Below are 111,975 nucleotides of genomic sequence, written 5' to 3'. Positions count from 1 at the left end.
CGAACTCGGGGCGGCGGCCGAGGCGTTCCCGCCGCTGATCGGCGTGCTCGCGGAGAACAACCGGGCCATCGGCGATCTCGCGGGCAAGGTCTCCACCGCCATGTCCGCGCTCGGCGATTTCGCCGACACCACCGGCCCGCAATTCGTGGGCCTGTTCGAAAGCGTGCAACGGCTGATGGACGGCTTCACCCGGATGGGCGACAACCTCGCGGGCACCCTGGACGGCCTGCACACCCTCTATCCGTCGCTGCTGGCCACGACCGAGGGCACGAGTCTGGCTGTCGCGGCGAAGATCTCCTATCTCAGCATCGGCGCCCTGCACGACCCGCAGGGCAGCCGGCTTCCCGATGGCTCCGACATCCCGGCCTTCATCGGCAGTCTCGCCGAGGTGCTGGCCCGGGTGATCGGCCGTATTCAGGGCGGGACACGATGACCGAGACTACGAAACCGCCGCTGGGCAGCCGAATCGTCGCGGGCGCACTGGGACTGCTCGATCGGGTCACGGTGCGCGGCGCGACCGTGGCGCTGCGCGCGGGGGAGTGGGCGCTGGCACGGCGGCTCACCCTGGCCATCGTGGGCATGGTCCTCATGCTCGTTCTGGGCGGCAGCTATCTGGCCGTGGACATCGTCCGGTTCGATCCGTTCCAGCGCACCTTCGCCGTCCGGATTCTCATGAACGGGTCCGGCGGCCTGCTGCCGGGCAACGACGTCACCTTCCGGGGCGTGCGGGTGGGCAGCGTGCGCACGGTGGAGCTGTCCGATGACGGCGTGGTCGCGGTCGCCGACATCGACTCCGGGACACGGATATCCGCCGACAGCCCGGTCTTCGTGCAGCGGTTGTCCGCGGCGGGGGAGCAGTACCTGGACTTCCAGCCCGCCGCCGATCGCGCGCCGTACCTGGACTCGGAATCGGTCATCGCGGCCGACCGGGTGAGCACGCCGGTCACCGTCGAATCGTTCCTGGCCAACACCGGCGGGCTCATCGCCGGGCTCAACCCGGACCGGCTCACCGTTATCGTGGACGAGCTGGACAGGGCCCTGGCCGACGGCCCCGGCAAACTCCGCAGCGTCATCAGCGGATTGAGCCACGCGCTCGCGGGCATGACCGACCTGCTGCCCCAGACCCGGCAGCTGGTGCGGAACCTCCAGGTGATCGCCGAGACCACCAGCCACGCCCAGCCCGATCTCGGCACCCTCGTGCGCGGGTCGGGGGAGCTGTTCGCCCAGCTCGGCGCCGCCGACCAGGAGGTGCGCGACCTGCTCGAGCGCACGCCCGGGCAACTCGACACCCTGGGCGGGCTGCTCACCGAAACCTCGGACCCCATCACCAATCTGGTCACGAACTTCGTCGCCATCACCCGCGCCGCCCGGCTGCGCACCCCCGCGTTGACGGCCCTGTTCCCCGCCCTGCGGGTGGGCTCGGCGGCGATCGGCGTGGCCGCGCACGACGGGGCCTTCAACACCATGCTCGACATCTGGCCCCGGCCCACCTGCGTGTACGACACCATCCCGGTGTCGCCCGCGCAGGTCAGCGACGGGCGGCTGCGGCTCTACAACTACTGCGTGAGCACCGATCCCGCGCAGCAGCTGCGCGGGTCGGCCAATGCCCCGCGGCCCGACATCCCGGACAACGGAGCGGGCTTGCCGCCCGGCGTCACGGGAAACGAACTGTCCGAGCCCCTTCCGGGGCGTTGACCAGCCAGGAGAAGCGCGCACCATGACTGAGACACCCGAACCGCAGCCGACCGGCACCGAACCCGGCACGGAATCCGCCACCGTGGAGCCGCCGCCGCTCGACGCCGATGGGGCCGTCGCCGTAACAGCAGAGACCACCGCGCCCGTCGAGACCGTGCCGTCGGTCGCGGCCGGCGTCGCAGACTCGGACGCCCCGGTTCCCGCGCCGGCGGCGAAATCCGCTCTGCGCCGTCACCTTCCGCTGGCACTCGCGGCAGCCGGCTGCCTGGCCGCCACCGCCGTCGCGACGGTGTTCGGCCTGCACGACCGCGATCTCACCGCCCGCGAGCAGGCTCGCACCGACGCGCTGCGGGCCGCCTGCGACTACGGCCCGGTTCTGGCGAACTACGACGCCAAGACCATCGACGGCTACTTCGGCGCGGTCCTGGTCGGCGCGACCGGAGCCTGGCAGAAGGAATTCGACAGCACCAGTAAGGATTTGCGCGAGGTCCTGATCCAGGGCCAGGTCACGTCCAAGGCCACCGACGTGCAGTGCGCGCTGAAGACCGCCACCGCGGACACCGCCGACGCACTGGTCGCCATCACCCAAACCATCAGCAGCGCCGGAACTTCCGGCCAACCGCGCACCGGTCAGCTCACCATCGGCCTGTCCCTGCGACAGGTCGACGGGCGCTGGCTCATCGACAAGGTCGATTCGCCGCAACTACCCAAACCCCAGCAGTAGATCAGCATCCGAGGTCGCCCATGTTCGCCGTCGTACTCCTCGCGCTCGCATCCCTGGCCCTGTTCACCGGCTCGACCGCGGCCTCGATGCTGCACCGGAGGGCGGGCATCGTCCGGGACACCGTCCTGCCCCTGTGCCGGGACGACATCAAACCTCTGCTCCGGCAGACGCATTCGTTCCGGGTCACCACCAGACACCACTTCGCCGCCGAACCGTCCCGGGTCTACGCGGCCCTGGAACAGGGCGCGTTCTCGTGGCTGCCGCTGACCGCCGGAATCAGCTATCCGACCCCCGCCCGCGGCGTCGGGGCCGCCCGCAGCTTCAGCACCTACCTGTTCGCCGCCACCGAACAGGTGCTCTCGGACAATCCCAGCGAGCACCTGAGCACCATCGGGTTCCGCACCTCGATCCCGCTGCTGGTGCACTCCTACCGGCAGGACTACCAGCTGGTGCCCGACGCGACCGGCACCACGGTCACCTGGACGCTGCGCGGCCGCCCGGGAATCCTGGCTTTCGTTCCACTGCGCTGGACCGCGCCCCTGGTCCGACCGTTCACGCGCCTGGCACTGGCCCGCCTGTCCAGTCGCCTCTGACGTCCCGGGATCGATCGGCCGCGATCGCACCGATGATTTACCGCCGCCCGCACCGTCTCATCATCGATCGAACGACGATCCCGCACCGCCCACCGGCGGTGGGATTCCCGGGACGGCGCTCGGCACGGCATACGGTGATGAACCGGGCGTCGTGCGGCGTCCGCCTCCGGCAGCATCCCGCCGCGGTGCGGTGCTGCGGCACGGCACCGAAAGAGGTCGGCGAATGACGCAGTCGAGCACAACACCCCTGTGGTACCGCGACTACGGCGCGGGCGACCCCCTGCTGCTCCTGCACCCGGCGGCCGTCGACTCGCGCGCCTTCACCCCCAACGTTCCCGCCCTGTCCGAGCACTTCCACGTCTTCACCCCCGACCGTCGCGGCCACGGCCACACCCCCGATGTCGACGGCCCCCTGACCTTCGACCTGATGGCAAACGACACGGTCGACTTCCTGGAACAGGTCATCGCCGCCCCCACCGCCCTGCTCGGCTACAGCGACGGCGCGACGGTGGCCCTGTTGACGGCCCTGCGCCGCCCCGACCTGATCACCCACCTGATCCTGGTGGCCGGCGTGTACCACCGATCGGGCTGGGCCCCCGGCATTCTGGACCAGGATCTGACCCCACCGGACTTCATGCGCGACTCCTACGCGGAGGTCTCCCCCCACGGCCGCGCCCACTACGACACGATCCTGCGCAAGATAGCCGCCGAACACACGACCCAACCCGCCCTGACCCCCGCCGACCTGGCAACCCTCCCGACCCGAACCCTGATCCTCCTGGGCGACGACGACGAGGTCCTCCCCACCCACGCCCAATCCCTCTACGAGTCCCTCCCGAACGCCGAACTGGCGGTGGTCCCCGGCACCTCCCACGGTCTCCTGTCCGAGAAACCGTCCCTGTGCCACGCGATCCTCCTCGACTTCCTCACGAACGCGCCGGTCGAGACTTTCGCCCCGATCCGCCGCAGACCCGCTGCGCCGAACTGAACCGCGCGACAGGAGGAGAGTCGGTGTGGGCCCCTGTCGGCTTCCGCTCCGATCGCCGATGCGAATCAGACCCCCTAGCCAAGGAGGCGAGGTCAGGCGGACGCGGTGAGTTGGCCCGCCGTCTGCTCCGACGGTCGACGCGCAGCTCGTCCCTGCATCGGGCGTGCGAGGTGGCGTGGATGCCTGCTCTGACGGGGTGCGCGACGTGGGTGAGATGTGGTGTGGGTGTTGCCGACTCCCTGTTGCGACTGCCGGCCCGAGGCAGGTCCCCAACCCGGGCGCGCGAGGCGGACCGGATGCGCTGCGTCGTGCCCACCGTTGCTCTGACAGCCGGTGCGACGCGAGTCCCTGAATCAGGCGGGCGAGGTGAGGTGAGGCAGATCGGGTGTGCTCGTGCCGCCCGTCGGCAGGCCCGGCGTGACTCAGCCCGCCCGGCTCACCGTCGGCGACTCGGTGCCGGACAGGATCGCCGCCAGGTCCGCGGGGATCGGCATCGGGGTCATGATCCCGACCGCCGTGCGGCCGGTATTGCCCACGGGTGCGCGGCCGGTCGCGCTGCCGGGACCGGCCACGAGCAGGCGGAGCACCTGACCGCAGGCCTCCTTCACGTCGCGGGTGTGCAGGGCCAGAACCAGCATCGACCAGTGGGCGCGGGTGTGGGGCAGGGGCCAGGGCTGGGAGAGGATGTGGGCGCGTTCCAGTGCGCGCCAGCGGGTTTCGAGGGTGGGTGCGGTGCGGGACAGCGCGAGTTCGGTGTCGAAAGCTGCTCGGACGGTAAGCGGCATCGGTGCCACGGGGTCTCCTCTGCTCGGGTGGACCCTGCAAGCCTGAACCGGCGGACCCGGATCGGGCTTGAACAAACCTGCTACGTCCAGCCCCGGGAAACGTCCCACGCGATCCAGCTGAACTCCGACGGCGGCCCGCCGAACATGCCCCGGCAGACCCGGGTCAGGTGCGCGCTGTCGGCGAATCCCGCACCGTGCGCGGCCGCCGTCAGCGAATGTCCTTCGGCCAGAAAGCGAATCGCCAGCCGCATGCGCAGCCACCGCACGTAGGGACGGAACGGCAAACCCATATCGGCGGAGAACACGTGTGCCAGGCGGCCTTCCGAGATGCCTGCCTCGCGGGCCAGTTCACCCAGCCGCACCGGCCCGGCTTCCAATCGGCCGGGCAGCAGGGTCAGCACGGTCGCCACCGCCGGGTGGCGATCCCGTCCCGCCAGCTCTGTAGCGGAGCGCTCGACTCCCGCGAACCACTCTGCGTCCGAGCACAATTCACCACCGGCCCGCACCCACCCGCCGACCCCGTCCGCCCGCGAGATCATCGCGAGCAGCCGCGCCCCCGCCGCCGATTCGGGATCGAAGTGCACGATCCGCCCTGCGGCAGCGCCCCGCAGCACCTCGTGCACGGTGTCCGGCGGAATCACAGCCGCCGCGCACTCCGCTCGCCCGCCCTGCCCGTCCCCGATCTCGATCCCCGCCGCCCCGGTGATCCCCTGCACGGTGTGGTGCGAGTGCGGCCGCGCGAGCCCGACCACCCCCTCGACCATCAACAACCCGGGCCGCAACCACCCCCGCCCCGCCCACCGCTCATCCACCCGCCCGTCTCCTACCCGCAGCAGAACGGATCCTCGCAGGGATCCCCGACTTCGCTCCCGTACACGGTGTACTCGCGCACCCCGGCGAGCATCCGCCGAGCCGCCCTCGGCCCCGCGGGCCGCGTCCCGATCCGGAGCGGCCGCCCCCAGCTCTCCGGCATCGCCTCCACGTCGAACCGCCGCGTCCCGTCCACGAACAGCGTCCACATCGGATGATCGGGAAAGCCGTTGAGCCGCAGCACCCATACGTGCCCCTCGACCATCGCCGCGACCGGAAAACACGGCGACCACGTCAACCGCCACGCCGGCCGCATCCCCAACTCCGGCCGCTCGTCCGGCTCGGGCAGATCCTCTCGACTCACCCCTCGAGTATCCCCTGCCTCGAACGGCGGAAGGGCCCGGTGTGAACCGGGCCCTTCCGCCAATCATGGTGCGCGATACTGGGATTGAACCAGTGACCTCTTCCGTGTCAGGGAAGCGCTCTCCCGCTGAGCTAATCGCGCGTGTTCCCCCGTTGAGCGGATGACGAGATTCGAACTCGCGACCCTCACCTTGGCAAGGTGATGCGCTACCACTGCGCTACATCCGCCTGCTCGCCCGGGCTCGTGACCCGATCGGCTTGCGGGACAGAACTTTAGGGACAAACAGGGTCAAATAGCAAATCGCCTGTATACGGGGCTATTCGTGGTGCGCGGACCATCACCCCGCGCACTGTCCGGTGGCGACCAATCGAATGGCCTCGCGCACCACCGCGGGATCCTGCACGGGTTCGAGGTACTGAGCCGCCTGACTCTCCACGATGGCCAGCGCACCCGCCTCGCCGTTCTGCTGCACGAGCGTCACGTACCCGTGGCACTGCGCCTGTGCGATGGCGGTGATGTCCGAGCTCGGCGGCAACGGCTCCGGCAGCGTGGTTTCGGTGAGCGGCTCGGTGGTGACCGGCGCGGGAATGGTCTCCTGCGGCAGCGGCTCGGCCGCGGTCGTCTCCGGCACGGTGGTTTCGGGCGCCGTGGTCGCGGGTGCCGTCGTCTCCGGGGCCGGCTCGACGGGTGGCACAGGCAGGCTCGCGTCCGGCAGCGGCTCGACCGGAGCCGGGACAACCGCCTCGGGAAGCGGTTCGGTGACGACCGTCGGCTCGGGCAGCACGCCCTCGGGCAGCGGTTCGGCCGGGATCGCCAACTCGCCGGGTGGCACTTCGGGGAGCGGCTCGGTCGCCGCGGGCGGCGCGGTCACCTCGGTGCTCGACGCGACCGCCGACGTGGCGGCCGGAATCGCCACCCCGGGTCTGTCGGTGTCACGATTCATCTCCACCGCGATCACCGACACGATGCCGACCACGAGTACCGCGGCGGCCGCGCTCAGCATCACCCCGCTGCCGCGAAAAGCGTTGCGCGCCTGCGCACTGACCACCGGCGGAGCGGGCGGGGCCGCGACGGCCGCGAACGCCTCCGGGGCCGCCTGCCGGGTGATCCCGCCCAGCCCCGAAGCCCCGAGCGAGGCGTCGGTCAGCGCCGCCAGCGCCGCGTCCGCCAGCGCCCCGCAGCTCTGATAGCGCTGCTCGGGATCCTTGGCCAGCGCGGTGGCGATCACCTCGTCGAACGCCGTGGTCAGCTCGGGCCGCACCAGGCTCGGCGCGACCGGCGCCACCCTCCGGTGCGCGATCTGCACCGCCTGCGGATCCGTCCGCGGGAAGGGCGTTCGTCCGGTGAGGAACTCGTAGAGCACGCTGCCCAGCGAATACACGTCGGCCCGATGGTCGACGGGAAGATCGTTCGCGAACCGCTCGGGCGCGGTGTAGGCGTAGCTGGCGGTGCCCAGATCATCGAGCGCCCGCGCGATGCCGAAATCGGTGACCAGTACCCGGAGTTCACCGCCGTCCTGTCGCACGATGAGATTTCCGGGCTTGATGTTCCCGTGCAGAATCCCTTCGCGGTGCGCGTGATCGAGCCCCGGAGCGGCCGCCGCGATGAGAGTGACCGCCCGCCCGGGCGCGATCGGGCCATTCTCCAGCAACTGCGCGCCGTCGACCCCGTCGATGAATTGCCCGGCGATCCAGAGCTGTTCGTCGGTCGCCGCGCCGTAGTCGTCCACCGAGGCGATATTGGGATGATCGACCCCGACCAGCAGCGCGGCCTCGCGCCTAAAACGCGCCCGCGCACCGTCTCTACCTGCGAAATCATCGTCGATGACGCGGAGCGCCAGCATCCGCCCCGTGTTCGAGTCGCGGGCGGCATACACCGCCCCCAGCTCACCCTCACCGATCAGTCGATCAATGGTGTAGCCGGACAACACATCTCCGCGCAGCAGCGGCACGCGCACCTCCTACCATCCCGGGCCGCGGTAATGCAAACCCGAGGCGTAACGGTGCGGAATCCTACCCAGCGACCCGAACATCGGCTAGGGGCTTCCTGCTCCGTGGGCGGAGGTTCTCCTCGTGTTGGCCTGGCGTGTCGCGACAAACACGCGATAGCTCACAAACGCACGGCCCAAATATTGGGGTCTTCCGAAACCGTAGTCTGAACCGCTCCTCTTTCATATGCTCTCTCCGGCGGAGCGGGGAGAGCCCCGCGATGCCTCGGCTCGAGATAAGAGGACAACTTCATGAAACGAACCATTCTCGTCGGTGTAGCCGCCTGCGCCTTCCTCGGCGGTATCGCGGGCACGGCTGGTGCGGAGGGGGTTCCACTCACGGCCTCCGAGGTCGACGCGGCCCCCGCGGACGTGCCCGTGACCACCGGGTCGGCGGAGGATCTGGGCAATGCCATCGGTGCGGGCTCGGTGAGCACGGGCAGCACCGCCGCCCAGCTGGGCAGCGCGTTCGGCAACGGCTACTGGGACGGGGTGCTCGGCAGCCTGTCGGCCAGTGCGTCCGCCCGCTGATCTCGGCCGGCGATAGGCCGGAGCAGTAGAGCGGGGGCCCGGCGGCTGCCGGGCCCCTTGCGCGGGATTCGAACGCCCGGGCGGCGATTCACGCGATCTGGATGAGGGTCAGGACCCCGGCCAGGGTCGCGGTGGCGAGGGTGGCTGTCACCAGCGCCCAGCCGCTGTCGGTGAGGCGGGAGACGATCAGCGCCGCCCCGACGAAGCACAGCGAGGGGAGCGTGGCGACGGCGTAGAGCGTGCGCGCGAGCACCGCGGCGATCGAGAGCGCGGCGAACCGAACTCGGTGCGGGACGGTGAATTCGCGGATGCGCCACGCGTGCGGTGCGGCGGGAACCATCGCGGGCGGCTCGACCCGCTCCAGCATGCGGGCGCACAGCCGCAGGATCGCGTCCTCGAGCTCGATGCCCAACTGCGCGGCGCGCACATCGGCCAATTCCAGCGCGAAGACGTCATCGGCCGGCGCGGGATCACTCAGAAATTCGTCCAGCACCATTCCGCTGATGGCCTGCTCGCGATTCAGCGCGCGATCCGGCAGCCAGCTCAAGACCCATTCCCCGCCCCGCGCGGTCGGAATGTAATGGGCGGTCTCGGGCGTGGTGTCACTGGTGATCAGCCACTCGGTTACTGTGAGCGCCATAGTGTTTCGCCTCTTCGGTGCGGGTGTGTTCCCGGCAAACCTACGACCGCGAATCGGTGGCATCCATCGAATTGCCTGCCGTCCCGTGACAATTGCCCGGGCAATCGGCGTATTGCCAGGCGCGGCCCTGAATCATCGGATCTCTGGTGGCGTCCGGTGCCACGAACTACGCTCGAATGACACACCGTGGGCATCGGTAAGGGGCCGGGGATGGCACGCGCGGGTTCGATGGGCGAGCCGATCGGGGAGCTGATCCGCAGGCTCCGCAAGGAGCGCGGGCTGACCCAGCAGACGCTGGCCGACCGGGTCCAGTGCTCCCGCAGCCTGATTCAGCAGATCGAGAGCGGCGCCCGGATACCCCAGCTCTCCCTGCGCGAGCGGCTCAGCCTGGTCCTGGGCGAGAGTCTGCCCGCCACCGGCCGCGTCACCCACCCGCCGGACGCCGCCGACGCCGGCTTGGACGCTCTCCGTATGCGATTCAACGTCCTGCTCGGTCGCGATCCCGCCGCCGCCACCCGGGCGCTGGACATCGCGCAGAGCCTGATCGAGGCGGAGCAGGCCCCGGAACCGCTGCACGCCATCGCCGTTCGGCAGCTGCGGCGCGCGGAGGAGGCACTGGCGCAGGTGCCGTCGAGCAGCGCCACCATCTGGGAGTGGAACACCGTCCGCGACTGGCTGACGATCCTGGCGCAGGCCACTCGCTCGGTCCGGGCGGTCCACGTCGCCGCCCTGGGCTCGATCGGCGGCGAGGCGGGCGACGACTATCACGCGGCCATGGTCGAAATCGCCTCCAGGAGCGGGGCCGCGCGCGTGGACATGCGGCGCATCTACATCCTGGACGCCATCGAGGAACTCTGGCCGTACGAGGACAAACTCTGGCGGCTGACGCGCGCGGGCGTGGAGAACCTCGTCGTGAAGGGCGAACACGCCCGGGGCGTGACGGGCATGCTGATCGTGGACGACCGCTTCCTGGCCCTGGGCGAATACGATCACCGCCGCGAAGGCCGGGTGGCGACCCGATTGTCCGCGCTACGCCACGACGTCACCTTCGGGATCCGCCGCTTCGAAAAGCTCTACGACCTCAAACGATCCGGCGCGGCCATCTCCGTCGGCCGGCTGCTGGGCGCCGCGCCGTTCACCAGGTTCGCGCGTCTGGGCGAGGAGGACAGCCGCGAGCTGTTCCGCGCGGCTCTCACGGAGTCCTGGGTGGCCATTCCCGACCGGTGAACGCGGCGGTGTGCCGGGTGTTCGGGCGGGAGAGCGCAAACGGCGCGAGAACTCGGCCGCGGTTGCCGAGCCGGCCACCGCTCACCCGCACTGTCCGGCATCGGACAGTCGAAGGGCCTCCTGCAGTACGGCTCGGCCCTGACCGGGGTCCAGGGTCCAGCTGGGCTGGCTCTGCAATACCGCCAGCGCGCCGTCGGTCCCGTGCTCACGGACCAGGGTGACGTAGCCGGGGCACTGGGCCCGGGCCATGGAGTCGATGTCCTGGGCGATCGGGACATCCGTGGTGACGGGCGCGGCGAGTTCGGACGTGGGCGTGACGGCGGGCAGCGGCTCGGCGGTGACCGACGGCTCGATGGTGACCGGCACGTCGGTCACCGAGGGCAGCGTCGTCGAGGTGAGCGGCGGCGAAGACTCCGGCGCCGGGGCAACGGCTTTGACGGCGTTCGCGGCCGACACCGGGGGAGCGGCGGTGGGCGCGATCGCCGTCGGCGCGGCGCTCGAGGTGGTGGGTGCCGCCGACGTGCCCACCGGTTCGGCGACGGCTTGATCCCGGCCCGGATCCATCTCCATGGCGATCAGCACGAGGGTGCCGACGAGCATGACGGCCGATCCGGCCGCCGTCAGGATCCGGGTGGTACGGGACCGCTTGGGCGGTGCGGGGACAGGGCGGCTCGGTGTCCGCGGCCGGTGTGCGACCTCGGGAACCTCGGGGTTGTCCGGCGCGGTCCGCGTCGCAGGGGCGGCGATCCCGGGTGTCTCGGTCAGCAGGGGTACAGCGGTCGCGAAATCCCGGGTGGCCACGCTGGAATCGGCGACGACCGGTGCGAGGCTCTGCCCCGTGGGCGCGGTCGTCGTCAACGCCGCGGCCGCGGCGAGAGCGAAAGCCTGACAACTCGCGAAGCGCCCGTCCGGATCCTTGGCCAGGGCCGTCGCGACAACCGCGTCCAACGCGGCGGGCACGCCCCGCAAGGTGCTCGGCGCGGCGGGAACCGTGCCCAGATGCGCGGCCATGACCGCCGCCGGATCGGCGTGCGGGAACGGCGTACTGCCGGTCAGCAATTCGTAGAGCACGCAGCCCAGCGCGTACACCTCGGAGCGCTCGTCCAGCGCGCCGCCGGAGAACCGCTCGGGCGCGGCATAGGCGAAGGTGGCCGGGTCGGCCCGCCCGGCGTCCCCGAAGGTGTCGGAGAGCCCGAAGCCCGTCACCAGCACCCGATCGTCGCGGCCGACAAGCAGATTCGACGGCCGGATGTCCCCGTGCCGGACACCCGCCGAACGCGCGTACCCCACCGCCCGTGCGGCAGCCTCGATCACCTCGACCGCCCGGCCCGGATCCACCACCCCGTGCCTGAGTAGCTGCCCGGCATCGATGCCGTCGACGAATTCGGTTGCGATCCACAGCGGTTCATCCGCCGGCGTTCCGGTAGCGGTCACGCGCGCGATGTTCGGATGTTCGAGCCCCCGCGCCGCCCGCGCGAACTTCGCCCACGGCCGCTCGCCACCGGCGGTCGAGGCGGCGCGCACCCGCGTCGCGAACACGTCGTCGAGCACCTTGAGCGCCACCGGCCGGCCGGCCGCGTCGCGGGCCAGATACACCGACCCCATGCCGCCCACCCCGAGCCGTCGCTCAACGGTGTACCCGGCCACTACATCTCCGCGCAGCAACGGCACGCGAACCTCCTACCGTTCGTCGCCGCGGCAGCACAGCACCGTGGCACAACGGTGCTGAAGCCTACCGAGCAGTCTGCACATGAGCGAACCTCGATCCCGATCAGCGCGAATGGTCAATGGGGATGTGCCCGGGGTCATTTGTCGATCGGCCGCCGCGAGTCGAGCCGGGCGCGGTCGGCCGCCGCGCGCCCGGCGTCCCAGCCCTCGGCGCTGCGAATCGCGATGCCCCGGCTGCGACTGCGCGGGAACAGCGCCTCGAACGCCGCGTTCACCGCGATCTCGTGCGAGGCCAGCACCGGCAGCAGGCGTTCCGGCGCGGCCGATTCCGCGATGGTCGCCGCGGTGGCGGCCGCCAGTCGCTCACCGATCCGGGTGGCGTACGAGACCAGGAACGCCTTGCGGAAGGCCCGGCTGCGCGCCTCCTCGCTCCGGGATTCCTTGTTCCCGCTGGCGATCATGGCGCGCGTGGCCTGCACGAGCAGCGAGGTGGACAGCAGCTCGACCGCGTCCAGATCGGCGTCGTCCCCCACGATGGTGACGAATCCCCAGTCCGAGGCGAAGATCGCGCGGCACCGGTTCGCGGTGGCGACGACGTCGATGAGCAGCGCCTTGGCATCGACGTAGGGCGTATCGAGCCAGATGCGCCGTGCGCCCGGCAGATCCGGGGCCGCGGCGTCCGCCTCGACCAGCACGCGGTCCAGGGCGTACTTGGTCATCAGCTCCTGGGCCTTGGCCGAGAGTGCCTCGGCCTCTTCGGGAAACGACGTCGACTCGGCCTTGGCCAGCAGCCCCCGCACCCGGCTCAGCGCCTTCTCGTCGATGTGATGCGGTGTCTCGGTGCGCGGCCGGGCCTTACCCGGCAGGGCCCGGATACGTTCCATCTTCGGCAGTCCGACCAGCAGCGCGAGCGCCTCGACGACGGTGGTCAGCGCTTCCTCACGGGTGAGCATCTGCCGTGTGGCCCACTGCTCGAAATGCGGTTCCTCGCGCGACCACCAGGTGCGCGCGCCGATGTCCTCGAGCTGCGCCAGCCAGGTCTCGTCGACCGATTCCCGCGCGAACGGCTCGATATAGGCGGCCATCGAATCCAGCAGCAGGCCGGTCGCGAACTCGTCGACCCGCCGCCGCGCGGCCTCCCACACATCTGCCGGCAGCCAGCCGTTCTCGAATACCGCCGCGATGACCCGCTGCCCGGCGAGCCCCGCGCCGTGCGCGATCTCCGCCGCGAGCTGCTCTTCTCCCGCGAGCTGCGCCCCGAAGGTCCGCGCGAACACCGCCCCCGAGTTCCCGAGCCGCACGGTCTGCAACGCGACCTCGACCAGCGCGTTCCCGATCTCCTGCGCGGTAGGCGGCCGATCGGCCCCGCCGTTCAAGATCGCCCAGAACTCGGCCCCGCCCTGCCTGGCAGCCAGCTTGGCTGCCCGGTGCTTGCGGTTCGGCTTGGCCACGGTCGGCGCTTCCTGTCCTGATCAGAGCCCGGAATAACAAAAAAGACCCGGTGTGAACCGGGTCCTTCTCGCTGTTCTGGTGCGCGATACTGGGATTGAACCAGTGACCTCTTCCGTGTCAGGGAAGCGCTCTCCCGCTGAGCTAATCGCGCTTGCTTGGTGCCTCTTACTAAGAGGCGGCGACGGGAATCGAACCCGTGTGCACGGCTTTGCAGGCCGTTGCCTCACCACTCGGCCACACCGCCAACCCAGGCCGGTTGGCCTTCGAGCGGATGACGGGATTCGAACCCGCGACCCTCACCTTGGCAAGGTGATGCGCTACCACTGCGCTACATCCGCATTCTGTCCCCGGCGCCTCTCGGCTGTCCGGCTGACGAGAAAGAACATTAGCCGACGATGGTTGTGGACAACAAATCGCCTGGTGAAAGGGGGTAAATGTGAACTACAGGGGTGTAGTTCGTGACGTGTGGGGGTGGGGTTGTGGCCGCCGGGAATCTGCGGGGTTGGTTGGCGCCTGCGGGTTCTCCTGCCCGCGTGTGGGTGCGCGCGGGTCGCAGCACGGTCGGCGCCGGCAAACTCGCAGCCGCCGCGGGGTGGGTCGCCGCCATAGGCGCTGTCGCCACAGCCACTGCTGACCGGGGCGGCTGGATCGGTGCGCGGCTATCCCTGTGTCGTGCAGCCCGATGGAAAGGGGAGTCCTCGAGGTGGACACTCCAGACATGCCACCCGGCCGTGTGTCTCCCCGGTAGGAGGCCGGTTTTACGCCGTTGTGCACGCGATTTGGTGAGACGCCGGGGGTGCGTGTTAATGTTCTTTCTCGTTCGGACCGGCACAAACACCGGCCCCGGACACCCGCCGCAAGGCACCCGCACGGTCTCATAGCTCAGCGGGAGAGCACTCGCCTCACACGCGAGGGGTCGCTGGTTCGATCCCAGCTGGGACCACAGACAAAAAGGCTGGTCAGACACGGTTTCCGTGGATGGCCAGCCTTTTTCGTGCGATAGCGAACCGTGTTTCGCTCGCCGTTCAGGCCTTGTCGAGTGAAGCGGCGGCCATGAGGATGCCGTCGGCTCGAGAGGCTCATAGCTAACCTCCCGGCGCGGCGGCACAGGCGCTAGCAGACGGATCGGTCCGTGAAGCCGTAATAGCCGGGTGAACTGAGCGATCCCGCTTGTGGCGCACGCATCATTCAGTCGGAGTCGGGACGGGGTTTGCGGGCTTGCAAGGTGTAGGTGAGCGGTAGGCGTTCGGGGTGCGCGGACAGTCGCCACTCCCCATCGTGGCCTTGTTCCATCTGCTCGGGCAGCGCGTTCCACGGCACGCTGGCGTGCTCGGTCAGCCCCGTGAGAGTTAGACCCACGTCGAGTACGGCGGTGACGATCTCGCCGAGGCCGTGGTTCCACTCGTGGGTGGTGGTGGCCTCGAACTCGGCATCGGTGTCGACGTAGGTGCCCTCGTCGGCGAACACCATCGGCTCGGGCAGTTCGAAGTACGGGTAGCCCAGAACCAGCTTGTCGGTGTGCTTTTCGTCCGTCGCCCACAGCATCGGATGCCCCTCGCGGATGAACAGCCGACCGCCCGGGCGCAGTAGGCCCGCGACGGTCTCGGCCCAGCGCCGCACGCTCGGCAACCAGCACAGCGCACCAACGCCGGTGTAAACCAGGTCGAATCGTTCAGCGCCGAGCGCGGTTTCGGCATCGTAGACGTCGGACTCCACGAATTCGATTGGCGTGCCGGTACGTTCGGCTAGCTGTCGGGCCTGTGTGAGCGACGCGGCGGAGAAGTCGAGGCCGGTCACAGTCGCACCGAGCCGGGCCAGGGAGAGTGTGTCGGTGCCTATGTGACATTGCAGGTGGACCGCGTGAAGCCCGCGCACGTCGCCGAGCAGCGGCTGATCGAAGCGCACTACGGGGCTGATGAAGTCCGGTTCGTCGAGAAATCGATGAAGGTCGTAGTCGGGGGACGCGGCGTGTGCCGGCGCTCGCTCATCCCAATTGGCTTTGTTCAGTATGCGATAGTCGTCGCTCACATCGAACACTTTGGCACGCGACCCCAGCGGTATTCACTCGATATTCGGCAACATGGAACAGCGATCTAGGGCGAATCGGTGGTCATCACGGCAGGGCAAGACCGCGAGGCGCCCCCGAACACGCTGCTGGTCATTGGGCCGCGGGCTGCCGCGCTGGTCGATCTGCTCGATCGAGGTGTCGACGCGGCAGTGGTGAGAAACTGGGTGGTCGGGTCCAGCACTGCCTCGCGTAGCGCGGTTTCCGCGTCGAAGATGGTCAAGTCCAAATGCGTGGTGTAGGTGGGGTGGTCACCGCATGATCCGGGGTGTGGGTCAGGCGGTGAGTTCTGCGGGTGCGGGGTCCTCCTGGTTGTCGGTGGCGGTGAGCCCGCGGGAGCGGGCCAGGACGTCGAGTCCGAGGTAGCGTCGGCCTTCGATCCATTCGTCGTGTTGTTCGGCCAGGACAGCCCCGACGAGGCGGATGATCGAGCCGCGGTCGGGGAAGATCCCGACGACGTCGGTGCGTCGCCGGATTTCCTTGTTCAACCGCTCCTGGGGGTTGTTCGACCAGATCTGACGCCAGATCTGCTTCGGGAACCCGGTGAACGCCAGCAGGTCCGCGCGAGCATTGTCGAGGTGGTCGGCGACTTTCGGGAGTTTCTCGCCCAGGGCGTCGAGCATTCGATCGTATTGAGCGGCAACCGATTCGGTGTCGGCTTGATCGAACACCGAATGCAACAAGGTCCGAACCCAGGGCCACGAGGACTTCGGACAGATCGACATCAGGTTGACGGTGTAGTGGGTGCGGCAGCGTTGCCAGGACGCGCCGGGCAAGGTGGCTCCGATCGCGGTGACCAGGCCGGCGTGGGCGTCGGAGGTCACGAGCTGGACTCCGCTCAGGCCGCGGGCGACCAGGTCGCGGAAGAACGCGAGCCAGCCGGCGCCGTCTTCTCCGGAGGTGACTTGGAGCCCGAGGATTTCGCGGTAGCCGTCGGTGTTGACGCCGGTGGCGATCAGGGCGTGGACGTTGACCACGCGCCCGTTCTCACGGACCTTGAGCACGAGGGCGTCGGCGGCGAGGAACGTGTAAGGGCCTTGATCGAGGGGGCGGGTGCGGAACGCTTCGACCTGGGTGTCGAGATCGCGGGCCATCATCGAGACCTGCGATTTGGACAGTGCTGTGACACCGAGGGATTCGACGAGTTTCTCCATCCTGCGGGTCGACACACCCAGCAGATAGCAGGTCGCGACCACGCTGGTCAGGGCGCGTTCGGCGCGTTTGCGGCGTTCCAGGAGCCAGTCCGGAAAATAGCTTCCCGACCGCAGTTTCGGGATCGCGAGGTCGATGGTGCCGACGCGGGTGTCGAAGTCGCGGTGGCGGTAGCCGTTGCGGTGGTTGACGCGGTCGCCGCTGCGTTCGCCGTAGCCGGCACCGCAGACTGTGTCGGCCTCGGCGCTCATCAGGGCCGCGATGAACGTGGACATCATATTTCGCAGCAGATCCGGGCTCGCGGTGCTCAGTTGTTCGGACAGCATCCTGGCAGGGTCGATAGGCTCGATATCGGTCATCGCGTGATCTTTCTTTCTTCAGTGACTTTGGCGGTCTCTTGAAGAATCACGCGGTGACCACCCTCATGTCCGGGGATCGACCTGACCGGCCGATCCAGGAACTGCTACACCACTCTGCTGGACGCAAACTCCGGTTTCGTGCCCGCGGCCGACCGCCACCGAGATGCCCTTGAGTACTTCACGGAACTGGGACTGTCATCGGCTTGGCTCGCGGTGAGCCTCACCGACAACACCCGGCAACCCTGCTCACATGCCAGATGCAGCTTGCCGGTCCGTCGGCCCCGCGAACACCTCGACCCGTGGTCGGCCGGCTCGTAATGACCCGACCCGGCCGGGGGTTTCGGTTTGGCGTTCATGCCTGCGGCGGGCCCGCGCGGTTGTCGAGGTCGACACTGACGTGCCAGTCGATCGCTCCGGCGGCGTCGAATCGGGCTGTAGCAAGGTCAGGATCACCGCCCACGATCCGGCCTACTGTCAGCGTTGGAACAGTCCATAGGCTGCTTGCCAGGACCCGTACTTGGCGGGAACGTCACGCCACGGCGCCTCTGCCGGGTGCGCCATCGGATCCCCTCTGTGAGTTGGCGTTTCGTCCACTTCGGTGGGCGTCCCACCTACTTCGCGCAGGACAACAGAGGCTCCAATCGAGCCCAATGCGCATCGGTCAGGTTCGTTCGCCCCGCCACCGTCACGCTGGGCACCAGGTCTCCGGCTGTTCAGATTTGCTTCCTCGCTAATCCGAGTACCGGAGACCTCACCTATATGCCAACGTGGGCAACAACTTCGGTCGAACACGCTGTTCAAGACACAACCTAAATGCCCGTTGAGAGCTCCTGCGGTTCCCCCGTGGTTGGCTGTGCGGATATTGAGACGCACGGGCGGTGGTGTGGGCTTGTTTGTAGGCGACGGGACTGAGCCTCTCGGTTCCTCGAGTGCCTTCGAATCGATGTAGTCGAAGATGGCGGTGCTCAGCTCCCTTCTTGCCGGCCATGGTCAGGCGCACTGTAGTTCCAATTGCATTGTGCTTAAACACTAGTTGTTGAAACGGTCCCCGATCGAATCCATCGATCCAAGCAGGCCGGCCCCTGCGTAGGCGTTGTCCGAAGACCAACTGGTCTATTGGGTACCGTGATCGGAATGGGCAATGGTCTGCCGGGCTCGGGCCAGCGCCGCAGGTCTACTCGGCCCTCAACGGTCGGTGATCGACCAGTCGACGATGCGGTGCGAGAACGCGTCCAACAGCACCGAGCAGAACGCCCGGCCATCACGCGTGCGGTATTGGGTGATGCCCAAGCGCCACAGCTGATCGGGTGTTCTCGCCCGGAACTAGCAGTTGAGCAGGTCCGGATGCGGATCCGCCGAGGGATGCCGGGTGGTACTCCCACTTCGGCGAACGGTCACCCGCGAGTGGGCTCGACCGCGGGTTGGCGGAACTCAGGTGGATGTGCTGGAGGCATTGCAGGCTCATCCCGTGGGGTGAGTATCCCGCCTCACTGCTGGTGTCCGGAAGACCGTCGGCACCCAAGCGGGTGCGGCAGGGGCAGAGCGGGTTTCGCCGTATACACTCTCGGAACACCGACTTACTGGGGAGGATGCGCTGTGACCGATGAAGTGGTCTTGTCGATCTCGGAATGTGACGACGCCGTCTCCGAGCTGCACTCGCTCTATGCGGCGATGCTCGACGACGACGAGCTGCGGACCATGCGCAAGAATCTGATACAGATCCCGCCTGAAGATGGGCGTCTCGGGGCCGAGGAGCTCATCCAGATCGTCGTGGACTCCAAGCCGCTTCTCGGTGCTGTGACCGCATGCGTCACCACTTGGATCGCGGCTCGAAAACCTAAAGCACGTTTGATTATTGGCAAGATTGCCATCGAGCTTGACGGCCGAGCCGTCACTGACGACAGTGTACGAGCCGCGATCGAACTGGCGCAAGCCCCCGATGATCCGACTGCCGGATAGCGCCCGGTCGCGGGCTGTTCTGGTCGGCACCGAAAACTACAGTGCCGACTCAGGATTCGCAACAACTACCCAAGTTGGACGGAATCTTGTCCAGCTGTCAAGCTTTCTCCGGTCGCAAACGGGCCTTCAGCATGTCGAGGTAGTCCACGACCCTCGCGATGGAGGCGACTTCGCGAGTGCTCTCAATCGTGCGGTCGATGAGGCAGAAGACCTGCTGCTCTTCTATTTCGCTGGGCATGGCGTGGTAGGGGGTGGCGAACTGCAGTTGACGCATACAGGATCTCGTCACCACCTGGGCGCATACACCACGGTTTCTTATGGTCTGATCAGGGACCATATGCGGCGAGCGACTGCCGCGATCAGGATTGTCATCCTTGACTGTTGTCAAAGCGGCACGGCCCACAATTCCGGTGTGCTTTCCGCCGCTGATGATGGCGCTATGCTGGAGGAATTGGCCGAGGTTGAGGGAACTTATGTGCTCACCGCGACCGGGACGGCAAGCGGCAATCGGCTCGCGTTCACCGATGGACCGCAGGGCTGTACTCTTTTCACCGGGACCTTATTGGACATTCTCCAGTCAGGGCACCGGACCGCTGGCCAGTATCTCACGATGGATACGCTGTTTCCGATCCTCGAATCCGCGCTGCGCCGAGCTGGTGGACCTCGGCCGAAGTCCAGCGGCCGAAATACTGCAGCATCGCTGGCGCTGACCCGCAACCAACAATGGCGTCGAGCTACGACAGAGCCTTCCTATCTGATGGTGGTTCGAGAGCTTGCGCCCTCGGTGGAATTGCTCGGCCGTGACTCTGAGCTGGACGAGCTCGAGCGATTCTGTTGGGGCGAAGAAGAATACGTGTGGTGGCAGGCCGGACCATGGGCAGGTAAGTCGGCCTTGATGACATCATTCGTCCTGCAGTCCAATCAGAACATGGACGTAGTGAGCTTCTTCATTACGGCCCGGTTCGCGGGTCAGTCCGATCATGCGGCATTCACCGACGCACTCATCGAACAGCTGTCGTCTTTGCTGCCTGACGAGGAGATCCCTGCGCCAACAACAATCAGCACACGCGATTCGTTGCGCCGCCGCCTTTTGATATCTGCCTCCGACGCCGCAGCGTCAGCGGGTCGGCGTCTGGTCCTGGTGATCGACGGCTTGGACGAGGACACCGGTGACCCGAGCATCGCGTCGTTGCTTCCTCGGTCGCCACATCCCGCCCTCCGGGTAATCGTCGCGGGACGATCCAATCCACCTGTACCATTGGATGTTCCAGAGGATCATCCACTGCGTCGCTGTCGAATCCGCGTGCTCGTTCCGTCGGCAGCCGCACGCGACATCAAGCGCTCCGCAACGCTTGAATTGCGGAGGCTGCTGCGTGGTGGTCGGGACGAGCAGCACGTGGTCGGCCTGCTTGCGGCTGCACTGGGTGGCCTGACCGCCGGTGACCTGGAGGAACTGACACAGCTTCCGCCATACCGAATCGACGACTTCCTTACGGGTGTCTCGGGCAGGACATTTCAGACGCGGAGCCAGCGCGAAGCAGGGAAGATCTCATATCTTTTCGCACACGAAACACTCCAGCAGGTCGCAGAGAATACTCTCGGCAATCGACGGTTGTGTGCGCTCCGCGAGGAGCTTCACGACTGGGTTGTGGGCTACCGACGACGAGGGTGGCCTGATCACACACCGGAGTACCTGACACACGGCTACGCACGAATGCTTCGCTCAACCGGTGAGATCGAGCAACTGATCGAGCTGGGTTTGGATCCTGCACGGCAAGCATTGCTCCTGCGGCGCACCGGCGGGGAAGTAGCGGTGCTGCGGGAGATCCGGTGGGCAGCCGAGCTCGAGCTGACAACGGGAAAGCCCGATCTGCTGCGAATGGCAACATTGGCGCACGAACGAGCGGTGCTCACTTTTCACGGCTCGCTGTTACCGGTCGAACTTGTCGGCGTCTGGGCAGGCCTGGGAGATTGGCGCCGGGCCGAAGCGATTGCGCTCGGGCGGGAATCGGACGCACAGGACGAAGCACTCGCACTACTGGTGCGAGGGTTGTTTGCAGCCGGGAGATTTGATCGAGCGATCGAATTGGTCGCAGGCTACGCGGCACTGCCCCAGCAAGACCTCACCACCGAGCAGATGGCGATTGGCCTCGCGAGGGCCGGCCGGATCGACTCTGCGATCGACTTCGCCGATCAGATTTCCCGCTCGTATCGTGGACGCGTGAATCTTGAGATCGTGTTCGCCCTCGTTGCAGAGGGAACCTATGGGCGTGCTGAAGAATTCGCCGAAAGAATTCATCAGCACGACTTGCGTCAGACAGCCTTCCGCTCGATTGTGCAGCAGGTGATGACGGCCGACGGCATCTCGGCGGTGGTCGAACTGATCCGGACAGATGCGTATGCGCTTGTGCGCCTGCCGGACTTCCTTTTCGTGGTTATTGACGAAATGGTCGAAGTCGGTCGGATCGATGCAATTGAGAAAGTCGTCGAGCGCGTAATAAAACCACTCGGGCTGGTTCTTGTGGAGGCAACGATAGCTTGCGCGCTCCTTCGCCGTGGGATCGGCGCAGGGTATGAGATGCTCGACCGTGCGTGGACGCTAGCGCATGACACTAACTCCCAGCATGCATCACATATCCGACCTGTGCTCGGGTTGGCATGCGCCCTGGGCGGGCAGATCGACCGAGCACACACTCTGGCCGATAGGATGGAGCTGGATTCGGAATTCGCTGTTTACGGACTTGCTATGGTGCAGGCGGCGATCGACTGCGGCTGGTATGAAGACGCTCTTCGCTGGACCCAGCTGCTTTATTCGGGACAGCGGGCCGAGGCGGTAGCAATTGTCGCGAGAGCCTTATTCTACGGAGGGGATGATCCCGACAGCATTCTGGCTCGATTCCAGTCGGTTCAGATCGGTGATTTAGTCGACGACGGCCCGATCGTGCTTCAGGCCGTGCTCCAAGCTGCCGTCGAGCTGGGGTCTCTCGACTACGTTGTCGAACAGGCGTTTCCAACTCTAACGATCTACCACCGCGGAGTGGCTCACGAAGCGCTCATCAACGTTTTAGTCACTCAAGGTGAGATCGGTCGTGCGCACGACGTCGCCCAGAATTTCTCGTCGTTTGTGGGGCGTGCGCGTCAACTCGCCGTGGTTGCACAGGCATATATCGATGCGGGTGACCTTGAGCGAGCCAGGGATACAGCCCTGGACTGCGAGAACACGGTGCGGCCGCTGCGACAGTGGATCGATTCGCGCGCACTCATCGAAATTGCAGTGGCCGTCGCGGAGGCAGGCTGCACTGGGCGCGCAGCCAAACTCATCGACGAGATTCGACTACCGTCCGAGCACAGCGCCGCGGCATTCTTGTTCGTCGCCGGAATTCAGGTGCGTGCAAAACAATTCGACGGCGCAACCCTATTAATTGAGCGCGGCTTGCAGGCATCAGATCAATGCCTGCCGCATACGCGTGCGACACGATGGCTCGCAGCCGCCCGCCTTCTCTGCGCCGTGAAGTGTTTCGATCGTGCCCGCGAAATAATTGATGGGTCCAATCATCTCGTCGATAAGGCCGACTGGGCAGTGACGTTCACACCCAACGGTTTTCTGGTGAATGCGATCGCGGCGCACTGTGTCGTAGGTGATTTTCACCGCGCGCTTGAGTTGGCCGAGACGTTTGAGGGCTCCGACTTCGAAACGGCAGTAATCAATGCCGCCACTGTGTTGACCGCAGAGGGTAACGAAGACGCAGCGCTGTCGTGGCGCAATCGATTGGATTTCAATGAACCGCTCAAATCCCTTGTAACACTGATAATTGCGGGTGAGCTCGCACGAATGGGCCACACCGACCGGGCGCTCTCGATCACTCATCGGTTGGACCTCGCTCAGCAGATGACGTCGCAGACTCTCATCGGCACGCGAGGGTTTCCCGATCTCGCGGCTGCGCAGCTTGCATCAGACCGCCGATCAGAGATTACCGACCTGATCGGATCACCGCAGGAAGCTTCGCGAAAGACTATCAGTATCTGGGGGAAGATCGCGAATGCGGCTGCACGCCAGAAGAATATCGAGTTAACACAGCGGATGGCGCGAAAAGTGGAGGCGCGGACGAATGAACTCGAAATCTCTGATACCGCCCTCTCCTCCGCGGCACTGCCATGGCTGGCCCAAGCCTATGCCGAGATCGGCGATGTCTCAGCGGCAGTCCGGATCGCGACCGCGATGCCAGACAGTGCCGACGGCAAGCCAACAGCCCTGACCGCCGTCGCGTGCGGTTTGGCCCGAGGAGGTGATCGAGTTGGCGCGCAACTCTATATCGGCCACGCTCTGACGCTTTCCCGCGGCTGGACGGATGTGCTCGCGCAGTGGGCCGCAATAGCCCCGGAGCAGGTAGCCGACATCACCAAAACCCTGATCACGTCCGATCGATAGGAGCGAGTGGGAGGCTGAACAGGAGCCTCTGACGTCGAAATCGTCACTCGGATCGCGGAGTAGGCAGTTCGTCAACGTTGGCGAACTGTGTTGGTGAGTACAGAACGCATGAATCCTGCCGTGACCCGTGCTGGCCGAACTGCTATGCGCGAGCCGCGGAAGCACGCCCGGAACGTCATTTCACCAGCGGGCATTCGCTCGCGAACCACGGATGCCTCGGGACCGCACTCCAAGCGATGTCCCAAGGGAACAAGTGAATGTAGTTCTCTCCAGTTCCCGGTTCATGCTGCCTGTAGACCTCGTCCCCGACAAGCATCGTGACCCCCCACTCCGACAGCTTCCGCATCGCTTCCTGAAGCGCTGGAAAGCTGATCTGCGCGTAGTTGGAGAACGGCATCGCGACGACCGGAATCCTCTTGCCGACAGCTTCGACAAGCAGCCCGAGGGGGAGCGTGTCGGAGATTCCCGCCGCCCATTTCGCGAGCGAGTTGCACGTCAGCGGAGCGACGATCATGGCGTCAGCGGGCGGGAGGACATCGGGCGCGTCGGGCTCCTTGTACTGGCTGCGTACGGGGTGACCAGTTTTGGCGGCGAGCGCGTCCGCATCGATGAAGCGTTTGCCGTCGGGTGACGCGATAACGCACACATCCCAGCCGTCGGCCTGGGCCAGATCGACGAGCTTCCCGACATCGCGGGCTGCGGGTGATCCGGTGACGATGGCGTAAAGGACCGGGGCGCCTTGATCGTTCATGGGTCCATGGTGTCAGCTGCGGATCCCACACCACGCCGCAAAGCCGGCCAGAGTGTCGGTCGAGCGGACGTCGCTGATCGCCAACGCGTGCACAGTTTCGTGAACCTGGGGGTGGTACCGCGTCAGCTGGGGTGCGATCTTGCGTGCTCGGTGGAGCGACTCCAGAGCTTTAGTGCGGTCGCCGTGCAGCAACCAAGCTCGCGAGAGATCGATGAAGTAGTGACCGCTGCGGCTGGGTGCGGTGGTGGCAGGGAGCTGGATCGATGCCGCACGCGAGACCGCGGTGGTTCCGTCGGACAGTTCGACCGGGATCGCGACGCGGTGGATGTCGACGTTCGCCGCGCTGAATTTGGTGCTGTAGTGGTTGGCCTGCTCCTGCCGCGGTGCCACACAGCTGTCCGCCGCATCGAGGTAGTCGTCAGCTCGGTCGGTATCGCCGGTCCTGGCGGCGAGGATAGCGGCACGAAGATGCAACGCCCCACGCACGGACATCGCAGCGGCGCTCTTCGGGGCGAGATCGACATGGGTGTTTGCTCTGCTGATCGATCGGAGTCCGCCTCGATACGATCCGTCGAACAGCTGGATCAGTGCGTGATTCCATTCGCTGGTCGCGATCCGCAGCGGGTCGTCGCCGCGCTCGGCCGCAGTTCGCGCGCGCTCGTCGGCGAGGTGCGCCAAGTCCAAGTGCCCCAGTCGGTATAGCGAGACCACCGCGTTGGCGTATGCGGCAGAGAGCAATTCGTTGGCTCGCGGACGCTCGGCGGTGGGCAGTTCGTTGCGGGCATGGTGCAGGTGTCGCAGAACATTGGGCAGTGCCCGTACAACTTCCGCGTGTTTTGTTCGGCGGTCCCATGCTTTGAGTTCTGCCACCGCAGTGGTCAGCTCTTGCAGACTCAGGGGCCGGGTGTCGAGCTCCGGGTCGTCTCCTTCCACAAGTGCCTGTCGAAGTGCCGGCACTCCAGCTTGTTCCGACTTGGGTTCGGCATTGCGCGATCCGTACGGCTGGTCGGTCAGATCGACGACACCTACCGACATCGCCCTTGCCACCGCGGAGACGAGGCTGTGGCTCGCGGGCCGCTCGCCGCTTTCGACTTTGCGTAGCAGCGAGTACGAAACATTCGCCCTGCGCGCCAGTACGAGTTGGGTCAGCCCGCGGAGTTTGCGCACCTCGGCGATTCGCACGCCGATACTGACATGTCGCTCGTGGCTCATGCACTCAGCGTGCGCCTGCTGCGCCGATCTCTCAACCGATTCGAGCGCTCCAGGGCGAAGTGGCGTTTCTGTGGCAGTTCCGCGCCGCTTTCAACGGCATGCTCAGCGCACCTCGCTCGCGGTGAGCGATCAACCGAATTGGCAAGCGTCCGAATGCGCAGGAGGCCAAGGATCATGAGGCGCGAACCCACTGCTCTCGGCTATGTGAACGATGATGTGACTACTGCTTCCGATTGGGACTCGGCGCAGTGTCACCGCTTGGCCCGCAGACTTGGCTATCGGCTGATTTGGCCTTCCGCCGAGTGTGCTCTGGGGTTGGTTGATCAGATGCGGGCGGCGGACGTGGACGCCGTCATCATTCCCTCGCCTGTACATCTGGACGAGGTGACCCTGGACCGTTTGGCACAGTGCTGTGATGTCGAAACAGTTTGGCCGCGTACGACATTCACACGCTATGCGGACGGGCGGCGTGGGTGTCCGGCATGACGCCGCTGACGCTGCCCGACTACGCGGTGCTGTGTGTGCTGAGCCTGGCCCGCGACAGATTGACCCTCGATCGCGTCACAACCGAGGTTGCATCGCCGCCGTCCGGGCCGGGTGTGTCGTTGAGTTCAGACGTGGTGCGTCGGGTACTCGTACGGCTCGAAGCCCGAGGCTTGATTGATGGCGCCCAGGATAGAGGCTGGCAACTGACCCAGCGCGGTCGAATGTTGTGGGCGTCGAAGGGCTCACGCTTCACGATGTGAACGCACGGATCGGAATTCCTGCATCGCAAGGGTCCACCGGGGGTTTGTGTTGCAGCAGTAGATTCTCGAACTACTGGCAGTTCGAGGCCGACCGTGGCGAGTCGGATACGCAGACTCCCGTCGATCTGGTGGTCGCCGAGGACCTTCCACCATGTAGACCACAGCGCGCCAGTCAGGCTGTCAGGTTCAACCGGTCGCCGAGCCACATGTGGATGTCATCAACCGCCGCCTTTGCCATCTGTGTGGGGTGGCCTGTGAACCCGTGGGGTGAGCCGGGATAGACCCGGAGATCGACACTCGCACCGGCGGCCGACAATCGAGCAGCCATGGACAGATTGTCGTTGAGCAGGATGTCTCCGTCTCCGACGACCATGAGGATCGGTGGAAGACCGGACAGGTCGGCGTAGATCGGGGAGATGTCCGGGTGCGTGCGATCCGGAGCCGACCCGGCGTAGGCCGCGAGGAAGTACTCGTCGGCGATCAGACGTCCGGCCGGTGTCTGGGCGCTCAGGTCGTATGTTCCGAACTGCAGTACGGCGCCGGTGAATTCGCTGACTCCTCGATTGCGCAGGCGCAGCAGCGTCGTCATCGCCAGTGTCGAACCGGCCGAGAACCCGCCGACGGCGAGCTTCGTCGTGCCGAAGCGGTCCTGTGCGTTCTCGACAAGCCAGAGTGCGGCGGTCTCGCAATCGTCCGGAGCGGCCGGCCAGGGATGTTCGGGGGCGAGTCGATAGTCCACGCTGACAACCGCGACGTCGAGGGCGTCGGCGAGGCGGCGGTTCGCGGCGTCGCTGCCGGCGGCCGAACCCATGTAGAAGCCGCCGCCGTGGAGTTCCAGGAACACGCCTTTCGGCGTGGTGTTCACTGGAGTGTGTATCCGCACTGGGACGGTCCACCCGTTTGCGGTGACGAGCTCCTCTATGGGTGGCGGACTCGCGAGGGCAGGCTTGGCGGCGCCGGCCCGCATCGCGCGCAACTCCTCCGCGCCATTGGGACCTCTTCCGGCGGTGCGCTTTTCGTAGAACGAGTGTGAGTCGTCGACGAGAGGCAGGAGGCGAGGATCGATCAGATTGGCGAGTCCGAGGTCCATGGATGATCACCGTACGGATCGTCAGTCTCCTTGGCATCGCGGCCCCTTCGGCACGGCCGATTCGGCAGGCTCGCGACAGTCGGGGAGTGCGGACTTCGGTAGCCGACACGTCGAGGGGCGAACCTCAAAGTCCGGAACACTGATCAGCCGAACTGAAGACCCGACGCCACCAACGAACTGAGGGTGACCCCGAACACCGCCCGGAAGACATCACTGAAATGCGAAGGCGACGAGAACCCGGCATCGCTCGCCGCGCGGGAGAAGTCGCAGCCGCGCGATACCGCGGTGGCGGCATGCACTATCCGAGCCCACTGGATGTATCGGCGGTAGCTGGTCGAGGTCTGTTCGCCGAACAACCTCAGGAAGTGGGAAGTTGACAGACCCAGATCCGCCGCATGGGCCGCAGCGCGATGAGCCAGCGCCGGATCGGCTCGAATCAGACCGGCCACCAACGGGATTCGTGCGTCGATCGGGCGACCGTCCGGCAGACTCGCCAATCCCAGCAAGGCATCGACGTCGACCGCCCCGCAGGAAACCGCGTCGATCAACACTTCTTCCCGCGGGTGGCCGATTCCCATGGGCCCGTGCATATGCCGCAGACTCGCGAAATCTCGGGCGGACCTGCTCCCTGCCGGGTCGAAATAGCAGAGCAGTACGCAATCGCCGAGCGCATGAACCCGATGGGTCGTCCGCGCCGGGATCACCGCGCTGCCGACAGCGATATCCGGCAGTCCGTCGGCCTGCAAAACCACCGGCGCGTCGACGCCCACAACGAGCTGCGCGGTCGCGGTGGAATGGAAGTCGCCCCTCGGTGGCGGACCTAGGTAGAGGCAGTGCCCGTCCCGCACCCATGCCGTGGGCGTCACCATCGACCACACGTTTCTGGAAGTGCCCCACCACCCATGACTGTGACGATACGGGCGCGCCCGACACGGTGTCGTGCGCGGCGGGAGAGGCAGTGATGGTGTCCGAACCAGATGCGTTGCGCCGGTGGCACGATGGCGGCGAGATGATCGAACTGATTGTTCGCGGGGCACGGCGGCGGGTATTCGTCCGAGTCTCGGGCAGCGGGCCCGCGCTACTGCTGATGCACGGTTTTCCGGCGTCGTCGTTCGAATGGGCGGAGCTGGAACCGGAGTTGGCCCGGCGGCACACCGTCGTGGCCTTCGACTTCCTCGGGTACGGCGCGACCGAGAAACCGGCCGATCACCGGTACAGCATTTTCGAGCAGGCGGACCTGGTCGAAGCCCTCCTGGCCAAGCTCGAAATCCAGGACCCGTCGGTGGTCGCTTACGACTATGGCGCGATCGTCGCCACCGAGTTGGTGGCCCGCGCCGTCAAGACATTCACGATCACGCGGTGTGTGCTCTTGAACCACGGGCTGTATGCCCGGCTGTACCGCCCGCGGCCCATTCAGAAGCTGACCCTCGTACCCGGCATCGGCAGATTGCTCGCATACGCGCTCAATGAGCGACTGTTCATTCGGTCGTGGGGCGAGGTGTTTTCGGATTCGCACCCGTTGGATCCCGCCGTCGCGGCGCTGCACTACCGAGCATTGCGCACCGGCGCTCCCGGCCGGGACATTCACCGTCGCCTGCTGCGGTACATCCCGGAACGCGCGGCGAACCGTGAGCGCCTCGAAACCGCGATGGCCACCACCGAAGTTCCGCTTTCGTTCCTGTGGGGGATGCAAGATCCGGTCTCCGGCGCGGCGATCGCCACCGAACTACGGCGCGATCGACCTGACGTCGACCTGGTCGAATACGCCGACGCAGGTCATTGCCCGCACATCGAAGCTCCCGACCGCGTCGCCGCGGACATCATTGCGCGGACGGCGCCTGCTCGACCCTGATGATTGGCCCCTGAACCACGAGACCGATTGCCGCTCAGGACAATCGTTCGGTCAGCCGCACGGTGACCTCATCCCCATCACCCTTCCCGATCTGCCGTCGAATAGCGGCGGCGACGGGAAGCTTGTGGGTGCCGTCGCCGAGCGCCATGAACGAGGAGGTGAATGCGACACCGTCCACCGTCCCTTTCACTTTGACCAACCCGCGTGTCCCGAATATGCGGGCCGAGTCGGGGAGTTGCACACACGTCCACGTGTCGCCCGCGCGAACTTTTCCGAGGACGGCGTTGAAGGTGATGTCGAGGGGTCCCGGTGCGGTGGTCATGATGCTCCTGTCGAGTTCGGCTCAGATGAACAGTCCGAGTACCGCGCCGCTGATCACGAGCTTGAGGATCCAGTCGGACATGTGAACCAGCGCGGTCGGAATGGGAACGTTCTCGTGGACGATCGCGCCGCTGAGAATGGTCACCGGCAGAACCGCGACCAGCGCGCCCAACGCGGCCCCGGATCCGACGCCGTGTCGGTCACCGGCGATCAGCAACGCCGCAAGTACCGCGGCCGCGGCGAGTCCGCGCAGCATGACGAACGCGATCTGCGCTGGCATGCCGATCCCGGGGCGTGGAGTGCTCGTTCGTGAGATCAGCGCGGCCACGGGAGGTGTCGCGTACAGCATCGCGCTGACCACGAACGAGACGATCGCTGCGGTTACCACGCCTACGACGATCATGGCGACACTCCTTAGTACTGGATAGTACTAAAATAGAATTCCTTCTTAGTACTGTCAAGTACTAAAATGCCCGTCATGAGTAGTGCACGCCGTGGTCGTCCGTCCGGGAAATCCGGCACCGAACTATTGGCCGTGGCCCGCGAGGTGTTCCTGGAGTTCGGCTTCGCGGGTGCGTCGATGGACGAGATCGCTTCCCGCGCAGGGATTTCCAAGGCGTCGCTCTACCGCGAGCACCCTTCCAAGGCCGGGCTGTTCGCCGCGGTCGTGCAGGACTGGGCGGCCGCCGGTCGCCACGCGATGCGGCCCGCGCTGGCCGCGCTGGAGTCCGCCGAGGACATCCGTGCGGGTCTACACGCCTGGGCGCGAACGCTGCTGGCGGGCGTGCTCTCGCCGGTGGTGGTCGAAATGCGCCGACTGGTCACCGCCGAGGCCGCCCGCAGACCCGAGATCGGGCAGACCTATCTGCACGAGAGTTGGGGAAGGAACATCGCCGATCTCGCGACGACACTGCGTGCACTGGACGCCCGCGGAGTGCTGCGGATCGCCGACCCCGAGACGGCCGCCGAACAGCTCACCTGGCTGGTCGTGGGAGCGCCCCTGAACGCCCGGATGCTCGATGCCGACGCCCCGCCCAACGATGCGGTCGACGCGGCGATCGACCTGTTCCTGACCGCCTACAATCCGGTTGAGACACGCCGGAGCTCGTGAAAGCCTGTTCGGGCACTGCGGCTTCCGGCCGACGGGCGCGACCCACGCGGGAACCGCCGAAGCAATCATCGTGCGTGAACCCGGACGGAGGAGCCGTCGATGCCCTGTCGCTGCCCCCGCCCACCGCGACGCGGCCGAACCAGGCTGCGAACCAGCACATCGAACGTCGGCGCGTCCGGCCAGTCGGGTCGCATGGTTCCGAACTTTCCGCCAACCCCATCGCGAGTATCGGTCGTACGCGCGGTCGTTCTGTGGGGCGACCAGCAGAGTGCCGCGTTGTTCCGCGCGCCTGCCGAGTAGCCCGTCTTGCGGGGCGCGGGTGAGTCCGTGTCCGGCATAGTCGGTGCACACCATGATTTCGCTCAGCGCGAAGGTGCGGTTGCCGGTTGTGGTGCGCTCGAGCGGTGGTCTACTTCTCTTTCTTTTCCTTCTTGTCCGGCCGGTCGGGCTTGCTCTCCGGGTGATCTTCGATGCTGGGTCGGGCCCACCGTGAATTGCGGCCGTTGGCAACGGTGCATTCCAGTGGCGTGCCGTCCTTGGCTGAAGTTGGTCTATCCGTACCGGGATCACAGGGCTGACCGGCTTCGGGTGCCGGCCCTGCGGCGGTCACGTCGGCGCCCTGTGAGGTTGACCCCGGTGACATCGTTGTCGGCACCGAATCTTGCTCGGTTCCCTTGTACTGGTGCGAAATCCACGCGAGGGTACCGACCGTGGCAAGGACAGCGGTCGCCATCGTCAGCCACCTGAGAGGAGTGCCAGGTCGTTTCGCGGGTGGTGCTGCCCGTTCGGACCAGGGCCCGAACTCGGTCTGCATCGCCGTCGTCATCACAGCGGTCGGGGGCGTGTTCGTCAGCGCGGTGCGGGCCGCGTTCGCGAAAGCGCCTGCGCTCGGGTAACGCTGGTTCGGATCCTTGGCCATGCCCCGTGCGATGACGTCATCCAACCCGGCGGGAATGCGGGGATTCACGTGCGCGGCACGCGGGGGAGCTGTGTGGAGATGATCGTGTATCTGCTTGGCGGGTTCGGTGTTTCCGAACGGTTTGGCTCCGGTCAGGCATTCGTACAGGACACACGCCAGTGCGTAGATGTCCGAACGCGGGTCGGCTGTGCCATGGAAGCGTTCCGGTGCCATATAGGGCAGGGTGCCGATGGCCTGGCCGGTGGCGGTGATCGCGGTGTACCCGGTGTAGTGCGCGGTTCCGAAGTCGATGAGATAGACGAAGCCCGACGGGTGCACCACCGAATTCGCGGGTTTGATGTCGCGGTGGACGAGACCGGCCCGGTGGATGACATCGAGCGCCGCGGCCACCTGCGCGATGATGTCCACCGCGGCCATCGGGCTCATCGGCCCGCTGTCCCGCAACGTGACCGCAACGTCGACGCCTTCGATGTACTCCATATCGATGAAGAGCCGGCCATCGATGTCACCGAAGGTGTGGATAGTGACCAGATGTGGCCCGCGCAGGCGCGCTGCGATCCGCGCCTCCCTCTCGAACCGCTGCCGATACCCGGTGTCGGCGGCCAGCTCGGCGGGCAAAACCTTCAGGGCGACAACGCGATCGGTCTTCGTATCGTGTGCCTGCCACACCTGCCCCATCCCGCCCTCACCGAGCTTGCGTTCGAGACGGTATTGACCGAACCATGCCTGGCCCATCGACTGTGCTCCCTCACTCCGACCGTGCTGGGTCAGTACTACCCGATATAGAGGCGTCGGCCACCAATTGCGGCAAGCGAGGGATCGCTGGGCGGTTCGGCGTAAGTCAGTTGCAGCAGTTGGGATACGTGACCGCGCTCGAGGCTGAGAGGGCTTTCCGTTGGACGCGGTGGAATACGTACATGCCGTTGGCGGTGCTGAGCATGGCAGGCGAAGGGCTGCTCGCCGATCGCGTCATCGCGGGTGCCGCGTTCCTCGTAGCCGGGCCGGGTGTGTCGTTTAACGAGGATTCGGTCCTGCGCGTCCGTGCACGCCTCGAGGCACGGGGGCTCGCCGAGTGTGTTCGCGATCGAGGGTTCTCAATTGTGGCGCCGCGTACTGTGCGAGATGGCCGCGGTGTTCGGACGCGCGGACGTGTTCACGCTTTGTGTACGTGACAGCGCTGTTAGTGGTCGGAGGTCCCAATGGAGCGTGAGATCACCGCGGAGGTCGACCTCTGCCGACCCGACGGCGGGCTGAACCCGGCGGCGGTCGGGTGGACGCGGCAGCCGTTGCATCGGGCCAACCTGCGTGGCTGGGGGCGGTGCAAACGGTGGGAGTACTGGGGGATCGTCACGCCGAATCACATCGTCGGCATTGTGGTGTCCTCGCTGGATTACGCAGGAGTGCACGGGATTTACGTGCTGGACCGAGAGACCGGCGAGGAGACCGTGCGGGACGCGGTGGTGCCGCTGGCCCGGGGCACGGTGATGGCCGAACGTAGTGGCGTAGGCGTGACATCCGCGCGCGGCGGCGGGGTTCAGATCGAACTGCGGGAGGACGAGACGGGCAGCGCCATCGAGGCGAGTGCCCGCGGCGTGCGGGTATCGGTGCGGGTGCCCCGGCCGGCCGGTCACGAGTCGCTGGGCGTGGTGGTGCCGTGGAGCGATCGGCGCTTCCAATACACCGTCAAGGATGTCGGCCGGCCCGCGTCCGGGACGCTGACCCTCGGATCGCAGGTGTATCCCATCGAGGACGCTTTCGCGGTGCTCGACCACGGCCGGGGGAAGTGGCCGTACTCGATGACCTGGAACTGGGCGGCGGGCTGGCGGCCCGGACTGGGAATCCAGTTCGGCGGCAAGTGGACCGAGGGGACCGGCAGCACCGAGAACGCGATCATCGTCGACGGTCGGGTCCAGAAGATCGGTGACGAGCTGCGGTGGGAGTACGACACCGCGAACTGGCTGGCACCGTGGTCGATCACGGGGGAGCGGGTCGAGGTGGAGTTCCAGCCGTTCCACGAGCGGGTCGCGACCTCGAACCTGATCGTCGTCGCGGGCGAGACGCACCAGTGCTTCGGCCATTTCGCCGGTCGGGTGCGCGCGGACGCGGGGTGGCTGGACCTGTCAGGTGTCGTCGGGTGGGCGGAGGAAGCGCGCAACCGCTGGTGATCGACGCCGCGACGGCCTGCTGTCGCGGCTACGAGATTGCCGCCGCGACAGCGCTGATGAGCGTGCCGGCAACGGCGCGCTGAGGGGCGGCCCCACCGGGCTCTCGACCACTGTCATCGGATCCTGCGGCGGACCCGCCCGGCTCGATTGTGGCCCAACGCAACTAGACACTCACGTGTCGTACTCCCCGCTGTCCCACGGTTCGGAGAACGCCATGCAGTTCCCGGGATGCAGCTCTACCCACCACGGGTCGTCCTCCTCGTCACCGGGCCGGGCGATGAGCCCGAAGACCGTGCCGAACGCCTCGTGCTCGAAAGGCGCGACCTCGATGCGCGTGAAGGTCACCTCGCCCAGTTCCCGCAGGCGCTGCTCGTACAGCGCGGTCCGCCGGGCGTTGTCCATGGTCGCGCGCGGCCCGAACTCGTCGATCCGCGCCTCGGAAAAGGTTCCGTCCGCATCGAACAGGTACAGCGCGACGAACTCGTTGCCCTCGTCCGGCCCGCTCGGGGGCTCGAACGCCGAGGTGAGGAAGAACTGCCTGCCGTCGGCGGTCCTGCCGACGTGCTCGGCGTGATAGTCGTCGTGGTTGATCGCGATCAAAGCGGGCTTACCCATGGCGCGGACGGTATCTCGAGTGTTCGGGACTGTCAGCAGCTGTCGCGAGTACGGCCACCGCAAACTGCGGTCGCGGCCGATGTCTTGCCCTGGACAGGGCCGGTTCGGGTGAATACTGTGCACGGTAATGTGATTCTTCTGGAATCAGAACGGCATTATCGTGTGCTCGGAGGTAGCAATGACCGTCGAAACCCTGCCGCTCCCGCAGGACTGGGACCAGATGACACCCGAGTGGATGACGGTCGCGCTCGCCGGACACCATGGCGATGCCCGGGTCGAGTCGGTGTCGGTCGATCTTCGTGATGACGGCACCAATCGCCGGGCGCGGCTCCGGCTGACCTACTCCTCCGGCTCCGGGCCCGCGACCGTGTTCGTGAAAGCGGCGGATCCGGATCACAAAGAGCTGATTCGAATGACCAGCGGCATGTTCCACGAACCTCGGCTGTACAACTCCGGAGTGCCGCTGCACCTGGAACACCCGCGGGTGTACACCGCGCTGATCGATGAGGCGGCCTACGACTTCGTCATGGTGATGGAGGACCTGTCGGCCCGGGGCGCGGATCCTCGCGACGCCACCCGTCCGCTGACGGTGGAGCAGGCGGCGTCCGGTGTTCGTGGCCTGGGGCGGATGCACGGAAAGTACTGGGGCTCCAGGGTTCTCGACCATCCGGATCTCGGTTGGCTCGAGCCGTTCGTGCCGTGGGACGGCATGGAGATAGCGCCGTTGCCCGCCGCCCTGGAACGACTCGGCCCCGATGCCGCGCCCGAGGTGCTGGAGCTGACCATCGGCGCGCTGATCGACGAGATCTGGAAGCCGTACATTCGCACGCTGACCACGACTCCGCAGACGCTGCTGCACGGCGATCCGCACATCGGCAACACGTACCTGCTCGAGGACGGACAGCTCGGGTTCCTCGATTGGCAGGTCGCCAGGCGGGGAAACTGGTCCCTGGATCTCGGCTATTTCCTGCAGGGCGCGCTCACCATCGAGGATCGCCGCCGCAACGAGCGGGATCTGCTCGACATCTATCGGGACGCCCTGGCCCTGCCTGCGGCGGAGCTGCCCAGCCGCGAGGAGATTCTCCTCGGCTACCGTGCCTCGGTCGCGCACGGCCTGACCCTGTGGCTGTGCACCGCGAGCGCGGGCGAGTTCTGGCAGCGGCCGGACATCGCTCTGGCCCTGGCACAACGCTATTCGGCCGCCTATTCGGATCTGAACACCGCCGGCGCCATCGTCGAACTCGCCCGCTGACAACCGCGAACTGGCTGGCGCCGTGGTCGATCACGGGGGAACGGTCACGAATCGTCGCGGAGAACCGCGGCGGCCGGGATCTTACCGGTGGGTGCGCACCCACGCGGTACGCCGAGAAGCCGGAACGCCGACAACGTTCGCGGGCGTGCGCAAGCCATCGACGCCGAGCCGCGATCGGGGCGGGATAACGGGCTGGATCGGGCCCTTGTTCGGGCGGCGCCGCGATCAAGGCTCTGGGCGAGCAGGCGCAGCCGTTCGATGAAGCCTTGCTCGGCGACCTCGTTCTGGAACATCAGCTGCTCGACCGTGCTTGACAGGTCGAGGCCTGGTCTTGATGACGAACGGCTTTCGGAGACTCGAGCAACCGGTGTCGCGCGAACGATTATTACGCAAGGCAAGAGGCCTACCGGCGTCGTTTGCCCGCTGGGGGTGCTTCCACGGTGTTGCCGGTCCGATGCGCGTTCACGCGGGCTCCCGTGCTATCCCCGCGAGCGGGAGACCCGCTTCGCTGCGACGGCGACCAGATCGTCATAGGCTGCCTCGACGGTCGAGTTCGGCTTCGGGGGAGATGCTTGTATGGTCGCGAACAATTCTCGGGCAGGTGCGCCCGCGCAAGTAGGGGTGCGACAGCTGTTGCGCGGACTGCCGGTACTCAAAGGCGCAGCGCCACAGTTCGATACCTCGGCCGCACCTGATGACCCGGCGGATCTGTTCGTCGAATGGCTATCGACCGCAATCGAATCCGGTGTCACCGAACCGCACGCGATGACGCTGTCCACTGTGACCGCGGAAGGATCGCCCTCGGCCCGCGTGCTAATCCTGAAGGATCTCGACAGTGCGGGTTGGCATTTCGCGGTACAGGGCGAGAGCCGCAAGGGCCGTGAGCTCGCCGCCCGGCCGGTGGCTTCCCTGACCTTCTACTGGCCGCAGCTGGTGCGGCAGGTCCGCGTGTCGGGCCCGGTGGTGGCCGACGGCAGGGACATCGCGGAGGCGGACTTCCTCGCCCGGCCGATAGGCTCTCGGGTGATGGCGCTGACCGGGCGGCAGAGTCGGCCGATGGCCGATCCCGGTGAATTGGACGACGCCCTGGACGTCGCCGCGCTGGCCCTGGCCGGTTCGCCCGGTCATGTTCCCGCGCAGTGGATCTCGTACGCGCTACAGGCCACCGAGGTCGAGTTCTGGCAGGGTGATCCCGAGCGTCGCCACCACCGCCTCGTCTACCGCCTCGCGGATGGGGCGTGGTCGCGAAAGCGCCTGTGGCCCTGAACCATGACTCGAGCCCGCCGGCTGCGGACGACAGGACGTGCACCCATGCCTTCCGGCCGGCGAACTCGCCACCTTCCACCCCGGTGACCGGCCGGCCGACTCGGCTTTCGATCCGGCTGTCCGGCACCCGGACTCAGCTGGTCTTGCGGACCGGCGGGATGTACTTGACCAGGGTCGCGGGATCCTTGGCATCGGCCTCTGGCAGGTAGATGCGGTAGTTCAAACGGAACTGGCCATCCGCTGCCGAGGGGAGCCAGTTGCTCGCGTGGTCCGCCGGCTCTTCGCGCTGGATGTAGATGTCCAGCGAGCCGTCGGGGTTCTTGGTGAGGCCGGGGGTCCGGTCGCCGATGGAGTAGCGGTCTATCGGATTCTTCACCAGCTGAAAGTCCGCGCCGTACATGGTGATCGACCAGAACCCGTTGGGCAGCGTGGGCGGGATCTGGTCGGCGTCGAAATGCAAGACGTACCGCTGGGAGCCGTCCAGCAGCGCGCCGTCGCCGTCCTCGTAGGTGCTGAAGTACTCGGCCTCGTCACGGTCGTGGACGAACAGTCCCTGCAGCGAGCCCGCTGCCCGGTCGAAATAGTTGACACCGTAGGTGCCCGGTTCGAGGTTGTTCCAGCGGGTGGGGTACGGGGTGCCGCGGTACTTGACCTTCCAGTCCATCACCTTCGGGCCGTCGATCGCGGCCTGTGCCAAGCCTTTTCGCATCGGCTCGCTGAGGGCATCGACGTTCATGGGTTCGCCGAGGGTGATGCCACCGCGGCGGAGCAGTTCGATGGCGGCGTCATTGCCCGGGGCGGGCGGGTTCTCGGCCGCCAGATCGGCCACCGTTCGGAAGAACGCGAGATCGCCGTCGTAGTGCGGGCGGGCGCCCAGGTCGGGCACGCCCGCCCGGCCGTGCGCGGCGGGGTCGCTCCAGTTGGACAACGAGGTGAGGCTGAATCGGTCTTGCAGCGCATTGACTTCGGCGAGATCATCCGCGTCGCCGGGCAGTACGCCGATGCGAATGGCGAACATGACGCTGTTGTCGGGCACCCGATGTTCGATCACTCCCGGCGGCAGTTCGCCGCGCCAGTCCGGCCCCACGAACGCGTGGTCGCCGCCCTTGCCGCCGGTTGCTCGGGTGCCGATGTAGAAGACGTTGTTGGTGTAGGTGTCGGCGACCTCGACCGACCAGTAGCGGTCCATGTGTCCGGCGCGGTCAGGATCATCGGCTCATCGCGAAGTTCCAGGAGCGCGCCGCTGTACACGGTGTCGTTGTTCGGCGTGTACGGCATCGTGTCGTCTGCGGTGGCAAGGGTTTTCATGTGACCGATCTGGTTGAGCGGAGCGGCCGGCGCATATGCCTTGGCCTTTTCCAGCGCGGCCGGATCCATGCGCAGGGCGCGCTCGCGTTCGTAGATCGTCAGCGGCAGCCCGAACACGTAGTTCTGGATGCCGACCGAATAGGCCCACTGCTGCTCGGCGTCCGCATCCGCCGCACGGGTGTCCGAACTCGGGGACGAGGAATCCTCCTTGGGCTGATCCGCTCCGCTCGAACATGCCAGCAGGAGAACGGACAAGCCGATACACGCCGCGGGGATTCCGATGTAACCCGAGATATGTCGCAGCGAGTGGGTACCGATACGGCGTGCGTTCACATCGACGCTCCAATCCTGTTCCGGAGTGGTGTCAGACCTCGAAGACCGGGAGCGGGTATTTCCCGTCGCGGATGTCCTGGTTCGGGCCGTACATGCGCAGGATGACGTAGCAGTCCTTGTCGGGGATGGGCAGGTAGCCGGGGTCGTCGGCGTGTGCGGCGGCGTCGGATCCGAGTTCGAGTGCGTAGTAGCCGTCCGCGTCGGGGGTGAGGGTGCGGTCGCCGCGACTATGGCGGTTGATGGTGTTGTGTGCCATGAGCCGGTTGTCGTTGCCGTAGACGGTGAACGACCAGAATTCGCTCACCGGGGGCGGTAGGAAGCGGGCACGGTAGGTCTTGCCGCCGGAGCCGTTGAGGGGCAGCCCGTCGGAGCCGGTGTCGATCTTCAGATACACCGATTCGATCGGGGGCAGCCCCCACTGGCCGAGGAAGGTGCCGATCGCGAAGGTGTCGCGAGGCGTGTGCTGTAGATCCGCGCGGGTGCCGAGCAGCTCCTCGGAGTTGGTCAGCTGCGGGGCGAGTTCGTGGATGCGCGCCATGCCGAGTCGTTCCCCGCGTTCGGCCGCTTCGAGTTGCTCGGGGGTGAAATTCGTTGCACCGGAAGATAACCCGATCTCCCGGTAGCGATCGAGCCAGTCGGCGTCGGCGACGGCCATGTTTCCCAGCGTGAGCACGAAGCAGACCCGCTCGAGCCAGTTCGTCGACGCCGGGTCCGGGTAGGCGCGGGTGATCGGATCGGGCGCCGGGGTGCCGAGGAAGTCCGACAACGTCTGAAGAGTCCACCGGTCCTGCAGATCCCGGGCGGTGGCCAGATCATCGCCGCCGACGGTCATGATCCGGCCCATGACCTTGATCAGGTCCGATTCCGACCGCACGACCTCGTCGACACCGGGCGGCAGCGCGCCCGCCCACGTGCTGCCCGCGAACAGGAATCGCCCGCCCGCGGTGCCGCGGGTGCGCGAGCCGATCATGGCGTTGGTGTAGTGGCCCAGGTCCATGGTGTGCAGGATCCAGTAGCGGCCCGCGTCGAAGTCGGGGACGGTGACCACCACCGGCTCGGCTCCGACGTCGAACCAGCCCTGCAGGTGCAGTGTGTCGTTGTTGATGGTCGGGTGCGCGGTGTAGGTGTCGTCGGCGAGGTCGCGCAGCAATTGGAACCGGTTCAGCTCGGCGCCCGGCGCGATGGTCGTCTCGTGGAGGAACTTGTAGGCCTCGTCGATCGAGTATCCGTACAGGTAGGCGTCCCTGGCCAGGTCGTCGGAAATCGCCACTCGATCACCTCTCGGTAGGACGAATCTGCTTGAAGGGCGCACTCCGGGTCGACCGGTCGAGGCGGCCTTCCACCACTGTGTCCGGCGCGGGCTGCGCCCGCCTCGTCCGATTCGGGTGAGATTCGTCCCCACGAGCGACATCGCCCACCTCACCCGCGGCGGTGGAGTGCCCACGCAGGGATCGACAACAGGTCCGCGACGTCGCTGTCGTGATTCATGCCGGAAAGGCGGTTGGGCCGTGAGCCGCGAGAACTCGCCGCCGACACCGCCTGGGCTAAGCGCCGCCTCGCCCGCCGCCGTACAACCCCCAGCGGTCGAGTCCTGAATAGCGCAGCGCAACACGTGCCTCGGGGAAGTCCAGCGCTTCTGCTTCGCCGGTGTACATCGCCAGCAGCGAGTCCGCGCCGCGCCACCAGGTATCGGCGAGGCCGCGCACCTCGCCCACCGGTTCGTAATCCCTCAGGTCGACATCGTCGATTTCATCGCCGGTCAGCCTGGTGACCTGACGCGCGCAGGCGGCGGCGTGTGCGGCCAGGGCGAGCGATTCCACCCAGCCCTCGACCGTCGAATGCAGAGCCACCCATCCGGCCCGCTCGACCGCGATCCCGAACTCGCCGGCCGGGCCGATCATGAACGCATAGGGCACCGCGGTCCGCTGGGTGCCGGCCTCGAACCACCATCCCTCGGCATCGGACTCGGGACTGTCGGGGTTGAAAAAGCGTGGGCCGCCGTCGTATTGCGGTGCGGGCGGCAGATGCAGGCCACCCCATGTCGCCTGAAAGGCCGCCATCCGATCGATCAGTCCCGCCGGAACGCCACGCTCGAGCCACCACTGCCGATGGTCTTCCACCGGCTGGACCTCGACCTTGACCCCGTGCACGCCGACATACGAGCGGGCCCGCGAGGTCAGGCCGTCGGGAAGGGCTTCGGCGGGGCGCGGGATCACCCCGAGGAGGGTATGCGATGGATTGACTCCCGACCATCGCGAATGAACGACGCTGCGCCCCATATGCAAATGCCGAGGAGTCCACCGCACTACCTCGACCCGAAACGCCCGAGACTATTCCAGCGGGGCTGGCGACCGCGCCTCATCTCGGGCACGATCGACGATCTCGCTGAGCCGCCCAGGTCGGTGCGACCATGTCGATCGCCTGCTCGTTGCTGTGCATAGTCGTGGCTCGCCATACGAGGAGACCGGGTGCGTCCTAGGTAGGTAGGAGGCTTCGGATCGGGGGCTCCGGACGGCCTGCCTATAGGTCGATATGCGCATCTATGCATTGGGCCTCGGATGGGTCCCCAACCCGCTCGCAGTGAGCGTGAAAACCGTTGACTGCCCTGAACGCCATCGGATGCCGTGAGCCCTCGAACCGGACCGTTCCCGATCGTTGACAGCCCCGCTAACCCGGTGGTTCCATTGTTGATAGCAGGGAGTTTGCGATGAGATCTTCCGACGTGAATCCGATCCCCACACACTCCTGCGACGTGTGCGTCGTCGGCGCCGGGATCGCGGGACTCAACGCCCTGTTCGTCGCCGGCCGGTATCTGAGCCGCGATCAGAAGATCATTCTGGTTGACCGGCATCCGCGGGCCGGGGGGATGTGGGTCGACGCCTACCCGTACGTCCGGCTGCATCAGCCGCATCCGCTGTTCACCGCGGGGGATATCAAGTGGACGATCCATGAGGACCGGTCCTACCTCGCGAGCAGGAGCGAGGTGCTGGAGCATTTCGCGCACTGCGTGCGGGTCATCGGGCAGCGGGTGCGTGTCGAGGAGTTCTACGGTTGTGACTACGTGTCGCACGAGGAGGCCGAGGGCGGCGTGCGGGTCAGCTGCACCGGGCCGGACGGTCTACCGCTGGAGATCACGGCCACCAAGCTGATCAAAGCCTTCGGGGTGAACGTCGCGCCGTTGGACCCGTTGACCGTGTCGAGCACGCGCGTGCGGTCGGTGTCGCCGAATTATTGCGACGTGCGCGCCGGCGAGATCGCCGACAGCGAGGCACCCGTCTGGATCGTCGGTGGCGGAAAGACCGCCATGGACACCGCGGCGGCGCTGATCGCGGCCTGCCCGAACCGGGACGTCAACCTGATCGCCGGTCCCGGAACAGCTTTCGTGAATCGTGATCGCGTCGTGCCGCCGGGCGCGCGCCGGTGGTGGGGCGGTGTCATGCCGAACCGCGTGTTCATGGACATCGCACGGCGGTTCGACGGCACGAACGAAGCCGAGGTGCAGGACTGGCTGCTGGCCAACGTCGGGCTCTCGGTGACCCCGCAGGCGGACAACTTTTTCGCGGGGCTGCTGTCGGAAGCGGAGGAGCGGGCCATCCGGGCGGGACTGCACACGGTGGTCATGGGTCACCTGCGGGACGCGGTCGACGGTGCGGGCGGAGTCGATCTGGTGTTCCGCAACGGCGACACCGTCACGACTCCGGCGGGCAGCTGGATCGTGAACTGCACCGGCTACCTGCTGCACACCGACACCCCCTACGAGCCGTACGTGTCGCCGGGCGGGTCGGTGCTCTCGATTCAAACACGTTCGGCGACATTCGGATTCCTCTCCTTCGGCGGATACTTCCTGACCCACTTGATGTTCCGGGACAAACTCCGCGAAGTGCCGCTGTACGCGGTCGACTCGGACGAGATGCGGGCCAGGACCCGCACCGCAGCTCCGCTCGCGTACGCCGCCCTGGCGCTGCACCTGCACAATCTGAGCCTGATCTACGACGCGCTCGGGGCGTCCGTGTTCCTGCGGTGCGGGCTCGATTTCGACCGCTGGTACCCGATGCACCGGCGCATGGCCGACACGGCGCACTTCGCACGGACGCATCGGCGCGACCGCGAACACAACCGGCGGACTCTCGAAACCATGGGTGAGCGGTTCGGTGTGCACTGCGGGCCGGTCGTCGACAACTGAGCCGGCTGGTTCGAGTTCGCTACTGCGCCAATGACTATGGCGGAGGGTGACCGCGTGTGATCAGGCCGGGGCCGGCCCGCCGTACACCGCCAGCGTGTTGTCGATGCACCGGGTGATGAACACGTCGTCGATCGGCTTGTCGCCGACGAGGAGGCGGAAGTACAAAGGGGCGGACATGGTTTCGATGACCTCACGGGGATCCTGCACGGCGGCCAGCTCCCCGCGTACCACGGCCCTGACGACGATCTGCGCGCTGCGTTCGAACCGATCGTCCCAGAACCGCCGCCGTGCGGCATCCACCTCCGGATCGGAGGAGAGTGCGATCGCGGTTCCCACCAGGCGCGCGAACCCCGGGCGCGCCAGCAGCTGCGAAACCTGTTCGGCGAGTAAGCGAAGGTCGGTCCGGACCGCGCCGGTGTCGGGCATGGGGTTGCCGTCCTCGGCCAACTGCGCGATCGCGTCGGCTATCAGCGTGGTGCGCGTGCCCCAGCGCCGGTAGATCGTCGTCTCCGCGACGCCGGCGCGGGCGGCGACGTCCCCGATGGTCAGTCCTTCGATACCGTGCTCGGCGACCTGTTCGAGGGTGGCCGCCAGCACCGATTCCCGTACGCGGGCCGATCGTCCGCCGGTGCGCTTTCGCGGCTGCGGGGATGCCACCGGCTGCTCGTCGTCGGTATCGCGATCGGGTTCGGCCATGGTCCAGTTCTACTCGACGGCGCTCCGGAACGGAGTGTGCGGTCACCGGGCACGCCGACCGTCCCGCGCACGTGGCGGTCAGCGCAGATACGCCGTGATCCAGTTGCCGAATTCGCAGGCGAGATGCCACCGGTGCTCGTTCACGTAGAGCGCCGGTAGCGCTGCGGGAAAGGCGACTTGGAGTCGGCCGCGGAAACCGCCCCCCGGCTCGTCGCGGAACTGATGGCGGACGCTGCCGATGATCTCGCCGTCGGCCAGGGCCGCGACGCCGGAGACGGCGAGGGGATAGGCCGGGTCCGCGGGGATCACCACCCGCGCGCGATCGTGGTAGTCGACGAAGAATTGGCTCGCGAGCACGGCGCCGCCGGTGACCTCGATGACCTCCTGCCTGCCATCGGGCAGCGTCGCGATGATGTAGTGATCCGGGCACGCGTCGGTCCAAACCGCCCGGTCGTCGGTGACGCGGGCGCGATCGAACCAGTCCAGGAAACCCTGCGCGGTGCCGCGGTCGCTGGCGATCTCGGTGACCGAGTACTGCCAGCGACCACCCGATGCGGCCGTGCCCGCGCGGGCCGCGGACTCCGAGGCGACGAGCTCACCGGCGAGGAGTTCACGCAACCCATCGGGGCCGATCGCCAGGCGGGCCCGGGCCAACGTCGCCCGCGCGGCGGGAACGTCCTCGACGGTCACACTCAGCCGAGCAAGCAGCGAATCCAGCTCGCCCGCAAGCAAACCGACGTAGTCCCTGCGCATTCGCGCCGCGGCGACCGACAGCCTGCGGCGTTCCCACTCGACAATCTTGATCTGGTCGATCACCGTGCCGTCGATGTAGGTACGCAGTCCCGTTGCCGGCGTTTCGGGAGTTGCGAAGCTGATGCCGGTTCCGGTGGCAACCGCCGCACCGGCCACGGCTGTCGCGCCCGCCGCCTGCGTCATGAAGCTTCTTCTGGTCAGCATTGACCGATCCTTTCGGGTGTCCGCCCGTTCGCGGCGCGGGTGGGCACGCGAGGAGCTGGTTCTTAACGCAACTAATAATTGCGTTAAGACCAGCTTCTGTGATGCGCGTCCCCATGTCAATGGGTTCCGCATGATTAACGCCAGAATTGCTTGCGTTTACGCGCGTGGGATCTGTTCGGTCGATGTGCCGGCTTCCCCGGCCGCATCGTCACGCCGAACACGTCGAAGTCGGGCGCCGCCCGCCGCCCGCGGCGCATATGCTCACCCCATGACCCGTACCCCTCGGGACCCGGGTGTTTCCCTGGCCGCGCTGCTGGCCGCGTTCTCCTTCGCGATGGACCTCGGTCTGGGTCAGCCCATGGCGCACGTGCTGCGGTCGTGGCGGTTGGCGGCGCGGCTCGGAGAGCAGGTCGGGCTGGGTCCCGAGGAACGGTCGGACCTGTACTACACCGCGGTGCTGGCGTGGGCCGGGTGTGTGGCGGACGGACCCGAGGTCGCGGCGTGGTTCGGGGACGACATCGCCTTTCGCTCGGACACCTACACCGTGGATCTGCGCGGGATGAGCGGCGCGGCGTTCTTCCTGTCGCACGCGGGATCCTCGGGGCCGATCGCGCAGCGCGTGCGCAAGACGGTGACGATCGCGACGACGGGCGGCCGCGACATCGAGCGGGGGCTGATGGCGCACTGCCTGGCCACCTCCACCATGGCCGAACGGCTCGGATTGGACCCGGCGGTGGGGGACTCGCTGCGGCAGTTCTTCGCGCGCTGGGACGGCAGGGGAGTGCCCGGCGGCATCGGCGGAGACCGAATCGGGCTGGGAATGAGGCTCTTTCATCTCGCCGATGTCGTCGAGGTCATGCATCGCACCGCCGGGATCGACGCCGCGATCGAGGTCGCCCGGGCGCGGCGCGGAACCCAGTTCGATCCGGTGGTGGTGGACGCCTTCTGCGCGTCGGCCCGTGAGCTGCTGGCGGACTCCGACATCGAACCCGACCACGAGGAGCTCATCGCCGCCGATCCGGGTCTGCGGCGCGATCTCACCGGCGCGGAACTGGATTCGGCGCTCGAGGTGATCGCCGACTTCACCGATCTGCGTTCGCCGTACCGGGCCGGGCATTCGCGCGGGGTCGCCGATCTCGGCGGCCGGGCCGCGGCCGTCGCCGGACTGCCCGAGGCCGACATCACCCTGGTGCGGCACGCGGCGCTGCTGCACGACATCGGGCTGCACGGGGTCCCGGCCACCATCCTGGACAAGCCGGGAGCGCTGAGTGTGACCGAGCGCGAACGACTTCGGATGAATTCCTACTACACCGAGCGGGTCCTGGCCCGGCCCGCCGCGCTCGCCCGAATCGGGGCGGTCGCGGCGCTGGCGTATGAGCGCCTCGACGGTTCCGGGGCGCATCGCGGACTGACCGGGTCGGCGATTCCGGTGACGGCGCGCCTACTGGCGGCCGCGGATACCTACCGGGCGATGGCCGAGCCGCGCGCCTATCGAGATGCGCTGCCGCCCAAACAGATTCTCGCCGAGCTGCGTGCCGAGGTGCGCGGTGGCCGACTCGACGCGACCGCCGTCGACGCGGTTCTCGAGGCGGCGGGTCAGCCCCGAGGCAGGCGAGGCGCGGGTCCGGACGGGCTCACCCCGCGCGAGCTCGAGGTGCTCAGGCTGATCGCCCGGGGCGCCTCCACCCGTGATGTCGCGCGCGCCCTGGGCATCGCGCCGAAAACCGCGGGCACCCATATCGAACGCATCTACCTCAAGACCCGATCCTCGAGTCGATCAACGGTCACGCTGTACGCGGTGCAGCACGGTCTGCTGGACACCCTCGTCGCCGATTCGTAGGGAGAACACCCGACGACACGGGGTCGGCTCGCGCCTAGCGTTCGATGCACTATCCGTTCTGCCCTGGTAACGGCAGTGCACGAAGTGAGGTTTCGCGATGCCGACGGCGTTCGGCGGAGCCGAGACCGGAGATGAGAATCATGCTTGATCTGGCTTCCAGGTTGACCGGCCTGCCGGAAATCCGCGGCCACGCGGCGTGGCCCGACCACGAATACGTCAAGGGCTGGGGTGTCTTCGGGCTCCCGTTCGACAGCGGTCACGTCCTGGCCCTGCGCGTCTTCCCCGAGAACGATTTCGGTCCGTACAAAACCGTGTGGCACCGCGACCCCGAGGGGCGCTGGTCGATCTTCGTCGACGGCGACCGGCTCGAGACGGCGTGCCCGCGCTATTACGGAAGTGCCTGTGTCTATACGGGGTTCGCTTCGATTCGGCTGGAATGGACCGGTCCGGCAACCCTGCGGATCACGGTCGATGAACCCGCGCTGGAGTGGACGCTGACCGCCCACGACACCTCGGCGTTGCGTGCGCTCAACGCGGTCGGTGGGCGGTTGCCGCTGGGCACCTGGCGCGTACCCGCCCTCGTGCGGGCCAGAGAGCGAATCGCCGCCGCGCTGGGCATGGGGCAATTACGGATGGCGGGCACCATGCCCAGCGGGCACACCGGGATTCTCATGCCCGAGCGCATGTACCTGATCACCGAGTCGACGGCCACGCTCGACGGGCTGGACTTCGGAAGCCCGGCTCGCCTGGACGTGAACCCGGTCATCGGCGAGATAGCCCTGCCCGCCCGGGGCGTGCTCGCCATCGGCCAGGCGATGTGGGAAGCCCTCGACCCGCTGAACGACGGCTCGCGTACGGGAGATAGCGCGCGCGACAGCGAACCTCGATAACCCGGCGGCGATCCGGGTGACGATCGCCGTGAACAGCGGGCTGCTACCCTCGGCATCGTGCCCATCGCCGCTCGTCTCGCCCCCGGTTGCCGCCCGCGCGGCTGCCGCGCGCCGGCGCGCCGGGTGCACGGGCGACGGGTGCGCTGGGTGATCGGCTCCGAGCCGGGCCAGGTCAATGGGATGCGATGGCTGTGCGCGCCACGCGTCGTGCGAGATAACCGCTAGGCATCCGGCCGTGTACGGCCGGGTTCTGTGCCGCGCGTGTGCGCGTTTGCCGGCCTGACCCAGCCATCGCACCGGAACACGCGTGTTCCGGCTCAGGAGCGACCACATGACCAGCCAATTCTTCATCCCTGCCCCGGAAAGGCAGAATCCCGGCGCCGCAGGATATTTCGGTGACTACGGCGGAAAATTCATACCGGAGGCGCTCGTCGCCGCCGTCGAGGACGTCGCCGTCGAATACGACCGGGCCCTCGGCGACCCGGGGTTCGCCGCCGAGTTGTCGGAACTGCTCGCCCACTACGCGGGGCGGCCGACGTCCCTGACCGAGGCGCGGCGCTTCGCCGAACATGCCGGGGGCGCAACGATTTTCCTCAAACGGGAGGACCTGAACCACACCGGATCACACAAGATCAACAACGTGCTCGGGCAGGCACTGCTCACCAAACGGATGGGCAAGACTCGAGTCATCGCCGAGACCGGTGCGGGCTCGCACGGGGTGGCGACCGCGACAGCGTGCGCGCTGTTCGGCCTCGAATGCGTCGTGTACATGGGCGAAGTCGACATGCGGCGGCAGGCTCTCAACGTCGCTCGCATGACGATGCTGGGAGCCCGGGTCGTCCCGGTGACGTCCGGATCGCGCACGCTGAAGGACGCGATCAACGAGACGTTCCGGGACTGGGTCGCGAACGCCGACGACACCCATTACATTTTCGGGACGGTCGCCGGGCCGCATCCGTTCCCGGCGATGATTCGCGATTTCCAGCGCGTCATCGGCGTGGAGGCGCGCGGGCAGCTGCTCGAACGGACCGGGCGGCTGCCGGACGCCGCGGTGGCGTGCGTCGGGGGTGGATCTAACGCCATCGGGCTGTTCCACGCCTTTCTCGACGATCCGTCGGTGCGGCTGATCGGGTGTGAAGCCGCCGGGCACGGTATCGAGAGCGGGCGGCACGCGGCGACGCTGACGGCCGGTGAGCCCGGCATTCTGCACGGTTCGCGGTCCTACGTGCTGCAGGACGACGAGGGTCAGATCACCGAGGCGCACTCGATCTCGGCCGGACTGGACTATCCGGGAATAGGACCCGAACACGCGTTCCTGCACGACAGCGGGCGCGGCGAGTACCGCCCGATCACCGACGACGCCGCGATGCGGGCACTGCGGTTGCTGTCGGCGACCGAGGGCATCATCCCGGCGATCGAGAGCGCGCACGCGCTGGCGGGCGCCCTGGACCTCGGCCGCGAGCTGGGGCCGGACGGCCTGATCCTGATCAGCCTGTCCGGACGCGGCGACAAGGACATGGATACCGCGATCGACTATTTCGGCCTGAACGCCGGGGCGACCGTATCGGAGGAGAACCGGTGAGCGGGAACATCACGCTGCTCGAAAACACCCTGGCCGCTGCGAAACGAGAGGGTCGCGCGGCGTTGATCGCCTACCTGCCCGCCGGGTTCCCGACCGTCGAGGGCGGCATCGCCGCGATGCGCGCGGTCCTCGACGCCGGTGCCGACATTCTCGAAGTCGGCCTACCGCACAGTGATCCGGTGCTGGACGGCCCGGTCATCCAGACCGCCGCGGATATCGCGCTGCGCTCCGGTACGCGGATCCGGGACGTGCTGCGCACCGTGCGCGAGGTCCATCGGGCCAGCGGCAAACCCGTTCTGGTGATGACGTACTGGAATCCCGTGTCGCGCTACGGGATAGAGCGCTTCGCCACCGAACTCGCCGACGCGGGCGGGGCGGGCTGCATCCTGCCCGATCTGCCCGTCCAGGAGTCCGCCCGCTGGCGTGAACAGGCGGCCGCGCACGGCCTCGCCACCGTGTTCGTTGCCGCGCCGAGCACAACGAACGAGCGGCTGCGTGAAATAACCTCCGCCTGTTCGGGATTCGTCTACGCCGCAGCCCTGATGGGCGTGACCGGCACGCGGGAGTCGCCCGGGAGCTCGGCGGACACCCTGGTCCACCGTCTTCGCGCCACCACCGGCCTCCCGATCTGCGTGGGCATCGGCATCTCGACCCCCGCCCAGGCCACCGCGGTGGCGAGCTATGCCGACGGAGTCATCGTCGGTTCGGCGCTCGTCGCGGCGATACTCGACGCGTCCGATGCCGACATCGGCCCGGAAGCGGCGCGAACGCTGACGACCTCGCTCGCGGGCGCGCTGCGAGCCTGATCGTCGATCGTTCCCGCCGGCCGGAGATCAGCCGACCTCCGGCCGGCGGGGACATGCGCGGTTCCGCCCGATGGGTGGGGCCGCCTCGGGACCGAGGTCTCGGATCGCGCCGAGCAGATCCGCGCCCAGCAGGAACGCCACCTCGACTTCCACACGCGGGCACAGGTGGTCCGCGGGTGCGGACCGGGCGATCGACAGCCCCCCGGCCACGCCCTCGCGCGGGACCCGCTGCGGAACAGGGCGAACCGTCCGCGGCTATCGCGTGGACGCCTCCAGCTCCAGCAGCGCTTCACCGCAGTACCGTGCCAGGCGCTGGATATGGGGGAGGTTTGTCGCGCAGGCGGTTACGCACAGGTTCAGGTTGCCCGCGTAGGACATCAGGGTGATGTTCAGGGCCTGACCGTCCAGGGGAATCGAGACCGCGTGCCATTCCTCCAGGGTCATGCCGTTGTAGTGCAGGGCATCGGGCGGTCCGGCGAGGTTGGAGACGATGACGTTGAACATGGGGGCTACCCGGCTTCCGATCCCGAGTACCAGCCCGGCGCCGAACGGCGCCATCAGCAGTGCGGTGTAGGCCATCACGGCCGCGCCGGACATGGTGGCCATATGCTCCTTTGCCCGGACGGTCGAGGCGATGATCGCCGCACAGCGCTCGCGGGCATCGGCGACATCGGTGGCGAGGGTTACCAGCGCCATCGTCGTCGCGTTGCCCTCCGCGTCGTCACTGTCCCTGGGGCGGAACGACATCGGCATCCCGGCGACCAGTGCGGCGTCGGGCAGCTCGTCGATCTCGATCAGGTAGCGCCGGAGTCCGCCCGCGCAGATTGCCAGGATGATGTCGTTCACCGTTCCGCCGCAGCGGGCCGCCAGCGCACTGATCCGGGCGAGTTCGACAGTGTGCGTGGCGATTCGGCGCTCCGCGGTGATCGGGCCGTTCAGGATCGAGCGGGGTGCGGTGAACGGCTCGACGAGTGCGTCGGCGGTCGCGGGCAGGCCCGGGAGGCTCCGCCGCGCCAGCGTGTCGACCATGCCGCCGTACATGCGGCCGATCGCGCGCAGCCCGGAAAGCTGAGCTCCCAGGGCGGTGAGGATATCGGAACCGGTTGCGGCGGTGGAGGTCCGATCGCCGGTCGGTCGCCGTCGCTCTGGTTCGCGGTACGCCCAGATCGCGGGGCGGCCGCGTTCGTGCGGGTCGCCCGACATCACCTTGCGCGCCAATCGGACGGTGGCGATCCCGTCGAGAAGGGCGTGATGCCCCTTCACATAGAGCCCGACCCGCCCGTCGCCCAGACCCTCGATGACATGCAGTTGCCAGAGTGGATGCGCGCGATCCATGCGGACGCCGTGCAGCCGCGAGACCAGCATGCCCAGCTCGCGCGCGCCCCCGGGTGCGGGCAGCACATGGCGCCGGACGTGGTAGTCGAGATCGGGCGAGTCGACCCGAGCCCAGCGCGGGACGATTCGCCCGAGTGCGCTGCTGTCGACCCGGCGGTCGAAGGGTGTTGTCGCGGTGGTGTGGGTTCTGAGCTCCTCGACCAGGTCCGACACGAACTCGGGTCCGGCGTCCGGCGGCAGCCGGAAGATGTCCAGGTGCGCGATGTTCATCAGATTGGTGTCGGATTCGCCCCACAGGAAGGCGATGTCCAGGGGGTTCAGCGCGGTGGTCGTCATTCGGCGGCGCCGGTCCGTTCCCGCTCGGCGGCCGAGGCGCTCTTCAACGCCTGATAGGTGACCGGCTGGCCCGCCACACCCCAACTGCCTTCGGGCACTTCACGAATGAGGGTCCAGACGTGCATGGCGTGGACGCTGTGCGGATCGAGTCCGGCGGCCGTGAGGACGGCGGTGTGGACGTCGCCGATCAAACCGGCCTTCCGGCGCTCGGACAATGCGCCCGCGGGGACGGTGATGTCGATCCGGAAGCGCGGGGCGCCGCCCGGGCGACCGCCCACCGCGAGCCGCTCCGCGCCGATCTCGTGCAGGTACACCCAGGTGACTTCGCGGAAGAACTCGGTATCGGGAGCGCCCTCCCAGCGCAGCAGGATCGTCGCGAGTTCGTCCAGCAGTGGCTGGGTTTTCGACGGTGCGATCGAACCCTCGACCACGGTCATATCGATTATCGGCATGGTGTGCTCCCCACTGACTATACTGATTGGTATAGCTAGTGAGGCTAGGTCCGCGTGGTTTTGCCTGTCAATAGAGCAGGTTGCCTGAGTTGTAACGCTGAACTACGCGAGATCCATCCGCTAGTTCTATATCGGACGGTATAGACTAATATCGATCGAAGATCGATCATGGGAGGTGCGGGTGGCGCAGCGTGGTGAGTCCAGGGACCGGATGCTGACCGGTGCGACCCTGCTGTTCCGGGAGCGAGGCGTCGCCGGCACCGCGCTCGCCGACATCATGGAACGCACCGGCGCGCCGCGCGGCTCGGTCTATCACCACTTCCCCGGTGGCAAAGCGCAATTGGCGGAAGAGGCCACCGACCTCGCGGGCCGGACGATGGGCCGGATGATCAGCGCACTTCTGGCGGCCGAAGGCCCGGCCGGGGCCGTGACGGCCTTCGTGAAGTACTTTCGTGACCAGCTGCTCGAGACCGATTTCACCGCCGGCTGCCCGGTGGCCGCCGGCGGAATGTCGGGCCCCGACACCCCGGGCGCGCGCGAACGGGCCGGTGAGGCCTTCACCGAATGGGAGTCGACCCTCACCTCCGCGCTGTGGCAACACGGCCTCGAACGCGCGACCGCCGAGGAGTTGGCGACCACCGCGGTCGCGGCGATCGAAGGCGCCCTGATCATGGCCCGCGCCCAGCGCAGCACCCGCCCGCTCGACCGCATCGAGACCTTCATGCTCCGCCAGATCGCCGCCGAGAGCTGAGAGCCCCGCCGGTCGTGGGCTGCCACGGGCAACGATCGGCGCCGGCGCCGAGAACTGACCGTCCTCGGTGCCGACGCCGATCAGGCTTCGGTCAGAAGCGTTCTATCTCATAGATTTTCGTGCCCTTCGAGTCGAGCACCGCGGCGTGGTTCGTATCGGAGAACTCGACGCGGTACTCGGCGCGATTGTCGCTCTGTGTCACGATCATCGTGTACCTGCCCTGAGTGTCGGGCCGGCTCGAGATGGTGCAGGTCATCGGGCCGCCGATGTCGAGCGGCCTGCCGTTGTTGTAGTAGAACCCGTCGCATTGGCCGCTGTTCGACGTGTACGTCTTGGTGCCGGTGCCATCGGAGGCTGTCCAGGTTCCCACGATTGTTTGCGAGTCCACCGAGGGATTCCCCGGTCCGGGGTCGGCGGTGGTCGTTTGTGCGGCACTGAGCAATTGATCGACCGCTGCGCCCAGCAGGCCCAGCAGCGCGACAACGATCAGAAACGCCGCCAGGGGGTGACGTTTGGCCTGCTGGACTACCTTGTTCGAGATCTTGATCGAACCGTCGCCGGTCTGCCAAATCCCTTGGACGCCATAGTTATCACCTCCGGACGGCGGCGGGACAGCCGGTTGTTCCGGGGTGGCCGTTATCCGCTGCAGATCGGCGGCGAAGCGACCGTCGCGTGTGATCGCGGCGTAGAGCGCGCGTTCGGCTTCCGCCCGCGTCGCGTGCGACACGCCCCCGTTCGTCGCACGCGCCTCCGCCAGCAGCCGCTGGATCGCAACGTCACCACCGAGCTTCGACGCGACCGCATCGCGCACGCGCGTCACCGCGAGATCCAGGGCGTCGTCGGCGAGCCCGTTGATCTGCTGGCCTGCCCGGTTGGCCCTGCCCACCGCCCATGCGATCAGCATCATGACGACGACTTCCACGGTCATGCACTGCTCCCTTCTCGTACGGAGTGCCGGCCGAGTTCCTCGGGGCTCCGGTGTGTCAACTCCAGGTCCTGGAGTCCCAGTCGACCGCTTCGTCGATCGACTCGCTGCTGTTGCGCTTGGCCTTGCCGCCGGTTTCGCTGCTGAATCCGAAAGTGCCGCAGAAGGAGTCGACCTCCTTGCGCACCCCGATGGTGTTGGACGTGCTGAGCGTCTCCAGGTCGTGGTCGGACAGCAGGTCGTCGAGGGTGTCGTTCTGTTCCTCGTAGCTCATCGCGGCGAATTCGGAGCACGTCACGTCCTTGGGGTCCTTGCCGCACCCGGCGCCCGCCAGGATTGCCAAGGCGCAGATCGCGATCGGGAGAACCGATCGGAGCGCCGCCGGCCCGGTGCCGATGCGGGCGATCAATGCCCGAGTCCCGCGAACAGAAGGATGCCGCCGAGGATGGGAAGTGCGTAGAACCAATCGGTCATGAAGTAGGACTTGCGCGAAAACGCGATGAATGCGCTGTATCCGATGGCAGCTATCCCCAGTAGCACCGCGATAACGGCGCCGGAACCGTAGAAATTGAATCCGGCGATACACACCATGACTCCGAATACTGCGACGAACAACGCGTTGACGAATCGCATTGCTTTCCTCTCTGGATCGAGTCGCGGACCATAGCTGCCTGTGCTGCTATGGATTCCGCGGGTACGCACTCCATGCAACCGTGCGATCGCAGAGGTGGAAAGGTGGTTATGGTGTGTCCGGACAACGCCGGACGCCACCAAGAACGGACAAATTCGGCAACGGTCAGAAGTCGGTATCCGTCGGGTCGGCGTCCATTCGATGCCGAATGGCCTCGACCGTTTCCCTTGTCCGCCGAGTATCGGGATGCTGCGGTCCGAGTACCTGTTCGCGATCGCGCAGCACCGCCGTGAGTTGGCGATGCGCGGCCGCGATCTCCCCGAGGTCGTGGCGAATCAAACCGTCCGAGTATCGAATAGCGAGCGTCGTCGGATGAGTGTCGCCGAACACGCGGCATCCGGCTGCCAGCACGACCGCGGACAGTTCCGCGGCCTCATCGGCGGATCCGTTGTTGCGCAGCAGATCTACGAGTGCGTGCCCGCCGACGACGGTGCGCGGATGGTCGAGCCCGCGGACGCGGTGATTGGTCACCCACACCGACCGCATCTCGGCCTCGGCCTCGTCGATGCGGTCGAGTTCGCCCAGGGTCTCGGCGCGGTACTGCCGCGTGGTGAGCACGGCCGGATGCTCGCCGCCCAGTACTTCGCTGCGCAGCGTGATGATGTCGGCGTACATGTCCGCGGCCGCGGCGAAGTTCTCGCGTACCCGTTCGAGATCGGCCAGTCCATGGCGGGCGGTGAGTGTGTCGGGGTTGCGCTCCCCGAACAGCTGGCTGCGCGCGGCGTAGGTGGATCGCGCCAGCTCGGCCGCTTCGTCGAGCTTGCGGGACTGGCGCAGGGTCCGGGCGAGGTAGTGCCGGGTGGTCAGGGTGTCGTGGTGCTCGGGGCCCAGCGTGCTGTGGCGTGCCGCGGCGACGTCCCGGTACAGCTGTTCGGCCTCGGCGTATCTGCCCTGGTCGTAGTACAGGCGCGCCAGGTTGTGTTCTATTTCCAAACGGGCCGCGTCGTTTTCGTCGATGCGCCCCGCGCAGCCCTTCAGCGCGATCGCGAACGCCGTCTCGGCCTGGGCCTGCTGCCCGGCCGCACGCTGATAGGCCGCCGCACGACCGGCGAGGGTGATCACGGACCGGGTTGCCGACGTCTCGGCCTGCTGCAGTTCGAGCAGTCCGATCAACGCCGTGCAGTGCCCGGCAAGTCGTCGCCATCGGCCCCAGGACAACGGGTTCTCCACGTCGGCGCCGCGTACCGCCGCGTCGATCAGCTGGGTGATGACCGATAGGTACTCGTCGAGCCGGCGGTCGGCGCGCGCGCCCATCCGCGCGATGTCGCGGGCGAGCGGATGCAGATCCAGCATTTCGGGCTGGTCGCGGTCGGCCGCGGATTTGGTGACCAGTCCCAGGCTTTCGAGCGCGTACACGGTCCGCCACAGCGAGCGGGTGGTCAGCGCCGGGAAGAGGGTGGATTTCGCCAGGGTGTCGGTGCGGAGCAATTCGGTGCACGGGATGGCGACGCTGCCGAGGCAGGCGAGCAGTTGCAGGAGCGCGCGGGCATGCACCAGCCCGCGACCGGCGAGCAGGTCGAGCGAGAAGTGGCAGCTCTGCGAGATCGACGCCTCATCGCCCCGGGCCGGTCGGCCGTTCTCGTCGGCGGTGAACAGTTCGGTCGATCCGCCGTGCGCGAGCGATTCCAGGTAGCCGCGATAGGTGCGCGGTTCCGCGTCGTCGCCGAGTTGTGCCGGCATGGCGCGGGATTCGAGCAGGAAGCGTCCGGCGAGCATCAGCGCCATCGGGTGGCCGCCGAGTCGGTCGGACAGGTCTCCGGCGTCCTCGGCCGACCCGGCATCGGGGCCGGCCAGTTCGGTGAGGACCAGGCTTCCGGAGTCGCGGTGCAGGCCGTCGAGGCGGTGCAGCCCGAGCCAGGTGGGCGGGGCGACGCCCCAGGTCACGGGATCGCCGTCGCGGGTGGTGACGATGATCGTTCCGGTGGCGGGCCCGATCGGTCGCAACCAGCCCGTCCCGTCGGTCAGCCCGCGCCGGGGAATCGCGAGCGATTCCTGTGGGTCGTCAGCGTTGTCGAGGACCAGCAGCCAGCGCTGGGACAGCTCCGACAGCCGGTCCCACACGGTGTCGGTCAGACTGCAGCGCAGGAGTCTGTCCGCGGAGATACCTATCCGGGCTGCCAGCGCGTACATGCCGGCGCTCGTGCTCGCCGAGTCGGTCGCCGTCAACCAGAACACCGAGATATCCTGCGCCAGCGCGATATCCGCGACAGCGAGGGCGACCGAACTCTTTCCGCTGCCGCCCAGTCCGTACAGTACCTGCACGCGCGGGCCGGGCGCGCCTTCGACGACGCGCGCCAGTCGGGCAACCAGCTCGTCGCGGCCGCGCAGGGTGGGCTGTGCCCGGGATCGCTCCACCGGCGCCCTGGTCGAGACCGCGTGCACCGCGGCGGGATACGCGGCGGCGAGTGGGCTCGGGAATTCTTCGCGGCCGCTCGAGCGGCGTACGCGGCGCAGGGCCTCCAACCAGATCTCTATCTCTTCGGCTCGGTCGATGCCGAGGGCTCTCAGGATCCGGCTCATCAGGTCGGGTGGTTTGAGCGCGGGCAGGTGCTGTCCGGCGAAATATCCGCCCAGCGTGCTCGTCGGGACCCCGGCCTCCTTGGCCACGTCGCGGACACTGAGATTGCACTGTGCCCTGGCCAGTCGTAGTTCGAAGGCGAAGTCCTGGCGGGTGACGATGCTGTGCGGATCCGGCCGATCCCGCTCGAAGTGTTCCGGGTGCACGCGGTTGCGGGACATGGGAACTCCAAAACATACAAACTTGTGCTGATTGAAATAGCTATCGAAATATCGGATATTGTTCCGGACCCTACGCGATGTCATCGAATCACGTTGTGTAATTGCGTCATTGCGCCCGCAGCTCGCCTGTTGGTGCCCGGTGTGAGCAATTAGAAGACTGACCGGTTCAATAGGAAGTTCCGTTATCTCCTGAAGGGCAGCAGCATGCCCGCCCGGGTTCCGGAACTGACGTCGGCTGCGGCGAATCGCACGAAGTCCTCGATCTTCTCGCCCGCCTCGATTCCCCGCAGTCTCCGCTCCTCGGCGTTGCCGGCCTGATGGATCAGGTCGATATGCTCGACGACCTCGGTCGCGATCGTGCGCAATCGGGGGTCGTCGGTCAGAATATGAAGTCGGGAAAGAACTTCGAAAACGGCGGCTCGGCAGGAGTGGGCGGCATCCACGGCGATTCTCGCCTCCACGCTGTCCGGCGCCAGCGATTGCCGATGCCAGCGGGTCAATTCACTCAGCCGATAGTGAATCGCCGCGCCGGTGAATCGGCTGTAGACGTCGAGCCGTTCCTGGTGGACGCGTTCGGTCAGCCGCCGCGCGGCCGCGCGGTCGGTTATCGAGCGTTGCATGTGGAAGGTCAGGATCGATCCGAGCAGGGTGGCCGACACGGTGATTACCGATGTCCACAGGGCGATCATGATCCGGGCCCCTCGGGTGTTCTCATCAGGGTTGTTCGCCCTCCTTCCAGGCGGCCATCTGCGGGAGTGGTTCGATCGACCCCTCGACGTCGAACGAAACCCGCTGTCCGGCTTGCTCATCGAGATCCACACCTCCATGAGACAGGCTCGATACGCCGGGTGGGCAGCACTCGAGCGGGGTCCGGACATCACCGGACACCGCGGTACGGGTGCCCGGGCGGCGTCAGCTCGTCGTCACGCGCAGATCTCCGAAGACCGCGTAGGCGTCTCCACCCGGCCGCAGGTTCGTGACCTCCAGCTTCAGTCGCAGCGCCTGCTCGATGCCGAGGTTGATCGGGACGGTGTCGCCGAGCGCGATCGCCTGCTCGAAGACGGGCACGTTGTCCACCAGGATTCTGAGCTTCATCGTCAGTCCCGAGGGCGTCGCGTCGTTGCGGATGCCCAGCGTGCCGTCGAGGCGGAGGAATCTGCGGCCGAGGTCGTATTCGGTGAACGCGATGTCCTTGCCGTCCGGGGCGATCATGACCGAGCGGGTCAGGACCAGGTTGGACACCGCCGCCGTGCCTTCGTCGTATCGGTGGTAGTCGCCGCCGCTCAGTCGCTCCAGATCCTGCACGTAGGAGTCCGTGTTCAGCGCCGAATTGATCGGTGTGGAGGTGGGTGGCGACGTGGTGGTGCCCGAGGGCGGCGTGGTGCTTCGGGACGTGGTCGCGGGCACGGACGTCTTCTCCGGGGTCGCCACCGTCGTGGAAATCGTTGCCGCCGCGTTCGGTTCGTGCTTCGCCGTCCGCGAGACCGCGAATCCGATGCTTCCCGCGACGAGCACGACGCCGGTGACCGCGAGCGCGATCAGGGCTGTTCGCTTGTTCTTGGTGGCGCCCGCGAGTGCCGGAAGATCGGCGAAGACCGCGTCCAATTCCGGCTGCGTCAACGCCGTGGTGATGAGTTGATACCGCTCGTCGTATTCCGCGAGGTCGATGCGACCGGCCGAATGATGCTGCGACAGCGTGTCATAGGCGCGCTGGCGCTCGTAGGAGCCGATGCGCACCGGAGGCTTCTCGTTCCCGCCGTTCCCCCTCATGCGCGTGCCCGCATGATCCGGAAGTCGCCCAGCACGCATTCTCCGTAGCCGGGGCCGAGGAAGGTGAAGACCACGCGCAGACGGAGCGCGTTCGGCACCGGGATGTCCACCGGGACGGTGTTTCCCAGAGATAGATCGTTTGTCTGCACGGGCTTGCCGTCGATCGAGAGCTCGGCTCGGCAGGTGAAGGTCGTCCGGCTCGCGTCGTGGACACCGGCTGTCGCGACGATCTTCGTCGCGGAGCGCCCGAGATCGTATTCGAAAGTGCACGGCCCCGATTCGTCGGCGCCGATGTCGCCGTCGCGCCCCGCCGAGAGCGAATGGTAGTTCGTCCGGCCGCTGAGGTGCATCGGGTCGGTGTCGGAATGGAAGTAGAAGGAGTCGCATTCGTCCGAGACCGGGTCGTTCTCCACGACGTACTCGGACGGGCCGTCGGCGGCCTTCTTCGCCGCGGGGTTCTGCGCCGTCGAGAACTCCGCCTTCGTCAGGACCACGCCCCGGCTCTCACCGCAGCTGTCGGACTTCTCCGAATAACTACGCACCGACAGCGTATTCACGCCGGTGACCTCGAGGATCACCTCCGCGGGCACGCCGAGCCGGGGCGTGACCACCGCGGCGCGGGCCTTGTCGAGGAAGAATTCGACCTGAACCTGGGTATCGGTTGCGCTCCGATCACCGGCGGCGATCTTCGCGGACAAGGTCGAAGAACCGGCCGGTACCCGGTAGTCGTAGACGGCTTCGTCGTAATTACCGCACGGGCCGACGTAGATCGCGCTGCCGACGGTGACGCCGTCGACCGTCGCCGCGTCGATGTCGGGGGATCTGTCACTCGTCGGCTTCATTCCCGAAAGCGCCACCGTCCGAGGGGATATCGTGGTGGTCGTTGCCGCACTCGTCGCCGAGGGACGTGTCGTCGTGCTCGAAGGTGTCGCCCCGCTCGTCGGTGAATCGTCTGCACATCCGGTCGTGAGACCTGCGAAGAGAACAGCCGCTGCCAGTGCCGGCAGCAGGGTCGGGTATCGCACAGTGATCGAACTCCTCGGTCGAACTCCAGCCAAATGCAATTCATCAGACATGCGAGGCGGTACGACACGCCCGATCCGCGACGGGTCCGGACAAAGCCGGACGGTTCGGCGGGCGTCGAGCCGGTTACCGTGGCGACGGGATGAACGGAGCCGGTGGCAATCCGAGTGGACAGGGGAGTCCGCACGCGCCCACGTCCACCCCGTGTCCATCGATCGGAGGGCCACATGACCGAGCTGTACCGCGGACTCGACCCGGAGCTGTGCCGGGGCCTGGACCGAGAGGTTGCCGAGGTGCTCGCCGCCTGGGCCGAGCTACATCGGCGGCACTATGTGCTCGATCGCTGGCTGGTCAACGGACGCAGCCGGCAGGCGGTCGCCGTGGTCAGCGAGACGGACACGCGGGATGCGCGAAACCCCCGGACGACCATGCTCGTGCTGAAAGTTCTTTCCAGCCCGAGTGATTCGGTGCAGACCATCGAGTATGCGCGCCATCACCAGGCCGAATCGGAGCGGCCGGACTTCGCGCGTCGGCACCTGAGTACGTTCGTCCACGATGCCGTGCCGGTTTCGGCGCGGCAGTGGATCACCTTCCAGCGGATCGCCGCGAACAACCTGGAGAACACCGAGGTCCTGACCGTCCTGCTGCGGCGCATGCTGCATCCGGAAGAGCTGGTGGACACGCCGAAACATCGCGAGATCGTGTGCCGCCCGGAGACATTCGTCGACGCCTGCCGCTCGATCGTGGCGGGAGTGCTCGGGGACTGGGCCGGAGCGCCGTTCATCCCGCCGGCCGCGGGGTGGGACCTGAAGATGTTCTTCGGCTGGCATCTGTTCGATCAACTGGAACCCGGTGGGCGCCTGGCCGGATGGGCGAGCGACCACGACACCGAACTGATCCGCGTCGAGGGGGAGCCCGGCCCGCTGCCGAACCCGTTCTCGGTGGCGCGGGGCCGCGTGCTCGCCGATGCCCGGATTCGGCCGGTGGTGGGACGCAGTCACGGTGATCTGCACACCGACAACGCGCTGGTGCGCGTCCGGCCGCGGGTCGATACCGATGACTGGTTCCTCATCGATACCGCGCTCTACGACAGCGTCGGCCCCTTGACCAGGGATCCGGTTCATCTGCTGCTGTACGTCATCGCGCGATCCATGGGGGATATCGCCCCGTCGCAACAGGGAGCTCTGATCGATTTGCTGCTCGACCCGATCGACGGACCCGGGCACCTGGTGCCCACCTGGCTGGCCGACCTCGTTCGCGGTGTCAACGCCGAAAGCGGTGCGTGGGTGGAGCGGTCCGGGCTGGCGCACCTGTGGCGTGAACAGACGTATCTGTCGCTGGCGGCGTGCGCGATGCTGTTCCTGGGCCGGACTTCGACGCGAGATCAGGACAAGTCGTGGTTCCTGCGTCTCGCGGCTCGGGCCGTCGCCCGGTTCGCTGCGGAGCGTGGTGTGTCCGTCGAGGGGGCCATCGGCGATTCTTCTCCCCAGGTGGTCCAGGCTGCGAACGCCGCGAAACCGGCTGTGCCGCAGTCTGATCCAGAAGTCGAATCCGAACCTTCGGCGCGCGAGAAGAAGCCGCGCCGACAGGCGCGCGGAGCCGAGCAGCCCAAGTACGCCGTCAAGATACGCGAGAGCCGGGGTGGCCAGATCGGTGACGGTAACCACCAGATCAACAAGTTCTAGGGAATCCGCTACCGCGGCATGATCGTCACCGTGAACGGCGGGGTCGTGACGGTGATGGGTGCGCACGAGCCGTCGAATCTGAACTTCGTGCGATCGCCCCAGGGGATCGCCATCACCGGGCCCTCGCAGCGATAGGCGGAAGATACCGGTTCTCCCGAGCCTCGCACGGTCATCCGGCACTCCAGGCTCACCGAGGCACCGAGGCGGTTCGGCAGCGTGCAATCGGTAGCGGTGGACACGTAGGGCTCGTTCTCTTCGTGATGGAAGACGAATTCTGTCGCGGTCTGGGTCATGGTGCCGGTGATGCTGTACACGTCGCTCACATCCGAGTCCGAGTTCATCACCCACACTCCGGACAGGTCCAGCGGCCCCGCCGGTGCGGCCCGAGTCGTCGCCGGTGGCGTCGACGGGGCGACGGTCGTCGGCGCGGCCGGTTTCGGTGTGGTCGTCGCGGCTCCGGGCGTGGGCCACTCGGGATGGTCCGCGTCGCCTGCGCCCGTCGTACCCACCGGCCGGTCGAACGGATTGCCGGTTCCCGTGTCGATCAGGGTGATCACCGTCAGGGATATCCCCGGTGAGATCGCCCCGACGAGTTTGGGATCGAACCCGCTCCACGGCGGGTTGGTGAATGTAGGCGAATGCGGTAGTGCCGCCGCAAGAGTCAGCGGCGACCCACTGAGGCTGCGGAACCTCGGCACCCCGTGTGAGTCCACGAGCACCGCGGTGCCCGCCTGCAGGATCGACTGACGTCCCGCGGCGCGGCCGTCCACCAGGGTGTAGTTGGTCACCCGCAGATCGATGCGCAGCAGCACGGGCGTCAGTTCGCGCAGATAGGCCACGAGGCCCGGCCCGTCGATCTGCTTACCCCGTGACCAGGTGAAGGTGCCGTCGCTGCCGAAAGCCTGTGCGGCACTGCTCGCTTCGGCGGGGTGGGCGGCGTAGAACGCGATCAGCTCGTCGCGGTCGGTCAGTGGTTGATCGCGTGGCGCACTGTATAGGCCGGCCAGGTCACCCGAATAGGGTTTCGCGGCGGCGGATCCGCCGGCGCTCTGCTGCTCGAAGACCGGCTGCGGACCGTCGGGGCGGTAGACCCGGGGCGGCACGGGCATGAACGGATTGGCGCCCTGCTGGGTGTTCGGCTCGAGGAAAACCTCCGGGGGCCCGAGCGATTCGTTCTTGGCGGAGAAGACGACCGCGGCGGTCACGGTGCCCGACGTCACGGCCAGCGCCAGGATGACCGCGAGGACCAGCCCCAGCCGGGTGAGGTGAAGTCCTTTGTCCTCCCCGCGGTAGTACAGGTTGAACTGAACACCGGAATCGCCGATCTGCAGGCCATCGGCGCGCTCGACATCCGCCGAGTAGGTCGACGGGGCGAATTCGTGCCGGTCGGGATCTTTGTTCACCTGTACGCCCGATTATCGTCGACGCGGATTCGAATCATGGTGTGCCGGTGCTTCATCGCGGGGGACTCGGGACCGACCCGCACAGCACCCCGGGACGTCCCCACGCGTTGCTCGCTTCTGTCATGCGCCGGGTGTCCATCAGGGTCAGCTGGTTGACCCCGGTGATATCCACCCGTATTTCGGTCGCCGGATCGTTCGGGCCGAGTTCGACGGAGCGTAATTCCCGGCCGTCCCCGATCACGACGAACCGCCCGGTGCCGCCGCCCGCGGATGTGGTGTTCTTGCCGACCCAGGCGCGAAACTCGGTGCATTTACTACTGATCGCCCAGATTGCCCTGTTGTTCGGGTCGGTCGCGCTGGATTGATAACTGCCGACGATGCCCGCGGGGTAGGAATTCGCACCGATCTGCACAGGATCGATGGGCGTGAAGCCGTTGTTCCAGATGATGGACTTCAAGGTGGTCAGGTCGTACCAGATCGGCGGGGCGGCCGAGGTTGTCGTCTCGCCGGAAGGGCCGGGCGCGCCGTCCGCGGCGGTCGTCGTCGCGAGCGAATTCGCTTGCGGTGGTCCTTCTTTGCTCTGCGCCGAAGAGTCGAGACCGCGGTTGAGCCACCACAGGCCGAGCACGCCCACCACCATCAGCGACAGTGCCGCGGCCACGCTCAGCCCGTAAACGTTGACCTGGGTGTTGCCTTCCCCGATCACCGGTCCCTTGGCATCTCGCAGACGCACCCGGTAGTTCCGATCATCTTTCGCAGACCCGGGTGGGTCGGGTTTTCTGCTCACTGCGCCGCCACTCTGCTCCCGATAGACATGGATTGGATCGGTACCGGATTATGGACCGCCCGCGAGGGGCGTGGGAACGAATCAGCGCCTGCCCGACCGATATTCGAGTACGGGTTTGTCCGACCGTGTACGAACCTCGCGGAGACGCCTCTCGTAGCATGTCCGAAATGCGTAGGTGGGTGGTGGTGCTCTCGGCACTGCTCGTGTCGGGGTGCGGGTTGTTCGGGCCCGACGAGCTCAGCGGCGGGGACGTAGCCGAGGAGGTCGGGCAATTCTTTCGGTCGGCCTCCGGAGACGATGCGAAGAGCCTGAAGTGCGATGCCGTCGACGCCGAGGTCGGCGCGAAGACGAAGTGCACCGCCATCGATAGATACGACGAGAAGTGGGGGATGACCGCCGTCGTGAAAACCGTTGACGGCACCCGGATCATGTTCGGCACCACATTCGACGACGAGCTCGCGGACAACGTCGAGGTGCAGAAGTCCCTGGCGTCGGCTCTGAAGAAAAAGACCGGGCGTGAAGTGGGAAACGTGCAGTGCGCGGGTATTCAGAAGCTCGAGCCCTATGCCGAGCGCACCTGTACGGTCATCGAATCCAACGGTGCGCGCTGGGAGGTCGATGCCAACCTCTCCAGCCTCAGCGGCGTCGTGTCGGTCACGTTCAAAGACACGCTGCTGTACGCGCAGTCGGTCGAGAACGTCGTAGCGAGCCTGGCCCACAACCTCTCTCGGCACTACGGCTTCGCCTCGATGACCGACCTGAGAAGCTTCATGGCGAGCAAGGGCAGCTGCCCGAACATGTTGCGCGGCAACCCCGGCGACACCATCCACTGTCAAGCCATCCTCGCGGACAACAGCACCACCGACGTCACGGTCCGCGCCACCAAGTCCGAGGAGGGCAGGATCTACTTCGAGCTCTTCCCCGACAACGCCCCGGATCTCAGCATGAGCGGCTGGCAGTTGGCCGACCCGAGCTGACCCGAATACGCTGTCGGTCAGACCGCAACTTGTCTGAGGAGTCAGCATGAGCGCCCAGCCGCACGGCACTACCGGCGATCCGTACCTCACCCCGCACGCGTCGTCGTCGGCGCTGGTGCTCATCGATGTGCAACGGGACTTCTATGACGATGACGCCCCGGCCCGGATCGAGGGCACCGCGGCCGCGCTGCCCGCGATGACCGAACTCGTGAATCTGTTTCGCCGCCACGGCCGGCCGATCGTGCACGTCGTGCGGCTGTACCGCCGTGACGGCTCGAACGTCGACGTGGTGCGCCGCCACGCGGTCGAGTCGGGAGCCGAGATCGCCGCGCCGGGATCGGAGGGTTCGCAGATCGCGCCGGAACTGTTGCCGGGGCCGGTGGAGTTGGATCCCGAGCGGCTGTTGGCGGGGCAGTTCCAGGCTGTCGGGCCGGGCGAACACGTGATGTACAAATCGCGGTGGGGCGCGTTCTATGACACGGGTCTGGAAGAATATCTGCGCGCGGGTGGGATCGACACCGTCGTGTTCGCGGGCTGCAACTTCCCCAACTGCCCGCGAACCTCGATCTACGAGGCGTCCGAGCGAGACTTCCGAATTGTGCTCGTGTCCGATGCGATCTCCGGGCTCTATCCACGCGGCGCCGACGAGTGCCGCGCGATCGGGGTGCGGCTTCGCACGGTTGCCGAGACCGCGGCCTGGATCGAAGCGGGGGACCTCGGCTCGATCGATCACGATCCCGCGGTGTCATCGCTGCTCAGGGCCTGAATTCGGTTCGGGTCGGAGCCGTGGGATCAGCACGGCCCGGCGTAGGGTCGGGCCATGCGACTGAGCACTCGAAACCAACTCGATGGAACCGTCATCGCGGTCACCCGCGGCGAGGCCATGGCTGTCATCCGCGTCCGGCTCACCGGCGGTGACGAGGTGACGTCCTCGATCACCCGTGCCGCCGCCGACGATCTCGAACTTGCCGAGGGGTCGGTGGTCAAGGTGCTGATCAAGTCCACTGAAGTCACCCTCGGCGTCGAGTAGCCGCTACAAACCGAGTCCGGCCGCGGCGGTTGCCAGGATGTATACCCAGGCCTGCCGGCCGGACCGCAGCGGCAGCAGTACCCGGGTGTAGTCGGAGACCTCGTAGACGTCCGCGGCGGCGAGATCCGCCTCCGAGATCGTGAATACCGTGCCCGCGACACCGGGTGAATCGGGCGCGGGCACGAGGATCGGATGCACATCGCTGCCGCTGGTCGCGATCACCAGGGGGTCGGTGATGACGAGTTGCCCCAGCTCGTAGCCGACGATCTCATCGGGTCGCCCCTCGAGTTCGCGTCCGAAGACCTCGTGCTGAACCTGTGGCCGGCGCAGGGTTCCGTAGGAGAACAACAGGATTTCGGTCATGGGTGCCACTCATACACGGGGACGGCGGCGCGATCGATCACGGGGCTCAGTAGACATCACGGACGTACCGCTTGTCGCTCGCGAGCTTCTTCACGTAGGCGTCGGCGTCGTCCGCGTCCATGTTCCCGTGGTGGGCGACGATCTCGCGGAGCGCGAGGTCGACGTCCTTGGCCATGCGCGAGGCATCTCCGCACACGTAGAAGTGCGCGCCGGCGTTCAGCCATTTCCACAGTTGCGCACCACGTTCGCGCATGCGGTCCTGGACATAGACCTTGGCCCGCTGATCACGGGAGAACGCGACGTCGAGGCGGCTCAGCACGCCCTGCTTCTGGAGTTGCTCGAGTTCCTCGCCGTAGTAGAAGTCGGTGGCGCGGTGCTGTTCGCCGAAGAACAGCCAGTTGGGCGCCTGATCGCCGCGCGCCCGGCGATGTTCGAGGAAGCCGACGAAGGGAGCGACGCCGGTTCCCGGGCCGACCATGATCGCGGCGACGTCGGGGTCGTCGGGCGGGCGGAAGTGCGGTGCGCGCTGGACATGCAGGGCCAGCGGCTGATTCTGCTCGGCGTCGGCGAGATAGCTCGAGCAGAGCCCGCCGCGCGGTCGGCCGGTGGGACCGGGATAGCGGATGACCGAGACGGTGGTGCGGACGATCGCCGGGTTCGTCAACGGGCTCGAGGAGATCGAATACAGCCGGGGCTGAATGCGTTTGAGCATGTCGACCCAGCGTTGCGGGTCCGCCGGGAGCGGATGGCCGGCGGCGATGTCGACCGGCTGCCGGCCCCACAGCCATTTGGCGAGCTCGCCCTTGTTGTCTTGGCGCAGCAGGGATTTGAGGTAGGGGTCCGCGGTGTGCTCGGCCACGTGTTTGAGCAGTTCGGGGCTGATCTTGGTCAGGTCCAGGTGCTCCTCGAGCGCGAGGGCGAAGGGCAGCGTGCCGACTTTGGGCACATCGACGACGGCGGCGGGGTCGAGTCCGGTGGTGGCCAGGAACTCCCAGACCAGCCCCAGATCGTTGAACGGCCGGACGCCGAGGGCGTCACCGACATCGTAGGTCAGGTCGGTGCCGGTGAGGTCGAAGCTGAACTGCCGCACCTCCTTCTGCGCGCCGGGCAGGCTCAGCAGCCGATTGCCGATCAGGTGACCGAGCGGCTTGTCCGGTGCGGTGCGGGTCGCGGTGATCGTGGGCGCGGCCTGCGTCCGGGTAGCCGCGGTGGCCGCCGGTCCGGGAGTCGGCTCGCCGGCAGCTGTCGTTGCCGCCGAGGATGATTCGGTATCCGGGTTCGCCGGAACCTCGAGTGCGGGTACGAGTTGTTCGAGCCACGCGGCCGCGGTGTCGTCGAAATCGGGTTCGCAGTCGACCCGGGAGATGAGCCGTTCGGCCCCGAGTTCGGCGAGGCGTGCGTCGAGGCGCCTACCGTGCCCGCAGAACGCGTCGTAGTTCGAGTCGCCGAACGCCAGCACCGCGAATCGCGTTCCGGTGAGCGCGGATTCGGGAAGCTCGGCCAGCGACCGGAAGAAGCCCGCGCCGTTGTCGGGTGCGTCACCGTCGCCGAAGGTGCTGCTCACGACAAGGAGGTCGGCGTCGCGGGGGAGGTCGGCGGCGGAGACGGTGTCCATGGCGTGCACGACGGGGGCCAGACCCCGGGCGGTCAGCGTGGTGACGAGCGCACCGGTCGCGAAGTCTTCCGCGTTACCGGTCTGGGATGCCCACAGGATCACCAGCGGGCGTGCGGGGGAGGGCGTCTCGGAAGCGGAAAGCGGCACGCTCGCCCCGGCTGCCACGGTGGGCCGAACGTCCGGCACCGCGCGGGCATGCGGGGTGAACAAGCCGGCCAGCATGCCATCGACCCACGCGGAAACAGTGGGACGCAGCGGATTCGACACGGGCACCGCGGGAATCACATCGGGCTCCCCGCGCTGCACGCCCGACAGGAACCCGGCCAGGTACGCGGACTCGACTTCGCTGAGCGCGGGGGCCGTGAGTTCGCCGATGCCGAGCGCGGCCGCGGCCATCGATACCCGATCGCCCGTCCGCGCGGTGATCACGGGGTCCGGAGTGGGTACGGTGGCATCGGGTTCCGGCTCGGCGACGGGCTCGAGCCGAACGGGCGCGGCGACCTTGGTCAAGGTCACCGCGCAGACCTTGAATTCGGGCTGGAAGGAGATCGGATCCACCGCGTCGTTGGTGACCGCGTTCACGGTCAGGTACTCACCGAACAGGTCGTTCCAGTGGAACGGCGCGAACGTGGTTCCGATCCGGACTCGGTCGGTGACCACGGCGGGCAACACGGCGCGGCCGCGGCGCGAAGCGACTTCGAGCCAATCGCCCTCGACGACAGCGAGTGTCGCCGCATCGTCCGGATGGACCTCGATGAACGGCCCCGGATTGAGCCTGTTGAGTTTGGCGACCTTGCCGGTCTTGGTGAGCGTGTGCCACTGATGCTGGACCCGGCCGGTGTTCAGGACGAACGGATAGTTGTCGTCCGGAAGCTCGGCGGCGGGCAGGTGGGGCCGTGCGAAGAACGCCGCGCGCCCGGACGCGGTGGGGAACCACAGCCGGGGCGCCGTGTCGTCCTCGCGCATCTGCCGCTGCTGGCTGATCCCGTCGTTGCGGTAGCGAATCGGGTTGCGGGCCGGTCCATCCGGGGCGATCGGCCACTGCAGCGGACCTTCGCGCAGGCGGTCGTAGCTCGCCCCGCGCAGGTCGTGCCCGGTCTTGGGATTCCAGGTCCGCTTGATCTCGTCGAAGATCTCTTCCGCGTTGCGGTAGGTGAAGTTGTCGGCGTAGCCCATGGCGCACGCGATGCGGGCGATGAGCTGCCAGTCCGGAATCGCCTCGCCCGGTGCGGGTATCGACTGCTGAATCAGGGTGAGGTTGCGCTCGGAGTTGATCATCACTCCTTCGCCCTCGACCCACAGGGTGGCGGGCAGGATGACGTCGGCGTAGGCGTTGGTCTCGGTCTCGGCGAACACATCCTGGGCGATGACCAGCTCGGCGGTTTCCAGCCCGGCCAGCACCGTGCTGCGATTGGCCACCGTGGCAACGGGATTGGTGCAGATGATCCAGCAGGCCTTGATTTCTCCGGCGGCCATCCGGGTGAACATGTCGATGGTGCCGGTGCCGACCTCGGTGCGCAGCGTGCCCGCGGGCAGTTCCCAGAGGTTCTCGATGAACTCGCGGTCCGCGTCGACCAGCACCGAGCGCTGGCCGGGCAGGCCCGGTCCCATGTAGCCCATCTCGCGCCCGCCCATGGCGTTGGGCTGGCCGGTGAGGGAGAAGGGGCCGCTGCCGGTGCGGCAGATGGCGCCGGTCGCCAGGTGCAGATTGACCAGTGCGTTGGTATTCCAGGTGCCGTGCGTGGATTGGTTCAGGCCCATCGTCCAGCAGCTCATCCACTCACCCGCTCCACCGATCAGCGCGGCGGCGCGGCGGATGTCGTCGGCCGGGATGCCGGTGATCTCGGCGACCGTCTCGGGCGGGTACTCGGCGGCGAACTCCGCCATCCCCTCCCAGCCCTCGGTGAACTCGGCGATGAAATCCGGATCGGTGTGCCCGTTCTCGACGAGCAGGTGCAGCAGGCCGTTCAACAGCGCCAGGTCGGTACCCGGCTTGATCTGCAGGAACAGATCGGCCTTGTCGCCGGTGGCGTTGCGGCGCGGGTCCACCACGATCAGTGTCGCACCGGCCTTGACGCGATCCATCATGCGCAGGAACAGGATCGGGTGGCAGTCGGCCATGTTCGCGCCGATGACGAGGAACACGTCCGCGTGGTCGAAGTCGTCGTAGGACCCCGGTGGGCCGTCCGCGCCGAGCGAGAGCTTGTAGCCGGTGCCGGCGCTGGCCATGCACAGCCGGGAGTTGGATTCGATCTGGTTGGTGCCGATGAAGCCCTTGGCGAGCTTGTTGGCCAGGTACTGCGCCTCGAGAGTCATCTGCCCGGAGACGTAGAACGAGACGGCGTCGGGGCCGTGCTCGTCGATCAGCGCGCGCAGCCGCCGGGCGGTGTCGGCGATGGCGGTGTCGGTGGCGATCGGTTCGGGCGCCGCGCCGCGTTCGGCGCGGACCAGAGCGGTGGTCAGTCGTCCGTCCGCGGCCATCATGTCCGCGTGGCTGCCGCCCTTGGTGCACAGGCGGCCACCGTTGGCGGGATGGGCTTTGTCACCGGCTACTTTGCGGATGCGCTGTCCTTCGGGTCCGTCGTGAAGTTCGAGCACGATCCCGCATCCCACGCCGCAGTACGAGCACACCGTGCGTGTGGTGCCCGTTCCGGTCTCGGAATCGGCTGCCGTCACCTGTTGTTCCTCCCCACTCACACCGCCCTGACCGTGGATCCCGATGCCAACGGTAGGAAGCGGTTGTTAACGGGGCGTCACATCCACGGTTACGTTCACTTCTCAGGTCGGTCCGGCCGGTTGTGCGTTCTCCGCGTCCGCACAACGGTCCGCTCATACGGGTGAGAATCGCGCAACCGATAGGCAACTACGGAGAAAGAGGCATGAAATCACCGCAAATGAGGATTGTTGACGATTGCCCGATATCTGAGAGGACCGATGCGTGCGCGCCGTACAAGACAGCTCGAAGCGAACGGCGAGCCGAGTAGATGTACCGGTGGACGAGATCGATGCCATGTTGTTGTCGGAGCTGACTCCGATCGGTGAGCGATACGCCGCCCTGTCCATGGCGCTGGGTGCGACCCTGGCCGGACCGCTGTGGGCGACGGCGGCGCTGCCCGCCGCCGACAGCGCGGCCATGGACGGGTTCGCTGTCAGCGGACCCGGGCCGCAATGGCGCGTGCTCATCGGAACCTGCACCGCGGGAAGACGTTCGGGGATCACGCTGTCCGACGGAGACGCGGTTCGGATCGCGACCGGCGCGGTGACCCCGCCCGGAACCACCGCCGTGATCCGCCAGGAATTCCTTCGCCCCCTGCACAGTGGCGGGCAGCGGGCAGTGGCACTGGTCGCGGATGCGCCCCGCCGAAACGACCTGCGCCGCTGCGGCGAATCCTGGTTCGACGGTGACGAACTCGTCGCCGCCGGAACGCGGGTGGGGGTGAGCACCGTATCGGTGGCGCAGAGCGCGGAAACCCCGATCGCGATGGTTCGCGGCCCGCTGCGCGCCGATGTCCTGCTCACCGGCGACGAGATCCGCGCGAGCGGTGAACTCGAACCGGGACAGGTCCGCGACTCGATCGGCACCGTGCTGCCGCACTATCTCGGCCACTGCGACATCGGCGTCCGGCAGCTGACCCGCCTGCCCGACGACCGCACCCTGTTGCGCACCTGGTTCGACCTCGACACCGACGCCGAACTCGCGATCACCGTCGGCGCGACGGGGCACGGGGGCGCGGATCACCTGCGCGGCGTACTCGAGGAGATCGGCGCGCACATCCTCATCGACGGTGTGCGGATGCGCCCGGGCGGTTCACAATTGGTGGCCCGGCTGCCGGACGGCCGGATCCTGCTCGCGCTGCCGGGCAACCCGCTCGCGGCGGTCGTGGCCACCCTGGTGACCGGACGATCACTGGTTCGAGCGCTGACCTGCCGTCGTGACTCGAACGCCTCGTGGGGCCGGATCGCGGACGCCGGCGCCCCGGACAACGACCGGACCAGGGTTGTGCCTGCCCGTCAGGTGGAGGGCGGTGTCTGGCGTGCCACCCGGTCCGGCGGCACCGCACACCTGGCCGGGCTGCTCCGGGCGCAGGCGCTCGCGCTGCTGCCCGCGGGGACCGGTCGTGGGGCATTGGTCGAATTGCTTTCCCTGCCACACTGATTCACGCTCGGCCGTTCCGATTCCGGGATGCACCCGCTCGCGTCAGTTGCCGAGCAGCGCGGAGAGACCGCCGCGCAGGAACGTCACCTGATCGTCCAGGAGGTCGGTGAGTTCGGCGACCGTGAGGGGCTTGGCGGTCGCCGGACCGTCGGCGTGGGCCAGGGCCTGCAGGAATGTCGTCAGGGCGACCGCCCAGCGGTGTTCCAAGCGGGCGGGGTCGGTCGTGGGGAAGGTGCGGCGGACCTGGGCCAGCAGGTATCCGCGCAGATCCTCCTCGGAGGCTTCCAGTGCGGGGTGGGCCTGGACCGAGAGCTGGGAGACGATCTTGATCCAGCGCATGCCGCGGGTCCGGTGGTTGTGCAGGAGTTCCCGGTACGGGTCGGTCACCGCGTGTACCAGCTCGGCCGGGGTGGGCTTGGAGGTGCGGGCGGCCAGGGCATCGACGTTCGCTCGGATGCGGTCGCGCACAGGCGCTCCCAGGTCGAGCAGGACCGCCGTCAGCAAATCGGTCTTCGTGCCGAAGTGGTAGTTCACCGAGGCCGCGCCCAGGCCCGCGGCGGCGTTGACCGCGCGCACCGACACCGCGTCCACGCCCTGGGCGGCGAAGAGCCGTTCGGCGGTCTTCAGCAGGCGGGTGCGGGTCGTGGTCCCCTGGCGATTGGCGGGCGCGGACATGGGACCGAGCTTGGCACAGTGCCGGTCGCGCTCGTACGGCCGGTTCCGGTGCGCGGCGTCGATCATTGGGACGTCCAGCGGCAGTGGGCGCGCACGGCCCGGCCGGATTCGTCGAGCCAGCCCGAAGCGCGCGCGTAACCGAGCATGCCGGTGAATCGCTGCCGCCAGTCGGGGTCGGCGGTGAGCAGGGATCCGAGTTCGGCTTCCAGGCGCTCGATGTCGAGCCAGGCGTGCGCGCCATCGAATTCCGCCCAGCCGACCAGGGCGGCGCGCAGGAGGTTGTCGTCCCGCGTGCCGGTGACCACCACGGACAGGGCGGTGAAGTCGGCGGGTTCGGCGAGGCGCACGCTCCGGCGGCTCGGGTCGACGTCGAGGTGCATATCGGGGCTCCTGGGATCGGGAACGAATTGGATCAGTCGATCCACTGTAGATCGGAGATCGGCACCCGAGTCAACCGTGAAATCGGTATTCGTAGCGTATTTTCGGCGCGGTACCGCTCAGTGAGACCATCATTTTTGGATCACTTGATCCATGTTGTCATGAAGGGGTCCCGCCGTGAGCCCGCTCACAGCACCGTTTCGACGAGGAGACGACGTTCCCATGTGGACCCCCAGCTCGATGAAGTTCGGCGCCTTCCTGGCCCCGTATCACCCCCTCGATGCCGATCCCGCCCTGCAGCTGCGCCGCGACATCGACCTGATGGAGCATCTGGATCACCTCGGTTTCGACGAAGCCTGGATGGGTGAACATCACTCGACCGGCGCCGAAATCGTGCCCGCCCCTGACCTTTTCATCGCCGCCGCTGCCGAGCGCACCGCCCGCATCCGCTTCGGCACCGGTGTCGTGTCACTGCCCTACCACCACCCGCTGATCACCGCCGACCGCATCACCCAGCTCGATCTGCAGACGCGCGGCCGGCTCATCTTCGGCACCGGCCCGGGCAAGATTCCCCTGGACGCGCACATGATGGGCATCGATCCCTCCGATCAGCGCCGTCGCCAGGGCGAGGCGCTCGAGGCGATCACCAGGCTGCTGCGCGGCGAGGTCGTCGACATGCGGACCGACTGGTTCACCCTGCGGGACGCGCGTGCCCAGCTGCCCACCTACGACCCCGCGGGCATCGAGATCGCCACGGCGTCGACCATTTCCCCGAACGGGTCGGTACTGGCGGGCACCCACGGTCTGTCGCTGCTGTCCCTGGCCGCCAGCTCGCCGAGCGGTTTCGAAGTGCTCGATCGCAACTGGGGCGTGTACGAAAAGGCCTGCGCCGAACACGGAAACGTCGCCGATCGCGCCAACTGGCGACTGGTGAACCCGATCTTCCTGGCCGAGTCCCGCGCCGACGCCGAGCGCGCGGTGTCGCGGCGCATCGGCTCGATGGCCGCCTACGTCAATCGCCAGACCGGTCAGAGCCCGGACTGGGCGCAGACGCCCAAGGGCATCATCGACCAGTGGCGCAACGACACCCTCGGGGAGTTCGGGCAGGCCATCATCGGCACCCCGGACGAGGCCATCGAGCAGATCCAGCGCCTGATCGACAAGACCGGCGGCTTCGGCACCATGCTGGTGCTGCACGTGGACATGGCGAGCTGGGAGGACACCAAGCGCAGCTACGAGCTGTTCGCCTCCGAGGTCATCCCGCATTTCAAGAACCGCAACCGTGGTCGTGAGGCGAGCCTGCAATTCGCGCAGGACAATCGCGATCTGCTGATCGGGCAGCTGATCACCGCGATCACCAAGGCCCACACCGACTACTACGGCGTTCAGACGGGAGCCTGATCATGCGTGCTGCACAATTCCTCGAGGGACAGTTCACCGTGGCCGAGGTGGAGGCGCCACCCGCGCTGGGCTCCTGGCAGATTCGCATCGACGTGGTGGCCTGCGGCATCTGCGGCAGCGACCTGTCGGTGTCGAAGGACCCGTGCCGGTTCGTGGGCGTCGCGCACGCCGCCGGGTATCCGCTGGCCGAGTTCGACGCCGAGCGGCCGGTGGTGCTGGGGCACGAGTACGCGGGTGTCGTCGCCGAGATCGGTTCCGATGTAGCCGATTTCGCGGTGGGGGACCGCGTCGCCGGCATCGGGCTGGCCACCGACACCGCCAGCGGAATCCCGACGATCATCGGCTATTCGAATACCCATCACGGCGCGTTCGGTGAACAGATCGTGGTGGACGCGTACTGGGTGCGCAAGGTCCCCGACGGCCTCTCCCTGGATCACGCCACGCTGGCCGAACCGTTGCACGTGGGTGAGATGCACGTGCAGCAGTCCGGTCTGACGGCGTCCGACTCCGCGCTCGTGATCGGTTGCGGCGCCATCGGCTTGGGCGCGATCGTGGCGGCCAAGGCGCACGGGGCGCGCGTGGTGATCGCCTCCGAGCCCTCACCCGCCCGCCGTGAACTGGCGAAGCTGATGGGCGCGGACATCGTGGTCGATCCCACCGAACAGGATCCCATCGCGGTGTGGAACGCACTGGCCGCCGACGGCAATTCGCTGGTGAGCGAAGCCGATTCGGGAATTCTCATCGCCTACGAATGCAGTGGCCGCGCGGGCGTGCTCAACGAGCTGCTGCATCAGCTGCCGTTCAATTCGCGTATCCAGGTGCTGGCGGCCGGATTCGCCGAGGAGACCATCATCCCGGTGGTCGGCCAGTTCCGGCGCATCGCGGTGAACTTCGGGCACGGCAACTATCAGGAACCGTACGACATCACGCTGCGGCGGCTGGCCGACGGGGAGATCGATGCCGAGGCCCTGATCACCGGCCGTGTCGGGCTCGACGGGGTGGCGGAGGCGTTCACCGCGCTGCGCTCACCGCGCGAGCACGTGAAGATCATCGTTCATCCCCGCGGCTCGGCGGACTGAACGACACTTGCCGTCGAGGTCGCGATGGCCTCGACGGCGATTCGCCGTCCGCACGCCCGTCGCGTCCGGACATGTTCTCGACAGCTCCCGCCCGATCGCGGGAGAACACAGACAGGCTTCGAAATGTCCTCTCCCATGCTGGATCCCCGTGCGGGCACCATCGACGGCGTGCTGCGCCGCAGCGCCGCCCGCCACCCGGGCCGGGTGGCGATTCGGTTCGCCGACCGGAGCTTCACCTATCGCGAACTCGATGACGCCGTCACGCGGGCCGCCGCTCGGCTGCGGACGCTCGGGCTCACCGCCGGTGGCCGAATCGCCGCCTACGGCACCAACTCCGACGCGTACGCCATCGCCTTCCTGGCCGCCGCCCGGGCGGGGCTGGTGCACGTGCCGATCAACTACGCCCTGCGCGGCGACGAGCTGGCGTACCTGCTCGAGCAGTCCGGCGCCGCCGCGGTATTCGCCGATCCGGAACTGGTCGACCACCTCACGCCGGTGGTGCCGCCGGGCTGCCGGGTGCTCATGCTGCGCGACACGGCCGACTCCCTGCTCGACACCGCTGTGGCGGGGCCCGTTCCCCCGTGGGAGTCCACGACCGTCGACACCGACCTGGCCCAACTGCTGTACACCTCGGGCACGACGTCCAAACCCAAGGGCGCCATGATGACCCATCGCGCCCTGGTGCACGAGTACACCTCCGCAATCGTCGCTCTCGACCTGGACGCGGGGGACAACCCGCTGATCTGCATGCCGCTCTACCACTCGGCCGGCATGCACGTGTTCCTGCTGCCCTACCTCGCGGTCGGGGCCACGGTCCGGTTGCTGCCCGTGCCCGACATCTCCGAGATCCTGCGCACGGTCGAAGCCGAGCGCATCGGCTCGCTGTTCCTCGCCCCGACGGTCTGGGTGCCGCTGGCCGATCACCCCGAGCTGGCGGGACGCGATCTGTCCTCGCTGCGCAAGGCGCAGTACGGCGCATCGATCATGCCGGTCACCGTGCTGCAGCGCCTGCGCGAACGCTATCCGGATCTGGGCTTCTACAACTGTTTCGGGCAGTCGGAGATCGGCCCGCTGGCGACCGTCCTGCGCCCCGCCGAACACGAGGACCGCCCCGACTCGTGCGGACTGCCGGTGCTGTTCGTCGAGGCGCGCGTGGTGGACGCCGCGGGTGCGGACGTGGCCGCGGGCGTGCCCGGGGAGATCCTGTACCGCTCACCGCAACTGTGCCTGGGCTATTGGGACAATCCCGAGGCGACCGCGGCGGCGTTCACCGACGGCTGGTTCCACTCCGGTGATCTGGTGGTCCGCGATGCCGAGGGCTACATCACCGTGGTCGACCGGATCAAGGACGTGATCAACACCGGCGGGATCCTGGTCGCCTCCCGCGAGGTCGAGGACGCCCTCTACACCCACCCCGCGGTCGCCGAGGTGGCGGTGATCGGCACCCCCGACCCCCGCTGGATCGAGGCCGTGACGGCGGTAGTGGTCCTGCGCCCCGGCGCGGAACCGGTTGCGCCACAGGACTTGATCGCCCACGTGAAGCAGCGCCTGGCCCCCTTCAAGGTCCCCAAGGTGGTCCGCTTCACCGACTCCCTGCCCCGCAATCAAAGCGGCAAGCTCCTGAAACGCGAGCTGCGCGCCTGAGTGCGGAGTCGCCCGTGATTCACGCTGTCTCGAGCGCCGCGTGCACCGCACGGGACTCGGCGCGCAATCGAGCACCGCCCGGAACGCTCATTCCTATTCGGCGATTTCGAGGGCCAGCTCGCGCAGCCAGCGCATGCCGCAGACCCGCATCTCCTCGAGGTCGGTGACGCCGTCGGCCTCGGCCACCGACATCAGGAGCAGCTCGTTGAGGTAGAGCTGGCCGCGGATCAGGTGGACGCGTTCGGCCTCGTCGAGGTCCGCGACCCGGCGGCCGATGTACGCCGCTTGGGCGCTGCGGGATTCGTCGCCCTCGGAGATCCACATCGTCAGCAGCTCGATGGCAGCACGGATGACCTGTGTGGCGTCGGGCTTCTCCGGCGTGGTCACCCTGTCACGGTAACCGCGTGATCGAAGCAATCGGTGCAGGCCACGCGTGCTGTCGGGCATTGTGACAATCCTGAGTCCGGGGGTGCGGCAGACCGCGGTGTCGGCGGTTGCCGTCCGGGCCGGGGTCCTGCGGCAGACTGTGGGGATGGTTTCCGCTTCCCCCGCCCGGCCCTCGCCCGCGGATCTGGCCGCGGCGCAGGACAAGACGATTCCGGATCTGATAGCGCCCGGTTTGCGGGTGTTGTTCTGCGGCATCAACCCGGGGCTGCGGTCGGGAGCGACCGGGCAGCACTTCGCCCGTCCGGGGAATCGGTTCTGGCCGGCGCTGCATCGGTCCGGCTTCACGCCGCGGCTGATGCGGCCCGACGAACAGCGGGAACTACTCGAACTGGGGTTGGGGATCACGAACGTCGCCCCGCGCACGACCGCCAAGGCCGACGAGCTGACCGCGGACGAACTGCGCGCGGGTGGCCGTGCCCTGGTCGAACGCGTCGAGCGGTACGAGCCCCGCGTGCTGGCGGTGCTAGGGATCGGCGCGTACCGCACGGCCTTCGGTCGCCGAAAAGCCGCGGTCGGTCCCCAATCCGAGCGGATCGGCGAGACCGCGCTCTGGGTCCTGCCCAATCCCAGCGGGCTCAACGCCCACTACACGGTCGACGCCCTCGCCGCGGAATTCCGCGCACTGCGCGAGGCCGTCGAAACCGATTGACCCGCTAGGAGTTCGCGGACACCGCGCGGCGACGCCACACCCCGACCGCGTTGGTCGCCAGCAGCGCCCACGCCACGAGCACCGGCTGGAACACGAGCCGCACCGCGCGCTTGGCATCGGAATCGAGACCGAACGCGTCCCGGTGCTCGACCAGCTGCGCGATGTTCCCCGGGAAGATGACGACGAAGAACGCCGCGGCCACCGCCCCGATCAGCGCGCGCCGCGGCTGCTTCCAGGTCAGCAGAAGCGCTGCGCCGAGCGTGATTTCGACGACGCCGGAGGCCAGGACCACGAAGTCGGTGTCGAGCGGGAACCAGGACGGCACCTGCGCGCGGAACTCCTCGCGAGCGAAGGTCAGGTGGCTTGTACCGGCCGACGCGAGGATCACGCCGAGGAAGGCCTGTGCCGCCAGCCGCAGTCTGGACGAGCTTTCACCATGAATCACCATGAAGAAAGCATCGCACACGATGTATCTCGGCGCCGGGAGCGTGAACGCGGCCGGGCGGCGGGCGTTCCCGGCCGGTGGTCCGGCAACGCTGCGAGCCGAGTTCGCTGTCAGCGATGCCGGGCGGTGGCGGATGCGGTTCCCGCACGTCTGCTGGATGATGGAGTAGCCGATCATTCGACCGGCCCCTAGTGAACGGACGCGATGACCTACTCACGTGAAGTGCCCGACGCGTGGTCCGGTGCGCGCCTCACCCCGCACTGGGTTCCCGCCCGCGGGTTGGCCAACGGGCTCGACGCACGAGCCTGGGGAGTGCTGGCGGACCTGGACGAATCCGATGTCTACCGGGTGCTTTTCGCGCTCACCGACGCGGGCATCGCGGGCTACGTCCTGCCGGTGCGCGTCACCGTGATCGAGCGCGGGGACCCGGAAGTGCTCTGGCGGCTCTGGGTGGATATCCCGCGCTATCGCGCCGCGGAGGATCTGTTGATGCAGTTGCTGCGCTACAGCCGCACCCGGCGCCGGACGGAACCGCTGCGGCCCCGGCGTCGCCGCCGGCGTGTGGCCCTGGTGCGGAAGCCGGCCTGACCCCACGGGCGAACCGGACGGCGCGGTTGTGCGGACGGGTAGCGCCGCACCTCGGCCACCCGGCCCGGCGGGTGCTGCTCGGGTTCGTCGAGCCGAGCGTGTCCCGAGCCGCCGCGCTGTGCCCTCGGCACAATGCAGCCCCGAATACCCGGCACCGCTCAGCGTGCCCCCGCGTACTCCTCGAAGCCGAGCCGCAGATCATGATCCGCGCCCTGACCGTCGACGATCACCTCATCGATAACCAGTGAGTAGCCACGCACCTCGACGGTGTAGTCACCGGCCGGCAGATCGGGTACCTCGTAGCGGCCCTGCTCGTCGGTGTGGGTGGTGCCGACGGGTACTCCGGACCTGTTGAGAACGGTGACCCGCGCGTCGCGCACCGTGTTCCCATTGGCGCGGACCGTGCCGGACAACACCGCCATCGGGGCCAGCGCGGCGACGTCGACGCGCAGTCGGGTGCTGTCCGGCACCGTGAATGTCGTTGCCGTGGGCTTCATTCCGGGGGCCACCGTCACCAGGGTGTACGTACCGGCGAGCACGCCGCGGCAGGTGTAGCTGCCGTCGGCGGCGGTCAGGGCGGTGCAGACCACCTCGCCGAGGGCGTCGGTCACGCTCACGGTGGCATGCGGAACCGGCTGCTGAGCGGTGGTGCGGACGACGCCGAAGACCTCGCTGGTGCCCGTCAGGGTGAGGTCGAACCGCGTTGCGCCGCCGTCGGCCACGACGACATCCATCGCCGCCGGTTGATGTCCGTCCGCCGAGACGATCAGGACATAGTTGCCGGGCGCGGGCGGCACGAGGGTGTACCCGCCGGTGTCGCCCGCGGTCGTGCGTGAGACCTGGCGGCCGCGGTGGCTGATCAGCGTCAGGATCGCTCCCGGTACGGGGTGCTGATCGTCTCGGCGCACGCTGCCGCTGATCGACGGGCCGTCCACCGGCACGGGGGTTTCGGAGGCGCGGGCGGTCCCGGCCGTTGAGGTGCGTGCCGGTACCTCGGTGGTGTGCACCGGCGGGGGGACGGATCGAGCGCTCTGATCAGGGAGGGGCGTGGGCTGCGTCGGTTCGGGTGCGGCTCGAACCGCGCCGACCGGTTCGGGCGTGATCCGGACCGGTCGCGCCCGTTCGGGCGCACCCTGCGCGGGCTGCCGGACCGGCGCCCGAAGTTCTTCCGCCGCTTCGCTCGCCGCCGCGACGGGCAGCAGCCATTCGAGACGATCCGGCTTGCGCTGGGACTCCTGCAATTTCGCTCCCTCGACGTCGATGTCCGGCAGAATTCGGTCGAGCCACCGGGGAATCCACCAGGCTCGGCGCCCCATGATCACCAACAGGGCCGGGACCACCACCATCCGCACCACGAAGGCGTCGATCGCGACGCCGCACGCCAGAGCGAAACCCATGGATTTCGCGGTGACATCGGATTCCAGCAGGAACGAGCCGAACACCGAGATCATGATGATCGCCGCCGAGGTGACCACCCGGGCTCCGTGGTGGTAGCCGGAGATCATCGCATCCTTCGGCGATTTGCCGTGCACGTATTCCTCGCGCATCCGGGTCACCAGGAACACCTGGTAGTCCATCGCGAGTCCGAACACCAAGCCGATCAACATGATCGGCAGGAAGCTGATGATCGGCTGCGGATCCGAGATCAGGCCGAACGTGCCCTCCTGGAAGATCAGGACGGTCGCGCCGAAGGTGGCCGCCATGGACAGCAGGAAGCCGAGCGCGGCGGTCAGCGGCACCAGGATCGAGCGGAACACCAGGATCAGCAGGACGAAGGCCGCCCCGGCCACGATCGCCAGGTAGGGCACGATCTTGCCGAGCAGGACGTGGTCCATGTCGGCGTAGATGGCGGTGGTTCCGGTGATGCCGTACTCGATGCCGAAGCGCTCGTTCAGCTCCTGTTCGGCGTCGCGCGCGTCGCGCACCAGGTCCTTCGTCGCCTGGTTGTTCGGCCCCGATTTCGGTACGCCGCTGAGCATTACGCCGAGCTTGTTCGCGCTGATCTGCGGCGCGGTGACGTAGTCCATCTCCTCGAGCCCGGCGAGCCGGTCCCGCAGGGCGGTCACCGCGGCGTCGCGCTGACCCGCCGGGACCTTCTCCAGGTCGCCCACGACGGTCAGGATCCCGTTGCTGCCTTCGCCGAACCCCTCCGTCCGGATGTCGTACGCCTTCCGGATCGTGGAATCGGTCGGGAAGCTGTTCTCACCCGGCAGACCCAGCTGCAATCCGAGCGCCGGAGCGGCCAGCGCGCCCAGCGCCGCCACCGCGAGGGTCAGCGCGACCCACGGCCCCTTGCCGATCAGACGCGCCACCCGCGTGCCGACGGTGACCGAGGTGTCGTCCTCCGGGTCGTGCCTGGCGACCACCGGCAGCTTCGGCGTGAACAGGAAGCGGCCGAAAGCGCCGAGCAGCGCTGGCATCAGGGTGATGGCGGTGAGCACCGCGAAGAACGCCGCGACCGCGCCGCCCAGGCCCATGAACGTCAGGAAGTTGACCCCGACGATGCTCAGCGCGCCCAGGGCGACGATGACGGTGAGCCCGGCGAACACCACCGCGGATCCGGCGGTGCCGACCGAGATGCCCGCGGCCTCTTCGGAACTCTTCGCGACCCGTAGTTCGTGCCTGTAGCGCGAGACGATGAACAACGCGTAGTCGATGGAGAGCGCGATGCCGATCATCGACGCCAGAAACGTTGTGAAGCTCGGAATCTCGATGACCGAGGTGCCCAGGGAGATCACCAGCATGGCGGCGCCGAGGCCGGCGAGCGCGGTGACGATCGGCACGAAGGCCGCCACGATCGCCCCGAAGGCGATCACCATCACCACCAATGCCACACCCATGCCGATCATTTCGGCCTGACCGCTCGGCTGCTCCTGCTTCTGCTGGATCGCGCCGCCGATCTCGACGGTCAGGCCCTGCGCGCGGGCCGGGGCGGCGACCTCGAAGGCGGCCTTGCGCTCGGCGTCGGTGATGTCCGCGGCGGAGGCGATGTCGAAGGGCACCGAGAGCACGGCGACCGTGGCGGGCGCCTGTTCGTTCAGCACGTTCAGCGGAGCTCCGGAGCACACCGCGGGGTCGGCGGCGCCCAGGCAGCCCATCGCCTCGGTCACCGCGATCGGGTTGTTCAGTGCCGCAGCGTCTTTGTCCGTGACCATGCGCTGCTTGCCGTCATCGACCGCGAGAGTCCTCAGGTCGGCGATCAGCCTGTCGATGGCGGCGCGATGGGGTTTGTCGGTGAGTTTCGTGCCCGCGGGCGCCTTGATGACATAGGTTCCGCCGACCGCGTCGATGCCGAACTGCCCTGACATGCCCGGGAACTGCTTGTCCAGGATGTCGGTGGCCCGTTCCGAGGGCAGCGACGGCATGCTGAATTCGTCGCTCATCGGCTTGCTCAGCGCACTGCCGCCGACGCCGAGCATCACGAGCAGCAGGAGCCACACCGGCAGGACGATCCACTTGCGTCTGAACGCGAATTTGCCCCACCGGTACAGGTATACGGACACGAAAGGTTCTCCTAGGTGGTATCCGGATGTGCCGACTTCCGGGCCCCTGTACAGCACTTTCGCGGCCCGCCACGCCTACGAACAGCTCCTCCCGGCGCGCTTCGTTCCGCTATCGCACTGTCGGACTTGGCGATCGAACGAAGGGCCGAAAACGGAGGAGTAACCTCAAGTTTCGGGAGTGTACCGTACGCGGCATTTGCGTCCGCGACGGCGGTGGCCGGTCGCAGGCTTCCTGCGGGAAGCTGCGCGCCGCCGGGGTAGGTTGCGGGGCGCCCGCCGCGGTTCGAATTTCACCCGCGCCGGGTGAAGTGCCGTGCGTTCGCGGCGCGGAACCATCGGCACACGACGACCGACGAGGGAGCGGACATGCCGGTGGACTACGAGGATCGGGCCGATTTCGAGGACGCCGAGCGCGGATTCATCGCCGCCCTGTCACCGGCGATCATCAAGACCGAGGCCGGGAAGGTCATCTGGGACGGTGACGCCTACGACTTCCTCGACGGCGAATGCCCGCCCTCCGCGAACCCCAGCCTGTGGCGGCAGGGGCAGCTCGCGAACAAGCAGGGACTGTTCGAGGTCGCCGAGGGCATCTACCAGGTACGCAACCTCGATCTGTCGAACATGACCATCGTCGAGGGCGACACCGGGGTCATCGTCATCGACCCGCTGATCTCGGCGGAGACCGCCGCGGCGGCCCTGGGGCTGTACCGCGCGCATCGTGGGGACCGCCCGGTGACCGGCCTGATCTACACCCATTCACACGGCGACCACTTCGGCGGCGCCCGCGGGGTCGTCCCGCACGGGCACGCCCCGGTCCCGATCATCGCCCCGTCCGGCTTCCTCGAGCACGCGGTGAGCGAGAACGTCTACGCGGGCACGGCGATGAGCCGCCGCGCCGCGTACATGTACGGGGCGAATCTGCCGAAGGCCCCCGACGCGCAGATCGGCTGCGGGCTGGGCATGACCACCTCCACCGGCACCATCACCCTCATCCCGCCGACCGTCGACATCACCCACACCGGCCAGGAGGAGACGGTCGACGGGGTGCGCATCGTCTTCCAGCTCACCCCGGGCACCGAAGCCCCCTCGGAGATGAACTTCCTGTTCCCCGAGCGGCGCGCGCTGTGCATGGCCGAGAACGTCACCCACAACATGCACAACATCCTCACCCTGCGCGGCGCGCTGGTCCGTGATTCACGCATCTGGGCGCGCTACCTCGACGAGGCGATCGGCATGTTCGCCGACAAGATCGACGTCTCCTTCGCCTCCCACCACTGGCCCGTGTGGGGCCGGGACGGCTTCGTGAGTCTGCTTGCGGGACAGCGCGATATGTATGCCTACCTGCACGACCAGACCTTGCGGATGCTCAACAGCGGCCTCACCGGCCCGGAGATCGCCGAGGTCATGGAGTTGCCCGAGGCGCTGGACAGTCGGTGGGCCAACCGCGGCTACTACGGTTCGGTCAGCCACAACGTCAAGGCCATCTACCAGCGCTATATGGGCTGGTTCGACGGCAATCCCGCGCATCTGTGGGAGCATCCCCCGGTCGAGCAGGCCAGGCGCTACGTGGCGGACTACGGCGGCATCGACGCGCTGATCGGAAAGGCCAAGGCGTATGCGGAGAGCGGCGACCTGCGGTTCGCCGCGACCCTGCTCAACCACGCCATCTTCGCCGAACCCGGCAACGCGGTGGCCAAGGAGCTCCTGGCGTCGGTGTACGACACCCTGGGCCACGGCGCGGAGAACGGGCCCTGGCGCAACTTCTACCTGTCCGGCGCGCTCGAGCTGCGAAAAGGCGTGGTGCACACCGAGATCGACACCAGCAACCCGGAAATGGCGATGGCGCTGACGGTCGAGATGCTCATCGATTCGATGGCCGTGCGCGTGAACGGACCCCGGGCCGCCGAGACCGGCTTCACGATGGACTGGAAGGTGGCCGGCGAGGGTGAGACCGTGCGCCTGACCCTGTCCAACGGCGCGCTGACCCACCGCACCGCCACCGCGGACGCACCGCACCACGGGCCCGCGGACCTCACCCTGTCCCTCACCAAGGAACAGCTCCTGGGTGTGCTGACCGGCAAGGGTCTGGACGGGGTGGGCGTAGAGGGGGATCCGGCCGTACTGGTTACCCTCGCGGGCCTGCTCGATACCGCGGATATCGACTTCGCGATCGTCACGCCCTAGGACGGCATCCGCCCCGGCGCGATCACGCTCCGTGTGGCGCGCTCGCTCGAGCCGGGTCGAGCAGCAGCGGGAGGAGCTGATGCACCTGCGCGCTCAGGGTGGCGAGCGACCGCTGTTCTCCCGCAAGGTAACCGAGCAGGGCCTGCTGGAACAGTCCATCCAGCAGGCCGTACGCCGCGTTCGGGGCGATCGACGGCTCGGTGCCGCACAACTCCGCGTACCGGGCGACGACCCGCCACACCATGTCCTCGAGGGTGCGGTCGATCTGCGCGACCGGTTCGCGCAGGTCCGGTTCGAACATGCTCTGGGACCTCAGGTCGTACCAGAGCCGGTGCATGGGGGCTTCCTCGACGATGGTCTCGCACAGCTTGTCCGCGAAGGCCGCGAGCAGACCGGCGGGCGTGGTCGCGTCGGCGACCACGCCGTCGTAGCGGGTCACGCAGGTTTGTTTGTACTGCTGCACGCAGAAGACGATCAGCTGGAGCTTGTCGCTGAAGTAGTAGTGCACGACCCCGTGCGAGAACTCGGAGTTGTTCGCGATCTCCCGCAGCGAGGACTTGGCGTAGCCGAGTTCGCCGAGGGTGCGCAGCGCGGAATCCGCGAGCGCGCGTCGGCGCGCGTCGTGTTTGTCGATCGGATTCGCTCTCGGCATCGGCCCTCTTCGATCGGATGTGGACAGCCGGAGCCTACCGCAAAGTCTTGACGATCGGATAACAGAATCTAGACAGTCGTCAAGAGAAGTCTTGACAAGTGTCAAGAAATCGAGAATCGTGTGATCGGCATCACCACGACGAAGGAGCACCCATGGCAAGCACGGACCTGACCGGGCGAATCGCGCTGGTCACCGGCGGCGCACAAGGTCTCGGCGAGGGTATGGCGTACGCGCTGGCAGCGGCCGGGGCACGGGTCGTGATCGCCGACATCCAGGACGATCTCGGCGGCAAACTCGCCGAAGCACTCGGCGCGGATCACGGTTTCGTCCACCTCGACGTCACCGACGACGCGTCCTGGGCCGCGGCGGTCGCCTCGACAGTCGAACGGTTCGGCGGCTTGGACGTCGTCGTCAACAACGCCGGGGTGGAGATCACCAGCCTGCTGATCGACCTGGACCCGGAGGATGCGCGAAAGACGTTCGACATCAACGTGATCGGCGCCTCGCTCGGACTCAAGCACGCGTTCCGCGCCATGCGGCCGGGCGGCGCGGCCGGTCGCGGCGGAGCCGTGGTGAACATCGCCTCGGTCGCGGCGACCATCGCGTTCCCCGGTATCGCGATGTACTCGGCGAGCAAGTCCGCCATCGACCGGCTCACCCGGGTGGCGGCCATGGAGAGCGGCAAACTCGGCTACGGCGTCCGCGTGAACTGCGTCTACCCCGGCCTGGTGCCGAATCGGATGGGTGCCGCGCTGGCCGACGACGTCGCGCGCATCGGGCTGTTCGGCTCCCCGCAGGAAGCGGTCGAGGCCGTGGTCGCGCTCACCCCGTCGGGCCGGCTGGCCACCACCGAGGACATCGCGGCCGCGGTGGTCTTCCTCGCCTCGGACTCCTCGGCCTTCGTCAACGGCGCCGGCTTGGCCGTCGACGGCGGCATGGGCATGTGACCCGGATCCATTCGAAGAAAGCGGAGAACACCATGAGCACCAAGCCCGTCATCGTCTACGGCGCCTCCGGTTACACCGGCCGGCTGATCTGTGAATACCTGCGCGAGTTCGGGATTCCGTTCGTCGCCGCCGGCCGCAGCAGCGCCACGCTGAAGACTTCGATGGAGTCCCACGTGCCCGGCATCGAGACCGCCGACTACGAGATCGCCGAAGTCGCACACGATGTGGAGTCGCTGACCGAGCTCTTCCGTGGCGCGTCGGTCGTGTGCAACACCGTCGGCCCGTTCAGTTCCTATGGGCCGGAGGTGGTTCGGGCCTGCCTGGCGGCCGGGGTGCACTACCTCGACACGACCGGCGAGCAAGACTGGCTGATCACCTGCGACGAGACCTACGGCGCGGACTTCGCGGCGGCGGGCCTGCTGCTCTCGCCCGGGCTCGCCCAGATGTACACCACCGGCGAGATCGCCGCCGAGCTGTGCCTCGAATACCCCGGCCTGGACACCCTCGACATCGCCGTGTTCTGGGGCGGCTCGCCCACCATCGCCTCGACGCGCACCATCCTGGTCAACGCGGCCACCTCGCGGGCGCACTACCTGCGCCAGAACGCCTACACCGAATTCGATCCGAACCAGGGGCTGGTGCCGCTGGTCGTGCCCGGCCAGCATGAACTCGCCATGTCGCTGCCGTGGGGCGGCACCTCGCATCCGGTCTGGTACAGGAACGATCCGCGGGTGGCGAACTGCAAGGCCCAGGGCGGAGTCTTCAACGCGGAGTTGATGAACGGCGTCCCGCTGATCGTGGCGCAGGCCCTGGAGGCGACCAAGGACATGGACCCGGTGGCCCGCGACGCGGCCCTGACCGCCACCGCCGCCCAGGTGATGAACCAGATGCCGCCGCGCGAGAACCCGCGCCTGAACAAGTCCCTGGACTCGGTGCACGCCTCCGGGCCGCTGGCTCGCGCGCACTGCGTCATCCACGGCAATCAGAACTACAAGCAGACCGGGCTGATGCAGGCGTTCGCGGCGTCGTGGCTGCTGCAGCAGCCGCCCAAGCGAGTCGGATTCGCTTCGGGCTGTAAGGCTTTCGGACATCGCGAACTGCTCGGGCAGTTGCGGGCCTTCGGCCTGGTGTCGGCGCCGGTCCTGACCGTGCAGGACAACTGATGCGGCTGATCGACTACCTGGACAAGGGCGCGTCGCTGGACCCCGACGCCCCGTGCCTGGTGTGCGACGGCGCGGTCTCCACCTACGCGCAGGTGCGCGCGCTCAGCGATCGGGTCGCCGCGGCGCTGGCCGCGCGCGAGGTGGCGCCCGGTGACAAGGTCGCGATCCTGTCCGCCAATGACCCGACCGCATTCACCTGCGTATTCGGGATCAGTCGCGCGGGGGCCGTGTGGTGTCCGATCAATCCGCGCAACGCGGCGAACGAGACGCGTGAACTCCTGGACCTGTCCGATTGCTCGGTGCTGCTGTTCCAGGAATCCTTTGCACCGCTGGTGAATTCGATCCGCACCGCGCTGCCGGGGTTGACCACGCTGGTGTGCTTGGACGGCGCGCCCGAGTGGGCGCTGAGCTGGGACGAGTTTCTCGGCGCGGGGGCCGGGCCGGTCGACCGACACGCGCCCGGCGATCTCGCCTTGATCGCGGGCACCGGCGGCACCACCGGGCGGCCCAAGGGGGTGATGCTCACCGGCGCCAATATCGAGGCGATGACCGCGATCACGCTGATGAGTTATCCCTGGCCCGTCGCGGACGCGCGCCCGACCTACCTGGCATTGGCCCCGCTCACCCACGCCGCCGGTGTGCTCTGCTTCCCGGTGCTGTGCCGCGGCGGATCCATCGTCATCATGCGCAGGCCCGATGTGGAGGAATTCCTGGACAATCTCGAAATCCACCGTGTCACACACACTTTCCTGCCGCCCACGCTGATCTACATGGTGCTGGACCATCCCTCGCTCGACCGGCGGGACCTGTCCCGCCTGCAATGCTTCTGGTACGGGGCCGCGCCGATGTCGACCTCCCGGCTGGAGGAGGCGCTCACACGAATCGGCCCGGTCATGGCCCAGCTGTTCGGCCAGACCGAAGCCCCGATGATGATCTCCACCATGTCCCCGGCCGATCACTTCGCCGCGGACGGTTCGATCGCCCGCGCGCGGCTGTCCTCGGCCGGGCGGCCGTCGCCGCTGGTCACGGTCGCCATCATGGCAGAGGACGGGCGGCTGCTGGACCGAGACGAACGCGGCGAGATCGTGATTCGCGGGTCGCTGGTCATGCGGGGCTACTACGGCAACGAGCCCGCGACCGCGGAGGCGTCGGCGCGGGGCTGGCACCACACCGGAGACATCGGCTACCTCGACCGGGACGGCTACCTGTTCATCGTCGACCGCGCCAAGGACATGGTGATCACCGGCGGATTCAACGTGTACTCCACCGAGGTCGAGCAGGCGATCATGGCGCATCCGGCGGTGGCGGACTGCGCGGTGGTCGGACTGCCGGACGACAAATGGGGCGAGCGGCTGACAGCGGTGCTCGAGGTCCGCCCCGGCGCCCGGGTCGATCCCCGGGAACTGACGTCCTTCGTCAAGGAGCGCCTGGGGAGCGTGAAAACGCCCAAGCAGATCGAGGTCTGGCGCACCCTGCCGCGCTCGAAGATCGGCAAGGTGCTCAAGACCGAGATCAAGAACCAGCTGCTCGACCTGCCCGGCTGACATCGCGCTCGGGCGGTGGCGCGGAAAGTGAACATGGAATACTTCATTCCGAAAGTCCTACGGCAACAATCGATCTTGTTGTAATCTCGCGCCAGCCCGGGCGGAAAACGCGCCCGGCTCGCCCTGGAGAGTACGCATGAAGATCACGAAGTACATTGCCGCCGTTGCCATGTCGGTCGCCGCGCTCGTTTCGATCAATACCGGTCAGGCGGGCGCCGCCTCGATCGGGGCGGTCCTGAATACGAATCAGGTTCTCAATCAAGGTGATTGGCTGCGCACTTCTTCCCAGAGCACCGCGGCCTTCGCGATTCTGCAGGGCGACGGCAACTTCTGCGTCTACAAGGGCACCGGGCCGGGCAACAACCTGGGCGGGGTCTGGTGCTCGGGGACCTCCGGGCACTCGCAGGTGTTCGCCGTCATGCAGGGCGACGGGAACTTCGTCATCTACAAGGGCACCGGCCCCGGCAACAACCAGGGCTACCTCTGGGGCACGGGAGCTCGCAGTGGCGCGTCCGGCTTCTACCTCCAGCTCAACGGCACCGGATTCGGCCACTCGAATCCGCAGCTGCAGGTGGTCGGGTTCCCGGCCAGCGGCTGGAACACCTGCTACTGGTCCAGCGACGGCAACTGCAACCTCGGCGGATAGCGGTACGCGACGGGTGTCACGGCGGCGCGCGCCGGACAACCCGGCGGCGCGCGCCCGGCGGCGTGGGCGGGCAGCGGCCCCGTAGGCTGGACCTATGGGTCGCTTGCTCGCCTTCCTGCTCATCGCCGCCGTCCTGGCCCTGGCCATCTGGTGGATATCCCGGGAGTGGTCGGGTGACGTCGACCGGCTGGCCCGGGCCAAGTCCGAGGTCCGCGGCTACCTCGATCGCACGGGCAGCGAACTCCTGCTCCTGGACCCCGACAACGACGCCGCCCTGAACGCAGTGACCGAGGCGGTCGACCACATGACCACCGCCCGTTCCCAACTGGCCGCCGCTACGAACCTCGGTCAGGTCCGCGTAGCGCGCGAGTCCGCCCGCGCCGGGCTCTATTTCATCCGCAAGGCCCGCGAGGCCATGGGCCTGGACCCCGGCCCGCCCATTCCGAGGTAAGTATTCGGCTATCCGCTGACCATTAATTCCGTCATTTCGGACAATTCGGTCATTTGTTGAAGAATGCCGAAGTCGCCCATATTGCGGATGTCACCATGGGGGTACGCTCACCGAACGATCAGGCATGCCTACCCTAATTTTGGCGGTGGGCGGACGACGAGAACGAGGTGGCGCAGGGATGGTGCTCGCGGCATCGACGCCTTCGGTGGCCACGCAGCTGTTCGGCAGCGGGCTGATCGGACTGCGGGAAGGGCTCGAGGCCGGGATCGTGGTCATGATCCTGGCGGCGTTTCTGGTCAAGTCCGACAGCCGGTCCAACCTGAAATGGTTGTGGCTCGGGGTGGGAGCCGCCGTGGCGATGGTCTTGGCGGTGTTCGCGGGCATCCACTACGGGACCTCCACAATCAGCGGCCTCGCCGCCGAGGCGGTGGCCGGCGTCGCGTCGTTGATCGCGGTCGTCATCGTCACCGGCATGGTGCTGTGGATGCGTGGCGCGGCCGCGCACCTGTCCGCCGATTTGCGCCGGGGGATGTCGCAGGCGGTGGAGTTGGGCGGGGTCGCCGTCGCGAGCCTGGCGTTCTTCGCGGTCGGGCGTGAGGGGCTCGAGACCGCGTTGCTGATGGTCGGGTATGCCGAGAACGCCTCCAACAGCAATTGGCCGCTACTGGGGCTGCTGCTCGGGATCCTGGTGGCGGTCGCGCTCACTGTCGCGTTGTATCTGGGTGCGGTCCGCATCAGCCTGACGAAGTTCTTCAAGTACACCGGTGCGCTGCTGGTCGTCGTGGCCGCGGGCATCCTCGCCTACGGGATCCGGGCGTTGCAGACGGTCGGCTGGCTGCCCGGTATCGACGATCTCGCCTTCGATGTCAGCGCGCACTACGACCAATCCTCGTGGTACGGAACGACTTTGGCTGGTCTGTTCAATCTGCGTCCGGATCCGACGGTGCTGCAGGTGATCGCCTGGGTGTTGTACCTGGTCGTGGTGCTGACGTTGTTCCTGCGCGTCGAGCGTCCCGACACTTCCCCGTCCGCGGCTGCGGTGGATCAGACTCCGGCTTCGCGAGAGCCGGAACCGAAAGGAAAACAGTGAAACCGAACCTGTCGAGGCGTGCCCTGGCCGCCGCCGGACTGCTGCTGGCCGCGCCGCTGGCGATCACCGCGTGCACCGCCAAATCCGATGGCAGCGGCGATATCTCCGTCACGTCCACCGAATCGGTGTGTGAGCTCAGCTCCACGAGCGCCTCGACCGGCACGGTGAAATTCAGCATCACCAACAACGGTTCGAAGGTGACCGAGTTCTACGTCTTCGGCAAGAACAACCGTGTGCTGGGCGAGATCGAGAACATCGGCCCCGGGGTCACCGGCAAGCTCGTCGTGGATATCACCGAGCCCGGCACCTACGAGACCGCGTGCAAACCGGGCATGGTGGGCAACGGCATCCGCGGCAAACTCGAGGTCACCGGCGAACAAAAGACCAAGACCGACGTCCCCGCCGACGTCGAACAGGCCAAGGCCAGGTACCTGGACTACGTGCGCGGTCAGCTCGACGGACTCGTCGCGCAAACCGGCACGTTCGTGGCCGCGGTGAAGTCCGGTGATACCGCTGCGGCCAAGGCGCAGTTCGGGTTGACCCGCACCTTCTATGAGCGTGTGGAACCGGTCGCGGAATCGTTCGCCGATCTGGACCCCGCGATCGATATGCGCTGGGACGACACCGAAGACGGCAAGCAGCCCTTCACCGGATTCCACCGCATCGAGCGGTTCCTGTGGCCCCCGCAGCAGTCCCAGGTCGGCGAGGACGGCGACGACATCAGCCAAGCCGACCTCGACAACTCCAAGAAGGACACCGCCGCACAGGTCAACACCGAGGCCGATGCCCTGCTGGCCAATGTCACCGCGCTGCGCGACGAGGTACGCAAGGACGACTTCTCCTTCGAGACCCAGTCGTTCGTCAAGGGCGCGCAGGCGCTGGTCGACGAGATCGCCGCGACCAAGGTCGGCGGCGAGGAGGACCGATACTCGCGCACCGATCTGTGGGACTTCGCGGCCAACATCGACGGCTCGGAAACCCTGATCGCGGAGTTGCAGCCGATGATCGCGGCGAAGAACCCGGCGCTGATGGACAAGATCACCAGCCAGTTCAAGGCCGTCCGCGAGGCCATCAATGCCTACCGCGAAGGCGACGGCTACATCTCGTACGACAAGGTCACCGCACCGCAACGCAAGGATCTGTCCGACAAGATCGACGCCCTGTCGGCGACCCTGAGCCAGGTCCCGGACCTGGTTCTCGGACAGTAGTTTCCGAGCCCCGACACACAGGAAAGAAATCCCATGACCGAGCGACCCGCAGCCGAGTCCGGAAACCTGCGCCGACCCGGTGTCTCCCGGCGTCTGCTGCTGGGTGGGGCGGCTGCGGGCGCCGGGGTGGTGGCCGGCGCGGCGATCAGCAGCGCCGCGCACCAGGCGCCCGCCGACCCGAACGATCGGGTGGTGGCCTTCCGTGGTGAGCGGCAGGCCGGGATCGTCACCGCCGTGCAGGACCGCCTGCACTTCGCGGCGTTCGACGTCATCACCGACTCGCGCACCGAACTCATCGACCTGCTCCAACGCTGGACCCTCGCCGCCGAACGCATGACCCGCGGCCTCGAAACCGTCGACGGCGGCGCGGTCGGTCACGGCACCCACCTACCCCCACCCGACACCGGCGAAGCACTCGGACTATCGCCCGCCGCACTGACCCTGACCATCGGCTTCGGACCCGGCCTGTTCGGCGCTAGCCCCACCGCACCCACACGCGGAGACCGCTTCGGGCTCGCCAAGCATCGCCCCGCCGCGCTCGAGAACCTGCCGACTTTCGCCAAGGACGCCATCGAAACCTCCCGCAGCCACGGCGACATCTGCGTCCAAGCCTGCTCCGACGACCCCCAGGTCGCCGTCCACGCCATCCGCAACCTCGCCCGCATGGGCTTCGGCATCGTCAGCGTCCGCTGGTCCCAACTCGGATTCGGCCGCACCTCCAGCACCACCCGCGGCCAAGCCACACCCCGAAACATGTTCGGGTTCAAAGACGGCACCCGCAACCTCACCGCCGAACAAACCGACCTACTCGACAAATTCGTATGGGTCGCACCCGAAGACAACCCCACCGACGCCCAATGGCTCACCGGCGGCAGCTACCTCGTCGCCCGACGCATCCGCATGGACATCGAAGCCTGGGACCGCGCCGCCCTCGGCGAACAAGAACAAATCATCGGACGCAGCAAAGGCGAAGGCGCACCACTCGGTCAGACCGCCGAATTCGACGACCCCGACTTACTCATCACCTCCGGCCGCCAACCCATCATCGCCGCCGATTCCCATGTCCGCCTCGCCCACCCGGACAACCTCGACGGCATCCAACTACTGCGCCGCGGCTACAACTTCACCGACGGCTCCGACGGCTTCGGCCACCTCGACGCCGGCCTGTTCTTCCTCGCCTACTGCCGCAACCCCCACACCCAATTCGTCCCCATGCAACACGCCCTGTCCACCAAAGACGCCATGATGGAATACCTCACCCACACCGGCACCGCCCTCTACGCCTGCCCACCCGGCCTCACCCCCGGACAATGGTGGGGCCAACGCCTCTTCGAAGCATGACCGCCGAGTGAGCTGAATTCGCCTGCCGCATTTCTGAAACCTGTTACCGTTCTCGCGGCAGGAAGGGGTGCGGCATGGGGAAATCCAGCGGAACCGGCCGTTCGGCAACGGTGTTCGAGGTCATGAAGGGCCGTGCGGGCCGCGGGATCCTGGCGATGGCTGTGGCGTGCGCCGCCGGCCTCGCCACCGCACAGACCGCCCATTCGACTCCCAATACCGCGGACGGATTCTATGCGCCGCCAACCGGATACGCCGAGACCGAGCCGGGCACCGTTCTGCGCTCACGGCCGATAGCGGCCAGCTTCTTCCAAGCGCTGCCGATGGCGGTCGACGCCTGGCAGGTGCTGTACCGCACCACCGATTCCACCGGCGCCCCCTACAGCGCGGTCACCACGGTGCTGAAGCCGCGGCAGGGCAACGGGACCATCCTGTCCTTCCAGAACATGACCGATGCCATTGCGCCGCAGTGCATGCCGTCGCAGGCCCTGCAGCAGGGGCAGGTGCCGTGGCTCGACTTCGGTGAGAGTCAGCCGATCGAACTGACCACGATGGCGAACGAGTCCCCGCTGGTGGCCGCCGCGCTCGCGAAGGGCTGGACGGTGTCGGTCCCGGACTACGGCGGCGTCGACAATCACTTCCTGGCCCCGAAGGAGCCCGGCTACGTCATTCTCGACGGCATCCGCGCGGTCCGGAATTTCGACCCGGCCGCCGCGCCCGCCGATTCGAAAGTATTGATGTGGGGCTACTCCGGCGGCGGTATCGCCACCGGCTGGGCCGCCCAGGAACAGCCTTCCTACGCGCCCGAACTCGACGTCGCGGCGGCTGCCCTCGGCGCGCCCGTCGGCGACTTCGAGGCCGGAATCCGTTCTGCCAACGGCACACTCGTGGGCGGGGCGCTGATCCCCGTCGCGCTGATGGGGATGCGGCAGAATTCCCCGGAGCTGGCCGCGGCGCTCGACCGGTACCTGACCCCGGCCGGCCGGCAGAAGATCGACGACGCCACGACCGCCTGCACACCGCAGAATCTACTGTCCAACATCGGTTTCGACGCGGCGCGCCACCTGACCGTGCCGCTGAGCGAGGTGCTCGCCGACCCGGTGATCCAGGCGGCCGTGCAGGAATCCGAACTCGGCCACACCGCGCCCACCGCACCGCTGTACGTCTACAACGCCATCGCCGACGAGATCAGCACCATCGGCGGGGCCGACACCCTCGTGGCCGGGTACTGCGACAGCGGTGTCCCGGTGACCTATCGGCGCGAACAACTCCCCATGCCGCTGTCCGGCCACACCCTCGAATGGGCGCTGGGCGCACCGGGCGCGCTGGCCTGGTTGCAACAGCAGGCCGACGCCGCCGCCGAACCGACCGGGTGCGAGATCGCCTCGATCCCCGCGACGATCACCGATCCCGCGGCGCTCGGCGCCTTGACGTCGGGCATCATCACCGGCTCGGTCCTGGGGCTGTTCGGTCTCTGACAGCCCGCCGCACGGTCATCGACCGTGCACTGTGCACGAATCGATTTCGGTGTGGCGGGCGGTGCGACAGTTCTCGGAGTTCGGCGGCCGGAGTCCTTGACCCCGGCGCTCGCGCGGTTCGATGATGACGCCGGGAATTGGCGTTGACAAGGGGACCGCGATGACCAATTGGCTACTGCTGCGGGGGCTCACCCGCGATCAACGGCACTGGGGGCAGTTTCACGACGAGCTGGCGGCGCGTCTCGGCGTGCGCGTCGTGACGATCGATCCGCCGGGCTTCGGAACGCGGAACGGGCACGTATCGCCCCGCTCGATCGCCGCCATCACCGACGATATCCGGGCGCGGTTCGAACCCGGGGACGAGCGCTGGTCGCTGCTGGGGATTTCACTCGGCGGCATGATGGCCATGGACTGGGTTGCCCGCTACCCGGCGGACTTCGAGCGCTGCGCGGTGGTCAATACCGCCGCGCCCGCGCTGTTTCGGCCACACCAGATGGGCGGCGGCCTGGTCTCGCTGGTGGCGGGCAAGCAGTTTCGCTCACTCGATGCTCACGAGGCCGCCGCGCTGGCGCTGAGCAGCAATCGCCCCGCGGACGAACTGACGGAACTGGCGGCGACGTGGGCGCGGTACCAGCGGGAAGCCGCACCCGTCAGCGCCAGCGCTCTCGGACAGGTCGCCGCGGCGGTGACCTTCCGCCTGCCCGCTCGGATACCGGTTCCGCTGCTGGTGCTCACCTCCGCGGGCGATCGCCTGATCGACCATCGGATCTCACGGCGGCTCGCGGCCCGGTTCGACGCGCCCCTGCGGGTGCACCCCGACGCGGGCCACGACCTGCCGCTCGACGACGGCGCGTGGGTGTGCGAGCGGATCGCCGAGTGGCTCGGGCCGGTGGACTAGATGGCTCTTCCCGCGAAAGGCCCCCGGCCCGCATTACCGGGTCGACAGCCGAGCTTCATCCGCTGCGGGTGATGCGACGGACCGACGCCGCGCGGTGAACTGCAAGGCAACCCCAATCGCGATGAAAGGTTGCCCATGACCGGCGTCGAGCAGGATCGCTATGAATTCCGGGACGGATTCCCCGAGGCGGACGCCGTCGGGCGGGCCTGGGCCGATGTGGATTTCCAGCGGGCGGTGACGGCCTACCGGTTCTGGTATCCGACGGTGTCGCTCGAAGGCATTCTCAACGGCAATCGGGAAGTCGGGTTGACCGACGGCAAGGCGATCGGGATCGTGGCTGCCGGGCCGCGGCAGGTCGGGTTCACCCTCAACTCCGATACCCCGTACGGGTCGGCCGCCCTGGACCTGCGGGACGGGCCGATGGTGGTCGAGCTGCCCGCCGGGGCCTACATCGGGCTGCTCGACGATCACCATCAGCGATGGATCACCGATATGGGCATACCCGGGCCGGACGGCGGGAAGGGGGGAACCTATGTCGTGACCCCACCGGGGTATGACCGCGACGTCGAACTGGACGCGCACGTGGTGCACTCCGGTTCGTTCACGGTGTTGCTCGCGCTGCGGTCGCTGCCGTTGCAGGGGGATCAGGACGCGGCGCTCGCTGCGTTGCGGGCCGTGCGGGTCTACCGGCTCGGCGCTCACGAGCAGACCCTCGACTTCGTCGACACCACCGAACTCGACATGGACAACACCTGCCTGCGGTGGGAGGACGGACTCGAGTTCTGGCGAGTGCTGCATCGCGTTCTGTCCGACGAGCCGCTGGTCGCGGAGTTCACGCCCATGTACGGATTGCTCGCGGATCTGGGGATCGAGCGCGGCGGCGACTTCGCGCCCGATCGGGACACCGCCGCCCTGCTCGAGCGAGCGGCCCGCGCGGGCCGGGATCAGATGCTGGTCTCGGCGTTCGCCGGTCGGCGGGCGGATCGGATCGCGTGGGCGGACCGCGGCTGGGAGTGGGTCGGGCTCGTCGAGGACAACGGCGACTTCCGGACCGAATCCGGATTCGACCTCGACGCGCGCGAGCGCTGGTTCATCCAGGCGATCATCGCGTCCCCGGCGATGTTCCGCCGCCAGGTCGGCGGCGGCTCGCTGTACTGGCTCGGGGTCCGCGATGGCGCGGGCGATTTCCTCGACGGCGGCAACCACTACACCCTCGACATCCCACAACCGGTGCCCGCCAAGCTTTTCTGGTCGATCACCGTCTACGACGCCGCCACCCGCTCCCAGGTGCGGGCCGAACAGAACAGCGCCGCACTGCGTTCGCTGTTCGAGCTGCGCGATCTTCCCACCGACGAACCGCTCCGCCTGCATTTCGGTCCCACCTGCCCGCCGGGGGCCGAACAGCGCTGGCTGCAAACGGTTCCCGGCCACGGCTGGTTCGTGTACCTGCGCATATACGGCCCCGAGCAGGCTGCCTTCGACGGCAGTTGGAAGCCGGGCGACTTCGAACGTGCCTGAGCCCCGTGAGTAATGGTGCGGGATCGCGGTTCTACAGCCCGACCCCGGAATTCTTCGACAGGTCGTGGCAACCCACCGACATCACGGCGGTGAGCTGAACCGAGAAGCATCTATGGTCGTTGCATGCCGCGCGTGTTAGCTATGACATTGCTGATCCCCGCGATACTCGCCGCGTTCGTTGAGATCATCGGGGAGGCGCCGCCGGGTCGCGTCGGCGTCGATCTGGTGGGAGTGGCGGCCGGGACGTGGGCGTGTTCGAGTATCGCCCGCTCGGAGGGCCCGCTGCTCCGGCAGTCGCGAGTGCTCGTAGCCCTGGGAGTGCTGTCCTCGGCCGTTGTCGCCGGGTCGGTTTGGCCCGGCCCGATTCCATGGGCGATCGCCTCGGTGTGGGTGGCGATCGTGACCGCCGGGGTTGCGGCGTCGCGTATTCGGAACGGCGGAGACGTGGCCGTGGTCGCGTGGCTCGTGCTGCTGGTGTTCGGGTCCGGCTACCGATTCGTGCTGCGCGGGCACGAGGACGAGGGCGTTGTGTCCATCGTCATGCTGCTCACGCTGGTATCGGTGTCGACGGGACTGCTGCTGCGGGCTCAGCGCCAGAGCCAGGAGGCGCAGCGGGCCGTAGTGCTCGCCGAGGCCCGCACCGAGATGGCCCGCGATCTGCACGACGTGATCGCGCACGAGGTCATCGGGATCGTGGTGCTGGCCACCGCGGCGCGAGCGCACGCGCACGGCGACTCGCGAAAGGCGCTGGAGCGCATCGAGAATTCGGGCAGGCGCGCGCTCGCCGACATTCGGGCGATGGTCGGGACGTTGCGGACCGGGGAGGCCCAGCACGGCACGTCCGATCCGGGCGACCTGGTCGAGCGGTTCCGCGACATGGTCGCCGCCGACGTGGTGGCCGAGTTGGACCCGGCCGTCCGCGCACCCGAGGTCGCCGAGACCGTGGTGCTGGTGGCGCATCGGGTGCTGGCCGAGTCGCTGAACAACATTCGCCGCCACGCCACCGACGCGACCCGCGTGGACATCCGCCTGCGCCTGATCTCACCGGAGACCGTCAGCCTGCAGATCGCCGACAACGGTTCGGGCGCCGCGGGATCGGTCGGCGGAGGCGGGCAGGGCCTGCCCGGTCTGCAAGAGCGGGTCGCCGAGGTCGGCGGCACGCTGTCCGCCCGGCGCGCCGCCACGGGTTGGGCGGTGGACGTCACCATGCCGGCCCGCGGAAGGGCGTACACCGCATGAGTATTCGCGTCATAGTCGCCGACGACCAGGAGATGGTCCGGTTCGGTTTCGCGATGATCATCGACGGCGACCCGGACATGGAGGTCGTGGCGCAGTGCCGGGACGGGGTGGAGGCGATAGAGGCCGTGCGGGCGCACGATCCCGACGTGGCGCTGCTGGACATTCGCATGCCCCGGCTGGACGGGCTCGAGGTGTGCCGGCGGGTATCCGGCCGCACGAACGTGGTCATGGTGACGACCTTCGACGATGACGAGTACGTCGACACCGCCCTCGCCAACGGCGCTCTCGGCTTTCTGCTCAAGGACTCCTCACCGGAACTGCTGCTGGCCGCCATTCGCGCAGCCGTCTCCGGTGACGCGCTGATCAGTCCGGAACTGACCACCCGCCTGCTCGCGCGGAGCCGGGCGAGCGGCGCGCGCCGAACGCCCCCGGAGCCGCTGGCCGCGGCGGTGGCCGAGCTGACGCCCCGGGAACGGGAGATCGCCGCGCTGGTCGCGGCCGGTAGGAGCAACGGTGAGATCGCCGGGCAGGTATTCGTCTCGCTCGGCACCGTGAAGAGCCATATCGCGAACCTGCAGCGCAGGCTGGGGGCGCGGAACCGGGTCGAGGTCGCCGCGCAGCTGTGGCGCGCGGGGTTCATGGACTAGCCGATCGGCCATCCGGTCCGGCCACTCGGCCGATGTGCGGGGATCCCCACCGGCAGCACGCTGGGAGCATGCGACGACTCGAGAGCCTCGATGTACTGCGTGGGTTCGCCCTGTGCGGAATCCTGTTCGCGAACGCGCCGGTGATGCTGCACCTGCTCGGCCCCCGGCCGGACGGCACGCCCGATCCGGTGTCGACGGCGTTGGACTACACCGTGAACTACCGGTTCTTCCCGCTGTTCGCGCTGATGTTCGGCATCGGCTTCGCCCTGATGTGGCGGTCGGTCGGGGCGAAGCTCGCCGCGCCGCGCCGCGCGCTGCTCCAGCGACTGCTGACGCTGCTGGTGTTCGGCATACTTCATCAGCTGCTCCAGCCCGGCGAGGCGCTGCTGCCCTACGCGATCGCCGGGCTGGTGCTGCTCCCCGCGACCCTGCTGCCGCAACGGCGCATTCCGCTCGTGACCGGGGTCGCGGGGATCGGGCTGCTGGCGGGCGGGCTGGTCGTGAACGGCCAATTGCTGTTGGTGCCGGGACTTTTCCTGCTCGGCTTCGCCGTCGGCTCGACCGCGCTGCCGCGCCGAGTCGAGGACGACCCGCGGATCGCGCTGTGGCCCCTGCTCGTCCTCGTGCCCGCGGTCGCCGCCGGACTGCTTGCGCAGCAGCGCGATCCGATGGGCGTCGCGCTCGTCACGGGGTTGGCCATGGCGGCGATGTACGCGTGTCTGTTGCTCGCGGCCATGGCGACACCGCTGCGCCCGCTGCTGGTTCGGGCGTTCGCGCCGCTGGGGCGCACGGCCCTGACCAACTACATCGGCGCGAGTGTCATCCTGGTGCTGGTCCAGCGGTTCGCCGCGGCACCCCTGGGGCTGAGCGCCGACAGCGCGCACCCGTGGCTGCGAATGGTGCTGCTGTGCGGGGTGATTCTGCTGGTTCAGAACGTCATCTCGGCGTGGTGGTTGACGCGGTTCGGGCAGGGACCGCTGGAGAAGGCGTGGCGGATCCTCACCTATTGGCGGTCGGAGCCGCCGGCCATCCGCCCTGATCCGCGGGCCCGCCCGGCGGCGACCGCGATCGCCGGCTGATCGCGGACCTCCGAACCCCTACCGCGCGGTGAGATCACCGTCGGCGGTAGGGGATTCGTCGAAAGCCTGGGCGACCGATAGGCTGTCCTCGTACACGTGGTGCCGAGTGACGAGACCGTCTTCGATCGTCACGTGCAGCGCGAACCGGGACCGATAGGCGCGTCCGGTGGTGCGCGCGGTCTGGCGGATCTCGCCCATGATCACCGCGTCCGAGCCGTCCACGAGAATGCGTTCGATGACGGTGCCGGCCTGCTCGGGCACATGGTGGTCGCCGATCGCTCGGAAGTGCTCGGCGGCGTCGGCGCGGGTGGCGCGGTGCCGAATCCACGGGGTGGCGGTGCGGCCGTGCTCGGCCTCGGGCCAGTCCAGCTTCCAGTCGCTGAGCGGCGCGTAGAGGGCGGCGATGCCGTCGGGATCGCCCGCGCCGATGCGCCGCAGCAGTTCCTCGACGACGGTGCGGGTGGTGTCGGTTGCGATCTTGTTCATGCCGACCAGAGTGCCCGGGCGTGCGAACGGTGTCGATTACCCGGGAGGTAACGGGTGCGCGGACGCGACGGCGGCGCGGGTGAGAACCGCTGTCGCGCTCACGCTTCGAAGAGCAGGTACAGCCCGGCGAAGGTGAAGCCGACCATCGTCAGCATGAGGGCGAGCTGGCCGGTGAGCCGGTGTGCGGGCGGGAGCAGCCGCAGGCAGCGGTCGTGGGCCGCGGTGACGCCGAGGATGTGCCCGGTGAGCACGGCCATGACCTTGATCGTGCCGAGCAGCGCCGGATTCGTCGAGAGCAGGTAGGCGGTGTCCCGATCGGCGAGACCGGCCAGATTCCAGCCGCGGTCGAAGGGATCGGCGAACAGGATGATCGTGGTCTGGCCCTTCTCCACCAGGAACGTGAGGTAGTGGGCGATCAGGTAGCCCGCGATGATCGGGGTGAGGCTGTGCGCGAGCCGGTTCGGAAGTTTCGCCCGGGCGGCGGGGGACAGGCCGCCGGTGGCGCGGGCCGCCAGCCAGAACGCGCCGCCGACGACGGCGATGAAGCCCAGCAGGCCGAGCGTGGCCAGGCCGGTCGCCCGGAGTTGGGAGTGCTCTTCGGCTTTCACCAGCAGCGACCGCCACGACGGGAACATCGAGAAGCTGTCGAAAGCGGTGGAGCCCAGCAGGGTCGCCGCGACCGCGACCGAACCCGCGCGGGCGGGTGTGCCGGCCAGATTGGCCAGCGGTGACCGCAGGACCGGCTCGCCGGTATCGCGCCGGCCCAGGGGGATGAGGCGGCCGAGCAGGGAGCTGTACACCTCGATCGGATCGGCGCGTTCGGCCCAGACGGAGCCGAAGAGGAACAGGCCGAGGGTGGTCGTCGCCAGGTAGCCGAGGAACCAGATCGTCACCGCGGCAACGGCTCCCGGATCCGGGTAGGCAAGTTCGAGCCAGACGAAGGAGAACAGGCTGGCGGCCGCGGGCCAGTGGCCCCAGCCCTCGCGGTAGGCCAACGGCCCGGTGCCGGTATCGGACCGGCGGATCAGGCGGTGGATCGCGCGGGCCGGGGACAGGATCTTCCAGACCGGGCCCAGCAGCAGCGAAGCGGCCATGACCCCGACCCACAGGAAGATGTAGAGCACGCCGGGGGCCGGGTTGCGGGCCGGGTCCGGCGAGCCGAAAAGCGCTATGGCCGTGACGACTACGGTGGCGACGACGCCGAGTGCGGCGAGTGCGTCGCGGAGTCGCGGTGCGTCGATCACCGCGCGCAGCCCAGCGGGCAGCAGCAGTCCCGGTGAACGGGGATCGAGCCGGGGCTGCTTCCACGCGAAGATCAGGATCGCGAAGGAGAACGTGAGCGCCCAGGCCGCGCCGACGAGCGCGTAGGACAGCGGTATCGGCAGGTCCGCGGCCCCGCCGATACCGTGCGCGAGGACCGCCATCAGCGCACGAGCAGCGTGGCCACGGTCCGCCCGGCCTCGTGCAGTTCCAAATCGACCCGGCCCGGGACGTCGATGGTGAAGCGGAAGCGCTGCCCGGCCCCGGGGACGATCGCGAAGCTGTGCTCGGGGGTGCCGTGCACGTGCAGCTCGTCGCGGGCGTCGCTGTCGACCACGACCTCGATCGGGCCGCCCGCCTTCGCGTCCAGGACCGCGCCGGTGGGATCGACCGAGCCATCGGCGATGCGCACGGTGATGACGAGCGCGTTCGCCGGAGTCGCGGCGCTGGTCTCCGCGCTCGAAGGCGCACTGTCGCTAGGGGTTTCGCGGGCCGAGCAGCCCACCGTGAGCAGGCAGCTCAGCGCCAGCAGCGCGAATCCGACTCGTGGCGCGGACAATTCAGTTCTCCTCATCGGGCTCGGGATGGTTGTGCTCGTCGTCGGGGCCCGCGCGGCGGTCGCGCACCGCGATGAACACGATGACGGCGACGATGAGCAGCGCCGGTGCGAAGGCCGGGATCGCCAGCAGGATCGAGTGATCCGCGAGGATCGCGATATCCCCGGAACCCGTCACGGCGCGGGCACCGCGGCGCGATCGGCCCGCAGGTAGCGGTCGTTGATCCGGGCCGCGCCCCAGGACAGCGCGGCGATCAGGGCCAGGCTGCACAGCAGGACCACCAGTCCGGCCGCGGTGAACAGCCAGGCCGGGTGATCGAAGGAGCGCTCGCGCTGCAGCACGGTGATCTCGGCGACGAAATCGCGGCGGAACGATTCCAGCGCGGGCACCTCCACCGCCCCGATGCCGGGATCGGCGGCCATGTAGATCGGCAGCGCGGTCTGCGTGCGCCCATCCTGTATGCGCAGCACCGTCTTCCATGAGCCGTGCACCGGGACGGGGCGGGTCGAGCGGTAGTGACCGGCGTCCACGCGCTCGAGCTGATCGACGACCAGACCGCGTCCGGGGCTGTCGCTGCCCACGCCGCCCTGCCAGGCCAGGATCTGAATCCACTCGGGATCCGTGCCGACCAGATCGACGGGATCGAGGCGGATGTCGGCGCGGACCATCCGGCCGCCGTCGGGGTCCGCGTCGGTCAGCGCGACGGTGGCCGAGGCGTTGTCCGGCAGCTCGGTGAGCAGGCCGTTCGTCGTGGCGGCCGCCGCGATCAGCACCGCCGCGATCACCAGGCCCCGGCGCACCGCGGGCCGGGGCAGCCGCTCGCCCCGCAGGACCAGCGCCAGCAGCGCGCCCACCACACCGCCGGCGATGCCGACCGGGATGGCCATCGCGAGCAGTTCCGGCCACATCGCGGCGGGCCAGGCGTCGACGAACATCGCCTTGATCCACAGGGATTCGAGCAGCAGACCCGCGGTCGCGATGCCCGCGCCGGCGAGCGCGCCCCACCAGATCGGCCGCTGCCGGGCCAGCGGCAGCAGCGCGCAGAGTTCCACGACCACGGCCGCGCCCAGGTAGAGCGGGAACACGTTGCGCGGCGCGTCGATGATGGGCCCGCCCACCAGCCACGCGACCACCCCGCGCACCGTTGCCGCGAAAGCCACCACCACGAGGGTGCTGAACGGGCCGAGGGTCAGGCGCGCCGCGATGAGCGCGATGGCGGCCGCGGCGACGATGAGCATGGGTTGCAGGACCAGCCGGAACTGCTCGACGCCGAAATCGAACTCGACCCCGAAGACCGACAGGCCGATCAGCAGGCCGCCGAACGCGAACGAGCGCACCAGCCAGCCGCCCTCGGGACGGCTGGGGTCGGGCCGGTTGCGGCGGCCCTCGTACTCCAGCAGCAGCACACCGACCAGCGACAGGCCCGCGCCGCCGATGAGCATCAGATGGGTTGGGCCCCAGAGGGTTACGTCCTGGCCGAACATGCGGTGCCAGATGTCGTCGAGCGGGAAGCCGATCAGCGCGTACAGTCCGGCGCCCGCGATGAGGATGCCGCCGACCGGGGCGTACCAGGTGCGGGTGATGCGAACGGCGGCCACGCCGGGCTTCTCGTCCAGCGGCAGCACGATGGCCGTCATTCCGGCGGTGAACAGGAAGAACAGGCCGACGAGGATGAAATAGTGCGCCGGATTGGCCAGCGGGCCCTCGTCGCGGCCGTTGCCGATGTGCAGGCTGACATCCCAGATGAAGCCGAGCAGCGCGGTGAGGATCGTGGCCAGGAACAGCGCCACCGGCAGGGCGACCCAGCCGGGCCGGTTGAACAGCCGGCCCAGGCCGTCGGCGAGGCGTTGCAGCCAGGTGATGCGGCGGGTGCGGTGCAGATAGCCGACCCACAGCAGGATCAGGCCGATCACACCGGCCGAACCGGACATCAGCGCGACCTGATCCAGGGCCGCGCCACCGCCTTCGCCGCCCGCTTGGGCGAGCAGGGTGAGATTGTGCACGCCATCGGGCACGGCAGACCTCCATCACGAACAGGTAGTTACTGTTACGGACGGTAGCATGAAATTAGTGCACAGTGTTGCGCTTCATTTCGCGGGTTGATCATACCGCGATAGCAGGGCAACAGCTATTTTCAATGTTGTTGGTGTACAAGCGTGCACCGAAACGCTAGGGTTCGGCGACCGCCGGTCACGACAGGTTCCGACGACCGGCGCGGAAGGGCAGGCCAGGACAGATGAGCAGTTGCGTGCAGACCTCCAGTCTCGTTTTCGAATCCGAGGAAGCGGTAGCGCCGGGCGATCCGGGTGATCTCGCCGCCGATGTGCGGCGCGCGGGTATGGACCTGGCGTTGCAGGGGCACCGCGGCGACGATGTCAGCGCGCGCATGGCCGAACTCGAACACTGCGCTCGGCAGTGGGCCCGGCTCGGCCTGGGTCTGGATCGACTCCAGCAGGCCGTGCACCAGGGCTATCGCGCGGGCTCCGATCGCGCGTACGCCGTTGCGCCGCTTACCGATACCGACGCGGCGATCGTCGCGGCGCGGCGGCATCTGGATCTGCTGGAGGCGGTGCACGTCCGGCTCACCCGCGCCTACACCCGGCAGCTCCCGGCGCCCGTGGACTCGCATCAGGCGGCCGCTCGCAACGTCGCTGTCGCCCTGTTGCGCGGTGAGCTCGCGGGTCCCCTCGCCCGGCACAGCGGTATTCCGATCAGCGCCCGGTATCACCTGGTCGCCGTCGGACTGCCGAGGTCGGCCGAGCGCGACGCCGCCGCGCCGGTGGTCGCCGCCCGCATCACCGCGGCCCTGACCAGCCGCTGCGGGGAGGGCGCGCTGTCCATTCTCGGCGCGGACGGCGGCACGCTGCTGATCCCGTACGAGGCGGTTCGCGAGGGTGAACTCCACGACCTGGTCGCGGATCTGGCGGCGCTGACGCCGAATCCGCCGACCGCGGTGGTGGTCGTGGCCGAACCCGCCGAGCTGCCCGACGCGGGGCGGCAGGCGCACGAGCTTCTCGAAACGGCCATGTCGCTGCGCATCGCGCCGGGGCTCTATCCGATCAGCGAGCTGGGCCTGTACTTCCAGCTCACCCGGCCCGGTCCGGCCCGGGATGTGTTGCACGCCCTGCTCGATCCGCTCGAGGATCACCCGGACCTGCTCCAGACCCTGGGCGCCTACGTGGACAACGACTTCAACCGCCGCCGCACCGCGGGCGAACTGCACGTGCACCCCAACACCCTCGACTACCGCCTCAAACGGGTGCATCGCATGACCGGCTGCGACCCCGCCACCGCCTCGGGACTCTGGCGACTGCGCTCGGCGATGGTGGTGCGCCGATACACCGGCCGCCGGTAGTGGGCCGGTGTCAGTGGGCGGTCTCGAGCCGGTGCAGGTTCAGTAGATCGAGGCCGAACTCGTCGAATCGGGCCAGCACGCCGTGCATCTCGACCGCGCCCGAGACGGGGCCGCACAGCACCGTCGTTCCGGCGCTGTAGTTCGCCGTCCATTCCCCGGGCAACCGGTCGAGCGCGCCGCGATCCACCTCGCCGCTCACCGTGAATTGGTACCGGGTGAGGGCGACGGCCGGCGTCTCGGCGGGAAGGTGATCGCGCGCGTGTCCGGATACCGCGAGCTTCGGGCGCCGGACGTGCACGGGTGTGCGCCTTCTCGGGTGCCGGTCGGCCGGGCGCGGTGCACCGAATTCGGCCGAGCCGGTTGAAGGACGTCCTCCCGGGCGCTGAACTGCGTTGATGATCACGCATCTCTAGTGCCCGCATTTCCGGGAAGTATTCGTTCCGGAAGGGAAAGATCTGCGCGGGGCGGCGATCAGCGGTTGCGGTAGGCGGCCAGACCGCCCAGCTCCTCGTCGGCGATGTAGACCGAGCGTACGTTCAGCAGGGCTTCCTCGACGTGCGCGGGGCAGCCCCAGGCCGCGTCGCCCCACGAGTCCGCGACCTTGATTTCGGCTGCGGCGGAACAGCGTTCGGACCCGCCGAGCTGGCAGATATCGGGGTGGGGGGAGTCGGCCTGGGCCTCGGCGGCGGCCTGGAGGCGTGTGGTCAGCTCGGTGGCGGCCAGCGCCCGCTGTTCGGCTTCGGCGCGCAACTGCTGTTCGGCGTGGATCGCTTCGGCCAGGGCGGCGCGGGCGGCCTCGGTCTGGGCTTCGGCGCGCGCCTTCGCGGTTTCGATGTGGTGGCGTTCGATGGCCAGGCTCGCGGTGTCGGCGAACAGGCGGGCCAGGGCCAGATCGACTTCGTCGGGGGTGCGCGGGGTGGGGTGGTACATGGCGAACGTGCCGAGCAGCGCGGCGTCGCGGGCCAGCAGCGGCGTGGACCAGCAGGCCGCCACCCCGGCGCGCTCGGCGAGTTCGCGGAACTCGTCCCAGAACGGGTCGGCGCCGATGTCGGTCACGATGACCGGGGTTCGGCGGTGCGCGGCCGTGCCGCAGGAGCCCACGCCCTCGCCCGTGGCGATGCCGTCGATGGCCCGGTTGTAGAAATCGGGCAGGCTCGGTGCGGCGCCGTGCCGCAGGTGCAGGCCGTCGGGATCGGCCAGCAGGACCGAGACCAGGATCGGCTCGGGCGCGAGATCCTCTATGCAGCGCGCCATTCCGTCGAGCACCTCGCTCAGCGGCGCGTCCCGGGCGATCTGCTCGACCAGGGCGCGCTGCTCGGCGAGCAGGCGCTGCGCCTGCTTGATCTGGGTGGTCTCCACCCCCAGCAGGCGGGTGCCGCTCACGCGGCCGTGTGCGTCGTGGCGCGGCTCGTAGGTGAAGTCGAAAGTGGCAGTGCGCGGCTGCCCGGACCCGCCGAGCGGGATGGCGACGTCCCGGGCGGCCCCGGGTTCACCGGTGCGATAGACCCGGTCGAGGGCCGCGGACACCTGCGCTCCGGCCGGGCCGGGCAGCAGCTCCGCGGGTGTGGACCCCGTGCCCGAGGGCGCGCCCACCGTGGCGAGGAATCCCGCGTTCGCTTCCTCCAGCAGCTGTTCGGCGCCGGTGAACACGGCCAGGATGGCGGCGGACCGGCCGAACAGCGACCGCACATCGCCCTCCGGCACGGGATCGCCGGGCCGGGATTCTTCCGGGTGGGCGTCCGATTCCGCTGTCATCGACCGGTTCTCCTCATCGCTGTGCGCACACCGAACTGGTCGCAGGTTCGGAAGGCTATCGGGTGCCGGACCGCACGCACAACACGACGGGTGTGGATGGTCGTCCGGGTACCGACAGCCGGGAGCGGGCGCCCATGATGGGCACCCGCTCCCGGGCCGAACGAGCGTCGGTGGACTACTGGTTCTGCTGATGTGCGCGCTGGCGCTGCTCGTCGATGGCGGCTTCGGCTCGCGCCTTCTCCGCCTCGGCTTCCTTCTGCGCGGCGGCGCGCTGGGATTCGCCCTTGTCCTGCTGGGCGTCGCCCTCCCGGCGCAGCTGGTCGTTACCGATCACCGCGCCGGCGACTTCCTTGACCTTGCCCTTGATCCCCTCGACGACCCCCGAAACAGCTTCCAGGGGACCGCTCTTGCGCTCGGACATCGTTCAACCTCCGAAATGTGCTGCGTTATCTGGACATTGGCGCAATACCCACTCGATGCCGGTCGAATCAGCGGGGACGGGCCGACGTCGGATTTCTCGTCAGGAGCGCCGGCCGCGGAAGCGGATGTGCTCGACGGTGATCCAGGCGATACCGGCGGAGAACGCGGCGGCGATCACCGCGGACCGCATGACCGGCCAGCCACCGGATCCGGCGAGAGTCCAGGCCAGGGTCAGCACGCCGGCGAGCAGCAGCGCGAATCCGGGCCAGTTGACGCCGTCGAGCAGGGTGGGCGGGGTGCCTGCCTCGCCGGTCAGCGGTGCGGCCTCGGAAACGGTGGTGTCGGTCATCGGCGGGGCTCCTCGTGTTCGGTTCAGAAGGGCGATTGCCCCGATCTCTTCAGGCGAAACAACCGGCCCCCACCTGCACGTTTCCCGGCTGGACCGGGCCGCTCGGTTCCGGAGACGACCGCGGCCCGGGCCCTGGATCGCGGGCAACGCCCGTGATCATGCGTACACGCTATGACGAGATCGCCTCGCCGTCCTCACCCGAAATGGGTGGACCGGCTGCCACTTTACAGGTGGCTAGACAGGTGTAAATATTGAGCGATGGACGCGGCGACGAGCACAGACGTAGGACGGCGAGCATTGCGCGGGCGAGCGGCCGAAACGGTCGAGCGGCTGCTCGACGCGGGCCTGGAAGTGCTGCGCGAGCAAGGATTCGAGCAGCTGTCGATGCGCGAGGTCTGCCGCCGCGCCGGGGTGACCCACGCGACCGCGTACGGCTACTTCTCCGCCAAGGAACATCTGGTCTCGGAGATCTACTGGCGGCGGGTGCGAGCATGGTGCGAGACCCCGCTCGCCGATGGCGCCCCGCTCGAGCGCCTGGACGCGGTCTTCGACGAGCTGGCCGCGCTCTCGGCCGCCGAACCCGAGCTGAGCGTCGCGGCCTCGGCGGCGGTGCTGAGCCGCGATCCCGATGTGGCGAAGGTGCGTACGCGTATCGGCGCGGCCATGAGCGCACGCACCCGCCGCGCGGCCGGTGACTGTCCCGCCGATGTGCTCACCGCCCTCGACATCGCGGTCAGCGGTGCGATGGTGCAGGCGGGCATGGGCTATTTCTCCTACCCGGAGATGGCGAATCGCCTCCGCTCGATCGCCCGACTGATGGTGCGCCCCTGAGCTTTTCGATCCATCGCCCGGTGCGCGCCACGAGCTCGCCCCGGCGCCCCGCTGTACCGAACCGCGCGGCGGTTCACCGAAATAGATGAGGACAACCCCATATGAGTTTCGATCGCGCCGAACTGGAATCGTTCTGGCAGAGCTGGTTGGAGATCAACCGGCGTGCCCAGGAGCTCGGCGACTGGTCGGTCATGGCCGACCACTACGAACCCGACGCGACCTACGGCTGGTCCTACTCGGCCACGGACCAGTTCATGGCCACCGGCCGGGACGAGATCCGGGATCTGGCCCTGGGTACCGAGATGCTGGGCTTCCAGGGCTGGGTATACCCCTACCAGACCGCGGTCATCGACGAGCAGAACGGCCAGGTCGTCGGCTTCTGGCGCCAGCGCAGCACTTTCACCGACCCCTCGGGCGCGCCCTATGAGATCCCCGGCCTGGGCTGCAGCTGGTTCCAGTACAGCGGCAACAACACCTGGTCCTGGCAGCGCGACATCTTCGACGCCGGCATCGCCGCCAAGACCGTCGGCCGAATGTACAAGGACCGCACCAACACCCCCGAACTCGATGCCCGCGTGAAAGCCGCGACCAGCGGTCCTCAGCCCGGTCACTACCCGGGCCTGGAACAGATGAGCAGCCCGCTGTGGCCGGTTCCGGCGGTCGAGCTGTGACCGGCGCGGGCGGCCCGCACTGGTCCCTCGACCGCGCCGGGGATCAGAGCGGGCGCGTCGCGGTGGTGACGGGCGCCAACACCGGCATCGGGCTGGAAATGGCGCGGGCCCTGGCGCATCGGGGCGCGACGGTCGTGCTGGCCTGCCGCAACGCCGAGCGTGCCGCCGCGGCCCGCGCGGACATCCGCACCGGCGCCGCGAACGCGAACGTGCACATCGAGGAACTCGACACCAGCGATCTCACCTCGGTCGCCCTGTGCGCCGGTCGATTACGCGAGCGCTGGCCGGTCATCGATCTGCTGATCAACAACGCCGGTGTCATGGCCAAACAGCACACCGTGACCGAGGAGGGCTTCGAACTCGACTTCGTGACGAACTTCCTCGGGCACTTCGCGCTGACCGGGCAGCTGCTGGACGCGCTGTCCGCGGCCCCCGCCGCCCGCATCGTGACCGTCAGCAGTCTGACCCACCGCCGTCGCAACGCGACCCTCGATTACGACGACCTGACCCTTGATCGCGGCTTCGACTCGGAGCTGGCCTATGCGCGTTCGAAGATGGCGTCGATGACGTTCATGATCGAACTCCAGCGGCGGCTCGCGGCCTCCGGCTCGCGCGCGATCTCGCTGGCCGCGCACCCCGGCGGTGTGCGGACAGGCATTCTGCGCGAACAGAATCGCCTCGTTCAGCTCGTGTACAACCCTCGAATGACCTGGCTGACCGGATGGTTCACCCAGGGCACGGTCGAAGGCGCCGAGCCGATCCTGCGCGCGGCCCTCGATCCGGACGTCGAGGGCGGCGAGTTCTTCGGCCCCGGCGGGCGCTGGGAGCTCATCGGCGCGCCGGTTCCGGTCGAGATCTCGCGCCGCGCACTGGATCCGGAGGCCGGTACGCGGTTGTGGGCGGTTGCCGAGAAGCTCACCGGGATCTCTTTCCTCGCGGCTTGACCGGAGCCACACCCGAACACCTGGCGTTTGCTGGGTGATCGGGTGTGTGCGGGAGCAGCTTTCGCGCGGCGGGGAACGGGCGGTTGTGTCATGCCCCCCTGACAGCGCACCGCCGCGCGACAGCTGTTGACTGCCTGTTTGCAGAAATAGTGAATTGCATACCTATTGGAATCCTTCAGCAAACGGTGGCAACGGGCCCGCGCGCGTGTGTAGCGTCTGCGCACGCCGAAACAACGGCGGCGTGAGAGAGGAAAAACCATGGCGGACATGGAAGTTGCGCTCAAGGACATGATGATGCTGGACGGCGCGCTCGGGGCGGCGGTCGTCGACTACAACAGTGGGATGCCGCTCGGGACGTTGGGAGGGTCGAAGAACTTGAACCTCGACCTCGCCGCGGCCGGGAACACCGAGGTGGTGCGGGCCAAGTTGCGCACCATCGAACAACTCGGTCTCAGTGAAGAGATCGAAGACGTCCTGATCACCCTCGGTAGCCAGTACCATCTCATTCGGCCGACCCGGGGTCGCAGGTCCAGGGGTTTGTTTCTCTATCTCGCACTCGACCGGACCCGCGGCAACCTCGCCCTCGCTCGGCATCGGCTGAAAGACATCGAGCAGGAGCTCGAAATCTGACATCACCTGCCGGAAGGGGTGGCCCCGGAATGCCATCGATGCAGCGGCCGCTCTATCAGATGAAGGCCGAGTTCTTCAAAACCCTGGGGCACCCCGTTCGCATCCGCGTTCTCGAATTGCTCAGCCTCCGTGCGCATCCGGTCTCGGAGTTGCTGGAGGAGATCGACGTGGAGGCCGCGAACCTCTCCCAGCAACTCTCGGTGCTGCGCCGAGCGGGCCTGGTTCGCGCCAATCGGACCGGTCTGTCTGTTACCTACGAACTCACTTCCCCGCAGGTTGCCGAACTGCTCGCCGTGGCCCGCGCCATCCTCACCGGCGTGGTCGCGGGCCAGGTCGAAGCCCTGGGGTAGGACCCGCGGCCGGGGGGGGGCCCCCCCGGGGGGCGCCCGCCCCCCCGCCCCCCCCCCCCGGCAGCGGGGGGCGGGGGCGGGGGTGGGTTTTATGGCGCCGCAACGCACCCCCCCC

General features: G+C 67.8%; 107 protein-coding genes, 6 tRNA genes and 1 pseudogene (1 of these 114 only partly in view). 56 read left to right on the top strand and 58 right to left on the bottom strand.

The window, feature by feature from the left end; all coding sequences use genetic code 11:
* The 5 genes from ACFVBH_RS06455 to ACFVBH_RS06435 form a co-directional block, all read left to right on the top strand.
* Positions 1 to 433, top strand: partial view of an MCE family protein gene (locus tag ACFVBH_RS06455; protein ID WP_379000337.1) — the end only. It extends 665 nt beyond the left edge of the window; the window shows 433 of its 1,098 coding nt (coding positions 666–1,098); its start codon lies beyond the left edge, outside the window; its stop codon occupies positions 431 to 433.
* Positions 430 to 1,695, top strand: a complete 1,266-nt coding sequence (locus tag ACFVBH_RS06450; RefSeq protein WP_379000335.1) for an MCE family protein — start codon at positions 430 to 432, stop codon at positions 1,693 to 1,695. The genes ACFVBH_RS06455 and ACFVBH_RS06450 overlap by 4 nt, the downstream gene beginning before the upstream one ends.
* A 22-nt stretch (positions 1,696 to 1,717) precedes the next feature.
* A complete protein-coding gene (locus ACFVBH_RS06445) occupies positions 1,718 to 2,419 on the top strand; it encodes a hypothetical protein (RefSeq protein ID WP_379000333.1) in 702 nt (233 codons plus the stop codon).
* Positions 2,420 to 2,439: 20 nt separating this feature from the next.
* Positions 2,440 to 3,012 (top strand): SRPBCC family protein, encoded by a 573-nt coding sequence (locus tag ACFVBH_RS06440; RefSeq protein ID WP_379000331.1) that lies wholly within the window; start codon positions 2,440 to 2,442, stop codon positions 3,010 to 3,012.
* Positions 3,013 to 3,235: 223 nt separating this feature from the next.
* Positions 3,236 to 4,000 (top strand): alpha/beta fold hydrolase, encoded by a 765-nt coding sequence (locus ACFVBH_RS06435; RefSeq protein WP_379000329.1) that lies wholly within the window; start codon positions 3,236 to 3,238, stop codon positions 3,998 to 4,000.
* 422 nt (positions 4,001 to 4,422) lie between these two features.
* Here the strand turns inward: ACFVBH_RS06435 and ACFVBH_RS06430 are convergent, their stop codons facing one another.
* The 6 genes from ACFVBH_RS06430 to ACFVBH_RS06405 all read right to left on the bottom strand — a co-directional run bounded on the left by ACFVBH_RS06430 (position 4,423) and on the right by ACFVBH_RS06405 (position 7,910).
* Positions 4,423 to 4,785: a DUF3703 domain-containing protein gene (locus tag ACFVBH_RS06430; protein WP_379001615.1), complete on the bottom strand. Its 363-nt coding sequence runs from the start codon at positions 4,783 to 4,785 to the stop codon at positions 4,423 to 4,425.
* 80 nt (positions 4,786 to 4,865) lie between these two features.
* Positions 4,866 to 5,597 carry a helix-turn-helix transcriptional regulator gene (locus tag ACFVBH_RS06425; protein WP_379000327.1) on the bottom strand — a complete coding sequence of 244 codons (732 nt, stop codon included), beginning with the start codon at positions 5,595 to 5,597 and terminating at the stop codon, positions 4,866 to 4,868.
* 11 nt (positions 5,598 to 5,608) lie between these two features.
* Positions 5,609 to 5,959 (bottom strand): hypothetical protein, encoded by a 351-nt coding sequence (locus tag ACFVBH_RS06420; RefSeq protein ID WP_379000325.1) that lies wholly within the window; start codon positions 5,957 to 5,959, stop codon positions 5,609 to 5,611.
* Between the two features lie 66 nt (positions 5,960 to 6,025).
* A tRNA-Val gene (locus ACFVBH_RS06415) sits at positions 6,026 to 6,100 on the bottom strand.
* A 14-nt stretch (positions 6,101 to 6,114) separates the two neighbouring features.
* Positions 6,115 to 6,186: transfer RNA gene (locus ACFVBH_RS06410), tRNA-Gly, on the bottom strand.
* Between the two features lie 110 nt (positions 6,187 to 6,296).
* Positions 6,297 to 7,910 (bottom strand): protein kinase, encoded by a 1,614-nt coding sequence (locus ACFVBH_RS06405; protein WP_379000323.1) that lies wholly within the window; start codon positions 7,908 to 7,910, stop codon positions 6,297 to 6,299.
* Positions 7,911 to 8,198: 288 nt separating this feature from the next.
* Here ACFVBH_RS06405 and ACFVBH_RS06400 point away from each other — a divergent pair, with 288 nt between their 5' ends.
* Positions 8,199 to 8,477: a hypothetical protein gene (locus tag ACFVBH_RS06400; protein WP_354984146.1), complete on the top strand. Its 279-nt coding sequence runs from the start codon at positions 8,199 to 8,201 to the stop codon at positions 8,475 to 8,477.
* An 88-nt stretch (positions 8,478 to 8,565) separates the two neighbouring features.
* Here the strand turns inward: ACFVBH_RS06400 and ACFVBH_RS06395 are convergent, their stop codons facing one another.
* Entirely contained in the window at positions 8,566 to 9,117 is a 552-nt protein-coding gene (locus tag ACFVBH_RS06395) for a hypothetical protein (RefSeq protein WP_379000320.1), read from the bottom strand.
* A gap of 210 nt (positions 9,118 to 9,327) precedes the next feature.
* Between ACFVBH_RS06395 and ACFVBH_RS06390 the strand changes: the two genes are divergently transcribed.
* Entirely contained in the window at positions 9,328 to 10,344 is a 1,017-nt protein-coding gene (locus tag ACFVBH_RS06390) for a helix-turn-helix transcriptional regulator (protein ID WP_379000318.1), read from the top strand.
* An 81-nt stretch (positions 10,345 to 10,425) separates the two neighbouring features.
* On the opposite strand, the gene ACFVBH_RS06385 is transcribed toward ACFVBH_RS06390, so the two are convergent.
* From ACFVBH_RS06385 to ACFVBH_RS06365, 5 genes are all read right to left on the bottom strand, one after another.
* Positions 10,426 to 12,015, bottom strand: a complete 1,590-nt coding sequence (locus tag ACFVBH_RS06385; protein WP_379000316.1) for a protein kinase — start codon at positions 12,013 to 12,015, stop codon at positions 10,426 to 10,428.
* Positions 12,016 to 12,149: 134 nt separating this feature from the next.
* Positions 12,150 to 13,463 carry a DUF2786 domain-containing protein gene (locus tag ACFVBH_RS06380; RefSeq protein ID WP_379000314.1) on the bottom strand — a complete coding sequence of 438 codons (1,314 nt, stop codon included), beginning with the start codon at positions 13,461 to 13,463 and terminating at the stop codon, positions 12,150 to 12,152.
* Between the two features lie 77 nt (positions 13,464 to 13,540).
* A tRNA-Val gene (locus ACFVBH_RS06375) sits at positions 13,541 to 13,615 on the bottom strand.
* A 22-nt stretch (positions 13,616 to 13,637) separates the two neighbouring features.
* A tRNA-Cys gene (locus ACFVBH_RS06370) sits at positions 13,638 to 13,708 on the bottom strand.
* A 22-nt stretch (positions 13,709 to 13,730) separates the two neighbouring features.
* A tRNA-Gly gene (locus tag ACFVBH_RS06365) sits at positions 13,731 to 13,802 on the bottom strand.
* A gap of 533 nt (positions 13,803 to 14,335) precedes the next feature.
* On the opposite strand from ACFVBH_RS06365, the gene ACFVBH_RS06360 reads away from it, so the two are divergent.
* Positions 14,336 to 14,407 (top strand) — tRNA-Val (locus ACFVBH_RS06360).
* A gap of 245 nt (positions 14,408 to 14,652) precedes the next feature.
* Here the strand turns inward: ACFVBH_RS06360 and ACFVBH_RS06355 are convergent.
* Positions 14,653 to 15,492 carry a class I SAM-dependent methyltransferase gene (locus tag ACFVBH_RS06355; RefSeq protein WP_379000312.1) on the bottom strand — a complete coding sequence of 280 codons (840 nt, stop codon included), beginning with the start codon at positions 15,490 to 15,492 and terminating at the stop codon, positions 14,653 to 14,655.
* Positions 15,493 to 15,570: 78 nt separating this feature from the next.
* On the opposite strand from ACFVBH_RS06355, the gene ACFVBH_RS06350 reads away from it, so the two are divergent.
* Positions 15,571 to 15,771: a hypothetical protein gene (locus ACFVBH_RS06350; RefSeq protein ID WP_379000310.1), complete on the top strand. Its 201-nt coding sequence runs from the start codon at positions 15,571 to 15,573 to the stop codon at positions 15,769 to 15,771.
* A 33-nt stretch (positions 15,772 to 15,804) separates the two neighbouring features.
* On the opposite strand, the gene ACFVBH_RS06345 is transcribed toward ACFVBH_RS06350, so the two are convergent.
* The gene (locus ACFVBH_RS06345; protein ID WP_379000308.1) at positions 15,805 to 17,040 is read right to left on the bottom strand and encodes an IS256 family transposase; all 1,236 of its coding nucleotides are present in this window, start codon (positions 17,038 to 17,040) and stop codon (positions 15,805 to 15,807) included.
* Between the two features lie 1,596 nt (positions 17,041 to 18,636).
* On the opposite strand from ACFVBH_RS06345, the gene ACFVBH_RS06340 reads away from it, so the two are divergent.
* Positions 18,637 to 18,999: a hypothetical protein gene (locus ACFVBH_RS06340; protein WP_379000305.1), complete on the top strand. Its 363-nt coding sequence runs from the start codon at positions 18,637 to 18,639 to the stop codon at positions 18,997 to 18,999.
* Positions 18,980 to 23,428 carry a caspase family protein gene (locus ACFVBH_RS06335; RefSeq protein ID WP_379001613.1) on the top strand — a complete coding sequence of 1,483 codons (4,449 nt, stop codon included), beginning with the start codon at positions 18,980 to 18,982 and terminating at the stop codon, positions 23,426 to 23,428. The genes ACFVBH_RS06340 and ACFVBH_RS06335 overlap by 20 nt, the downstream gene beginning before the upstream one ends.
* A 175-nt stretch (positions 23,429 to 23,603) precedes the next feature.
* Here ACFVBH_RS06335 and ACFVBH_RS06330 read toward each other — a convergent pair whose 3' ends face one another.
* The gene (locus tag ACFVBH_RS06330; protein WP_379000303.1) at positions 23,604 to 24,179 is read right to left on the bottom strand and encodes a flavoprotein; all 576 of its coding nucleotides are present in this window, start codon (positions 24,177 to 24,179) and stop codon (positions 23,604 to 23,606) included.
* Positions 24,180 to 24,191: 12 nt separating this feature from the next.
* Complete coding sequence (locus ACFVBH_RS06325) at positions 24,192 to 25,391, bottom strand: helix-turn-helix domain-containing protein (protein WP_379000301.1); 1,200 nt, start codon at positions 25,389 to 25,391, stop codon at positions 24,192 to 24,194.
* A gap of 482 nt (positions 25,392 to 25,873) precedes the next feature.
* Here ACFVBH_RS06325 and ACFVBH_RS06320 point away from each other — a divergent pair, with 482 nt between their 5' ends.
* Complete coding sequence (locus tag ACFVBH_RS06320) at positions 25,874 to 26,137, top strand: hypothetical protein (protein ID WP_379000299.1); 264 nt, start codon at positions 25,874 to 25,876, stop codon at positions 26,135 to 26,137.
* 172 nt (positions 26,138 to 26,309) lie between these two features.
* Here the strand turns inward: ACFVBH_RS06320 and ACFVBH_RS06315 are convergent, their stop codons facing one another.
* Positions 26,310 to 27,227, bottom strand: a complete 918-nt coding sequence (locus ACFVBH_RS06315) for an alpha/beta hydrolase (protein ID WP_379000297.1) — start codon at positions 27,225 to 27,227, stop codon at positions 26,310 to 26,312.
* Positions 27,228 to 27,370: 143 nt separating this feature from the next.
* On the bottom strand, positions 27,371 to 27,997 hold the full coding sequence (locus ACFVBH_RS06310) for a helix-turn-helix transcriptional regulator (RefSeq protein ID WP_379000295.1): 627 nt from the start codon (positions 27,995 to 27,997) through the stop codon (positions 27,371 to 27,373).
* A gap of 239 nt (positions 27,998 to 28,236) precedes the next feature.
* On the opposite strand from ACFVBH_RS06310, the gene ACFVBH_RS06305 reads away from it, so the two are divergent.
* Positions 28,237 to 29,079, top strand: a complete 843-nt coding sequence (locus ACFVBH_RS06305; protein WP_379000293.1) for an alpha/beta fold hydrolase — start codon at positions 28,237 to 28,239, stop codon at positions 29,077 to 29,079.
* A 34-nt stretch (positions 29,080 to 29,113) separates the two neighbouring features.
* Here the strand turns inward: ACFVBH_RS06305 and ACFVBH_RS06300 are convergent, their stop codons facing one another.
* A complete protein-coding gene (locus ACFVBH_RS06300) occupies positions 29,114 to 29,401 on the bottom strand; it encodes a DUF1905 domain-containing protein (protein ID WP_379000291.1) in 288 nt (95 codons plus the stop codon).
* A 21-nt stretch (positions 29,402 to 29,422) separates the two neighbouring features.
* The gene (locus ACFVBH_RS06295) at positions 29,423 to 29,803 is read right to left on the bottom strand and encodes a DUF1761 family protein (protein WP_379000289.1); all 381 of its coding nucleotides are present in this window, start codon (positions 29,801 to 29,803) and stop codon (positions 29,423 to 29,425) included.
* A gap of 75 nt (positions 29,804 to 29,878) precedes the next feature.
* Here ACFVBH_RS06295 and ACFVBH_RS06290 point away from each other — a divergent pair, with 75 nt between their 5' ends.
* A complete protein-coding gene (locus tag ACFVBH_RS06290) occupies positions 29,879 to 30,511 on the top strand; it encodes a TetR/AcrR family transcriptional regulator (RefSeq protein WP_379000287.1) in 633 nt (210 codons plus the stop codon).
* Between the two features lie 409 nt (positions 30,512 to 30,920).
* Here the strand turns inward: ACFVBH_RS06290 and ACFVBH_RS06285 are convergent, their stop codons facing one another.
* A complete protein-coding gene (locus ACFVBH_RS06285; protein WP_379000285.1) occupies positions 30,921 to 32,165 on the bottom strand; it encodes a protein kinase in 1,245 nt (414 codons plus the stop codon).
* Positions 32,166 to 32,629: 464 nt separating this feature from the next.
* Between ACFVBH_RS06285 and ACFVBH_RS06280 the strand changes: the two genes are divergently transcribed.
* Positions 32,630 to 33,595, top strand: a complete 966-nt coding sequence (locus ACFVBH_RS06280; RefSeq protein WP_379000283.1) for a DUF2804 domain-containing protein — start codon at positions 32,630 to 32,632, stop codon at positions 33,593 to 33,595.
* A gap of 171 nt (positions 33,596 to 33,766) precedes the next feature.
* Here ACFVBH_RS06280 and ACFVBH_RS06275 read toward each other — a convergent pair whose 3' ends face one another.
* Positions 33,767 to 34,210, bottom strand: a complete 444-nt coding sequence (locus tag ACFVBH_RS06275; protein ID WP_379000281.1) for a hypothetical protein — start codon at positions 34,208 to 34,210, stop codon at positions 33,767 to 33,769.
* Between the two features lie 178 nt (positions 34,211 to 34,388).
* Between ACFVBH_RS06275 and ACFVBH_RS06270 the strand changes: the two genes are divergently transcribed.
* Both ACFVBH_RS06270 and ACFVBH_RS06265 read left to right on the top strand, forming a co-directional pair.
* Entirely contained in the window at positions 34,389 to 35,462 is a 1,074-nt protein-coding gene (locus tag ACFVBH_RS06270; RefSeq protein ID WP_379000280.1) for a phosphotransferase, read from the top strand.
* Positions 35,463 to 36,038: 576 nt separating this feature from the next.
* Entirely contained in the window at positions 36,039 to 36,728 is a 690-nt protein-coding gene (locus ACFVBH_RS06265) for a pyridoxal 5'-phosphate synthase (RefSeq protein ID WP_379000279.1), read from the top strand.
* A gap of 133 nt (positions 36,729 to 36,861) precedes the next feature.
* Here ACFVBH_RS06265 and ACFVBH_RS06260 read toward each other — a convergent pair whose 3' ends face one another.
* The 4 genes from ACFVBH_RS06260 to ACFVBH_RS06245 form a co-directional block, all read right to left on the bottom strand.
* Complete coding sequence (locus ACFVBH_RS06260; protein ID WP_379001611.1) at positions 36,862 to 37,860, bottom strand: DUF1254 domain-containing protein; 999 nt, start codon at positions 37,858 to 37,860, stop codon at positions 36,862 to 36,864.
* Positions 37,776 to 38,291 carry a DUF1254 domain-containing protein gene (locus ACFVBH_RS06255; protein WP_379000277.1) on the bottom strand — a complete coding sequence of 172 codons (516 nt, stop codon included), beginning with the start codon at positions 38,289 to 38,291 and terminating at the stop codon, positions 37,776 to 37,778. The genes ACFVBH_RS06260 and ACFVBH_RS06255 overlap by 85 nt, the downstream gene beginning before the upstream one ends.
* A 109-nt stretch (positions 38,292 to 38,400) precedes the next feature.
* Positions 38,401 to 39,639, bottom strand: coding sequence for a DUF1254 domain-containing protein (locus ACFVBH_RS06250; protein ID WP_379000275.1), 1,239 nt, complete (start codon positions 39,637 to 39,639; stop codon positions 38,401 to 38,403).
* 274 nt (positions 39,640 to 39,913) lie between these two features.
* Positions 39,914 to 40,648 (bottom strand): hypothetical protein, encoded by a 735-nt coding sequence (locus ACFVBH_RS06245; RefSeq protein ID WP_379000273.1) that lies wholly within the window; start codon positions 40,646 to 40,648, stop codon positions 39,914 to 39,916.
* Between the two features lie 428 nt (positions 40,649 to 41,076).
* On the opposite strand from ACFVBH_RS06245, the gene ACFVBH_RS06240 reads away from it, so the two are divergent.
* Complete coding sequence (locus tag ACFVBH_RS06240; protein ID WP_379000271.1) at positions 41,077 to 42,552, top strand: FAD-dependent oxidoreductase; 1,476 nt, start codon at positions 41,077 to 41,079, stop codon at positions 42,550 to 42,552.
* Between the two features lie 60 nt (positions 42,553 to 42,612).
* Here ACFVBH_RS06240 and ACFVBH_RS06235 read toward each other — a convergent pair whose 3' ends face one another.
* Entirely contained in the window at positions 42,613 to 43,248 is a 636-nt protein-coding gene (locus ACFVBH_RS06235) for a TetR/AcrR family transcriptional regulator (protein WP_379000269.1), read from the bottom strand.
* 78 nt (positions 43,249 to 43,326) lie between these two features.
* Positions 43,327 to 44,205: a hypothetical protein gene (locus ACFVBH_RS06230; RefSeq protein ID WP_379000267.1), complete on the bottom strand. Its 879-nt coding sequence runs from the start codon at positions 44,203 to 44,205 to the stop codon at positions 43,327 to 43,329.
* A 268-nt stretch (positions 44,206 to 44,473) separates the two neighbouring features.
* Between ACFVBH_RS06230 and ACFVBH_RS06225 the strand changes: the two genes are divergently transcribed.
* The 5 genes from ACFVBH_RS06225 (at position 44,474) to trpA (ending at position 49,323) form a co-directional block, all read left to right on the top strand.
* Positions 44,474 to 46,045: an HD domain-containing phosphohydrolase gene (locus tag ACFVBH_RS06225; RefSeq protein ID WP_379000265.1), complete on the top strand. Its 1,572-nt coding sequence runs from the start codon at positions 44,474 to 44,476 to the stop codon at positions 46,043 to 46,045.
* 131 nt (positions 46,046 to 46,176) lie between these two features.
* The gene (locus ACFVBH_RS06220) at positions 46,177 to 46,935 is read left to right on the top strand and encodes a hypothetical protein (RefSeq protein ID WP_379000263.1); all 759 of its coding nucleotides are present in this window, start codon (positions 46,177 to 46,179) and stop codon (positions 46,933 to 46,935) included.
* Between the two features lie 57 nt (positions 46,936 to 46,992).
* Positions 46,993 to 47,160, top strand: a complete 168-nt coding sequence (trpM, locus tag ACFVBH_RS06215; protein ID WP_379000261.1) for a tryptophan biosynthesis modulator TrpM — start codon at positions 46,993 to 46,995, stop codon at positions 47,158 to 47,160.
* 106 nt (positions 47,161 to 47,266) lie between these two features.
* Positions 47,267 to 48,517 carry a tryptophan synthase subunit beta gene (trpB, locus tag ACFVBH_RS06210; protein ID WP_379000259.1) on the top strand — a complete coding sequence of 417 codons (1,251 nt, stop codon included), beginning with the start codon at positions 47,267 to 47,269 and terminating at the stop codon, positions 48,515 to 48,517.
* Positions 48,514 to 49,323, top strand: coding sequence for a tryptophan synthase subunit alpha (trpA, locus tag ACFVBH_RS06205; RefSeq protein WP_379000257.1), 810 nt, complete (start codon positions 48,514 to 48,516; stop codon positions 49,321 to 49,323). The genes trpB and trpA overlap by 4 nt, the downstream gene beginning before the upstream one ends.
* 255 nt (positions 49,324 to 49,578) lie before the next feature.
* On the opposite strand, the gene ACFVBH_RS06200 is transcribed toward trpA, so the two are convergent.
* Positions 49,579 to 50,994: a wax ester/triacylglycerol synthase family O-acyltransferase gene (locus ACFVBH_RS06200; protein WP_379000255.1), complete on the bottom strand. Its 1,416-nt coding sequence runs from the start codon at positions 50,992 to 50,994 to the stop codon at positions 49,579 to 49,581.
* Positions 50,991 to 51,446, bottom strand: a complete 456-nt coding sequence (locus ACFVBH_RS06195) for a 4-oxalocrotonate tautomerase family protein (protein WP_379000253.1) — start codon at positions 51,444 to 51,446, stop codon at positions 50,991 to 50,993. Before ACFVBH_RS06195 ends, ACFVBH_RS06200 begins: the two co-directional genes overlap by 4 nt.
* Before the next feature lie 181 nt (positions 51,447 to 51,627).
* On the opposite strand from ACFVBH_RS06195, the gene ACFVBH_RS06190 reads away from it, so the two are divergent.
* Positions 51,628 to 52,197, top strand: coding sequence for a TetR/AcrR family transcriptional regulator (locus ACFVBH_RS06190; protein ID WP_354984088.1), 570 nt, complete (start codon positions 51,628 to 51,630; stop codon positions 52,195 to 52,197).
* A gap of 91 nt (positions 52,198 to 52,288) precedes the next feature.
* Here the strand turns inward: ACFVBH_RS06190 and ACFVBH_RS06185 are convergent, their stop codons facing one another.
* The 8 genes from ACFVBH_RS06185 to ACFVBH_RS06150 form a co-directional block, all read right to left on the bottom strand.
* Complete coding sequence (locus ACFVBH_RS06185; RefSeq protein ID WP_379000249.1) at positions 52,289 to 53,125, bottom strand: hypothetical protein; 837 nt, start codon at positions 53,123 to 53,125, stop codon at positions 52,289 to 52,291.
* A 55-nt stretch (positions 53,126 to 53,180) separates the two neighbouring features.
* On the bottom strand, positions 53,181 to 53,465 hold the full coding sequence (locus ACFVBH_RS06180; RefSeq protein WP_354984086.1) for a hypothetical protein: 285 nt from the start codon (positions 53,463 to 53,465) through the stop codon (positions 53,181 to 53,183).
* Positions 53,466 to 53,527: 62 nt separating this feature from the next.
* Entirely contained in the window at positions 53,528 to 53,755 is a 228-nt protein-coding gene (locus tag ACFVBH_RS06175; RefSeq protein WP_379000247.1) for a hypothetical protein, read from the bottom strand.
* Positions 53,756 to 53,918: 163 nt separating this feature from the next.
* The gene (locus ACFVBH_RS06170) at positions 53,919 to 56,552 is read right to left on the bottom strand and encodes a tetratricopeptide repeat protein (RefSeq protein ID WP_379000245.1); all 2,634 of its coding nucleotides are present in this window, start codon (positions 56,550 to 56,552) and stop codon (positions 53,919 to 53,921) included.
* A 182-nt stretch (positions 56,553 to 56,734) separates the two neighbouring features.
* Positions 56,735 to 57,361 (bottom strand): hypothetical protein, encoded by a 627-nt coding sequence (locus tag ACFVBH_RS06165; RefSeq protein ID WP_379000243.1) that lies wholly within the window; start codon positions 57,359 to 57,361, stop codon positions 56,735 to 56,737.
* Between the two features lie 103 nt (positions 57,362 to 57,464).
* Positions 57,465 to 58,289: a DUF1707 domain-containing protein gene (locus ACFVBH_RS06160; RefSeq protein WP_379000241.1), complete on the bottom strand. Its 825-nt coding sequence runs from the start codon at positions 58,287 to 58,289 to the stop codon at positions 57,465 to 57,467.
* A gap of 29 nt (positions 58,290 to 58,318) precedes the next feature.
* Positions 58,319 to 59,164, bottom strand: a complete 846-nt coding sequence (locus tag ACFVBH_RS06155) for a hypothetical protein (protein ID WP_379000239.1) — start codon at positions 59,162 to 59,164, stop codon at positions 58,319 to 58,321.
* Complete coding sequence (locus ACFVBH_RS06150; protein WP_379000237.1) at positions 59,148 to 59,282, bottom strand: hypothetical protein; 135 nt, start codon at positions 59,280 to 59,282, stop codon at positions 59,148 to 59,150. The genes ACFVBH_RS06155 and ACFVBH_RS06150 overlap by 17 nt, the downstream gene beginning before the upstream one ends.
* A gap of 290 nt (positions 59,283 to 59,572) precedes the next feature.
* On the opposite strand from ACFVBH_RS06150, the gene ACFVBH_RS06145 reads away from it, so the two are divergent.
* Positions 59,573 to 61,030: a hypothetical protein gene (locus ACFVBH_RS06145; RefSeq protein WP_379000235.1), complete on the top strand. Its 1,458-nt coding sequence runs from the start codon at positions 59,573 to 59,575 to the stop codon at positions 61,028 to 61,030.
* A gap of 8 nt (positions 61,031 to 61,038) precedes the next feature.
* Here the strand turns inward: ACFVBH_RS06145 and ACFVBH_RS06140 are convergent, their stop codons facing one another.
* Positions 61,039 to 62,433, bottom strand: a complete 1,395-nt coding sequence (locus ACFVBH_RS06140; protein WP_379000233.1) for a DUF6777 domain-containing protein — start codon at positions 62,431 to 62,433, stop codon at positions 61,039 to 61,041.
* A 52-nt stretch (positions 62,434 to 62,485) separates the two neighbouring features.
* Positions 62,486 to 63,166: an NPCBM/NEW2 domain-containing protein gene (locus ACFVBH_RS06135; protein WP_379000231.1), complete on the bottom strand. Its 681-nt coding sequence runs from the start codon at positions 63,164 to 63,166 to the stop codon at positions 62,486 to 62,488.
* A 221-nt stretch (positions 63,167 to 63,387) separates the two neighbouring features.
* Here ACFVBH_RS06135 and ACFVBH_RS06130 point away from each other — a divergent pair, with 221 nt between their 5' ends.
* Genes ACFVBH_RS06130 through ACFVBH_RS06120 form a run of 3 tightly spaced genes read left to right on the top strand, consistent with a single transcriptional unit; the run spans position 63,388 to position 65,227 of the window.
* Complete coding sequence (locus tag ACFVBH_RS06130; RefSeq protein ID WP_379000229.1) at positions 63,388 to 64,197, top strand: DUF4333 domain-containing protein; 810 nt, start codon at positions 63,388 to 63,390, stop codon at positions 64,195 to 64,197.
* Positions 64,198 to 64,243: 46 nt separating this feature from the next.
* Positions 64,244 to 64,963: a cysteine hydrolase family protein gene (locus tag ACFVBH_RS06125; protein ID WP_379000227.1), complete on the top strand. Its 720-nt coding sequence runs from the start codon at positions 64,244 to 64,246 to the stop codon at positions 64,961 to 64,963.
* Between the two features lie 54 nt (positions 64,964 to 65,017).
* Positions 65,018 to 65,227 (top strand): TOBE domain-containing protein, encoded by a 210-nt coding sequence (locus ACFVBH_RS06120; protein WP_354984075.1) that lies wholly within the window; start codon positions 65,018 to 65,020, stop codon positions 65,225 to 65,227.
* Positions 65,228 to 65,230: 3 nt separating this feature from the next.
* Here ACFVBH_RS06120 and ACFVBH_RS06115 read toward each other — a convergent pair whose 3' ends face one another.
* Both ACFVBH_RS06115 and ACFVBH_RS06110 read right to left on the bottom strand, forming a co-directional pair.
* A complete protein-coding gene (locus ACFVBH_RS06115; protein WP_354984074.1) occupies positions 65,231 to 65,590 on the bottom strand; it encodes a gamma-glutamylcyclotransferase family protein in 360 nt (119 codons plus the stop codon).
* Between the two features lie 46 nt (positions 65,591 to 65,636).
* The gene (locus tag ACFVBH_RS06110; protein WP_379000225.1) at positions 65,637 to 69,881 is read right to left on the bottom strand and encodes a molybdopterin-dependent oxidoreductase; all 4,245 of its coding nucleotides are present in this window, start codon (positions 69,879 to 69,881) and stop codon (positions 65,637 to 65,639) included.
* A gap of 316 nt (positions 69,882 to 70,197) precedes the next feature.
* Between ACFVBH_RS06110 and ACFVBH_RS06105 the strand changes: the two genes are divergently transcribed.
* Positions 70,198 to 71,361, top strand: a complete 1,164-nt coding sequence (locus ACFVBH_RS06105) for a molybdopterin-binding protein (protein ID WP_379000223.1) — start codon at positions 70,198 to 70,200, stop codon at positions 71,359 to 71,361.
* Positions 71,362 to 71,403: 42 nt separating this feature from the next.
* Here ACFVBH_RS06105 and ACFVBH_RS06100 read toward each other — a convergent pair whose 3' ends face one another.
* Positions 71,404 to 72,102, bottom strand: coding sequence for a TetR/AcrR family transcriptional regulator (locus tag ACFVBH_RS06100; RefSeq protein WP_379000221.1), 699 nt, complete (start codon positions 72,100 to 72,102; stop codon positions 71,404 to 71,406).
* Positions 72,099 to 72,416, bottom strand: a complete 318-nt coding sequence (locus tag ACFVBH_RS06095; protein ID WP_354984070.1) for a hypothetical protein — start codon at positions 72,414 to 72,416, stop codon at positions 72,099 to 72,101. Before ACFVBH_RS06095 ends, ACFVBH_RS06100 begins: the two co-directional genes overlap by 4 nt.
* A 220-nt stretch (positions 72,417 to 72,636) precedes the next feature.
* Between ACFVBH_RS06095 and ACFVBH_RS06090 the strand changes: the two genes are divergently transcribed.
* From ACFVBH_RS06090 to ACFVBH_RS06080, 3 genes are all read left to right on the top strand, one after another.
* On the top strand, positions 72,637 to 73,815 hold the full coding sequence (locus ACFVBH_RS06090) for an LLM class flavin-dependent oxidoreductase (RefSeq protein WP_354984069.1): 1,179 nt from the start codon (positions 72,637 to 72,639) through the stop codon (positions 73,813 to 73,815).
* Positions 73,816 to 73,817: 2 nt separating this feature from the next.
* Entirely contained in the window at positions 73,818 to 74,894 is a 1,077-nt protein-coding gene (locus ACFVBH_RS06085) for an alcohol dehydrogenase catalytic domain-containing protein (RefSeq protein ID WP_379000218.1), read from the top strand.
* A 123-nt stretch (positions 74,895 to 75,017) separates the two neighbouring features.
* On the top strand, positions 75,018 to 76,538 hold the full coding sequence (locus ACFVBH_RS06080) for a fatty acyl-CoA synthetase (protein ID WP_379000216.1): 1,521 nt from the start codon (positions 75,018 to 75,020) through the stop codon (positions 76,536 to 76,538).
* Positions 76,539 to 76,631: 93 nt separating this feature from the next.
* Here the strand turns inward: ACFVBH_RS06080 and ACFVBH_RS06075 are convergent, their stop codons facing one another.
* A complete protein-coding gene (locus ACFVBH_RS06075; RefSeq protein WP_354984066.1) occupies positions 76,632 to 76,925 on the bottom strand; it encodes a hypothetical protein in 294 nt (97 codons plus the stop codon).
* A gap of 145 nt (positions 76,926 to 77,070) precedes the next feature.
* Between ACFVBH_RS06075 and mug the strand changes: the two genes are divergently transcribed.
* The gene (mug, locus tag ACFVBH_RS06070) at positions 77,071 to 77,634 is read left to right on the top strand and encodes a G/U mismatch-specific DNA glycosylase (RefSeq protein ID WP_379000214.1); all 564 of its coding nucleotides are present in this window, start codon (positions 77,071 to 77,073) and stop codon (positions 77,632 to 77,634) included.
* 4 nt (positions 77,635 to 77,638) lie between these two features.
* Here the strand turns inward: mug and ACFVBH_RS06065 are convergent, their stop codons facing one another.
* Positions 77,639 to 78,082 (bottom strand): hypothetical protein, encoded by a 444-nt coding sequence (locus tag ACFVBH_RS06065; protein ID WP_354984064.1) that lies wholly within the window; start codon positions 78,080 to 78,082, stop codon positions 77,639 to 77,641.
* On the opposite strand from ACFVBH_RS06065, the gene ACFVBH_RS06060 reads away from it, so the two are divergent.
* Positions 78,081 to 78,248, top strand: coding sequence for a hypothetical protein (locus tag ACFVBH_RS06060; RefSeq protein ID WP_379000211.1), 168 nt, complete (start codon positions 78,081 to 78,083; stop codon positions 78,246 to 78,248). The genes ACFVBH_RS06065 and ACFVBH_RS06060 overlap by 2 nt on opposite strands.
* 35 nt (positions 78,249 to 78,283) lie before the next feature.
* Positions 78,284 to 78,667 (top strand): hypothetical protein, encoded by a 384-nt coding sequence (locus tag ACFVBH_RS06055; RefSeq protein WP_354984062.1) that lies wholly within the window; start codon positions 78,284 to 78,286, stop codon positions 78,665 to 78,667.
* Positions 78,668 to 78,825: 158 nt separating this feature from the next.
* Here ACFVBH_RS06055 and ACFVBH_RS06050 read toward each other — a convergent pair whose 3' ends face one another.
* The gene (locus tag ACFVBH_RS06050) at positions 78,826 to 79,602 is read right to left on the bottom strand and encodes a collagen binding domain-containing protein (protein WP_379001609.1); all 777 of its coding nucleotides are present in this window, start codon (positions 79,600 to 79,602) and stop codon (positions 78,826 to 78,828) included.
* Between the two features lie 285 nt (positions 79,603 to 79,887).
* A pseudogene (locus ACFVBH_RS06045) lies at positions 79,888 to 82,170 on the bottom strand (MMPL family transporter); the annotation flags it as partial.
* A 366-nt stretch (positions 82,171 to 82,536) separates the two neighbouring features.
* Here ACFVBH_RS06045 and ACFVBH_RS06040 point away from each other — a divergent pair.
* A complete protein-coding gene (locus ACFVBH_RS06040) occupies positions 82,537 to 84,354 on the top strand; it encodes an alkyl/aryl-sulfatase (RefSeq protein ID WP_379000208.1) in 1,818 nt (605 codons plus the stop codon).
* Between the two features lie 22 nt (positions 84,355 to 84,376).
* On the opposite strand, the gene ACFVBH_RS06035 is transcribed toward ACFVBH_RS06040, so the two are convergent.
* The gene (locus ACFVBH_RS06035) at positions 84,377 to 85,006 is read right to left on the bottom strand and encodes a TetR/AcrR family transcriptional regulator (protein WP_379000206.1); all 630 of its coding nucleotides are present in this window, start codon (positions 85,004 to 85,006) and stop codon (positions 84,377 to 84,379) included.
* A gap of 152 nt (positions 85,007 to 85,158) precedes the next feature.
* On the opposite strand from ACFVBH_RS06035, the gene ACFVBH_RS06030 reads away from it, so the two are divergent.
* From ACFVBH_RS06030 to ACFVBH_RS05965, 14 genes are all read left to right on the top strand, one after another.
* Entirely contained in the window at positions 85,159 to 85,953 is a 795-nt protein-coding gene (locus ACFVBH_RS06030; RefSeq protein WP_379000204.1) for an SDR family NAD(P)-dependent oxidoreductase, read from the top strand.
* 32 nt (positions 85,954 to 85,985) lie between these two features.
* Positions 85,986 to 87,116, top strand: a complete 1,131-nt coding sequence (locus ACFVBH_RS06025) for a DUF5938 domain-containing protein (RefSeq protein ID WP_379000202.1) — start codon at positions 85,986 to 85,988, stop codon at positions 87,114 to 87,116.
* Complete coding sequence (locus tag ACFVBH_RS06020) at positions 87,116 to 88,660, top strand: AMP-binding protein (protein ID WP_379000200.1); 1,545 nt, start codon at positions 87,116 to 87,118, stop codon at positions 88,658 to 88,660. Before ACFVBH_RS06025 ends, ACFVBH_RS06020 begins: the two co-directional genes overlap by 1 nt.
* A gap of 136 nt (positions 88,661 to 88,796) precedes the next feature.
* A complete protein-coding gene (locus ACFVBH_RS06015) occupies positions 88,797 to 89,306 on the top strand; it encodes a hypothetical protein (RefSeq protein ID WP_354984055.1) in 510 nt (169 codons plus the stop codon).
* 94 nt (positions 89,307 to 89,400) lie between these two features.
* Complete coding sequence (locus ACFVBH_RS06010; protein ID WP_354984054.1) at positions 89,401 to 89,757, top strand: hypothetical protein; 357 nt, start codon at positions 89,401 to 89,403, stop codon at positions 89,755 to 89,757.
* A 178-nt stretch (positions 89,758 to 89,935) separates the two neighbouring features.
* Positions 89,936 to 90,847, top strand: a complete 912-nt coding sequence (gene efeU / locus ACFVBH_RS06005; protein WP_379000197.1) for an iron uptake transporter permease EfeU — start codon at positions 89,936 to 89,938, stop codon at positions 90,845 to 90,847.
* Positions 90,844 to 92,055, top strand: coding sequence for an iron uptake system protein EfeO (gene efeO / locus ACFVBH_RS06000; protein ID WP_379000195.1), 1,212 nt, complete (start codon positions 90,844 to 90,846; stop codon positions 92,053 to 92,055). Before efeU ends, efeO begins: the two co-directional genes overlap by 4 nt.
* A gap of 33 nt (positions 92,056 to 92,088) precedes the next feature.
* Entirely contained in the window at positions 92,089 to 93,396 is a 1,308-nt protein-coding gene (efeB, locus tag ACFVBH_RS05995; RefSeq protein ID WP_379000193.1) for an iron uptake transporter deferrochelatase/peroxidase subunit, read from the top strand.
* A 74-nt stretch (positions 93,397 to 93,470) separates the two neighbouring features.
* Entirely contained in the window at positions 93,471 to 94,871 is a 1,401-nt protein-coding gene (locus ACFVBH_RS05990; protein ID WP_379000191.1) for a lipase family protein, read from the top strand.
* A 160-nt stretch (positions 94,872 to 95,031) separates the two neighbouring features.
* Entirely contained in the window at positions 95,032 to 95,769 is a 738-nt protein-coding gene (locus ACFVBH_RS05985) for an alpha/beta fold hydrolase (RefSeq protein WP_379000189.1), read from the top strand.
* 135 nt (positions 95,770 to 95,904) lie between these two features.
* A complete protein-coding gene (locus ACFVBH_RS05980) occupies positions 95,905 to 97,287 on the top strand; it encodes a DUF1214 domain-containing protein (RefSeq protein WP_379000186.1) in 1,383 nt (460 codons plus the stop codon).
* 141 nt (positions 97,288 to 97,428) lie between these two features.
* On the top strand, positions 97,429 to 98,526 hold the full coding sequence (locus tag ACFVBH_RS05975) for a sensor histidine kinase (RefSeq protein ID WP_379000184.1): 1,098 nt from the start codon (positions 97,429 to 97,431) through the stop codon (positions 98,524 to 98,526).
* The gene (locus ACFVBH_RS05970; RefSeq protein WP_379000182.1) at positions 98,523 to 99,173 is read left to right on the top strand and encodes a response regulator; all 651 of its coding nucleotides are present in this window, start codon (positions 98,523 to 98,525) and stop codon (positions 99,171 to 99,173) included. Before ACFVBH_RS05975 ends, ACFVBH_RS05970 begins: the two co-directional genes overlap by 4 nt.
* 68 nt (positions 99,174 to 99,241) lie before the next feature.
* Positions 99,242 to 100,252: a DUF418 domain-containing protein gene (locus ACFVBH_RS05965; protein WP_379000180.1), complete on the top strand. Its 1,011-nt coding sequence runs from the start codon at positions 99,242 to 99,244 to the stop codon at positions 100,250 to 100,252.
* Between the two features lie 18 nt (positions 100,253 to 100,270).
* Here the strand turns inward: ACFVBH_RS05965 and ACFVBH_RS05960 are convergent, their stop codons facing one another.
* From ACFVBH_RS05960 to ACFVBH_RS05940, 5 genes are all read right to left on the bottom strand, one after another.
* Complete coding sequence (locus ACFVBH_RS05960) at positions 100,271 to 100,738, bottom strand: nuclear transport factor 2 family protein (RefSeq protein WP_354984045.1); 468 nt, start codon at positions 100,736 to 100,738, stop codon at positions 100,271 to 100,273.
* Positions 100,739 to 100,836: 98 nt separating this feature from the next.
* On the bottom strand, positions 100,837 to 102,162 hold the full coding sequence (locus ACFVBH_RS05955) for a hypothetical protein (protein WP_379000178.1): 1,326 nt from the start codon (positions 102,160 to 102,162) through the stop codon (positions 100,837 to 100,839).
* The gene (locus tag ACFVBH_RS05950; protein ID WP_379000176.1) at positions 102,162 to 102,557 is read right to left on the bottom strand and encodes a hypothetical protein; all 396 of its coding nucleotides are present in this window, start codon (positions 102,555 to 102,557) and stop codon (positions 102,162 to 102,164) included. The genes ACFVBH_RS05955 and ACFVBH_RS05950 overlap by 1 nt, the downstream gene beginning before the upstream one ends.
* Position 102,558: 1 nt before the next feature.
* Entirely contained in the window at positions 102,559 to 102,732 is a 174-nt protein-coding gene (locus ACFVBH_RS05945) for a hypothetical protein (protein ID WP_354984042.1), read from the bottom strand.
* Positions 102,729 to 104,486, bottom strand: a complete 1,758-nt coding sequence (locus ACFVBH_RS05940; RefSeq protein ID WP_379001607.1) for a hypothetical protein — start codon at positions 104,484 to 104,486, stop codon at positions 102,729 to 102,731. The genes ACFVBH_RS05945 and ACFVBH_RS05940 overlap by 4 nt, the downstream gene beginning before the upstream one ends.
* A gap of 317 nt (positions 104,487 to 104,803) precedes the next feature.
* Here ACFVBH_RS05940 and ACFVBH_RS05935 point away from each other — a divergent pair, with 317 nt between their 5' ends.
* The gene (locus ACFVBH_RS05935) at positions 104,804 to 105,910 is read left to right on the top strand and encodes a PucR family transcriptional regulator (protein ID WP_379000174.1); all 1,107 of its coding nucleotides are present in this window, start codon (positions 104,804 to 104,806) and stop codon (positions 105,908 to 105,910) included.
* 10 nt (positions 105,911 to 105,920) lie between these two features.
* Here ACFVBH_RS05935 and ACFVBH_RS05930 read toward each other — a convergent pair whose 3' ends face one another.
* From ACFVBH_RS05930 to ACFVBH_RS05915, 4 genes are all read right to left on the bottom strand, one after another.
* Positions 105,921 to 106,208: a hypothetical protein gene (locus tag ACFVBH_RS05930; protein ID WP_379000172.1), complete on the bottom strand. Its 288-nt coding sequence runs from the start codon at positions 106,206 to 106,208 to the stop codon at positions 105,921 to 105,923.
* Positions 106,209 to 106,381: 173 nt separating this feature from the next.
* Entirely contained in the window at positions 106,382 to 107,665 is a 1,284-nt protein-coding gene (locus ACFVBH_RS05925) for a GAF domain-containing protein (RefSeq protein WP_379000170.1), read from the bottom strand.
* 175 nt (positions 107,666 to 107,840) lie between these two features.
* Positions 107,841 to 108,086, bottom strand: coding sequence for a CsbD family protein (locus ACFVBH_RS05920; RefSeq protein ID WP_354984038.1), 246 nt, complete (start codon positions 108,084 to 108,086; stop codon positions 107,841 to 107,843).
* A 99-nt stretch (positions 108,087 to 108,185) separates the two neighbouring features.
* Complete coding sequence (locus ACFVBH_RS05915; RefSeq protein ID WP_379000168.1) at positions 108,186 to 108,434, bottom strand: hypothetical protein; 249 nt, start codon at positions 108,432 to 108,434, stop codon at positions 108,186 to 108,188.
* A 258-nt stretch (positions 108,435 to 108,692) separates the two neighbouring features.
* Between ACFVBH_RS05915 and ACFVBH_RS05910 the strand changes: the two genes are divergently transcribed.
* From ACFVBH_RS05910 to ACFVBH_RS05890, 5 genes are all read left to right on the top strand, one after another.
* Positions 108,693 to 109,265 carry a helix-turn-helix domain-containing protein gene (locus tag ACFVBH_RS05910; protein WP_354984036.1) on the top strand — a complete coding sequence of 191 codons (573 nt, stop codon included), beginning with the start codon at positions 108,693 to 108,695 and terminating at the stop codon, positions 109,263 to 109,265.
* 101 nt (positions 109,266 to 109,366) lie between these two features.
* Positions 109,367 to 109,936 carry a nuclear transport factor 2 family protein gene (locus tag ACFVBH_RS05905; RefSeq protein WP_354984035.1) on the top strand — a complete coding sequence of 190 codons (570 nt, stop codon included), beginning with the start codon at positions 109,367 to 109,369 and terminating at the stop codon, positions 109,934 to 109,936.
* Positions 109,933 to 110,880 (top strand): oxidoreductase, encoded by a 948-nt coding sequence (locus tag ACFVBH_RS05900; protein ID WP_379000165.1) that lies wholly within the window; start codon positions 109,933 to 109,935, stop codon positions 110,878 to 110,880. The genes ACFVBH_RS05905 and ACFVBH_RS05900 overlap by 4 nt, the downstream gene beginning before the upstream one ends.
* Before the next feature lie 258 nt (positions 110,881 to 111,138).
* Positions 111,139 to 111,510 (top strand): hypothetical protein, encoded by a 372-nt coding sequence (locus ACFVBH_RS05895; RefSeq protein ID WP_354984033.1) that lies wholly within the window; start codon positions 111,139 to 111,141, stop codon positions 111,508 to 111,510.
* A gap of 29 nt (positions 111,511 to 111,539) precedes the next feature.
* Positions 111,540 to 111,860: a metalloregulator ArsR/SmtB family transcription factor gene (locus ACFVBH_RS05890; RefSeq protein WP_354984032.1), complete on the top strand. Its 321-nt coding sequence runs from the start codon at positions 111,540 to 111,542 to the stop codon at positions 111,858 to 111,860.
* Positions 111,861 to 111,975 lie beyond the last annotated feature (115 nt).

The organism is Nocardia sp. NPDC057668, assembly GCF_042799795.1.
GTDB lineage: Bacteria > Actinomycetota > Actinomycetes > Mycobacteriales > Mycobacteriaceae > Nocardia.
This window is presented reverse-complemented; position numbering and strand designations above follow the sequence as displayed.

Excerpts from the sequence above, each read along its gene's own strand:
- ACFVBH_RS06450 (WP_379000335.1), top strand. The coding sequence starts at position 430 with ATGACCGAGACTACGAAACCGCCGCTGGGCAGCCGAATCGTCGCGGGC.
- ACFVBH_RS06445 (WP_379000333.1), top strand. The coding sequence starts at position 1,718 with ATGACTGAGACACCCGAACCGCAGCCGACCGGCACCGAACCCGGCACG.
- ACFVBH_RS06440 (WP_379000331.1), top strand. The coding sequence starts at position 2,440 with ATGTTCGCCGTCGTACTCCTCGCGCTCGCATCCCTGGCCCTGTTCACC.
- ACFVBH_RS06435 (WP_379000329.1), top strand. The coding sequence starts at position 3,236 with ATGACGCAGTCGAGCACAACACCCCTGTGGTACCGCGACTACGGCGCG.
- ACFVBH_RS06430 (WP_379001615.1), bottom strand. The coding sequence starts at position 4,785 with ATGCCGCTTACCGTCCGAGCAGCTTTCGACACCGAACTCGCGCTGTCC.
- ACFVBH_RS06400 (WP_354984146.1), top strand. The coding sequence starts at position 8,199 with ATGAAACGAACCATTCTCGTCGGTGTAGCCGCCTGCGCCTTCCTCGGC.
- ACFVBH_RS06395 (WP_379000320.1), bottom strand. The coding sequence starts at position 9,117 with ATGGCGCTCACAGTAACCGAGTGGCTGATCACCAGTGACACCACGCCC.
- ACFVBH_RS06390 (WP_379000318.1), top strand. The coding sequence starts at position 9,328 with ATGGCACGCGCGGGTTCGATGGGCGAGCCGATCGGGGAGCTGATCCGC.
- ACFVBH_RS06345 (WP_379000308.1), bottom strand. The coding sequence starts at position 17,040 with ATGACCGATATCGAGCCTATCGACCCTGCCAGGATGCTGTCCGAACAA.
- ACFVBH_RS06335 (WP_379001613.1), top strand. The coding sequence starts at position 18,980 with ATGATCCGACTGCCGGATAGCGCCCGGTCGCGGGCTGTTCTGGTCGGC.
- ACFVBH_RS06330 (WP_379000303.1), bottom strand. The coding sequence starts at position 24,179 with ATGAACGATCAAGGCGCCCCGGTCCTTTACGCCATCGTCACCGGATCA.
- ACFVBH_RS06325 (WP_379000301.1), bottom strand. The coding sequence starts at position 25,391 with ATGAGCCACGAGCGACATGTCAGTATCGGCGTGCGAATCGCCGAGGTG.
- ACFVBH_RS06320 (WP_379000299.1), top strand. The coding sequence starts at position 25,874 with ATGACGCCGCTGACGCTGCCCGACTACGCGGTGCTGTGTGTGCTGAGC.
- ACFVBH_RS06315 (WP_379000297.1), bottom strand. The coding sequence starts at position 27,227 with ATGGACCTCGGACTCGCCAATCTGATCGATCCTCGCCTCCTGCCTCTC.
- ACFVBH_RS06305 (WP_379000293.1), top strand. The coding sequence starts at position 28,237 with ATGATCGAACTGATTGTTCGCGGGGCACGGCGGCGGGTATTCGTCCGA.
- ACFVBH_RS06300 (WP_379000291.1), bottom strand. The coding sequence starts at position 29,401 with ATGACCACCGCACCGGGACCCCTCGACATCACCTTCAACGCCGTCCTC.
- ACFVBH_RS06295 (WP_379000289.1), bottom strand. The coding sequence starts at position 29,803 with ATGATCGTCGTAGGCGTGGTAACCGCAGCGATCGTCTCGTTCGTGGTC.
- ACFVBH_RS06290 (WP_379000287.1), top strand. The coding sequence starts at position 29,879 with ATGAGTAGTGCACGCCGTGGTCGTCCGTCCGGGAAATCCGGCACCGAA.
- ACFVBH_RS06285 (WP_379000285.1), bottom strand. The coding sequence starts at position 32,165 with ATGGGCCAGGCATGGTTCGGTCAATACCGTCTCGAACGCAAGCTCGGT.
- ACFVBH_RS06280 (WP_379000283.1), top strand. The coding sequence starts at position 32,630 with ATGGAGCGTGAGATCACCGCGGAGGTCGACCTCTGCCGACCCGACGGC.
- ACFVBH_RS06275 (WP_379000281.1), bottom strand. The coding sequence starts at position 34,210 with ATGGGTAAGCCCGCTTTGATCGCGATCAACCACGACGACTATCACGCC.
- ACFVBH_RS06270 (WP_379000280.1), top strand. The coding sequence starts at position 34,389 with ATGACCGTCGAAACCCTGCCGCTCCCGCAGGACTGGGACCAGATGACA.
- ACFVBH_RS06265 (WP_379000279.1), top strand. The coding sequence starts at position 36,039 with ATGGTCGCGAACAATTCTCGGGCAGGTGCGCCCGCGCAAGTAGGGGTG.
- ACFVBH_RS06245 (WP_379000273.1), bottom strand. The coding sequence starts at position 40,648 with ATGGGGCGCAGCGTCGTTCATTCGCGATGGTCGGGAGTCAATCCATCG.
- ACFVBH_RS06240 (WP_379000271.1), top strand. The coding sequence starts at position 41,077 with ATGAGATCTTCCGACGTGAATCCGATCCCCACACACTCCTGCGACGTG.
- ACFVBH_RS06235 (WP_379000269.1), bottom strand. The coding sequence starts at position 43,248 with ATGGCCGAACCCGATCGCGATACCGACGACGAGCAGCCGGTGGCATCC.
- ACFVBH_RS06230 (WP_379000267.1), bottom strand. The coding sequence starts at position 44,205 with ATGCTGACCAGAAGAAGCTTCATGACGCAGGCGGCGGGCGCGACAGCC.
- ACFVBH_RS06225 (WP_379000265.1), top strand. The coding sequence starts at position 44,474 with ATGACCCGTACCCCTCGGGACCCGGGTGTTTCCCTGGCCGCGCTGCTG.
- ACFVBH_RS06220 (WP_379000263.1), top strand. The coding sequence starts at position 46,177 with ATGAGAATCATGCTTGATCTGGCTTCCAGGTTGACCGGCCTGCCGGAA.
- trpB (WP_379000259.1), top strand. The coding sequence starts at position 47,267 with ATGACCAGCCAATTCTTCATCCCTGCCCCGGAAAGGCAGAATCCCGGC.
- ACFVBH_RS06200 (WP_379000255.1), bottom strand. The coding sequence starts at position 50,994 with ATGACGACCACCGCGCTGAACCCCCTGGACATCGCCTTCCTGTGGGGC.
- ACFVBH_RS06195 (WP_379000253.1), bottom strand. The coding sequence starts at position 51,446 with ATGCCGATAATCGATATGACCGTGGTCGAGGGTTCGATCGCACCGTCG.
- ACFVBH_RS06185 (WP_379000249.1), bottom strand. The coding sequence starts at position 53,125 with ATGACCGTGGAAGTCGTCGTCATGATGCTGATCGCATGGGCGGTGGGC.
- ACFVBH_RS06175 (WP_379000247.1), bottom strand. The coding sequence starts at position 53,755 with ATGCGATTCGTCAACGCGTTGTTCGTCGCAGTATTCGGAGTCATGGTG.
- ACFVBH_RS06170 (WP_379000245.1), bottom strand. The coding sequence starts at position 56,552 with ATGTCCCGCAACCGCGTGCACCCGGAACACTTCGAGCGGGATCGGCCG.
- ACFVBH_RS06165 (WP_379000243.1), bottom strand. The coding sequence starts at position 57,361 with ATGAGCAAGCCGGACAGCGGGTTTCGTTCGACGTCGAGGGGTCGATCG.
- ACFVBH_RS06155 (WP_379000239.1), bottom strand. The coding sequence starts at position 59,164 with ATGAAGCCGACGAGTGACAGATCCCCCGACATCGACGCGGCGACGGTC.
- ACFVBH_RS06150 (WP_379000237.1), bottom strand. The coding sequence starts at position 59,282 with ATGTGCAGACGATTCACCGACGAGCGGGGCGACACCTTCGAGCACGAC.
- ACFVBH_RS06145 (WP_379000235.1), top strand. The coding sequence starts at position 59,573 with ATGACCGAGCTGTACCGCGGACTCGACCCGGAGCTGTGCCGGGGCCTG.
- ACFVBH_RS06130 (WP_379000229.1), top strand. The coding sequence starts at position 63,388 with ATGCGTAGGTGGGTGGTGGTGCTCTCGGCACTGCTCGTGTCGGGGTGC.
- ACFVBH_RS06125 (WP_379000227.1), top strand. The coding sequence starts at position 64,244 with ATGAGCGCCCAGCCGCACGGCACTACCGGCGATCCGTACCTCACCCCG.
- ACFVBH_RS06120 (WP_354984075.1), top strand. The coding sequence starts at position 65,018 with ATGCGACTGAGCACTCGAAACCAACTCGATGGAACCGTCATCGCGGTC.
- ACFVBH_RS06115 (WP_354984074.1), bottom strand. The coding sequence starts at position 65,590 with ATGACCGAAATCCTGTTGTTCTCCTACGGAACCCTGCGCCGGCCACAG.
- ACFVBH_RS06100 (WP_379000221.1), bottom strand. The coding sequence starts at position 72,102 with ATGATCGACGCCGCGCACCGGAACCGGCCGTACGAGCGCGACCGGCAC.
- ACFVBH_RS06095 (WP_354984070.1), bottom strand. The coding sequence starts at position 72,416 with ATGCACCTCGACGTCGACCCGAGCCGCCGGAGCGTGCGCCTCGCCGAA.
- ACFVBH_RS06090 (WP_354984069.1), top strand. The coding sequence starts at position 72,637 with ATGTGGACCCCCAGCTCGATGAAGTTCGGCGCCTTCCTGGCCCCGTAT.
- ACFVBH_RS06085 (WP_379000218.1), top strand. The coding sequence starts at position 73,818 with ATGCGTGCTGCACAATTCCTCGAGGGACAGTTCACCGTGGCCGAGGTG.
- ACFVBH_RS06080 (WP_379000216.1), top strand. The coding sequence starts at position 75,018 with ATGTCCTCTCCCATGCTGGATCCCCGTGCGGGCACCATCGACGGCGTG.
- mug (WP_379000214.1), top strand. The coding sequence starts at position 77,071 with ATGGTTTCCGCTTCCCCCGCCCGGCCCTCGCCCGCGGATCTGGCCGCG.
- ACFVBH_RS06060 (WP_379000211.1), top strand. The coding sequence starts at position 78,081 with ATGAAGAAAGCATCGCACACGATGTATCTCGGCGCCGGGAGCGTGAAC.
- ACFVBH_RS06065 (WP_354984064.1), bottom strand. The coding sequence starts at position 78,082 with ATGGTGATTCATGGTGAAAGCTCGTCCAGACTGCGGCTGGCGGCACAG.
- ACFVBH_RS06055 (WP_354984062.1), top strand. The coding sequence starts at position 78,284 with ATGACCTACTCACGTGAAGTGCCCGACGCGTGGTCCGGTGCGCGCCTC.
- ACFVBH_RS06040 (WP_379000208.1), top strand. The coding sequence starts at position 82,537 with ATGCCGGTGGACTACGAGGATCGGGCCGATTTCGAGGACGCCGAGCGC.
- ACFVBH_RS06035 (WP_379000206.1), bottom strand. The coding sequence starts at position 85,006 with ATGCCGAGAGCGAATCCGATCGACAAACACGACGCGCGCCGACGCGCG.
- ACFVBH_RS06030 (WP_379000204.1), top strand. The coding sequence starts at position 85,159 with ATGGCAAGCACGGACCTGACCGGGCGAATCGCGCTGGTCACCGGCGGC.
- ACFVBH_RS06025 (WP_379000202.1), top strand. The coding sequence starts at position 85,986 with ATGAGCACCAAGCCCGTCATCGTCTACGGCGCCTCCGGTTACACCGGC.
- ACFVBH_RS06020 (WP_379000200.1), top strand. The coding sequence starts at position 87,116 with ATGCGGCTGATCGACTACCTGGACAAGGGCGCGTCGCTGGACCCCGAC.
- ACFVBH_RS06015 (WP_354984055.1), top strand. The coding sequence starts at position 88,797 with ATGAAGATCACGAAGTACATTGCCGCCGTTGCCATGTCGGTCGCCGCG.
- ACFVBH_RS06010 (WP_354984054.1), top strand. The coding sequence starts at position 89,401 with ATGGGTCGCTTGCTCGCCTTCCTGCTCATCGCCGCCGTCCTGGCCCTG.
- efeU (WP_379000197.1), top strand. The coding sequence starts at position 89,936 with ATGGTGCTCGCGGCATCGACGCCTTCGGTGGCCACGCAGCTGTTCGGC.
- efeB (WP_379000193.1), top strand. The coding sequence starts at position 92,089 with ATGACCGAGCGACCCGCAGCCGAGTCCGGAAACCTGCGCCGACCCGGT.
- ACFVBH_RS05990 (WP_379000191.1), top strand. The coding sequence starts at position 93,471 with ATGGGGAAATCCAGCGGAACCGGCCGTTCGGCAACGGTGTTCGAGGTC.
- ACFVBH_RS05985 (WP_379000189.1), top strand. The coding sequence starts at position 95,032 with ATGACCAATTGGCTACTGCTGCGGGGGCTCACCCGCGATCAACGGCAC.
- ACFVBH_RS05980 (WP_379000186.1), top strand. The coding sequence starts at position 95,905 with ATGACCGGCGTCGAGCAGGATCGCTATGAATTCCGGGACGGATTCCCC.
- ACFVBH_RS05975 (WP_379000184.1), top strand. The coding sequence starts at position 97,429 with ATGACATTGCTGATCCCCGCGATACTCGCCGCGTTCGTTGAGATCATC.
- ACFVBH_RS05970 (WP_379000182.1), top strand. The coding sequence starts at position 98,523 with ATGAGTATTCGCGTCATAGTCGCCGACGACCAGGAGATGGTCCGGTTC.
- ACFVBH_RS05965 (WP_379000180.1), top strand. The coding sequence starts at position 99,242 with ATGCGACGACTCGAGAGCCTCGATGTACTGCGTGGGTTCGCCCTGTGC.
- ACFVBH_RS05960 (WP_354984045.1), bottom strand. The coding sequence starts at position 100,738 with ATGAACAAGATCGCAACCGACACCACCCGCACCGTCGTCGAGGAACTG.
- ACFVBH_RS05955 (WP_379000178.1), bottom strand. The coding sequence starts at position 102,162 with ATGGCGGTCCTCGCGCACGGTATCGGCGGGGCCGCGGACCTGCCGATA.
- ACFVBH_RS05940 (WP_379001607.1), bottom strand. The coding sequence starts at position 104,486 with ATGTCCGGTTCGGCCGGTGTGATCGGCCTGATCCTGCTGTGGGTCGGC.
- ACFVBH_RS05925 (WP_379000170.1), bottom strand. The coding sequence starts at position 107,665 with ATGACAGCGGAATCGGACGCCCACCCGGAAGAATCCCGGCCCGGCGAT.
- ACFVBH_RS05920 (WP_354984038.1), bottom strand. The coding sequence starts at position 108,086 with ATGTCCGAGCGCAAGAGCGGTCCCCTGGAAGCTGTTTCGGGGGTCGTC.
- ACFVBH_RS05915 (WP_379000168.1), bottom strand. The coding sequence starts at position 108,434 with ATGACCGACACCACCGTTTCCGAGGCCGCACCGCTGACCGGCGAGGCA.
- ACFVBH_RS05910 (WP_354984036.1), top strand. The coding sequence starts at position 108,693 with ATGGACGCGGCGACGAGCACAGACGTAGGACGGCGAGCATTGCGCGGG.
- ACFVBH_RS05905 (WP_354984035.1), top strand. The coding sequence starts at position 109,367 with ATGAGTTTCGATCGCGCCGAACTGGAATCGTTCTGGCAGAGCTGGTTG.
- ACFVBH_RS05895 (WP_354984033.1), top strand. The coding sequence starts at position 111,139 with ATGGCGGACATGGAAGTTGCGCTCAAGGACATGATGATGCTGGACGGC.
- ACFVBH_RS05890 (WP_354984032.1), top strand. The coding sequence starts at position 111,540 with ATGCCATCGATGCAGCGGCCGCTCTATCAGATGAAGGCCGAGTTCTTC.